The sequence below is a fragment of the uncultured Sulfitobacter sp. genome (assembly GCF_964021855.1).
Lineage (GTDB): Bacteria > Pseudomonadota > Alphaproteobacteria > Rhodobacterales > Rhodobacteraceae > Sulfitobacter.
In genome coordinates, this window is sequence record NZ_CAXHZD010000002.1 from 112,372 (window position 1) to 223,474 (window position 111,103).

A 111,103-nucleotide genomic window follows, 5' to 3' on the forward strand; every position below is an offset into this window, starting at 1 on the left:
GTGCCATGGCCGAGTTCATGTGGCCGCGTGGTGGTTGGACTCGTGCGTTTCATTACGTCAAACACCGGATGCGCCGCCTGCCAGACACGCCCGAACGTATCGCGCGGGGCATTTGGGCGGGTGTATTCACGACGTTTACGCCGTTCTACGGGATGCATTTTATCGTGGCTGCGTTGGTCTCGCGGCTGATGCGGGGCAATATGTTGGCCGCCTTGATGGGCACGTTTTTTGGCAACCCGCTGACCTATGTGCCGATTGGGCTGTCATCCCTGTCGATGGGGCACTGGATACTTGGCTCTCCGATGGGGCGCGGGGAACACCGGTCATTCGGCGGCAAATTTGTCGATGCGGGTTATGACCTGTTTGCCAATTTCATTGCAATCTTTACGGACCGCACCGCGGATTGGTCTGGGCTGACTGTATTTTGGCATCAGGTGTTTTACCCCTATCTGATCGGGGGCATTTTGCCCGGTATCATCTGCGCAACCATCGCCTACTATCTGTCGGTGCCGCTGTTGCGGGCCTATCAGAAACGCCGAAAAGGTGTGATCAAAGCGAAGTTCGAGGCGCTCAAGAAAAAGGCTGCGGCCAAAGCAGAAGCGAAACGCATTATAGAGCAGACGGCTCAGAAGGGGAGTGATCATGGCAGTGCAGGGTAAGCTGAGACTTGGGGTTAATATCGACCATGTTGCCACGGTAAGAAATGCGCGCGGCGGTGTGTATCCTGACCCGTTGCGTGCAGCGCGCGCCGCACAGGACGCAGGCGCAGACGGCATTACCGCGCATCTGCGCGAAGACCGTCGCCACATTACCGACGCCGATATTGAAGGGCTGCAAGAGGTGCTGACCGTGCCGCTGAACTTTGAAATGGCGGCGACGGATGAAATGCAGGCGATTGCATTGCGCCATAAACCGCATGCAGTGTGCATCGTGCCCGAAAAGCGCGAGGAACGCACGACCGAGGGCGGCCTTGAGGTCGCGCGCGAAGAAAACAAACTGGCCCATTTCATCGCCCCCCTGCGCGAGGCGGGCTGCCGCGTGAGTATTTTCATCGCGGCCGACAAGCGCCAGATCGAAGCGGCCAACCGCATCGGTGCCGAGGTGATCGAATTGCACACCGGTGCCTATTGCGACGCCTTTGCCGAAGGGCATTGGGAAGTGGCGCAAAAGGAACTGCAAAAGCTCGAGGAGATGGCCAAGTTCGGGCATGATCTGGGGCTGGAAATCCATGCGGGCCACGGGCTGACTTATGACACCGTATCCCCCGTGGCCGCATTCCCCGAGGTGCAAGAGCTGAACATCGGCCACTTCCTGATCGGCGAGGCGATCTTTCTTGGGCTGGGTCCGGCGATCGCAGAGATGCGCCGCTTGATGGACGATGCACGGGAAGAGTAAGGCGGCGCTATGATCCTTGGTATCGGAACTGATCTTGCAAATATCGAGCGTATCCAAGGGACGCTTGACCGTTTCGGCGACCGGTTCCGCAATCGTGTGTTCACGGACATTGAACAACAAAAGGCCGAGCGTCGCCGCGACGTTGCAGGCACCTATGCAAAACGTTGGGCGGCCAAGGAAGCGTGCTCAAAGGCGCTTGGCACCGGCCTGCGGATGGGGATCGCTTGGAAAGACATGGCGGTCACCAACCTGCGCAGCGGTCAGCCGGTGATGCATGTCACGGGCTGGGCGGCAGAGCGTTTGGTGCAAATGACGCCAGCAGGTCACGAGGCGATTATCCACGTCACATTGACCGACGATCACCCTTGGGCGCAGGCTTTCGTGGTGATTGAGGCGCGCCCAATCAGGTAATTGCCGCCATTACTTTGATATCTCTCGCTATGGATGTGCTGGCGCGCCGCGCATCGCTTGACTTGGGGCATTCCTGCCCGCATGTAACCACAAACGGATCATCAGGAGCGCCAGCATGGCCGCGAAGGAAAAAACAGGCAACGCGTTTGTCGAGACCATCAAAACAATCGTCTATGCGTTGTTGATTGCAGGGGTGTTTCGCACGCTGTTTTTCCAACCTTTCTGGATCCCGTCCGGGTCCATGAAAGAGACGCTGTTGATCGGTGATTTCTTGTTCGTGAACAAGATGGCATATGGCTATTCCTATGCGTCCTGCCCCAGCATTATCGCCCCGCGTTTTGGTATCGAAGTTGATGCAAAAGACATCTGCGGTGTGTTTGACGGCGACAACTCTCGTTTGTTCGCATCCGAACCCGAGCGTGGCGACGTTGTGGTGTTTCGTCACCCTGTTTCGGGGCGCGACTATATCAAACGTTTGATTGGTTTGCCGGGTGACAAGGTTCAAATTACGCGCGGCGTGGTCAGCATCAACGGGACCGCGGTAAAACTGCGCGACGATGGCGTTTTTGAAGAAACGATGGAGCGTCAAGGCCCGCAAGGCATGCGGCCGCGTTGCGAAAACGGGGCCATTGGCCAAGGCGGCGTTTGCAAAAAGTCCCGCCAGATCGAGACGCTGCCAAACGGTGTCGAGCACCCGATTTTGAACATTGGCGATCAGGCATCTGACAACACAGGCATTTATACCGTCCCCGAAGGGCACTATTTCTTTATGGGTGACAACCGCGACAACTCTGCCGATAGCCGTTTGGCGCAGCAGGCTGGCGGCGTTGGCTTTGTTCCATTTGAAAACCTGATTGGCCGTGCAGACCGGATCATGTTCAGCTCGGGCGGGCGGTCCATGTTGTTCTTCTGGACCTGGCGCAGCGACCGTTTTTTCAAAGCGATCAAGTGAAGTTAAGCGCGGATCTAAAAGCCTTTGAGGGCCGTATCGGGTATAATTTTACTAAACCCGAACTGCTAAATCGCGCGGTCACCCATGCGTCGATGTCCTCGGCCAACCGGGACGACAACCAACGGCTGGAGTTTCTGGGCGACCGGGTGTTGGGTCTGGTCATGGCCGAAGCGTTGCTGGCGCTGGACCCGGGTGCGACCGAAGGGCAGTTGGCCCCTCGGTTCAACGCGTTGGTGCGCAAGGAAACCTGTGCCGATGTCGCGCGTGAAATCGATATGGGCGCGGTCCTGAAACTGGGGCGGTCCGAAATGCTGTCTGGCGGTCGCCGCAAGCAAGCCTTGCTGGGCGACGCAATCGAGGCAATAATCGCAGCGATCTACTTGGATGGTGGGCTGGAGCCCGCAAAAGACTTTATCCTGCGGCATTGGGGTGATCGTGTTAACACGGTCAAGCAAGATGCCCGCGACGCCAAAACAGCGTTGCAGGAATGGGCGCAGGCCCGTGGGTATCCGCCGCCATCCTATATACAGACCGACCGGCAGGGGCCGGACCATGCGCCGGTGTTTACAATATCTGCACAGGTTGAAAATGGGGCAAAGGCTGTCGCGACAGCCCCCTCGAAACGTCAGGCCGAACAGGCCGCCGCCAAAACGCTTTTGGCACAGTTGGAGAAAAACTCATGACCACGCGTGCTGGCTTTATCGCCCTGATCGGTGAGCCCAATGCGGGCAAATCCACGCTATTGAACCGGATGGTCGGCGCGAAAGTGTCGATCGTAACCCACAAGGTACAGACCACCCGCGCACGTATTCGCGGCGTCGCGATGGAAGGGGACAGCCAGTTGGTGTTCGTTGACACCCCCGGCCTGTTCCAGCCGCGCCGCCGTTTGGACCGCGCCATGGTTGCCGCCGCATGGGGTGGCGCTGCGGATGCTGATATCGTCGTTCTGTTGATCGAGGCGAACCGAGGCCTGACCGAAGGCGTCGAGCGGATTCTGGAAGGGTTAGAAGGGATTGGCGAGGGTCGTAAAGTGGCCTTGGCGATCAATAAAATCGACCGCGTCGATGCGCCGGTTCTGCTGGGGCTGAGCAAAGAGATGAACGAGCGGTTCCCATTCGTGGAAACATTCATGATCTCGGCCGAGCGTGGTCATGGTATTGATACGCTGCGCCAATGGCTGGCGGGTGAGCTGCCCGAGGGGCCATGGCTGTATCCCGAAGACCAGATCGCCGACCTGCCGATGCGCATGATCGCGGCAGAAATGACCCGTGAAAAGCTGACGCTACGTCTGCATCAGGAGTTGCCCTATCAGATGACCGTCGAGACCGAGAACTGGGAAGAACGCAAAGACGGCAGCGCCCGGATTGACCAGTTGATCTATGTCGTTCGGGACGGTCACAAGGGCATCGTTTTGGGTGCCAAAGGCGAGACGATTAAGTCGGTCAGCAAGGCGGCCCGCGAGGAGCTCGAAGAATTCCTTGGCCGTAAGGTGCATCTGTTCTTGCAGGTTAAGGTACGGCCGAACTGGCTGGATGACGCAGAACGCTATACTGAAATGGGGCTGGAGTTTAAGGACGGCAATGTCTGATTGCTGGATTAACCGACCCTGCGGGGCGGATTTTTTTCCATTTGGAATTGGGGTTGGCGCATGGCGCGGCTGACGGCGCGGTTCTGGGTCGACGCCTATTTGGCGCGGCTGCGTGTCTTTGATATTCCTGCGTTTGTTGTGGCGCATGGCGATGACACGGGCGGGATTGTTTTGGTCAAGCTTGCGACCCTTGATGGCAACGCAGCACTTTTTCACAAAAGCTTTGATCTGATGAGCGGCGAACGCGCCTGGGTCGAGATGACCAGCGGGGCGGAGGCCGATGTGGATGCGTCTATCGCAAAGCAACGCGGTTTTGACCCTGATCTTTGGGTGATCGAGGTCGAGGACCGGCAAGGGCGGCATTTGCTGTTTGATGAGGGGCTGAGCTGATGGAGTGGCGCGATCAGGGCATATTGCTGAGCGCGCGGCGACATGGGGAAACCTCGGCCATTATTGAGGTGTTCACCCCCTCGCAAGGGCGGCATGCGGGCATTGTTCGAGGCGGGGCCAGTCGTAAGATTGCGCCGATCCTTCAGCCTGGTGCGCAGCTTGATGTGGCGTGGCGCGCACGGCTTGAGGATCATATCGGTGCGTTTACGGTGGAACCCGTGCGCAGTCGCGCCGTCACAGCGATGCAAGACCGTCTGAGCCTTGCAGGCCTGAACACGGTCACTGCTTTGTTGTCGTTCTCGCTGCCCGAGCGTGAACCGCATGCGCCTTTGTACCATCGCACACAATCATTGTTGGATTTGTTGGATCAGGGCGATCTGTGGCCGCTCGCGTATCTGCAATGGGAACTAAGCCTGCTGGAAGAGCTTGGCTATGGCTTGGATCTAAGCGCCTGTGCCGTGACGGGGGCGCAGGAGGGGTTGGCGTTCGTATCGCCAAAATCCGGCAGGGCCGTGACCCGCGAGGGGGCTGGCGAATGGGCCGACAAAATGTTGCCGCTACCGCCCGTATTGCGGGGGGAGGGCGACGCCGCGAACGACGAGATTGCGGCAGGCCTGAAAACAACGGGCTATTTTCTGGAGCACCGTCTGGCCCGCGATCTGGGAGGGAGGCCGCTGCCAGAGGCACGCGCGCGTTTTATCGACGCGTTCAGTCGGCAGCGTTGAAGACCATCATTAGCCCGCCGGGATTGGACAGGATCATCGTGTCGCCGAGGACTTCGGATATCGACGCCGCCGACAGTGCATCAAAGAATGCCGTTTCTTGGGCTAAGGCCGGGCAGGCCATTTTGGTTGAAACGACCTGCGTCACGTTGAACCAAGGATAGGGAACATCCAGCGTCGCGGAGAAACGGTTACAGGGGCCGTTGCCTGCGACTTTGTGCTTTGCCGGAAAGGTGAGGGTCGCCGTGTTTGCAAACGCCGCGCCGTTCAGTTCGACCAACTGCCATGTCTTGTCGGCCCCGCCATAGCTGCGCAGGGTTTCGTCGGCATCGCACCCCGCAAGAAGGGCGAGGGGTAGCGCGAGCGTGGCGGGGTGAAGCATGCGTAGCCCTCGTTTGAGCATCTGCCCGACATGGTTTGTGCCGGACAGATGGTAGCCGTTTGGATTAGCCAAGCAAGCGGCGTGCGATCACCTGAGCCTGAATTTCAGCTGCACCTTCAAAGATGTTCAGGATACGCGCATCACACAACACGCGGCTGATCTTGTATTCCAAGGCAAAGCCGTTGCCGCCATGGATTTGCAGGCCATTATCGGCAGCTGCCCATGCAACACGTGCACCCAACAGTTTCGCCATGCCAGCCTCCACGTCGCAACGGCGGCCCTCGTCTTTCTCGAACGCCGAGAAATAGGTTAGCTGGCGGGCAATCATGATCTCCACGGCCATCATCGCCAGTTTTGACGAAACGCGGGGAAAGTTGATCAGGGATTTGCCGAATTGCTTGCGGTCGATCGCATATTGCATGGCGATATCCAGCGCTGATTGCGCCACGCCGATTGCACGCGCCGCTGTCTGGATACGCGCCGATTCAAAGGTTTCCATCAGCTGTTTAAAGCCTTTGCCTTCTTCGCCGCCCAACAGGTTTTCGCCTTTTACCTGGAAGCCGTCGAATGCCAGTTCGTATTCCTTCATGCCGCGATAACCGAGCACTTCGATCTCGCCACCCGTCATGCCATCGGTCGGGAAAGGGTTGGCATCGTCGCCGGGTGTCTTTTCAGCCAAGAACATCGACAGACCTTTGTAGTCTGTCGTGTTCGGGTCGGTGCGGGCCAGCAATGTCATCACATGGGTCCGCGCGGCGTGGGTGATCCAGGTCTTGTTGCCGGTGACGCTGTAATTATCGCCATCCTTCACGGCACGGGTCCGCAGAGACCCAAGATCAGACCCGGTATTCGGTTCGGTAAACACCGCAGTCGGCAGAGTTTCAGCGCTTGAGATACGCGGCAGCCATTTGGCTTTTTGTTCGTCAGTCCCACCTGCGAGGATCAGCTCAGCTGCGATTTCAGAACGGGTGGCGAGGGAACCCACACCGATGTAGCCGCGGGAGAGTTCCTCGGACACGACACACATGGAGGCCTTGGATAGGCCAAAGCCGCCGAATTCTTCTGGTATCGTCAGGCCAAAGACGCCCATTTCAGCCAGTTCATTGATGACTTCGATCGGGATGAGCTCATCCTTGAGGTGCCATTCATGGGCAAAGGGTTCGACTTTTTCCACAGCATAGCGGCGGAACTGCTCGCGAATCATCTCAAGTTCTTCGTCGAGGCCGGACCGGCCAAACATGACATTAGCGGACTGTTCCTGCATCAGCTCGACCAGGCGCGTGCGGGCGGCTTGGGTGTTGCCGTGCTGGGTAAGCGCTTGGATCGCAGGGTTCATGAGGCCGCGTTGATCAGCTTGCCCCAAACCCATATCCTGCAGGCGAAGGATTTCGCCCTGGTTCATTTGGATGCCGCCGTAGATCTGCCAAAGGTATTCGCCGAACGCGATTTGGTGAATCAACTGCTCTGTCTCGCCGAACTGGCCGTCAGCGCTAAGCTTTTTTGCCCAAAGCTGCATCTGGTTCAAAGACTGCGCATATGTTGCCAACCACGCCAAGCCATGCGAGGAAGTTTGGTTTGCCTCGACCAAGCCGTTTGAAACGCGACCATCAACCGACACCACGTCGCGCACGGATGCTTTGGCTTTTTCTAAAATCTCGTCGACGGGGGCCAATGCCTGCCCGGTCAATTCAAGAAGATCATCAAGTATGACTTGCGCGCCGCTGGTCAAGCCGTGTCCATCATGTGCCATTTCGTACAGTCCTTTTCTAGCTTGCGAGGGGGATACTCCTTTCGCAGGTGCAGCACAATAAAGATACGTTTTCATGCGTCAATTTGGATGAAAATTACGCGGCGGAATTTTCGTGCACTCGTCATTTCAACTGATATGACGGCGTTATGGATATATTTTTTGCATTTCTGTCGCCGCAGCAACTGGTCTTTGCCTTTGGTATCGCGCTGGTGGCGGGGTTCATAAAAGGGGTCGTGGGATTCGCGATGCCCTTGGTGTTGATTTCGGGGCTGACATTTTTCCTACCGCCCGAGCTTGCATTGGCGGGGCTGATATTTCCCACGGTGGCGACGAACTTGTTTCAGGCGTTGCGTCAGGGATTGCACGCGGCGTGGGCGTCAACGCGAATGTTTAAGGTGTTCCTGATATCTGGGGGTATCACGCTGGTGCTCTCTGCGCAGATGGTACGCTTTTTATCGCCGCAGACGATGGCCTTGGTCATCGGCGTACCCATCACGTTGTTCGCGCTGTGGCAGCTTGTCGGGCGCAGCTTTAGCCTTGCCCAACGATCTACCAAGATTGAGGTGTTGGTAGGTGGTTTTGCTGGTGCTGTGGGTGGCGTTTCAGGTGTGTGGGGGCCGCCAACGGTTGCATATCTGACGGCGCTTGGCACACCCAAGCAGGATCAGATGCGCGTGCAGGGCGTGATTTACGGCCTTGGCGCGGTTGCGCTGCTTTTTGCGCATTTCGGGTCTGGGGTGCTACGGGCCGACACGGTCCCGTTTTCGATCGCCATGATCGTGCCTGCCCTTATCGGTATGTGGCTGGGCAGCCAGATCATGGATCGAATTGATCAGGCGTCGTTTCGAAAAGCGACGCTTGTCATTCTTTTGATCGCAGGCGCGAATCTCGTGCGCCGCGGGCTGATGGGCTAACGCCTCAGCCCTGGCGCGCGACGGTGACGCCGGACACATCTTCGATAAATGTCACAATGCGCGACTTGACCCCGTCGTCACGGATTGATGCCAAGGCGCTGACGATTTCAACACTTGGGTCGCTTTTGGGCGCATCATTGGTGTTGTCATGCAGACCTTCGAAAAAATACGACGGCGCGACGTTCAGGATCTGAGACAGTTCAAACAAGCGGCTGGCAGCGACGCGGTTCGATCCAATTTCGTATTTCTGAATTTGTTGGAAAGACAGATTGAGTTGCTTGGCAACATCGGTTTGGGAGAGACGGCGTAGGGTGCGAATTTGCTTCAACTTTTTACCTACATGAACATCTACGGGATGGGACATAATCACTAATACCTCTGGTTGTTGTCCCATAGTCATCGCCAGAACTCGTTTTCCGATCAATTGGGTAGTTATTTTCAATTTGTGGTTATCAATGCACCCTAGACGTGTTACAAATGTAGTATTAAGGTATTATAAATTTACCATCGGATCATTATGACCAAAGAAATGAAAATTGAAGCTATGGAAAAAGTGCGCGAGAAAGCGCCGGCCTTGCTGTATGAAATGATACGCTCTTTCGTGGTTCTTGCTGACACGTTGAACCTTAGCCACGCCGTTATAAAGCTGGACAGTACGCGTCAAACGGTGAGACGGCACATTGCCAGTCTCGAAGAGAGAATGGGCCAAACTTTGTTTACGGTTGATAACCGTCGATACCAACTTACCGAGGTCGGACACGAGGTGCTACCCGAGGCAATTGAGCTGCTGGGACGCGCTGATATCTGGTCTACGGGCAAGATTCGCAACATCGACGGGCTGCATCAACTGTCGCACGAAGAGCCAAATGGGTGGACTTTTTACCAGCAGCAGCAACCTTTGACCCAAATCTGGCAAGACGAATCATCTATGCTGCGCGAAGTATTTAAGGGCTGGGTTCAAAGCAACGGTGAACTAGACAGCCCATATTTCGAAGAGCACCGGCCCTATATTCTTGTCTATCGCGACTCACCCAGTGGGTGGCTTTGCGTCGAAGTCGGTGAAAAATCATTCTATACTAAGTGGTGGGGATGGAAAAATGCGCGCAGCAGCATTGGCCGTCCACTGGGGCAATTTCCCGGGGGGCCTGAATTTGAGGCAATGCTTGATGTCCCCTTTCGCGAAGTACAAGCACACGGTGGGGTTCGGCTGGACGAAGTCGTGACCCAAATTCCACGAGAGGAGGGCGGAGGTCCTATCCCATTGGCATACAAAAGACTTTTGATGGCCAGTCGATTTCCAGACGGAAGTTTTGCCCTGATTGCCGTTGTTGATAGATCGCGATCAATTACGATTTCGGGTCTTGATCAGTCGACTCTTAAGGTGATGCCATCCGATGCGATTGTCTCATTCTGACGGGATTCTAAAAAAAACGAGCGTATAAGCGCCATTTGCGTTAACTTTGATGTGTAAATGTATCAAAGGAGAATTTCTGATGACGCTGCACCGCTTTCAAGAAGGGGACCGATTCCTCGCGAATGGTATGGCTCTTTTGGGCCAAGCAGGGATCAGCCTGACGGTTGGGTATGACTTTAATGAGTATACCGAAATCCTGAAAGAAGCACGTCCCGGGCACCTCTTGGGGATGCCATTCGACCCCAAACTGCATGAAATGAACGAGAGCAACGCGTTCTGGATCGTCGGCAGAAATGCCAAAGGCGACGTTATGCATACCCAAGCAATGCGTATGCTTGATCTTGGCGGGGCGAACCTTGCAGAGTATTTGCGACGCTCGTTTACTGAGTTTCCACCACCCGGCGTTGATATTGACCTGCAGCGTTCAAGATACCGCGCAGGGCCCGGTGCGCAGCGGATCGCCGGAACGGTCGCCTATCACGGAGAGTTCTGGGTAGGCACGACACCACGAGAATTCCGAAATGCGGGCCTGTCCTCAATCTTGGGGCGCTATGCATTCTGGCAGTCTATTCAACATTGGAACCCTGACCACGTGATCGCGTTTATGCAAAACTCGGTGGTTCTAAAAGGCTTCCCTGCCCGCCATGGCTATATGCATACTGAACCGGGCACCCTTCGTTGGTTCCTGACCGGTCAGGACACGCCGATCGAAGGCTTCATGGCCTACATGTCAAACGAGGATATTCGTTTCATCCTTGAGATGCCTATGTCTGATCTCGCGGTACAAGCCGCCTGAACAAAAAGAGCCGCGGATTGCCGCGGCTCTTTTCTAATATTCGATCTGGGACTTAACCGATTGCGGCGGCTTTAACGTCTTCGTCGATATAGGGCATGTACTGCTCAAAGTTCTCCGAGAACATGTTGACCAGTTTTGCTGCTTGGCGGTCATAGGATTCCGGGTTGTCCCATGTACGGCGTGGATCCAGCAGAATGTCCGCAACCCCATTGACGGATACAGGAACCTGAAAGCCAAAGTTGGCGTCTTTGCGGTATTCGACCTCTGCCATTGACCCGTCGAGCGCCGCTGTCAAAAGAGCGCGCGTCGCCTTGATCGGCATGCGGCTACCGGTGCCGTAAGCGCCGCCGGTCCAGCCGGTGTTCACCAACCAGCAGGTCGCGCCGTGGGTGGCGATCTTTTCGCGCAGTAGGTTACCGTATACCTCAGGGCGGCGGGGCATGAAGGGCGCGCCAAAGCAGGTTGAGAATGTAGGCTCCGGCTCTGTCACGCCGCGCTCGGTGCCAGCAACCTTTGAGGTGAAGCCAGACAGGAAGTGGTACATTGCTTGTGCCGGTGTCAGGCGCGCGATGGGGGGCAATACACCGAATGCGTCGCAGGTCAGCATGATGATGTTCTTGGGGTGACCGCCCGTTGCCTTGGCAGACGCGTTGGAAATGTAGTGCAGCGGATAGGCGCAGCGCATGTTCGCGGTCAGAGAGTCGTCATCAAAGTCGAGCTCTTTGGTTTCTTCGTCAAAGACCATGTTTTCGATGACAGTGCCGAATTTCTCGGTTGTCGCGTAAATCTCTGGCTCTGCTTCGCGGCTCAGGTTGATGGTTTTGGCATAGCAGCCCCCTTCAAAGTTGAAGGTGCCGTTGTCCGACCAGCCGTGTTCATCATCACCGATCAATGTGCGGCCCGGATCTGCTGAAAGCGTGGTTTTACCCGTGCCAGACAAACCAAAGAATACAGCCGTATCGACAGGGTTGCCGGTGGCGTGGTTGGCCGAGCAGTGCATCGGCATGATGCCTTTTTCGGGCAACAAGTAGTTCAGCAGGGTAAAGACAGATTTTTTGTTCTCGCCGGCGTATTCAGTGCCGCCAATCAGGATGACCTTTTTATCAAAGTTCATCGCGATCACTGTTTCGGAACGGCAATCATGTTTTGCAGGGTCGGCTGAAAAGCTGGGGCAGTTGATCACCGTGAAATCCGCGATGAAATCGTCCAGCGCGTCACGTTCGGGACGGCGCAGCATGTGGCGGATGAACAAGCCATGCCAGGCAAGCTCGGTTACCATGCGCACATTGATGGCATGTTTCGGGTCGGCCCCACCAACAAGGTCTTGTACGAAATAGTCGCGGCCCTGCATGTGCGCCAGCATGTCCTGGTACAATGCGTCGAACCCTTCGGGCGACATTTCGGCATTGTTTTCCCACCAGATCGTATCGGCAACGCTGTCCGTTTTTACGACATGTTTGTCCTTGGGGGACCGGCCTGTGAACTTTCCGGTTGTGACGAGAAAGGCACCGCCTTTGCCCAAAGTGCCTTCATCACGCTTCAGCGCGGCTTCCACCAACGCAGGTTCGATCATGTTGTAATAGACATTACCTAGCCCGCTCATGCCTTGGTCTTCGAGGCGGAATTGCGGATTTACGCGGCCTAATGTCATGTGATGTCTCCTGTAGGTGCGCCGATGAGTGACGCCAGTTAGTGCATAAAATGCTTGGTCTGCTTGACCATGTGGGCGTCTTAGCACGGCGTTTTATCGGATGAACAGGCAGCTTTGACACAGTTAGCGCCATCATCTTGTTCTTTGTTGGCCAGCCCCCAAAGGAGCGGTTTTCAACAACGGATGGTTTTGCAATTATGACACAGTAAGTGCGGCAATTTAGTCATTCCTAACCAAATTGTGGGGGAAATAAGGCCATATGCGCGAGTGATTCGCACTTTAGCATTGATTCGCCACCGCAAATTGACGATCAGTTAAAGAAAAAAGTGATAGTTGAGCAGTATAAGGAAACGGGCGATGTCGAAAATTGCATTGGTAGATGACGACAGGAACATCCTGACGTCGGTTTCGATGACTCTCGAAGCAGAAGGTTTTGAGGTTGAAACGTATAATGACGGGCAGGCGGCGTTAGACGCTTTCAATAAAAAGCTGCCTGATATGGCTGTGCTGGACATCAAGATGCCCCGCATGGATGGGATGGATCTGCTGCAGCGGCTGCGTCAGAAAACCGCGATGCCGGTGATCTTCCTGACCTCCAAGGATGATGAAATCGACGAAGTGCTCGGCCTGCGCATGGGGGCTGATGACTATGTCAAAAAGCCCTTTAGTCAGCGGCTTTTGGTTGAACGCATCCGCGCGCTACTCCGCCGTCAGGAAGCGGTCGAAACAAACGAAGTCGGCGATACCGAAGAAACCAAGGTTATTGATCGCGGCGACCTGCGCATGGATCCCTTGCGCCATGCGGTCAGCTGGAAGGGCAATGACGTTTCATTGACCGTCACCGAATTCCTGCTTTTGCAGGCCTTGGCGCAGCGCCCCGGCTTTGTGAAATCACGCGACCAGTTGATGGACGTGGCCTATGATGACCAAGTGTATGTGGACGATCGGACGATCGACAGCCACATCAAGCGTCTTCGCAAAAAGATGCGTACGGCGGATGACACATTCTCGGCGATTGAGACGCTTTACGGTATTGGCTACAGATATAACGAGGATTGATCTGAAGGATGGCGATTGCCGAAAGGGATTTTGTGCGAGACACAGCCACCAATATTCAGGATGGCGATGTCGTGCTGGGCGACGATTGGGTTGCACCGGACACGGACGCGACTGATGAATTACGTGGCAGCCGTGCACGCCGTGGTCTCTTTTCCTTGCGGACCTCGCCGCTGACGCGCAAAATTATTACATTCAATCTGATTGCGTTGAATGTGTTGGTTGCGGGTATTTTATACCTCAACTCCTCGCGCGATAGTCTGGCCGTGCAACGCGGCGCGTCGTTGGTTTCAGAAGCTGAACTGATTGCCGATATTTTCGAGGCACAATTGCCCGAAGGTGCGACGGTAGATCTGGCTGCGAATGAACCGATTGATGTGGCCGCAAGCCTGGGCCGGTTGGACCTGCGCAGCGGGATCGAGGTTTTCGTTTTCGCACCGGATCAAACCCTATTGACAAGATCAGAGGGCCGGACCCCAACAGAGGGCACCCGCCAGCCCAGAAAAACCTTTCTGACCGATGGCCTGAACTGGTTGTGGTACACGCTTTCGAACCCCTTTGGGCGGGTCCCGCCTACGGACGTTTTGCCTATCCAAGACCAGCTCAAGACGATGATCTCGAACACGCTTTCGGGTGGGACGCAAATCCAGAACAACCTTGATGCGGATGGTGGTACCTTATTTACGGTATCCACACCCATCGCGCAGAACGGTGTGCCAATCGGCGTGGTTGCCGTGACATCCGCAGCCGGAGAGATTGATGAACTTGTGCGCGGCGAGCGTGAACGCGTCTTGCAGATGTTCGTGATCGCGACGCTTGTGTCCATCGGGCTTAGCCTTGTTTTGGCCTCAACGATTGCCAACCCTTTGGCTGATTTGGCCGCGGCGGCTGAACTGGGGCGCGACAAGGATGCGCGCAAGATGAACCCGGGCCGCATTCGAATTCCCGATCTTACTGCGCGCCCTGACGAAATTGGCCGCCTGTCCGGTGCGCTGCGCGGTATGGTGTCGGCATTGTATAATCGCATCGACGGAAACGAACAGTTCGCGGCGGACGTGGCTCATGAGATCAAGAACCCGCTGGCATCGTTGCGCTCTGCCGTGGGGACGTTGCGGTTGATCAAACGCGAGGACCAGCGTGAAAAATTGCTGGATGTTATCGACCATGACGTGCGGCGTCTTGACCGCTTGGTCAGCGATATTTCCAACGCGTCACGCTTGGACAGCGAACTGGTCAAGGAAGAAGAAGAACCGTTCGACCTGCTCGCCATGATCGGTAATCTGTCGCAATACCTAGGTGAAGACGCCCGCAAAAAGGGCATCGATTTCATCACGGACCTGCCGAACGAGCCGATTATCGTTCATGGCCTTGAAGCACGGCTTGCCCAGGTTTTTGTGAACCTCATCACCAACGCCGCGTCCTTTTGCGAAGATGGCGACGCCATCCGCGTCTGGGCTCGCAAACGCGAGAACCGCGTTTTGGTCGTTGTAGAAGACACCGGCCCCGGCATCCCCGATCAGGCGCTTTCTAAGATTTTCAAACGGTTCTATTCCCAACGCCCCGAGGAACATTTCGGAAATAACTCCGGCCTTGGCTTGGCAATCTCGAAACAGATTGTCGAGGCACATGGCGGCGTTATCTGGGCCGAAAACATTCGCCCGACAGAGGCTGACATCACGTCCGAGCCGCTTGGCGCGCGCTTTGTCGTCGGCCTGCCCATTTAGGACGTGGAAGACACCCCACCGTCCGAGCAGGTGATCCACGCAACTACGGTATGTCTTGATGGACGTGGGCTGATTATCTTGGGCCCTTCGGGGTCGGGTAAATCAACCTTGGCCCTGCAACTTTTAGCGCTTGGCGCTGTGCTTGTTGCTGACGACCGAACCCATATTTCGCGTGCCCCTTCGGGTCTAGTCGCTGATTGCCCCACCGCGATCTGCGGCATGATCGAGGCGCGCGGTGTTGGTATTCTGCACGTACCGCATGAACAGAATGTCCCGGTTTGTCTTGCAATCGATATGGGCCAAGACGAAGTCGAGAGACTCCCGTTGCCACATGAGGTAAAGCTGTTGGGGCAATCCGTGCCATGTTTACACAAAAGTGAAGGGCCGCATTTTGCCGCAGCTCTTTTCCTCACCCTCAAGAATGTGCAACCAAAGCGACATGAATGACGCCCTGAAAAAGACCCGACGTGTTGTCTTGGTGACCGGTCCCGCCGGTGCCGGCCGATCCTCTGCGCTTAACGTGCTTGAGGATGCAGGCTTTGAAGTGATCGATAATATCCCCTTGCGGATGCTAGTGGCGCTGCTGGATGCCCCCGGTCAGATCCGGCCGATGGCCTTGGGTATTGACCAAAGGAACCGCGATTTTTCGACCGACCGGGTGACCGAAGTGTTTGCCCAGATGCGGGCGCGGCCCGACGTTCAGGCTGAACTTTTATATCTCGATTGCGCGACCGATGTCTTGCTGCGGCGTTTCTCCGAAACCCGCCGGCGTCATCCCTTGGCGCTTTCCGATGCGCCTTCCGAAGGGATCAGACTAGAGAAAGAGCTGCTGGCCCCCGTGCGCGCGCAGGCGGATACCTTGATCGACACGACCGAGTTGAACATCCACCAGCTGCGCGAAGAGATTGAGCATTGGTTTGCCGTTGGTGGCACGCATCACCTTAGTATTTCGGTCCAGTCCTTCTCCTATAAACGCGGATTGCCACGTAGCGTTGACATGGTTTTTGACTGCCGTTTCCTGCGAAACCCGTTTTGGGAACCTGCGCTAAGATCGCTGAACGGGACGGATACAGCCGTCCAGGATTACGTCAAACAGGACCCGCTTTATGACGCCTTCGCCAAACAGGTCCTTGATCTCAGCTTATTGATTTTGCCAGCCTGCCAGTCAGAGGGGAAATCGCACATTTCAATCGCGTTTGGGTGTACGGGCGGTCAACATCGTTCCGTTACTTTGGCGCAAGCCCATGCTTTCAGCCTTGCAGAAGCGGGCTGGCAGGTGTCAATTAGGCACCGCGAACTGGACCAAAAAAAGCGGGAAGAGACGGCGCGTTGATAGGCATTGTTATCGTAGCACATGGGGGTCTGGCCAAAGAATATTTGGCTGCAATCGAACATGTTGTCGGGTCCCAAAATGGTGTCCGCGCGATTTCGATCGATGCCGATCATGACCGCGCAGCCAAAGAACAAGAAATCTGCGAAGCCGCCAACGCGGTTGATACCGGCGGCGGTGTTGTTGTTGTGACGGACCTGTTTGGCGGATCGCCATCGAACCTGAGCCTTATGGCGTGCCGCCCGGAAAACCGACGCATTATTTATGGTGCCAACTTGCCCATGCTTATCAAACTGGCCAAGTCCCGCGATCTAGATGTTCCCGAAGCCGTGCGCGCCGCGCTTGCCGCGGGTCGAAAGTATATTGATAGCCAAAATGTCAGTGCAGGATAATAAGGCCCCAAGATGACCCAGGTTTCACTGAAGATTGTCAACGAAAAGGGGCTTCATGCCCGTGCTTCTGCCAAACTGGTCGAGGTCGTCGAAGCATTTGATGCGCGCGCTGAAGTGAGCAAAGATGGTATGTCGGCCTCGGGTGACAGTATCATGGGGTTGTTGATGCTGGCGGCCTCCAAGGGGTCTACCATCGATGTACAGACCTCCGGCCCTGATCAGGATGCGCTGGCAGAAGCCTTAACAGCGCTTGTGGCCGACAAATTTGGCGAAGGTCATTAGGTCTGTCGACATGCGAATGATCCGCCTCCGTGTTAGGGACCTCTCGTTTTGATAAATGATAGCCAGTCAATTCGTGACCCACTAAAGTCGGAAGAAGACGGAGACACCGTTTTCTTCACTAAATACGACCGCCGAAGCCTGTCATATGCGTCTACTTTTGATCACCCGATCAAGTCGCGCGTGATCAGCTTGATCGAGCTTTTTACAGGCAAGATTTCGATTCTCAGAATGATCCGCAAGTTGGAAGCAAACGGTGCGCCGAAGGGGCAGGGGTTCTGGCGCGCCGCTCTGGATACGATGGGTATTGAACTAACAACACCGCAACATCAACTTGACCGCATTCCCAAGTCTGGCCCTGTTGTCATCGTTGCCAACCACCCTCACGGTATGGTGGACGGTATGATCTTTGCCGACTTGATTGGCCGTGTGCGCCCCGACTACCGGATTTTGACCCGCTCTTTGCTAACCTCGATCGACGAGGTGGCCGGCAGTTACATGATCCCGGTACCGTTTCCCCACGATCCTGACGCGCAGCGCAAGGGCGTCGAAATGCGGGCGAAAGCGATGTCGTTCCTGAAAGATGGCGGTGTTGTCGCGCTGTTCCCCTCTGGCGTGGTCGCGTCGTCCGACACATATTTCGGCCCGGCGGTTGAGGCTGAATGGAACGTCTTTACAGCGAAAATGATCCGCAGATCAGGTGCCCAAGTGGTGCCGATGAAGTTTCCGGGCTCCAATAGTCGCGCATACCAAATCGCCAATAAAATCTCGCCAATGCTGCGTCAGGGGCTTTTGCTGCACGAGATCGTGCATGCCTGCAACAAACCTCAGGGCCCGATTGTGGGGCACCCACTGACAGACGCGCAATTGGCAGAGTTTAAGGATGACCCGCGTGGGTTCATGGCTTGGCTACGGAACCACACGCTTAATCTAAAAGATTAACCTGTTTCCAAATGGTCAAAAATCCCGGGGGTCTGGGGGCTGGCCCCCAGACGGTTCATTAAAAACTCAGCGGGTCGGTACGGGCACGTCCCCACGGTAGTCATAAAAACCGCGCTGCGTTTTGCGGCCAAGCCATCCGGCCTCCACGTATTTGGTCAGCAAGGGGCAGGGACGGTACTTGGTATCTGCCAACCCGTCATGCAGCACGTTCATAATGGCAAGGCACGTATCCAGACCGATAAAATCGGCCAGTTCGAGCGGCCCCATCGGGTGATTGGCCCCCAGCTTCAGCGAGCTATCAATGGATTCGACGGACCCCACGCCTTCATAAAGCGTATAAACAGCCTCGTTGATCATCGGCATCAGAATCCGGTTCACAATGAATGCGGGGAAATCTTCGGCGGAGGCTGCGGTTTTACCCAATTTTGCGACCACGGCCTGACATGCTGCGAATGTTTCTTTGTCCGTGGCAATGCCGCGGATCAGTTCGACCAATTGCATCACGGGCACGGGGTTCATGAAATGGAAACCCATGAATTTCTCGGGTCGGTCTGTTCTGCTTGCAAGCCGCGTGATCGAGATCGAAGACGTGTTCGATGTCAGGATCGTGGTCGGCTTAAGATGCGGGATCAGATCCTCGAAAATCGCCTGTTTCACGGTTTCGCGTTCCGTTGCGGCCTCGATGACCAGATCGCTTTGACCAAGATCGCTTAGGGTCTGTGTCGTGGTAATGCGCGCAAGTGCGGCGTCGCGATCCGCTTCGGCGACTTTGCCCCGGCCGACCTGACGATCAAGGTTGCCGGTGATGGTATCCACTGCGGCTTGCAAGGCCTCGGCACTGACGTCGGTCAAGAGAACATCATACCCGGCCAAGGCCATAACATGGGCGATGCCGTTGCCCATTTGGCCCGCGCCAACGATGCCGATTGTCTGGATATCCATGCGCTGTCCTTTGTTGTTTTGCGCGCAGCATAGGGCGCAGTGGGTAGTAGCTGCAAGGGCCGGATTTGATGATAAGTTCTCGTAAATTCAATCTTTAAGCTATTCGAAAACCTTTGCAGCCATCTTGAGCCTTGGGTGAGTTAATAAAGGTGGGTGTAATGACCTATGTTGCGATGGGGCCGGGGGCTCTGGACTATCAGCCGTGCCGATATGGTACGTCAAAATTACTTTTCAGGGGGCCAAAGCGTGCACTGGATGAACCTTATATTGCGTTTATAGGCGGGACAGAAACCTATGGGCGTTTTATTGCGAAACCATTTGCCACGCTGGTCGAAGAAGAAACCGGTCAGCGCTGCGTTAATTTCGGCTGTCTAAATGCGGGGATAGATGTGTTCGCCCGCGATCCTTATGTCCCAGTGGCCGCTGCAGAGGCTGTGATGACAGTTATTCAGGTGATGGGTGCCCAGAACATGAGCAACCGTTTCTATTCGGTCCATCCGCGGCGCAACGACCGGTTTTTGGCACCGTCTGATTTGCTCAAGACGATTTTCCGCGAAATCGACTTTTCGGAGTTCCATTTCAACAAGCACTTGCTGACGACGCTTAGGAAAACGTCGCCAGACCGTTTCGATGCGATCTATAATGAACTGCAATCGGCTTGGGTCACACGGATGAGACTGCTGGCCGAGCAGATGAACGGCAAGGTTATTCTGTTATGGTTTGCCGATCATCACCCGGCAGAGGACATCCTGCCATTAAACGGGCTTGGCGATGATCCGCTGTTTGTCACGCGCCGTATGATTGCGCAGGTCGCGCCCTATGTCTCTCAGGTAGTGGAGGTCGTGCCATCGGCCGCAGCCAGAGGTGACGGTACAGAGGGGATGGTGTTTGCCCCCTTGGAAGCGTTAATCGCGCAGGAATTTCCCGGACCGCGTGCCCACCAAGAAGCGGCGGCGGCTGTCATTCAGGCCATGTCGAAAATGGCCTGACGGAGCGTTAGAATGAAAAAGGCCCGCCATTTCTGACGGGCCTTTCTATATTCAATTTTCAGCTTAGGCTTACAGCTTTTCGATCAGCTCCGGCACTGCTTCGAACAGGTCGGCAACCAATCCGTAGTCGGCAACCTGAAAGATGGGGGCTTCTTCGTCTTTGTTGATTGCGACGATGATTTTGCTGTCTTTCATACCGGCCAAGTGCTGGATTGCGCCGGAAATACCGACAGCAACATAAAGTTCGGGTGCGACGACCTTGCCGGTCTGGCCCACTTGCCAATCGTTCGGGGCATAGCCTGAATCGACCGCAGCGCGGGACGCGCCAACGGCGGCACCCAGTTTGTCGGCCAGTTTCTCGATCAGGGCAAAGTCTTCTTCGGAGCCGACACCGCGGCCGCCGGAGACAACCACACCAGCGGATGTCAATTCAGGACGGTCGCTGGCAGCAACGTGATCTTCAACCCATGACGATAGGCCGGGATCGGCAGCAGCCGAAATTGTCTCAACAGATGCGGAACCACCGGTGCCAGCCGCGTCAAATGTCGATGTGCGGAAAGTGATAACTTTCTTCGCATCGGTGGATTTGACTGTCTGAACAGCGTTACCGGCATAGATTGGACGCTCGAACGTGTCTGCATCAACAACACCGGAGGCGTCAGAGATGATCATGACGTCCAGCAGCGCCGCAACGCGGGGCATTACGTTTTTTGCGTCGGTCGTGGCCGGTGCAACGATGTGGTCATAGTCGCCAGCCATCGACACGATCAGTGCCGCTGTCGATTCGGCCAAGCGGTGACCCAAAGATGCGTCTTCGGCGACGATCACTTTGGACACGCCGTCGATCTTGGACGCCGCTTCGCCTGCCGCTGCAGCAGAGCTGCCTGCGCACAATACGGTTACGTCACCGATTTGCTTGGCCGCGGTGACCGCTTTTGCGGTCGCGTCCATTGCCAATTCGCCATCGGTTACTTCTGCAAGGAGTAGAACAGCCATTACACAGCCCCCGCTTCTTTAAGTTTCGCCACAAGTGCGTCAACGCTATCAACTTTGATACCTGCTGCGCGTTCCGCTGGTTCAACCGTTTTCACGATTTCCAGACGGTTGCCGACCTCGACGCCGTAATCGGCAGGGGTCTTTTCATCCATCGGCTTTTTCTTGGCCTTCATGATGTTTGGCAGCGACGCATAGCGTGGTTCGTTCAGGCGCAGGTCAACAGTTACGACTGTTGGCATTGAAACCTTGATGGTTTGCAAACCACCGTCAACTTCGCGGGTCACAACGGCGCTATCGCCATCAATTTCGACCTTGGAAGCAAAGGTGGCCTGTGACCAACCCAAAAGCGCAGAAAGCATTTGGCCTGTCGCGTTCATGTCGTTGTCGATCGCTTGCTTGCCACAAAGAACCAGCCCGGGCTGTTCTTCGTCAACAATCGCCTTAAGGATCTTGGCCACGGCCAGCGGTTCGATGTCGTTGTGAACATCGTCAGCTGCGACAACCAAAATGGCCCGGTCAGCACCCATGGCCAAAGCTGTGCGCAAGGTTTCTTGCGATTGCTTTACGCCGATGGAAACAACCACGACTTCGTCGACCTGACCGGCTTCTTTCAGACGGATCGCCTGTTCGACAGAAATCTCATCGAACGGGTTCATGGACATTTTTACATTAGCAAGATCAACACCCGTGCCGTCCGCTTTGACGCGTACTTTCACGTTATAGTCGATCACGCGCTTTACAGGTACCAATACCTTCATGGGCGTTATCTCTCCTCAGTTTACGACTCGGATATTTGGCCAAGTCATTTGAACTCTTCGTCGGTGTAACGAAGCATCTCGTATCAAAACAGATCAAAAACGGCGTTTTGCGTTGTTTGGACGCGGCGTTTTCAATTATTTTTTGTTATCTGTTTGCCCCCGGCACCCACAAAACATCATTTTCGCCGCTGTTGTTGGCCATCCGGGCCGCGACAAAGAACCAGTCGCTGAGACGGTTCAGATAGCGGACGGTGGCTTCGTTTACGTCTTCTTGCTGGGCAAGCTGGACAGTCAGGCGTTCAGCGCGCCGGGCAACCGTGCGGCAGACATGCAGATGTGCAGCCAACTCGCTGCCGCCGGGCAGGATAAAACTACGTAGCGGGGCAAGGTCTTTGTTCATCACGTCGATTTCGCGCTCTAGCCTGTCAACTTGTTCAGGGGCTATGCGCAGGGGCGGGTATTCTGCCGTGGCGTCGGCGCTCATGTCCGGGCGGCACAGATCGGCACCGACATCGAACAGATCATTCTGAATACGGGACAAGGCCATATCGGTTTCACCCGTGGCCACTAAACGGGCCACGCCGACAAAACAGTTTAGTTCGTCTGACGTGCCGTAGGCCTCGACCCGGGGGTCGTGTTTTGGAACGCGCGTCCCATTGCCAAGCGCGGTATCGCCTTTGTCGCCGGTGCGGGTGTAGATTTTGTTCAGGACCACCATCAGCCGGCATCCTTGCGCAGATAGACATATAACACGATCAAAACCACGGCGATAAACTGCGAAATAAGCCGCAGCCGCATCAGCTTGTTTGAATTGCGCTTGTTAAATTCGCCGCCGCTGGCAAAACCGCCCAATCCCATAATCAGAATGATGATCACAGCCAGCACCGCAATGCAGACCAGTATAAAGAGAGGATCTGAGAACATAGGTTTTCCTTTGTGCTAAGCCCAGATGTAGCGAGGCAAGCGTATTGCGCAACCGTAATTTACCGCGCCAGCACCCAGTCAAGCGCCTGTGTCGGCAATATCCGCCGTAAAAACCCCGATATATATGTGGGGGTCGTGACATAATAACGCGGGCGCGGCTTGGGCGCTTCAAGCGCGTGAACCAGCTTTTTCACAACGGCTTCTGGGGGCAGCTCGAACGTGTCCGGCCCGCTGCTTGCATAGAGCCGTTTTCTAAGTTTGCTTTCGTATTGATCCCGGCGTGGGGAGGCTTCCCAATCGATCCAGCGTTCGAAATACGGGATCGAATTGGCGCGGATTTTTGAGGTCACGGGACCGGGTTCGATCAAAACGATGTGGATCGGCGTGTCGCGCATTTCGATCCTTAGGGTGTCGGTCAGCCCCTCAAGCGCGAATTTTGTCGCGTTATAGGCCCCGCGCCACGGCATCGTCACCAAGCCTAAAACAGAGGAACATTGCACAATCCGCCCGTGCCCTTGGGCACGCATGATCGGTAAAACGACACGGGTCAGCTCGTGCCATCCGAAAAAGTTGCTTTCAAAGATATCGCGCAGCGCGTCCGTGGGCAGGTCTTCGACGGCACCGGGCGTCGCATGGGCACCGTTGTTATAGAGCGCATCCAGCGTTCCACCTGTGGCGTCCAGCACATTTTCGAGTGCTGAATGAATGCTGGCGGTATCCGTATAGTCGAGCAACGGGCTGTCGAACCCTTCGGCGGTCAGCCGGTCACAATCTGCTTGTTGGCGGCAGGATGCGAAAACACGCCAGCCCCGTGCGCGCAGCCCATGCGCGGCGGCATATCCGATGCCAGAGGAACAGCCGGTTATCAAAATGCTTTTGTCGGTCACGAAAGGCCCCTTTATCCAAGGCCTTTCATCGCGTGTTCGTGCCGTGATGGCAACGCAGCTTAAACGCCGGAGAGCAGATAATCGGCCATCCAGCCCACAGGGCCGCCATTTAGCGGGCGCAGTTGCACCCAGCCATCGCCGTTGTCGTTGATGATCTCAACACTATCGCCGCGGGTCAGTTGGGTGACGACATCGTATTCCGTGCCGGGGCCGCCGCGTACGTTTACGCTGTTGCCTGACACTGTCCGGATATCGCCAGATCCACTCGCTTCGATGGTAACCGCGCCTGTGTCATCGGGGGTAATCAGGCTAGGGATGATTGCCGGTGTGTCTTGGCCGGATGTGGTGCTGCTCAGATTAACAGGGACCAAAGTCACTTCATTTGCCAAGGGGGCCTCGGCGGCTTTGACGGCTGCATCGACCGCCGCCACGAGATCATCGATCTGGGCGGTGTCGTCTGTTTGCGCAGTGTCAGGTTCGGGCGTGTTGCCAAATCCGGGTGGTGTGGTGTCAATCGGCCGGATATTAGCCAACCCTTGCTGGGTATGGGGTGCGATCTGTGGCTTGGCGCGTGCCACTTCGATCTGTGGTTCATCGCCGGCAACCGTCCCTTCGGTCAGGGATGGCTCGACGACGGGCGGGCGCGGGGGCTCAAAATCAGCGCCACCGCTTAGTTCGTAGAAAGCCAGGCCCAAAAACCCAAAGGTCAGTAGGATAAACCGTTTCATTTTGTACGTCCTCATTGCAGCATTGGGTCACGAGCCAAGCAGTTGGCATCCCCAAGACACGCACTTAGCCTTTTTACCACAAATTGCCCGTTGACGGCGCGAGAATCTTTTGAGCGTTGCAGGGCGGTAACAGTCTGGTGTTGCCTGGCGTCATTTTAGCCAAACAGCCGCTTGCCGCTTCACGCCTGCTTGGATAAACACCTTCCATGTCAGATGTTACCGCCCCCCCAGAATTCGATCCTCGGAACGTGTCCGAACCGCTGCGTATCGCGTTGGGCGACCGCTATCTGACCTATGCATTGTCGACAATTATGCATCGCGCGCTGCCGGATGCCCGTGACGGGTTAAAACCTGTGCACCGCCGTATTCTATATGCCATGCGCGAACTGCGGCTTAGCTCGACAGGCGGTTTCCGCAAATCAGCCAAGATTTCCGGCGACGTGATGGGGAACTATCACCCGCATGGCGACGCCGCGATCTATGATGCGATGGCGCGCTTGGCCCAAGATTTCAACGTGCGCTATCCGCTGGTTGATGGTCAGGGCAACTTTGGCAACATCGACGGCGATAACCCCGCCGCAAGCCGCTATACCGAAGCGCGCATGACGGCCGTCGCCGAGGCGATGCTGGAAGGGTTGAACGAAAACGCCGTTGATTTTCGCGAAAACTATGACGGTACGCTGACCGAACCTGTGGTGTTGCCCGCGCAGTTCCCGAACCTGCTGGCCAATGGGTCGTCAGGCATCGCGGTTGGCATGGCGACGAATATTCCGCCGCATAACATTGCAGAGCTGGTGGATGCCTGTATTCACCTGATTAAATTCCCGAACGCAGGCGATGACAAACTGCTTGATTTCGTGCCCGGCCCCGATTTCCCCACGGGCGGGATTATTGTTGAACCGGCTGAAAATATCGCCAATGCCTATCGCACGGGCAAGGGCGGTTTCCGCCTGCGCTGCCGCTATGAGGTCGAAGATCTAGGGCGCGGGGCGTGGCAGGTTGTCGTCACCGAAATTCCCTATCAGGTTCAGAAATCCAAGCTGATCGAGAAAATCGCCGAGCTGATCCAGCTGAAAAAGATACCGATTTTGGCCGATGTGCGCGACGAATCCGCCGATGACATTCGCCTTATTCTTGAACCGCGGTCGAAAAACGTCGATCCCGAGGTGCTGATGGGCATGCTTTACCGCAGCTCCGACCTTGAGGTGCGGTTTTCGCTGAACATGAACGTGCTGATCGACGGGCTGACGCCTAAGGTTTGCTCGATGAAAGAAGTGCTGCGGGCCTTCTTGGATCACCGTCGCGAAGTTTTGCAGCGCCGTTCGGCACACCGGATGGAAAAGATCGATCACCGTCTTGAGGTGTTGGAAGGCTTTATCGTCGCCTTCCTGAATCTGGACCGTGTGATCGATATCATCCGCTATGATGAAGACCCCAAAGCCGCGTTGATGGCCGAGGATTGGGGCAAAGACCACGTTCGCGCGACGAACGAGGCCGATTATGTGCCACCCGCACCGACAACTGAAAATTCGCTAAGCGAAGTTCAGGCAGACGCGATTTTGAACATGCGCCTGCGGTCGCTGCGCCGTCTCGAAGAGATGGAATTGCTGCGCGAACAAGCCGCATTGATGGAAGAACGCGCGGGCCTCGAAGACCTGTTGGAAAACGACGAACTGCAATGGACCAGCATCATCGATCAGTTGCGGGCCACCAAAAAGCAGTTTGGTAAAGACTGGACCCTGGATGGCAAGAATATCGGCAAGCGCCGTTCGACTTTCGCCGAGGCAGGCGAGATCGAGGACGTGCCGCTTGAGGCGATGATTGATCGTGAACCGATTACCGTTGTCTGCTCTGAAATGGGGTGGATCCGGGCGATGACCGGCCATATCGACCTGAACCGCGAGCTGAAATTCAAAGACGGCGACGGCCCCCGCTTTATCTTCCATGCTGAAACGACCGACCGCTTGCTGGTGTTTGGCTCGAACGGTCGTTTCTACACCGTATCTGCCGCCACACTGCCCGGTGGGCGCGGCATGGGTGAGCCATTGCGCTTGATGGTGGACCTGCCAAACGACGTGCAGATCATTGATATTTTCATTCACAAAGCGGGCCGAAAACTGCTGGTCGCGTCCTCTGCCGGGGATGGTTTTGTGGTGCCCGAGGACGAAGTTCTGGCGCAGACCCGGACGGGTAAGCAGGTTCTGAACGTCCGCGGTGACGTCAAAGCGATGATCTGTGCCCCCATCACAGGCGATTCAGTCGCTGTGGTTGGTGAGAACCGCAAGGTGCTGGTATTCGGGTTGGACGAGTTGCCTGAAATGGGGCGTGGCAAGGGCGTGCGCCTGCAGAAATACAAAGACGGCGGCATGTCGGACGCGACGACGTTTGTTCGTGCCGACGGGCTGAGCTGGCTTGATCCGGCTGGGCGCACCCGCACCGAATCCGATTTGACTGAATGGACAGGCAAACGTGCTGGTTCGGGCCGCATGGCACCCCGTGGTTTCCCGCGTGACAATCGTTTTGGCTAATCGGCCCAACAAATGACTGATGTCGCTTTGACATCGCCCAAGTCCGATGCTGTCGGCCTTCCTGTATATTTCACTGGTTCCCGCGGTGCGCTGTTTTGGCTGGCGCTTAAGACAGGTTTTCTGACCGTTATCACGCTGGGATTTTACCGGTTTTGGATGAAAACGCGTATGCGGCGCTGGTTCTGGTCGGCGATCCGGCCCGGCGGCCATCCGATGGAATACGTCGGTGATCCGTGGGAAAAATTGCTGGGCTTCTTTATCGCCGTTGTCATCCTGACGTTTTACATTGGCATCATCAATCTGGTGGTCATGTTCGTCAGTTTTTCGGTCTTTTCCAGCGCGTCCGTGGGGTATCTGGCCAGTGTCGTGGGGGTAATACCGCTTTGGTTTTATGCGCAGTACCGGGCACGGCGCTATGTTCTGGCCCGGACCCGCTGGCGCGGTGTGCGCTTTGGCCTTGAAAAAGGTGCTTGGGGCTATGCATGGCGGGCGTTGGTGCATTGGGCGGTGACCTTGCTAACGTTGGGGTTGCTATGGCCCCGCATGACGTTCTGGCTTGAGAAATACGTGACGGATCGAACCTATTTCGGCTCGGCGCGGCTGCATCAAGGCGGGCATTGGGCAATGCTCTACCGTGCTGCGATCCCGTTTATTCTATCGCTTTTTGTCATGGCAGCGGGCGCGATCTGGATGTTCTGGCTCGACCCGATTGTGGTGTCAGCTGACATAACAACCGACGGGGTCATGCACTCGATTGAGGAAATGATGGACGGCGGCGCGGCAGCACTTCCTGTTGTCGGGGTGGAACGGCTGGGGATATTTTTGCTCGGGATTATCGGGTTGCTGTACGGGGCAATTCACTACCGCTTTGTCTCAAAACGTTTGATGGCCAATTACAAAACGACCGAAGGGATCACGCTGCATTCACGGCTAAGCGGCCCGCGGGTCGCCAGTATTTACGTTTTGGGCAGCTTTATCGCCTATCTCGCCTTGGTGCTGGGGATCATGGGGCTGGTGATTTTCGCAGTTCTAACGCTGGGGCCTTCGGCGATGCTGGGCGGCGCAATGGGTGATTTCGGAGCGGCTGTGGACCTTCCCCAGATTGTAGCTGTCCCCATGATCGCGATCTTTTACCTGTCGATATTTTTGATGTGGAACGTGCTTTACAGCACTTTCGTCACCTTTCCGTTGATGCGCCATATGACCCAAACGCTGTCGCTGCCACAGCGCCATGGGTTGCGGGGGATCAGCCAGCGTGCGCGCGATGAATTCGCCGAGGCCGAAGGATTTGCCGAAGCATTGGATCTGGGGGCCGCGATATGAGCATGGGGTTCAATGGTTTTGGCTCTGCCTATTTCGACGGTGACCGCCCGATTGGTAAAGAGGTCAGCCTGCACATCGCTAATCACAATCTTCAGATCGGCCTTGATGATGGCACGACGCTTTTTTGGCCTGTCAAAGATATTCGCGTTCTTGAGGATAACGCCAACAAGCACAGCTTTGCCTTGCGGCTGATCACGGACCCCTTGGCGCGGCTGTTGGTTACAGATCAAATGCTGCTGGGGTATTTGCCAAACGCAACGCGCCGCAGCCCGCCAAAAGGCCGCGGGAAACTGGCCCTTTGGGCAGCCGGAGCGGTTGCCGCTGTCGCGCTTCAGGTCATGGTTTTGGTGCCTTTGCTGGCGGACCGCCTAGCGGTTTTCATCCCACCCGCCGGTGAACGAGCGTTGGGCGAAGCGACCTTTGAACAGATACGCGACGCGTTAGGGGATACCGCGCTTGCGCCGCTGGCCATGTGCGAAAACCCGGCTGGGGTCGCGGCGCTTGGGCAAATGACTGCTGCGCTGATGGCGGGTGAGGGCGCGCCAGAGGGTTTAAGCGTTACGGTGCTGGATCACGATATGATTAACGCCTTTGCCTTGCCGGGCGGGTTCGTCGTGATCTTTAAAGGGTTGATCGATCACGCGGAAACCCCTGACGAAGTCGCCGCTGTGCTTGCGCACGAGATCGGCCATGTGGTCAGTCGTGATCCGACACGGCATGCGCTGCGTTCGGCGGGTTCCATCGGCATTTTGGGCCTGCTGTTTGGCGATTTTGCCGGGGGTGCCGCTGTGTTGTTTCTAACGGAACGGTTGATCAGCGCGAGCTATAGCCAGCAGGCTGAAACGGACGCTGACGCATTCGGCTATGCGAGACTTGACGCCGCAAATGTATCGCCAGCCGCGCTTGGCACGATGTTTGAACGGCTGCGTGACGAACATGGTGAAGGCAACGAATTGTTGGGCCATTTCCTAAGCCATCCCAGCCTGTCGGACCGTATTGAAAATGCCCGCGCCGCCGCTGATGAAACCCGCGAATATGCGCCGATACTGGACGATGCTGGCTGGGCAGACCTGCAATCGATCTGCGACTAAACCGGCTCTGCCGTTAACCAAACACCACCCTCGGGGCGGAGCGTGAGGATCATCACGGGTTCAGGATCCTTGCCTGCGACGGCTGTGAATTTGAACCGCGAGAGCAAGGTGGCAAGGATGATAACCGCCTCTTGCAGCGCAAAGCTGGCACCGATGCAAATGCGTGGGCCATCGCCAAAGGGCAGATAGGCATAGCGGTCAATCGATTTGCGGTCGGCAAACCGTTCGGGTTTGAACGCATCGGGATCATCCCACAGCTGTTCATGACGCCCCAACGCATAGATCGGGATCATCACCGTATCGCCCGGTCTGACCTCGCGACCGCCCAGCGTATCATGTTTTTGCGCAGTTCGTGAAAGCATCCCTGCCGGTGGATAAAGGCGCAGCGCCTCGTCGATGATCTGGCGAATATAGGGCAGGTGTTCGACATCATCGCCCGTGGCCGCGCGGCCCCGTAGAACCGATTGCGCCTCGGCACGGGCCTTATCTTGTGCGGCTTCATCAAACCCCATCAGATACAGCGACCACGACAATGTCAGGGCCGTGGTTTCGTGCCCTGCAACGATGAAGGTTAGCAAGTTATCGCGCAGTTCTGCGGTGTTCATCTGCCGTTTCGTTTTAGGGTCCTCGCCGTCCAGCAGCAGGTCCAGCAGATCGGGGGTGCCGTCGCTGCCGCGCTTGGCGCGTGCCTCAATCGCGGTATCGGCCAGACGTTTCATCTGGCGAACGGCCTTGCCAGATACGATCCGGTCTGGGCGGGGCACCCAGTCGGGGAAACCCAATATGTCGAACAGGCTGACCTTGCCCGCTTGGGCGATGTAATCCTCGATCGCGACATGCACGGCATCGCGGTCAATGGTGTCATCGCCCGAAAACGTGACATCAGAAATCACGTCAAAGGTGGTTGTAACCATCTCGTCCAGCATGTTGATGGCGCGGGGGCCTGCGGCTGTGATGCGGTCGCAGGATCGTTCAGCAGCGGCAGTCATCATCGGTGACAGGTTCAGCATATTGCGCGCCGAGAACACCGGGGCGGCAGCCCGACGTTGCCAACGCCAATGGGCACCTTCTGCAATGAACAGCGAATCCCCGATAGCCGGTTTCAGCAGATTTTTGACAACGAGGGATTTTGGATAATCCTCCAGCCGGTCCAGCAGCACCTCGCGGATGGCTGTGGGGTCCATGACCATATGCCAGCGTTTGCCGGTCTTACCCGATACCATGGGCTGCTTGGTGGCGATGGCGGGTATGATGCTTAGAATGTTGCGCCGCGCCATTTGCAGGCTTTTCAGAATGCCCCAAGGTCGGGTCACCAAGGGCACACGGACGGGAAGGGGCGGTTGGCTCATACAAAAGGTGCCTTTCTGCGACACATTATAGTTAGGGCTTGGGCCGTTGGTTGCAAATGGCCCAAAAGATTGCACCCCCGTTGGGCTTGGGGTATCGCCATGGACACAGTTTGCGCCGATGGAGGCTTTAGATGTTTCGTGTTCTTGCCATTTTGATGACCGTTACCTTTGTTGCTGCCTGCAACGGCGCGGCCGATCTGAACAAGGCCCCCGTGCCGCTTGGCGACTTTAACCTATACCATAACATTGTGGTCGCGCCCAAAGTTCAAAAGCTGCCGATCAGCCGCGAGGTGAGCGAAGAGGTGCTGACCACCGCCGTCAAAGACGCGATTGCAGAACGTTTTGATCGCTATGATGGCGCGCACGATTATCACTTTGGCGTCAGCGTAGAAGGTTATGTACTGGCCCCTCCCGGTATTCCGCTGGTGCTGGCCCCCAAGTCGGTGATGATCCTTAACCTGAATGTGTGGGATGACGCGGCGGGCAAGAAGCTGACCGACAAACCGCATCAGATTACCGTGTTCGAATCGTTTGATCAGGGGCCGATTGTGGGGTCGGGTTATACCAAGACCGCCGAAGAGCAGCTTAAGAACCTGAGCCAGAACGCTGCCAAGTCGATTGAGAACTATTTGGTCAAGCAAAATGAGGCCGAAGGGTGGTTCAATCGCGATGCGAATGCTGTGATTGAGCGGGCCGATACCGAGCCTGCACCGGCCGCCAGCACGGAATAAGCTGAAATTACTTTGCAGATGCTGGTTTCAAGCGCGAACAGACGCTTGATTTTATGCGCCAGACCCAATACATCGCCCGCCAGATAGGTTTGGGTCTGACGTAGGGCCCACATTAATATAAAGGGCTGCATCATGGCTAAGGCAAAGTTTGAACGTAATAAACCGCACGTAAACATCGGCACGATTGGTCACGTTGACCACGGCAAGACGACGTTGACAGCAGCGATCACCAAGTATTTTGGCGATTTCCGCGCGTATGACCAAATTGATGGCGCGCCCGAAGAAAAAGCACGCGGCATCACCATTTCGACAGCCCACGTTGAGTATGAGACAGAAAACCGTCACTACGCCCACGTCGACTGCCCCGGCCACGCTGACTATGTGAAAAACATGATCACCGGTGCGGCGCAAATGGACGGCGCGATCCTGGTTGTGAACGCGGCCGATGGCCCGATGCCACAAACCCGCGAGCACATCCTGCTGGGCCGCCAGGTTGGTATCCCGACCATGGTTGTTTACATGAACAAAGTGGATCAGGTTGACGACGAAGAGCTGCTGGAATTGGTGGAAATGGAAATCCGCGAATTGCTGTCTTCCTACGAATACCCTGGCGACGACATGCCTGTAATTCCTGGTTCCGCTTTGGCAGCCATGGAAGGCCGCGATCCTGAGATCGGTGAAAACTCGATCCGCGCGCTGATGGCCGCTGTTGACGAATACATCCCGACACCAGCACGTGCTGTTGACCAGCCGTTCCTGATGCCAGTGGAAGACGTGTTCTCGATCTCTGGTCGTGGTACAGTTGTGACAGGCCGTGTTGAGCGTGGCGTGATCAACGTTGGCGACGAGATTGAAATCGTTGGTATCCGCGACACCAAGAAAACCACCTGTACCGGCGTTGAAATGTTCCGCAAACTGCTGGACCGCGGTGAAGCTGGCGACAACATCGGTGCCCTGCTGCGCGGCGTTGACCGTGAAGGCGTTGAGCGTGGTCAGGTTCTGTGTAAGCCAGGTTCGGTTAAGCCACACACCAAGTTCACAGCCGAAGCGTATATCCTGACCAAGGAAGAGGGTGGCCGTCACACGCCGTTCTTCGCGAACTACCGTCCACAGTTCTACTTCCGGACCACAGACGTTACCGGTACCGTTCAGCTGCCAGAAGGCACTGAAATGGTTATGCCTGGCGACAACCTGCAGTTCGACGTTGAACTGATCGCACCCATCGCGATGGAAGACGGTTTGCGCTTTGCGATCCGCGAAGGCGGCCGCACCGTTGGCGCGGGCGTTGTGTCCAAAATCAACGAGTAAGCCCAAAGCGGGCCAGCCCCGCTCAAGCTCGCACGTATACAAAGGCCGCTCTGGAAACAGGGCGGCCTTTTCTTTTGCCACGCTGGGGGTAGACTGTGCGCCTTACGAAAGGCGGCACCATATGGATATCACCCACGAATTTTTTCCCGGCGCGATTGGTCAAATCATTCAAATGCACGGGGTGCATTATGCCAAGCATTGGGGCTTCACGAGCTATTTTGAAGCTAAAGTGGCCGACCAGATCGCGAAGTTTACCCAAAACAAGCAGGATACGGATCTGGTGTTGATCGCGCGGGATGACCAAGGGGTCGCCGCCTCCCTTATCCTAGACCTTCATGACCCGGAATCAGGCACGCGTGGTGCGCATCTTAGATGGTTTATCTGCGCCGACAGATGTCGGGGCACGGGAATGGGGCGCAAGCTGATGTCGCTGGCCGTCGCCCATGCCGAGACGCACAGCAACGGTAAAATGTGGCTGACCACCTTTGCGGGGTTGGAGCCCGCCTTGCATCTTTACCGCAGCTTCGGCTTTGTGCTGCACGCTGAAAGCGAGGGTGATGTGTGGGGAACCGTTGTGAATGAGCAAGAGTACCACCGCGCGGGCAATATCTAGAAGGAATTTCGGGTCGGATAGCGCATATGCTCTTGATCCTTTGGTGATTCCAGACTACCCCACCACTCGGCATAGGGGTTTAGCTCAGTTGGTAGAGCATCGGTCTCCAAAACCGAGGGTCGTGGGTTCGAGTCCCTCAGCCCCTGCCAATTTTCCAGACAATGCGATGTTGACATGCATGCCTCTTGGGGCGACCTGTCGTATACCGTATCTGCGCGGTGACGATTGAAGTCTTGAATTCGGTCGCATTGGCCGCTACACCGCAGAAACCTTTGAAAAACAGGAAACGCGTCATGGCCACAGTCAATCCACTCCAGTTCATTCAGCAAGTGCGCTCGGAAGTGTCCAAGGTGGTATGGCCCACCCGTCGTGAAGTGATGCTGACCACAGTGATGGTCTTTATCCTTGCGGCATTGACGGCGGTGTTTTTCGCAATCGTTGATATTTTGATCCGCGGTGGGTTGCAGTACGTGCTGACCTACTTTGGCTGATCGACCCGGGGATGTGCAAAACCTTGCTCACCCCCTTGAAACATTTGGGCATGCGGGCTATCCCGCAACCCTAACCTGACAAGGGGCGTGCGGCGATTCGAGTTGCGCGCCGATTTTTTGTTCAGGAAAGGCAGGCAGGTGTCTGCCGCTTTATTGAGAATTTGATGCGGCATAGATGCGCATCGCAAGACAGGGACCAGAGTTCAGATGGCGAAAAGATGGTATTCGGTCAGTGTTTTGTCGAATTTCGAGAAAAAGATCGCCGAACAGATCCGCACCACGGTCGCCGAGCAAGAGCTTGAGGACCAGATTGACGAAGTGCTGGTCCCCACCGAAGAGGTGATTGAAGTTCGGCGCGGTAAGAAGGTCACGACAGAGCGGCGCTTTATGCCCGGCTATGTTCTGGTGCACATGGAAATGTCCGACCGTGGTTATCACCTGATCAACTCGATCAACCGCGTCACAGGTTTCTTGGGTCCACAAGGGCGCCCGATGCCGATGCGCGATGCCGAAGTAACTGCGATCTTGGGCCGTGTCCAAGAGGGCGAAGAAGCACCACGCACCTTGATCCACTTTGAAGTGGGTGAGCGCGTTAAGGTTGCTGATGGTCCGTTCGAAGACTTTGACGGCATGATCGAAGAGGTCGACGAAGAGAACCAGCGCCTTAAGGTGTCTGTGTCGATTTTTGGCCGCGAAACACCGGTCGAACTGGAATTCACTCAGGTCAATAAACAGGTCTGAGCGGGTCGGCGGGGCAACCCGCCATGCGGTGGCGACACCGTTCGTTTGTGGGAGGCGAGGCTGCGCGCAGTCAAACCGGACCACGCTAGTAAACGATCACAACGCGTTGTGGTTGCGTAGGGTGGGTGCAAACCCACCGACATCAAAAGGAGAAGGCCAATGGCCAAGAAACTCGTCGGTACGATGAAGTTGCAAGTTAAAGCGGGTCAAGCGAACCCATCCCCACCTGTTGGTCCTGCATTGGGTCAGCGCGGGATTAACATCATGGAATTCTGTAAGGCGTTCAACGCCAAGACAGCGGACATGGAGCCAGGTGCCCCTTGCCCGACCGTGATCAGCTATTATCAGGACAAGTCCTTTACCATGGACATCAAGACGCCACCTGCGTCCTACTACCTGAAGAAAGCCGCCAAGGTTAACTCTGGTGCGAAAACACCAAGCCGCGAAACCGTTGGTTCTGTGACCACCAAGCAGCTGCGCGAAATCGCAGAAGCGAAAATGGCCGATCTGAGCGCGACTGATGTAGAAGCTGCGATGAAGATCATTCTGGGCTCCGCCCGTTCCATGGGCATTGAGGTGAAGTAAGATGGCAAAATTCGGAAAACGCACCCGCGCCGCACGCGAAGCATTTGCTGGCAAAGAAAACCTGACAGTTGAAGAAGCCGTCACGTTGATCAAGTCGAACAGCAACACAAAGTTCGACGAAACCATCGAAATCGCCCTGAACCTTGGTGTTGACCCACGTCACGCTGACCAAATGGTTCGCGGTGTTGTTGGCCTGCCAAACGGCACAGGCAAATCTGTACGTGTTGCAGTATTCGCCCGTGGTCCAAAAGCAGAAGAAGCCACAGCAGCTGGTGCCGATATCGTTGGCGCAGAAGACCTGATGGAAGCTGTTCAAGGCGGCAAGATCGACTTTGATCGTTGCATCGCGACACCTGACATGATGCCAATCGTTGGTCGTCTGGGTAAAGTTCTTGGCCCACGTAACCTGATGCCAAACCCAAAAGTTGGCACAGTGACCATGGACATCAAAGAAGCTGTTGAAGCTGCAAAAGGCGGTCAGGTTCAGTTTAAAGCTGAAAAAGGCGGCGTTGTGCATGCCGGCATCGGCAAACTGTCCTTTGACGAAGCAAAATTGGTTGAGAACGTGCGCGCCTTTGTTGGTGCCGTGTCCAAAGCCAAGCCTGCAGGCTCCAAAGGCACATACATGAAAAAGATCGCACTGAGCTCCACAATGGGCCCAGGTGTGACTGTTGAAGTAGACAACGCTGTAACCGAGTAATTCTTCGGTTTCATAACGTTCGTTTTAAGAAGGCTCTTCGCAGATCGCGAGGGGCCTTTTTTTATTGCGCGTATTCTATTTTCGCCGGTGCCTTTAATGGGCTCTCGGAAATATTGGAATAATCAACGGGGCCATGCTAGCACTCTATGAAAAGCAAGAGGCTGAGCAAAGATGCAGGATCCGAACAAAAAAGTAGAGCGCGTAAGGCGTCGCGACTTTAAGAAATTCGTTGCAAATAATGCTGATAAGGTTCGCGTCGAAAAGCTGAATGGCGAGAGCGCGTTGATTGCCTATGAGACGGACGGCGAATTTGATTACGAGCTGTACAAAGAGATCCAGACGCTTGGCAACAAGTTCAAACTGGACAGGCAATGGGTCGGGGAGGACCACATCGCAATCTTGTCCCAGTATATAAATGCCAGTGATCTTAAGCCAAAGACCGGAATTTGCCACGGGACCCGCCAGGGGTTTGAGCAGAAATGGTTCCGTGATCATTTGGCGGGTGATGTCGATGTGATCGGTACCGAGATTTCCGACACGGCTACGCAGTTCGAGCATACGATTCAATGGGATTTTCACGAGACCAAGCCCGAGTGGGAGGGCAATACCGGATTTATCTACTCGAACTCATGGGACCACTCCTTTGACCCCAAGATCGCCTTTACCGCTTGGGCTAAATGTCTGGCCCCGGGCGGCTTCATGTTTCTAGATCACGGGATCGGATATGATCCTGAAAAAGTCAGCCCTTTGGACCCGTTCGGGATTTCCCGTGAAGGACTTGTCGAATTTCTGAACGCCGAATGTGGGGACTATGGTCAGGTTAAAGAAGTCATTGATGGCGGAAGGCACCGACGCAATCTGATTTCGACCGTCATATTCCATGCAAAGTAAAGCCGCGCAAATTGTGCCAGTCGAAAAGGTGCATGGCGATATCGCTGTATACTCGTGCTATTTTGGAAAATACGAGCCGCTTAATCTTGAATCGATGGGGAACGGCGAAGGCTATGACCGCGCCCTGATTACTGACAACCTTTCGCTTGAGTACCCGGGCGCGCAAGTCGTTGGTGGTACCGGTGAGGCTGATGCGGTGATCGCGTCGCGTTCAGCCAAGCTGTCTCCGGAACCCTATTTTCCCAATCACCGCTGGGTCATTTATGTCGATAACCGCGCAACGCTGATCCGAGACCCTAAAGAAATTGTGGCGGAGATTGAGGCTGAATACGACGGCGATGCACCTGCCGGTCGGTATCTTTTTTCCCATCCCGGTCGGGAGTGTGGCTATCGGGAACTCCGGGTGCTGATGCGGCGCTCAAAGGTCGGCCCCGAAGCGCATGAGCATATCAAGGGTACGATGCAGGAGGCCGGTTTCCCGCCGAATAAGGGTCTCTATATGAATACCATAATGATCCAAAAGATGGGTGACCCAGCCACGGCAGAACTGAACGCTTTGTGGTGGGGGTTTTTCCAAACGTTGTGTCAGCGCGATCAGGTGACGCTGCCCTACGCGATGTGGTTGAAAGGTTATACGCCGCGAATTTTGTCATCGACGGCTCGGGACTTCATCGAATGGCCCATATACTCCTTCAAGGATCGCCGCAGATTTCAGAGGGCAAACCGTTAGTTTGAACTCCGTTCACCCTTCGGTACCCCGCTGGTCGGCCACAAATGCACCAAGTGCGTTGATGTCAAAAGCGGGTGGGTAAAATTTGCTCTTGGCATTCTGCGCTACAGCCCCTAAACACGCCCTCGATTCACCTGAAGTTTCTTTGGGTGAGTCTTCTGTCCGAGACGAAGGGTGGCGATGAGCCTTAATTTCCTTTCTGAGATGGGAGACGTTAGAATTACCAAGCGCGCAAGCGTGAGGGCATTTTGGCTTATTCCCGTAAAATGGACCAAGACTGTTTGCGAAAGCAAACTTAATTGAGCCGGGGGGTAACCCCCAGATTTGGAGTAAAACTGTGGATAGAGCCCAGAAAGAACAGTTGGTCGACGAGCTCGGCCAAATCTTTGAAAGCTCTGGCGTCGTTGTGGTTAGCCACTACGTCGGCCTGACAGTTGCTGAAATGCAGGACCTCCGTGCGCGCGCTCGCGCCGCGGGCGGGGCCGTGCGTGTTGCCAAAAACAGGCTCGCCAAAATTGCCCTTGATGGAAAGCCATGCGAAAGCATCGCCGATCTCCTGACGGGTATGACCGTTTTGACCTATTCCGAAGATCCAGTAGCCGCCGCTAAGGTTGCTCAGGACTTCGCCAAAGAGAACCAAAAGTTTGTGATTCTCGGTGGTGCAATGGGTGAGAACGCACTGGACGCCGCCGGTGTCGAAGCCGTGTCCAAAATGCCTTCGCGGGAGGAGCTTATCTCCACCATCGCGGGCATGCTGGGCGCACCTGCTTCCAACATCGCTGGGGCCATTGGCGCACCTGCAAGCAATATCGCATCCATCTTGTCCACAATCGAGGACAAGGCGGCTGCGTAAAGCAATATCGTCAAGCTGGCGCAGGGTTGAACACTCGCGTTGGAACACACATATCGTAACGGAAAGAGCTAAAACATGGCTGATCTGAAAAAACTGGCAGAAGACATCGTTGGTCTGACACTGCTTGAAGCACAAGAACTGAAAACCATCCTCAAAGACGAGTATGGCATCGAGCCCGCCGCTGGTGGCGCTGTGATGATGGCTGGCCCTGCCGATGCAGGTGCTGCCGCTGAAGAGAAAACTGAATTCGACGTCGTTCTGAAGAACGCCGGCGCATCCAAAATCAACGTGATCAAAGAAGTTCGCGGCATCACCGGTCTGGGCCTGAAAGAAGCCAAAGACTTGGTCGAAGCTGGCGGCAAGATCAAAGAAGGCGTCGACAAAGCCGAAGCCGAAGAAGTAAAAGCCAAGCTGGAAGCAGCTGGCGCAGAGGTCGAACTGGCGTAAGCCATTTGATCTGGGTGCCGTTTTCTTTCAAAGAAAACGGACCGGAATTTTCAAAAAAATTCCGGGGCAGCCCGCAAGTGACAAGGCTGGATGGGGTGTTTCCCTGTCCAGCCTAACCTATTTTGACAAGTATTTCGTCTGAAATGCTTCTCTGGATAGGTCCTAAGGGTCGGAAGAGGTGCGGTGGGACGTGCTTCAAGAATTGACCAGGATTTACCGCTCTTATGGGCGCGCATCACGGCCCCGGTGATGGCGTGCTCGGCAAGAGACACGAAAGGTGACATGACACATGGCGCAATCCTTCCTTGGCCAGAAACGTCTACGTAAATACTATGGCAAAATCCGCGAAGTGCTGGAGATGCCGAACCTGATTGAGGTTCAAAAATCCTCTTATGATCTGTTCCTACGCTCCGGCGATGCGGACACACCGACAGATGGTGACGGCATTCAGGGCGTCTTCCAGTCGGTATTCCCGATCAAAGACTTTAACGAGACTTCGGTGCTTGAGTACGTCAAGTACGAGCTTGAAAAACCCAAATACGATGTTGAGGAATGTCAGCAGCGTGACATGACCTACAGCGCGCCTTTGAAGGTGACGCTGCGCTTGATCGTATTTGATGTGGATGAAGATACCGGCGCGAAGTCGGTAAAAGACATCAAAGAACAAGACGTGTTCATGGGCGATATGCCTTTGATGACACCAAACGGCACCTTCGTTGTGAACGGTACCGAGCGTGTAATCGTTTCGCAGATGCACCGTTCGCCGGGCGTGTTCTTTGACCACGACAAAGGTAAAACCCACTCTTCGGGTAAGCTCTTGTTCGCTTGCCGGATCATTCCTTACCGTGGTTCGTGGTTGGATTTCGAATTCGACGCGAAAGACATCGTATTTGCGCGTATCGACCGTCGTCGCAAACTGCCTGTCACAACATTGCTGTACGCGCTTGGCCTCGACCAAGAAGCGATCATGGATGCCTATTACGACACCGTGAACTTCACGCTTCAGGCGGGCGAAGGCTGGGTTGCACCATTCTATCCAGACCGCGTGCGGGGCACACGCCCTACATATGATCTGGTTGATGCCGCGACAGGTGAAGTCCTGTTCGAAAAAGGCAAAAAGATCACGCCACGCGCCGTCAAGCAGCTGGTTGATGAAGGCAAAGTAACCGAGTTGCTTTTGCCGTTCGGCCACATCGAAGGCAAATTTGTTGCACGCGACATCATCAACGAAGAAACCGGTGCGATTTACGTCGAAGCCGGCGACGAGATGACGCTTGAGTATGACAAAGACGGCACGCTCATCGGCGGCACCGCCAAAGAGCTTGTTGATGCGGGCATTACCGAGATCCCACTCTTGGACATCGACAACATCAATGTCGGCCCCTACATGCGCAACACAATGGCGAACGATAAAAACATGAACCGCGACACCGCGCTCATGGATATCTACCGCGTTATGCGCCCGGGCGAGCCGCCCACGGTCGAGGCCGCGTCGAACCTGTTCGACACGTTGTTCTTTGATAGCGAACGCTATGACCTGTCCGCTGTTGGTCGCGTGAAAATGAACATGCGTCTCGCGCTCGACAAAGAAGACACACAGCGCACGCTGGACCGCGATGATATCGTATCCTGCATCAAAGCGCTGGTTGACCTGCGCGATGGCCGTGGCGATATCGACGATATTGACCACCTTGGTAACCGTCGTGTGCGTTCCGTTGGCGAATTGATGGAAAACCAGTACCGCGTTGGTTTGCTGCGTATGGAACGCGCAATCAAAGAGCGTATGTCCTCGGTCGAAATCGACACCGTGATGCCGCAAGACCTGATCAACGCCAAGCCAGCAGCCGCTGCGGTGCGTGAATTCTTCGGCTCTTCGCAGCTGTCGCAGTTCATGGACCAAACCAACCCGCTGTCCGAGGTTACGCACAAGCGTCGCCTTTCAGCGCTTGGACCAGGTGGTCTGACACGCGAACGCGCGGGCTTTGAGGTACGTGACGTTCACCCGACCCACTATGGCCGGATGTGTCCGATTGAAACGCCTGAAGGTCCAAACATTGGTCTGATCAACTCGTTGGCGACCTTCGCCCGCGTGAACAAGTATGGCTTTATCGAAACACCCTACCGCAAGGTATCGAACGGTGTGGTTTCCGATGACGTTCAATACATGTCCGCGACCGAAGAAATGCGCCACACTGTTGCGCAGGCCAACGCGAACCTTGATGAGAACATGAAGTTCGTAAACGAACTGGTATCGACACGGAAATCCGGTGACTACACGCTGTCGCCCTCCGAAAGTGTTGACCTGATCGACGTTTCGCCAAAACAGTTGGTGTCCGTTGCGGCATCGCTGATCCCGTTCTTGGAAAATGACGATGCGAACAGGGCCTTGATGGGCTCGAACATGCAACGTCAGGCTGTTCCATTGCTTCAAGCCGAGGCCCCGCTGGTGGGCACCGGTATCGAAGAAGTTGTGGCACGGGATTCCGGCGCGGCATACATGGCCAAACGTGGTGGTATCATCGACCAAGTCGATGCATCGCGTATCGTCTTGCGTGCAACCGAAGACCTTGAGCTGGGCGATGCAGGGGTAGACATCTACCGCATGCGCAAGTTCCAGCGTTCCAACCAAAACACCTGCATCAACCAGCGTCCGCTGGTGAAAGTGGGCGACACGGTTGTTAAAGGTCAGGTTATTGCGGATGGTCCGTCGACAGACATGGGTGAACTGGCCCTTGGTAAAAACGTGGTCGTCGCGTTTATGCCTTGGAACGGCTACAACTACGAAGACTCCATCCTGATCTCCGAGCGGGTTTCGCGCGATGACGTGTTCACGTCGATTCACATCGAAGAGTTCGAAGTGGCTGCACGCGATACAAAGCTTGGGCCAGAGGAAATCACACGTGATATTCCAAACGTTGGTGAAGAAGCGCTGCGCAACCTCGACGAGGCTGGCATCGTGTACATCGGCGCGGATGTTGAACCAGGTGACATTCTGGTCGGCAAGATCACACCAAAGGGCGAAAGCCCGATGACGCCAGAAGAAAAACTGCTGCGCGCCATCTTTGGTGAGAAAGCATCGGACGTTCGCGATACATCGCTGCGTGTGAAGCCGGGCGATTTCGGTACAGTTGTCGAAGTCCGCGTCTTTAACCGCCACGGTGTTGAAAAAGACGAACGTGCCTTGCAGATCGAGCGCGAAGAGGTTGAACGCCTTGCTCGTGACCGTGACGATGAACTTGGTATCCTCGATCGCAACATCTATGCGCGTCTGCGTCAGATGATCCTTGGCAAAATTGCTGTCAAAGGTCCGAAAGGCGTCAAGTCGAACAGCCCGATCACCGAAGAACTGCTGGATGAGCAATTGACCCGCGGTCAGTGGTGGCAGTTGGCCCTGGCCGACGAAGACGATGCGAAAATCGTCGAAGCGCTGAACGAACAGTACGAAATCCAAAAGCGTACATTGAATGCCCGCTTTGAGGACAAAGTCGAAAAAGTACGCCGTGGCGATGATTTGCCCCCAGGCGTGATGAAAATGGTCAAAGTATTCGTAGCGGTGAAGCGCAAGCTGCAACCGGGCGATAAAATGGCCGGTCGTCACGGCAACAAGGGTGTTATTTCCAAGGTTGTACCGATGGAAGACATGCCATTCCTTGCGGATGGTACGCCAGTAGACTTCTGTTTGAACCCGCTGGGTGTTCCATCGCGTATGAACGTTGGTCAGATCCTTGAAACCCACATGGGTTGGGCAGCACGCGGCTTGGGCATCAACATTGACGAAGCACTTCAGGAATACAAACGCTCCGGCGATTTGACACCTGTGCGCGAAGCAATGAGCCACGCATATGGCGAAGATGTCTATGAAGAAGGCATCGCCGGCATGGACGAAGCAACGCTTGTGGAAGCGGCGGGCAACGTGACCCGTGGTGTTCCAATCGCGACGCCCGTCTTTGACGGTGCCAAGGAAGCAGACGTGAATGACAGTTTGACACGGGCCGGGTTCGATACCTCGGGTCAGTCGGTGCTGTTTGACGGCCGCACAGGCGAGCAATTTGCCCGCCCCGTGACCGTTGGCGTCAAATACCTGCTGAAGCTGCACCACCTTGTGGATGACAAAATCCACGCGCGTTCCACCGGTCCATACTCGCTGGTCACCCAGCAGCCATTGGGCGGTAAAGCGCAGTTCGGTGGTCAGCGCTTTGGTGAGATGGAGGTCTGGGCTTTGGAAGCTTATGGCGCTGCATACACCCTGCAGGAAATGCTGACTGTGAAATCGGATGACGTTGCAGGCCGTACGAAGGTCTATGAAAGCATCGTCAAAGGCGAGGACAACTTTGAAGCCGGTATTCCGGAATCGTTCAACGTTCTTGTCAAAGAAGTCCGTGGCCTTGGCCTGAATATGGAACTCCTGGATGCGGAGGAAGACGAGTGAGTTAAGCGCCGGAGTTTTTCAAAAACTCCGGACCGTTTTCTTGCAAAGAAAACGTCTCATTCCCTTCGCTTTCGAGATCACTTTAAGGATTTAAGATGAACCAGGAACTGACAAACAACCCGTTCAACCCCGTCGCGCCGATGAAGACGTTCGACGAGATCAAGGTATCTTTGGCATCGCCAGAGCGTATCCTGTCGTGGTCGTTCGGTGAAATCAAGAAACCCGAAACCATCAACTACCGTACGTTCAAACCAGAGCGTGACGGCCTGTTCTGCGCACGTATCTTTGGCCCGATCAAAGACTACGAATGCCTGTGTGGTAAATACAAGCGCATGAAATATCGCGGCGTTGTCTGCGAAAAATGCGGCGTCGAAGTTACGTTGCAAAAGGTTCGCCGCGAGCGGATGGGCCACATCGAACTGGCGTCGCCTGTTGCGCACATCTGGTTCCTCAAGTCGCTTCCATCGCGGATCGGCCTGATGCTGGACATGACACTGCGCGATCTGGAACGTGTTTTGTACTTTGAAAACTACGTCGTGATCGAACCCGGCCTGACAGAGCTCACCTATGGTCAGATGATGACCGAAGAAGAGTTCATGGAAGCGCAAGACATCTACGGCATGGACGCGTTCACCGCGAACATCGGTGCTGAAGCGATCCGTGAAATGTTGGCCGCAATCGATCTGGAAGCCGAAGCAGATATGCTGCGTGCAGACCTGAAAGAAGCGACAGGCGAGCTGAAGCCGAAGAAGATCATCAAACGTTTGAAGGTTGTTGAATCCTTCCTCGAGTCCGGTAACCGGCCTGAGTGGATGGTTATGACCGTCATTCCGGTTATCCCGCCAGAATTGCGCCCGCTGGTGCCGCTGGATGGTGGCCGCTTTGCGACGTCTGACCTGAACGACCTGTATCGCCGCGTGATCAACCGGAACAACCGTTTGAAGCGCCTGATCGAACTGCGTGCGCCCGACATCATCGTGCGTAACGAAAAGCGTATGTTGCAGGAATCTGTGGATGCGTTGTTCGACAACGGCCGTCGTGGCCGCGTGATCACGGGTGCCAACAAGCGTCCGTTGAAATCGCTGTCCGACATGCTGAAAGGTAAGCAAGGTCGCTTCCGTCAGAACCTTTTGGGTAAGCGCGTCGACTTCTCCGGTCGCTCGGTTATTGTGACTGGTCCGGAACTGAAGCTGCACCAATGTGGTTTGCCGAAAAAGATGGCGCTCGAGCTTTTCAAGCCGTTCATCTATTCGCGTCTGGAAGCCAAAGGTCTGTCTTCCACTGTGAAGCAAGCCAAGAAACTGGTCGAAAAAGAGCGTCCCGAAGTTTGGGATATCTTGGATGAAGTCATCCGCGAACACCCCGTCATGCTGAACCGTGCGCCTACGCTGCACCGTCTTGGTATTCAGGCGTTCGAACCGGTTCTGATCGAAGGTAAAGCCATCCAGCTGCACCCGCTGGTTTGTTCCGCCTTTAACGCTGACTTTGACGGCGACCAAATGGCTGTTCACGTGCCGCTTTCGCTGGAAGCCCAGCTTGAAGCACGCGTTTTGATGATGTCCACGAACAACGTTCTGTCGCCTGCAAACGGCGCGCCGATCATTGTTCCTTCGCAGGACATGATCTTGGGTCTGTACTACACGACGCTTGAGCGTGAAGGCATGGTTGGCCAAGATATGGTGTTCGGCTCTGTTGAAGAGGTTGAGCATGCTTTGGACGGCGGTGCGATCCACTTGCACTCGAAAATCAAGGCACGGATCAAGCAGATCGATGCCGAAGGTAACGAAGTGATGAAGCGCTTTGATACGACACCTGGTCGTATCCGTTTGGGTGCTTTGCTGCCTCTGAACGCCAAGGCACCGTTTGATCTGGTCAACCGTCTGTTGCGCAAGAAAGAAGTGCAGCAGGTCATCGATACGGTTTACCGCTATTGTGGCCAAAAGGAATCCGTCATCTTCTGTGATCAGATCATGACAATGGGTTTCCGCGAAGCTTTCAAAGCCGGTATTTCGTTCGGTAAGGACGACATGTTGATCCCTGACAGCAAATGGCCACTGGTTGAAGAAACCCGTGACCAGGTGAAAGACTTTGAACAACAGTACATGGACGGCCTGATCACTCAGGGTGAAAAGTACAACAAAGTTGTCGATGCATGGTCAAAGTGTAACGACAAAGTCACCGATGCGATGATGGGCGCGATTTCCGCAACCACGTATGGCGATAACGGTTCTGAAAATGAACCTAACTCGGTTTACATGATGGCGCACTCCGGTGCGCGTGGTTCGGTTACGCAGATGAAACAGCTGGGCGGGATGCGCGGTCTGATGGCAAAGCCGAACGGCGACATCATCGAGACCCCGATTATCTCGAACTTTAAAGAAGGTCTGACCGTTCTGGAGTACTTCAACTCCACCCACGGTGCTCGTAAGGGTCTGTCGGATACCGCTTTGAAAACAGCGAACTCGGGTTATCTGACCCGTCGTCTGGTGGACGTGGCACAAGACTGCATCGTTCGTATGCATGACTGTGGCACCGAAACAGCGATCACTGCTGAAGCTGCGGTTAACGACGGTGAAGTTGTATCGTCGCTGGCAGAACGTCTGCTGGGTCGCGTTGCGGCTGATGATATCCTGCGTCCTGGCACTGACGAAGTGTTGGTTCCTGCGCAGACCATCATCGACGAACGTCTGGCGGATATCGTGGATGAGGCGGCTGTTTTGTCCGCACGCATCCGCAGCCCGCTGACCTGTGAGGCCGAAGAGGGCGTCTGCGCCATGTGTTACGGTCGTGACCTTGCACGTGGTACTTTGGTGAACCAAGGTGAAGCTGTCGGTATTATTGCTGCACAGTCGATCGGTGAACCAGGCACCCAGCTGACCATGCGTACATTCCACATTGGTGGTGTTGCACAAGGTGGCCAGCAGTCCTTCCTCGAGGCATCCCAGCCCGGTAAGATCGTGTTCGACAACGCCCAAACCCTTGAGAACGCCGCAGGCGATATCATGGTCATGGGTCGGAACATGAAATTGTCGATCGTGGATGAGAACGGCGAAGAACGCGCCAGCCACAAAGTCGGCTACGGTACCAAACTGTTCGTCAAGGAAGGTCAGTCGATCTTGCGCGGTGACAAGCTGTTTGAATGGGATCCGTACACACTGCCGATCATCGCCGAGAAGTCCGGTATGACCAAGTTCGTCGACCTTGTGTCGGGGATCGCGATCAAGGACGAGACGGATGATGCGACAGGCATGACCCAGAAGATCGTGATCGATTGGCGCGCTGCCCCCAAAGGCAATGAGCTGAAACCTGAAGTCATGATCTTGGATGCCGATGGCGAGCCGGTCCGCAACGATGCGGGCAACCCGGTGACCTACCCAATGTCCGTTGATGCCGTTCTGTCCGTTGAGGATCAGACCGAAATCAAGGCCGGTGACATCGTTGCGCGTATCCCGCGCGAAGGTGCCAAGACCAAGGACATTACCGGTGGTCTGCCACGTGTGGCCGAACTCTTTGAGGCACGTCGCCCCAAAGACCACGCCATCATCGCGGAAATCGACGGTTACGTGCGTTACGGCAAAGACTATAAGAACAAGCGCCGTATCTCGATTGAATCGTCCGAGGATCCGGATCACAAGGTTGAATACATGGTGCCTAAGGGTAAGCACATTCCGGTTGCGGAAGGTGACTTTGTCCAAAAGGGCGATTACATCATGGATGGTAACCCGGCACCGCACGACATCCTTGCGATCATGGGTGTAGAGGCTTTGGCCGACTACATGATCGACGAGGTGCAGGATGTTTATCGCCTGCAAGGTGTTAAGATCAACGACAAGCACATCGAAGTTATCGTTCGTCAGATGCTTCAAAAGTGGGAAGTTCAGGACAGCGGTGACACCACATTGCTGAAAGGCGAACACGTCGATAAGCAAGAGTTTGACCAAGCCTGCGAAAAGGCGATTTCCAAAGGTGGCCGTCCGGCAACGGGCGAACCGATCCTTCTGGGTATCACCAAGGCCAGCTTGCAAACCCGCAGCTTTATCTCGGCGGCGTCGTTCCAAGAAACCACACGCGTGCTGACCGAAGCCTCGGTTCAGGGCAAGCGCGACAAGCTGGTCGGTCTGAAGGAAAACGTTATCGTTGGCCGTCTGATCCCAGCCGGTACCGGTGGTGCGACCCAGCAGATGCGCAAAGTTGCAGCGGATCGCGACAACGTGGTGATCGAAGCCCGTCGCGAAGAAGCTGAAACAGCCGCTCGTTTGGCAGCACCAGCCGCGACAGCGGATGATGTGGCCGGTGGGGATGTGTTCAAGACCGCCCCAAGCGACGACGAAAGCCGCAGCTGATCATTGATCTGATCTAGAAAAATAAAAGCCCCCGCTAAGAGATCAGCGGGGGCTTTTTGCTTTGGGGGTGATCTCCTTCTGCCGCCGCAGGCACCCTCGTGCTCTGGTCCCTGTCATCCGTCAGGATCGGGACTGGTACTTTCAAGGTTGATCGGGCAATGATCGCCCTATGTAACCCCAGCTGAAAGCCCGCACATGTCGCCAAATCTAATCGGAGCCTTGTTCATGATGGGCTCAATGGCGGCGTTTACGCTGAACGACACGATGACCAAGACAACTGGCGGCGAGGTCCCGTTGTTTCAGTTGTTGTTCCTGCGGGGGTTAATCTCAATCTCTCTTATATTGGTACTGTGGGGGCGTCTGGGGCCGATGCACCTACGGCTTAGCCGTCGCGATTGGAAACTGGTTGGCATCCGATCCGCGTCCGAAGTCGGGGCCAGTTTCTTTTTCGTGACCGCCTTGTTCAACATGCCGCTGGCGAACCTGAGCGCGATTTTACAATCGCTGCCATTAACCGTGACCTTGGGCGCTGCCCTGTTTTACCGCGAGGCCGTCGGCTGGAAACGCATGTCGGCCATTCTGGTCGGTTTCATCGGGGTCATGTTGATCGTCAAACCCGGCACCGCAGGCTTTAATATTTGGTCGGTCTATGCCTTGGTTGCGGTGTTGTTTGTGACCATACGGGATCTGAGCACAAGGCGGTTGTCAGGGGATGTGCCATCCATGACGGTCACGCTGGCGGCGGTTCTTTCTGTCACCATCTTTTCCGGGCTTGCGCAGCTGGCCACGCCTTGGGCACCGGTTTCGGGTGCCCATTGGACGGCCATCGCGGCGGCGGCTGTTTTCGTTTTGATGGGCTATTACTTTAGTGTTCAGACCATGCGGATCGGCGAAGTTTCGTTCATCGCACCGTTTCGATACACGGGGCTGATCTGGGCGCTGATCTTGGGGTGGTTCGTCTTTGGCGACTGGCCGCTGCCCTCGACCCTTGCTGGGGCAGGGATCGTTGCGGCCACCGGTCTGTTCACGCTTTACCGCGAACGCAAATTGTCACGCCGCTGAAAATGCCGCGCGCACGGTGTCTGCGTCGATGGCAAAACGTGTGCGAAACATCTCTTCTTGCTCGGGTGTTAGGGGTGTAACATCGGCGGGTTTCTCGCCTTTCTGCCGACTGTCGTTCGATCCATTATGGCCACGCACAAACATATGTTTGGTGTCAAAGGACACTGTGGGCATAAAGCGGTTAATCTTGTTATGTGCGAAGTTCATGATCGTCATGGGACAGCGCGGGCGCACGTACATGCCCAAGGCCGCGACGTCCAACGGCCGGAAGACTTCGATCGCGGATATGCCCTCAGCCCCGTATTCAGCAATCAACCCTTTGTTCCAGTCAAATGCGACCGTGCGGTTTTTCCTGATCAGCCCAGAACAATCTGCTGGGGCAGCCCGCAACCGTTCGACAAAATCCACCGCGACGGCATCATCATCGTCAAACCGGAACTGCAGTGACGGCAGGTCTTGGTCGCGGGTGGTGTTCAGTATCTCCTTCATCACTTCACGGTGGGGCCGCGGCGGTTCGGCGTGAATACGGGCTTGCGGCAAATCAGCGGTGATATCACGCAGCCGGTCCAGGTGTTGCTTGGGCATCATGTCACCGACCACGATCACCAGCTCGAATTCAGGGTCCGTCTGCGCCTTAAGGCAGGGCAGGGCGACCGTTTCGAACAGTCTAAACCGTTCTTCGAGACGTTCTTTGTCATAAAGATAGGCAATGCGGTCCTCAATCGTGTCGTGTCCAACCTGAAAGCCACCATGTGCCGGATAGGAAAACCGGCAAAGACCAATGATCTGCATTGAATAGGGGCCCTTGATCAACCACGAGAACCGTTCAAATATGGCGGGGCGCCGGCCATCTTTGCAAGCGGCAATTCGTTTGGCACCGGATCATGGCCCATTGTTATCGCGGCTGTTGACAGCGGCGGCGACTCTGCCTATACGCGCCCTATCTCGGATGTGGGGGTCGCCCTGCTGTGCCGAAATCATACCACCTGTGGTCACGATCCGGTCTAATGCTGACCCGATCCTCTGTTACCCCACCGCCTCGTTTTCCTCGGTACGGAAACGCTGCGGTGATTTTGCTTTGCGCCACTTGCGCCTGGTAAAAGCAGCTTCGCGGACGCGTGAGGGGACCGAAATTTAAACCGCACTGGGGTCCGCCCCGCTGCACCACATATGTGAGCTAAACGGGGATAAAACCGGAATGCCAACGATCCAGCAGCTGATCCGCAAACCGCGCCAGCCTAAAATCAAACGTTCGAAGTCCATGCACCTGCAAGAATGCCCGCAAAAGCGCGGCGTTTGTACACGTGTTTACACAACCACACCTAAAAAGCCGAACTCGGCCATGCGTAAGGTTGCCAAAGTGCGCCTGACAAACGGTTTTGAAGTCATCAGCTACATCCCGGGTGAATCGCACAATCTTCAAGAGCACTCTGTTGTTCTGATCCGCGGCGGTCGTGTAAAAGACCTTCCCGGTGTGCGTTACCACATCCTGCGCGGTGTTCTGGATACTCAGGGCGTTAAAGACCGTAAGCAGCGTCGCTCCAAGTATGGTGCAAAGAAGCCAAAATAATTTGGGTGGGTCTTGGGCGATGTCATCACCGCCTGGGGCTGTCCAGCATACTTTCCCTTCGGGGTAAGCTGGGGTTGCGCGAAACGCTGAAATTCAAGCCGCAAGGCAATGGGTATACCGGCAGAAACCAACCTTGGCGCTAGAACATTAGGAGCCTTAAATGTCACGTCGTCACGCCGCTGAAAAACGCGAAGTTCTGCCAGATGCCAAATATGGTGATCTGGTCCTTACAAAATTCATGAACAACCTCATGATCGATGGTAAAAAATCGGTTGCCGAGCGTATCGTTTACAACGCAATGACCCGCGTTGAAGACAAAATCAAACGCGCGCCCATCGAAGTTTTCCACGAAGCTTTGGACAACATCAAACCATCCGTCGAGGTGCGTTCGCGCCGCGTTGGTGGTGCAACCTATCAGGTGCCTGTCGAAGTGCGCCCCGAGCGTCGCGAAGCATTGGCGATCCGTTGGTTGATCAAAGCGTCGCGTTCGCGCAACGAAAACACCATGGAAGAGCGCCTTGCAGGCGAACTTATGGATGCTGTTCAGTCGCGCGGTACTGCCGTTAAGAAACGCGAAGATACACATAAAATGGCCGATGCTAACAAAGCATTCAGCCACTACCGTTGGTAATTCAGGCGGCATAAACCGCCTTTGTCGCGCCCCAAGCTGGGGCGCGATTTATCCGTTTCAGATATATTCGAGGAAGCAGCCCCATGGCACGCGACTATCCGCTCTCACGCTACCGTAACTTCGGTATTATGGCCCACATCGATGCAGGTAAAACGACCTGCTCCGAGCGTATCCTGTTTTACACCGGCAAATCCCACAACATTGGCGAGGTCCACGATGGGGCCGCAACAATGGACTGGATGGAGCAGGAGCAGGAGCGCGGCATTACAATTACTTCCGCTGCGACCACAACTTTCTGGCAGCGCCAGGAACTGCCAGACGCCAGCGCCACATCCGACACCAAGTACCGGATGAACATCATCGACACCCCTGGCCACGTTGACTTCACCATCGAAGTTGAACGTTCCTTGGCTGTTTTGGATGGCGCGGTTGCCGTTCTTGACGCCAACGCCGGTGTTGAGCCGCAAACCGAAACCGTTTGGCGTCAAGCTGACCGTTACAAGGTTCCGCGCATCGTTTTTGTTAACAAAATGGACAAAATCGGCGCTGACTTCTTCAACTGTGTGAAGATGATCAAGGACCGTACAGGTGCGACACCTGCGCCGATCCAAATTCCAATCGGTGCCGAAACCGAGCTGGAAGGCATGATCGATCTGGTCACCATGAAAGAATGGGTCTGGGCCGGTGAAGATCTGGGCGCAAGCTGGGAACAGCGCGAAATCCGCGCTGAACTGAAAGATCTGGCCGACGAATGGCGCGCGCATCTGATCGAGACTGCGGTCGAGATGGACGATGACGCGATGGAAAACTATCTGATGGACGGCGCAGAGCCTGACGAAGATACACTGCGCACGCTGATCCGTAAGGGTACGCTGGCCATCAAGTTTATCCCCGTTCTGTGTGGTTCCGCGTTCAAGAACAAAGGCGTTCAGCCACTGCTCAACGCTGTTATCGACTATCTTCCATCCCCATTGGACGTTGTTGATTACATGGGCTTTAAGCCAGGCGACGAAGAAGAAGTTCGTAACATCCCGCGTCGCGCGGATGATGATATGGCGTTCTCTGGCCTTGCGTTCAAAATCATGAACGACCCCTTTGTTGGTACGTTGACATTCACACGCATCTATTCCGGCGTCTTGAACAAGGGCGACACGCTCTTGAACTCGACCAAGGGCAAGAAAGAGCGCGTTGGCCGTATGATGATGATGCACTCGAACGATCGTGAAGAAATTCAAGAAGCGTTCGCGGGCGACATTATCGCGTTGGCGGGTCTGAAAGACACAACAACAGGTGACACGCTTTGTGCGGTTAACGATCCTGTGGTTCTGGAAACAATGACCTTCCCCGATCCGGTTATCGAAATTGCGGTCGAGCCTAAGACAAAAGCGGACCAAGAAAAAATGTCCGCCGGTCTGGCACGTCTGGCTGCCGAAGATCCATCCTTCCGTGTTGAGACCGATCTTGAATCCGGTCAGACCATCATGAAGGGCATGGGCGAACTTCACCTCGACATTCTGGTTGACCGCTTGAAGCGTGAATTCAAGGTTGAGGCGAACATCGGTGCACCGCAAGTTGCGTACCGTGAAACCATCTCTCGTGAAGCTGAAGTGGTTTATACCCACAAGAAGCAATCTGGTGGTTCCGGTCAGTTCGCTGAAGTGAAAATGATCCTGATGCCAACTGAGCCAGGCGAGGGTTACTCGTTTGAATCGCGCGTTGTTGGTGGTTCGGTGCCCAAGGAATACATCCCGGGCGTTGAAAAGGGTATTAAGTCGGTTATGGACTCCGGTCCTTTGGCTGGCTTCCCGGTCATCGACTTCAAAGTTGCGCTGATCGAAGGTAAATACCACGATGTTGACTCCAGCGTTCTGGCGTTCGAAATCGCTGCCCGCATGGGTATGCGCGAAGGCATGAAGAAAGCTGGCGCGAAATTGCTCGAGCCGATCATGAAAGTTGAAGTTGTCACACCTGAGGATTACACAGGCGGCATCATCGGCGATTTGACATCGCGTCGCGGTCAGGTTCAGGGTCAAGACACACGTGGCAACGCCATCGCGATTGACGCGCAGGTGCCATTGGCCAACATGTTCGGTTACATCAACACATTGCGGTCGATGTCTTCGGGTCGTGCGAACTTTACCATGCAGTTCTCGCACTACGAACCTGTGCCACAAAACATCTCGGACGAGATCCAGGCCAAGTTCGCTTAATAGGCCAAACCAATAACTGGGGCGGCGGGGAAAACCCCGCCCTACCCAAACCGTAGGGTGGGTTTCAAACCCACCACCCAACCTAAAAACCAAGGAGGCCATCATGGCTAAGGCAAAGTTTGAACGTAATAAACCGCACGTAAACATCGGCACGATTGGTCACGTTGACCACGGCAAGACGACGTTGACAGCAGCGATCACCAAGTATTTTGGCGATTTCCGCGCGTATGACCAAATTGATGGCGCGCCCGAAGAAAAAGCACGCGGCATCACCATTTCGACAGCCCACGTTGAGTATGAGACAGAAAACCGTCACTACGCCCACGTCGACTGCCCCGGCCACGCTGACTATGTGAAAAACATGATCACCGGTGCGGCGCAAATGGACGGCGCGATCCTGGTTGTGAACGCGGCCGATGGCCCGATGCCACAAACCCGCGAGCACATCCTGCTGGGCCGCCAGGTTGGTATCCCGACCATGGTTGTTTACATGAACAAAGTGGATCAGGTTGACGACGAAGAGCTGCTGGAATTGGTGGAAATGGAAATCCGCGAATTGCTGTCTTCCTACGAATACCCTGGCGACGACATGCCTGTAATTCCTGGTTCCGCTTTGGCAGCCATGGAAGGCCGCGATCCTGAGATCGGTGAAAACTCGATCCGCGCGCTGATGGCCGCTGTTGACGAATACATCCCGACACCAGCACGTGCTGTTGACCAGCCGTTCCTGATGCCAGTGGAAGACGTGTTCTCGATCTCTGGTCGTGGTACAGTTGTGACAGGCCGTGTTGAGCGTGGCGTGATCAACGTTGGCGACGAGATTGAAATCGTTGGTATCCGCGACACCAAGAAAACCACCTGTACCGGCGTTGAAATGTTCCGCAAACTGCTGGACCGCGGTGAAGCTGGCGACAACATCGGTGCCCTGCTGCGCGGCGTTGACCGTGAAGGCGTTGAGCGTGGTCAGGTTCTGTGTAAGCCAGGTTCGGTTAAGCCACACACCAAGTTCACAGCCGAAGCGTATATCCTGACCAAGGAAGAGGGTGGCCGTCACACGCCGTTCTTCGCGAACTACCGTCCACAGTTCTACTTCCGGACCACAGACGTTACCGGTACCGTTCAGCTGCCAGAAGGCACTGAAATGGTTATGCCTGGCGACAACCTGCAGTTCGACGTTGAACTGATCGCACCCATCGCGATGGAAGACGGTTTGCGCTTTGCGATCCGCGAAGGCGGCCGCACCGTTGGCGCGGGCGTTGTGTCCAAAATCAACGAGTAAGCCCAAGGCGGGCCAGCCCCGCTCAAGCTCACACGTATACAAAGGCCGCTCTGGAAACAGGGCGGCCTTTTCGTTTTTGAGCGTCAGATACTAATTAGGCGCTAAGGGGCAAATTCGAGATGGATTTGCCCGATTTGAGCACATGGATACTGTTCAACAATGCCAAATGGGCTAGACTTGGCTTATGAGACAGAGTTCATCCATTATTCGCCAGTTTATCGCAGTGTTGTTGTTGCTGTGGCCGCTTGCTGCTGTTGCGGGGGAATTTGACCGCTTTGCTGGCAGCTTCATGGGCGAGGCTGAGTTTGTGGTCGACGGTGAGGTCCAGCACCGTGATATGAGCACGACGATCACGCCCACGAAAAACGGGGTCAGAATAAGTTGGACATCCATCAGCCGTCGAAGCGATGGCCGGGTCAAAACGCGGACATATAATATTTTGTTCGAGCCAAGTGGCCGCAAGAATATCTATTCCTCTGCGATGCGCACCAATGTTTTCGGCAAAGATGTTCCGTTGAACCCGTTAAAGGGCGAGCCCTATGTTTGGGCCCGACTGATTGACGATACGCTGTCCGTGTTCTCTCTCGTTATCGACGAAACCGGTGAATACGAGATGCAGGAGTATCATCGTACCTTGGTCGCAGAGGGGCTTGATCTTGAGTTTATCCGTTTGCGCAATGGTGGCGCGCTAAGGGAAATCCGCACTCTTTTGCACCGTATCGACTGATATCACGCACATAAGTGAAGTGACGATACCAAGAATGGTTGGCGCGCTTTTGGCGATGATCTAGTCAAGGCTGACGGATCAACACCGCTGGTTTGCGTATTCTCGCTTGAAACGTTAATAGGAAACGGTAATTGCCCCTTGCCACAGGGGGCGACTCGACCTATAGAGCGCAAGTCTCAGCGGGGTGCGTTTTTACGCGCCCCGTTTGATTTACGATAAAACGCAATGAAGGGCCGTGATGAGGCGTCTCTTCCTCTTCGTTTCTACTCCCAATGAGGGATGATGACATATGGCACAAAGCCAAAACATCCGCATCCGGCTAAAGGCGTTTGATTATCGTGTGTTGGATGCGTCCACACAAGAGATCGTCAACACTGCCAAGCGCACCGGTGCCTCTGTTCGCGGCCCAATCCCGCTGCCGAACAAGATCGAAAAATTCACTGTTCTGCGTGGCCCACACGTTGACAAGAAATCCCGTGACCAGTTCGAAATCCGCACGCACAAGCGTTTGCTGGATATCGTTGATCCGACCCCCCAGACCGTGGACGCGCTGATGAAGCTCGACCTGGCCGCTGGTGTGGACGTCGAGATCAAGCTGCAGTCATAAGCGTAGGAGGGTAATATTATGTTGCGCTCAGGCGTTATTGCAAAAAAGATGGGCATGACCCGTTTGTTCATGGAAGACGGCAAGCAGATTCCTGTAACCGTTCTCCAGCTCGACAAACTTCAGGTTGTTGCACAGCGTACCACTGAAAAGGACGGCTACACAGCTGTTCAGCTTGGTGCAGGTACAGCCAAGGTCAAGCGTACATCGCAGGCCATGCGCGGTCACTTTGCTGCGGCAAAGGTTGAACCAAAGCGTAAGGTTGCGGAGTTCCGCGTGGACCCCGAAGCCATGTTGAATGTCGGCGAAGAAATCATCGCCGATCACTACTTTGCAGGTCAGTATGTTGACGTTGCAGGCACATCCATCGGTAAAGGTTTTGCCGGTGCGATGAAGCGCCACAACTTTGGCGGTCTGCGTGCGACACACGGTGTTTCCGTGTCTCACCGTTCGCACGGTTCCACCGGTCAGTGTCAAGATCCCGGTAAGGTTTTCAAAGGCAAAAAAATGGCCGGTCACATGGGTTCCGCCCGTGTTACTACTCAGAACCTCGAAGTTGTCAAAACTGACACCGTTCGTGGCCTGATCATGGTCAAAGGCGCCGTTCCAGGCTCCAAAGGTGGTTGGGTGACTGTTAAGGACGCGGTGAAAAAGCCGTTCCCAGACAGCGCAATCCTGCCCGCCGCTTTGAAATCCGCCGCTGAAGAAGCCGCAAAAGCAGCTGAAGAAGCCGCCGCAGCAGCCGCTGCAGAGGCCGAAGCAGAAGCCAAGCGTTTGGCCGAAGAGCAAGCCGCAACGGAAGCTGCCGCAATGGCAGAGGCCGAAGCGTCCATTGAATCGGACAAAGAAGAAGCTGGTGATCAAAGCGAAACTTTGGACGAGACCAAGAAGGAAGGTGACGAATGAAACTCGATGTCATCAAACTCGACGGTGGTGCAGCTGGATCAATCGACCTGGACGAGGCCCTGTTTGGTCTTGAGCCACGTGCCGACATCCTGCACCGCGTCGTCCGCTGGCAGCGTAACAACGCGCAGCAAGGTACGCACAAGGTCAAGACACGGTCCGAGGTCAGCTATTCGACCAAGAAGATCTATCGTCAGAAAGGCACCGGCGGCGCACGCCACGGCGCACGTTCTGCACCGATCTTCCGTTCGGGTGGTATCTACAAGGGTCCAACCCCTCGTAGCCACGGCCACGAGCTGACCAAGAAGTTCCGCAAGCTGGGTCTTCGCCACGCTTTGTCCTCTAAGGCAAAGACAGGCAACCTGGTTATCATCGACGATGCCGCATCGGATGGGAAAACCGCAGCACTGGCCAAGCAGGTTAAGAACCTCGGCTGGAAACGCGCGTTGATCATCGATGGCGCGTCTGTGAACGAAAACTTCTTGCAAGCCGCGCGCAACATCGAAGGTCTGGATATCCTGCCAACGATGGGTGCAAACGTCTATGACATCCTCAAGCGTGATACTCTTGTGATCACCAAGTCGGGGATTGAAGCACTGGAGGCCCGTTTGAAATGAGCACCAAGCACCAACACTACGATGTGATCCGCAAGCCGATCATCACCGAGAAAGCAACAATGGCGTCTGAAAACAACGCCGTCGTTTTCGAAGTGGCAATCGAAAGCAACAAGCCAATGATCAAAGAAGCTGTTGAAGCTCTCTTTGGCGTCAAGGTGAAGGCCGTGAACACGACCATCACCAAAGGCAAGTCCAAGCGTTTCCGTGGCCAAATGGGCCGCCGCAAGGACGTCAAAAAGGCATATGTTACGCTCGAAGAGGGTAACACCATCGACGTATCCACCGGGTTGTAATCCGGGCGGTGGGTTTGCACCCACCCTACGCAAATCGCAAAAGCCCCTCGCAGCAAGGCGGGGGGCTTTCTGCATTTCCAACGGGTGTGATACTTAAGGCGCGTATCCGCTTGTTTTCCCCGTTTCGGTTTAAAAGCTTGTGTTCTGCCTCATAAGGGCAGATGGGAGGGGGGCAACGTTACGACTATCGTCATCACTGCTCCTTACGGCTCAGTCTTTCGATCTATGAATGACCTAGCCGCCCTGCCGCATTCCGCGGGCAGATTTATAAGGAATACGATAATGGCCACTGGCACAGTAAAATGGTTCAACACCACAAAAGGTTTTGGTTTTGTAGCACCCGAGGGTGGCGCAAAGGACGTATTCGTCCACATCTCCGCAGTTGAGCAAGCAGGCCTGACGGGTCTGTCCGATGATCAAAAGATCACTTTCGACATCGAAGCCGGCCGTGACGGTCGTGAATCAGCAACAAACATCCAACTGGCATAAGCCGGTCCGTCCCTTCGGGGGCTGATGTTTGAGAGTTTTGAAAGGGCGTGGCTTTAGGGCCGCGCCCTTTTGCTATTCCGATAGGGTGATCAAGGATTAAGCGGGTGGCACCGTGGCCATCCCATCCAGTCGCCAAATGTCGCGAATGTTGCTTAATGTGTTGCTGGGGTCTCTGCTTCGCTGTGATCAGATGATATGGCTAAGGGACAGCGCCGAGGAGACCAAACCATTGAGCCACAACTATTTTGACATCGACCTCGCGTTTCTCTTTGCGTTCCTGAACATGGCCGTGGCCCTAGTGCTCGGTGCCATCATCGGGTCTGAGCGTCAGTTCCGGGGCCGGATGGCAGGCTTGCGGACCAACGCGCTCGTCTCGCTGGGGGCGGCTGGCTATGTCACATTTGCAGCGCTCTTTCCCGAGGACATCAACCCCACACGCGTCGCCGCACAGGTGGTGTCGGGCATCGGCTTTCTGGGTGCGGGCATCATCTTTCGCGACGGGTTCAACATCCAAGGGATCAACACAGCGGCGACCTTATGGTGTGCTGCTGCCGTTGGGCTGATCTCGGGCACGGGTCATGTGGGTTATGCGGTGGCGTTAACGTCTTTGATCGTCTTCTCGAACCTGGGCCTGCGGCCTGTGGTGAAAAAGCTGAAAAAGGTGGCCGAGAAGTCGGCGGGGGCAGGATTGTATTTCGACCTGACTTTTGAATGCAGGCTTGAAGACGAAAAACAAATCCGCGCGGCCATCATCGACCACCTGCGCGACGAAGCGTTGGAGCTGTGCCAAATCGTCAGCCGCACCGACAATAAGATCGTCGAAATCGTCGCACAGGTCTGCGGTACCGAAGACGCCGCGGCAAAGGTCGAGCGGACCGTGTCCAACGTTTCGCTGTCTCCCGGCTTGCTTAGGGCAGGCTGGTCCGTCGCCGAGGAAAGCGAAGTGGGTTTTAAGTAGGGGGCGCTGGTCCAGGCGTGCTCTTTTACCCTTGCCTATCGCTTGACCGTTAGCTCGCAGACTTCCCATTTCGGAACAATTAGGGAGAGGCGGCGTTCTTCAGTATGCCTGCTGAATATTCGGCCCCATAGCATTTCGGGTGCTGTTGCAAATTCGGCTGGATCATAATGTTGGGGACAACCGATGAGCAAAACCGCGCAGCAAAAAATTCTGGAGCATGTCGACCCAAGCGATTTTGCGTGGGCTATACCCATCATGCGCGCGGGGTACGCCGGGCGGGGCCTTGCCTATCTCGTCGTTGCGGGGGTGTCTTTGTGGTCAATCCTGCAAGGTGGGCAGGCCGAAGGCACAAAGGCGGCTATGCAGTCGCTGAATGGCATGGTGGGCGCGATGATTGTCGGGCTGATCGCGGCAGGAATGTTTGCCTATGCTATCTGGCGGGCCGTCGATAGCATATGGGATCTTGAGGCATACGGCACGTCAGCAAAGGGGATATTGGCGCGGCTTGGTATGTTTTTAACCGGTGCTGTTCATGCGGGTATCGGCGTGCTGGCGGTAACGGCGCTTGGCGCTGCCTCATCCGGGTCTGGCGGTAAGGAAATGCTGGATCGCATTCTACAATCGCCGGCAGGGGTGTGGGCGGTTGGTCTTGTCGGCATTGTGACAGTCGCAACCGGATTTTACTATTTCTATAAAGCAATATCGCAATCCTACAGAGAGCACCTTCAAGGAAACCACTTTACACTGCATTGGAACCCGGTTCTGCGGGTCGGGCTTGCAGCACAGGGCATCGGGATCATCATCATCGGTGGCCTGATCGCCTATGCGGCCCTAAGCACGAATGCATCCGAAGCGGGAGGGTTGGGGTCAGCCTTTGATTGGTTGGGCGATCAGGCATACGGCCGTATTCTGGTGGCAGCACTTTGCATTGGCTTGCTTGGCTTTTCGTTGTTTTGCTTTGTAAATGCAGCATATCGTATTGTTCCAAAAGCATCCGATCGGTCGGTGCAAAGCCTGTCGGCCAAGGTTCAGGAACTTGCGGCATAAGTTTTTCTTGTCGCTGCATCGCCTAAGAATGCCAAGCAGTGGCTGTGTCTATTGAGAGATAGGCGTGCACAAACGCTGAATCTTCGACAACGTGGTGCTTAGTTCGGCCTGATGGCTTGACCCTATCCCCATCCTAACCTAAACGACCCCATCGGCAGCGCCCCGGATTCGTCCGGGGCTGTGTTGTTTTGTGCGTTGGTGGGTTTCACCCACCCTACGCCGGTCGGGCAGAGGGGTTCTTTGCCAGACATTCAAATTGGGGACCTTCGGGGCCCTATAACCATCTCGGCCTCAACTTGTTGAAGTCGGGCACAAGCAAAACGGAAGACAGAAAACATGGCACTAAAGTCGTATAAACCGACGACGCCAGGCCAGCGTGGGCTGGTACTGATCGACCGTTCGGAGCTTTGGAAAGGTCGCCCAGTTAAAGCCCTCACAGAGGGTCTTAGCAAGCACGGCGGACGGAACAACACCGGACGGATCACAATGCGTCGCAAGGGTGGTGGTGCAAAGCGCCTCTACCGCATCGTCGATTTCAAGCGCAACAAGCTGGACATGTCCGCGGTTGTCGCACGTATCGAATATGACCCTAACCGGACCGCATTCATCGCACTGATCCAGTACGAAGATGGCGAACAGGCTTACATCCTGGCACCGCAGCGTATTGCTGTTGGCGACAAGGTGATTGCTTCGGCCAAGGCCGACATCAAGCCTGGTAACGCTATGCCATTCTCGGGCATGCCTATCGGTACGATCATTCACAACATCGAAATGAAGCCAGGCAAGGGCGGTCAGATCGCTCGTGCTGCCGGTACCTACGCTCAGTTCGTAGGCCGTGATGGTGGATATGCTCAGATCCGTTTGTCCTCGGGCGAACTGCGTCTGGTGCGTCAGGAATGTATGGCCACCGTTGGTGCTGTATCGAACCCTGACAACTCCAACCAGAACTACGGTAAAGCGGGCCGCATGCGTCACAAGGGCATCCGCCCATCTGTGCGTGGTGTTGTTATGAACCCGATCGATCACCCACATGGTGGTGGTGAAGGCCGGACATCGGGTGGTCGTCACCCTGTTACGCCTTGGGGCAAGCCCACAAAGGGTGCAAAAACCCGCAACAAGAACAAAGCGTCCAGCAAGCTTATCCTACGCTCGCGTCACGCCAAGAAGAAGGGGCGTTAATAGATGTCTCGTTCAGTATGGAAAGGTCCTTTTGTTGACTCTTATGTCCTCAAAAAGGCCGAAGCCTCCCGCGAAAGCGGTCGCAGCGAAGTGATCAAAATTTGGTCGCGCCGTTCAACGATCCTGCCACAGTTTGTTGGCCTGACGTTCGGTGTGTACAACGGTCACAAGCACATCCCTGTAAACGTCAGCGAAGAGATGATTGGTCAGAAGTTTGGTGAATATTCGCCAACTCGCACCTATTATGGTCACGCAGCCGACAAAAAAGCGAAGCGGAAATAAGCCATGAGCAAGGATAAAAATCCCCGCCGCGTGGCCGACAACGAAGCCCGTGCAAAACTGCGCATGCTTCGCACAAGCCCGCAGAAACTGAACCTCGTCGCAGCAATGATCCGCGGCAAGAAGGTAGACAAGGCCCTCACGGACCTGACCTTCTCGAAAAAGCGGATCGCAGCAGATGTGAAGAAATGTCTTCAGTCCGCAATCGCGAACGGCGAAAACAACCACAACCTTGACGTGGATGAACTGGTCGTTGCCGAAGCATATGTCGGCAAAAACCTGATCATGAAGCGTGGTCGTCCACGTGCGCGTGGCCGTTTCGGCAAGATCATCAAGCCGTTTTCGGAAATCACGATTGTCGTGCGTCAAGTTGAGGAGCAAGCATAATGGGTAATAAAGTAAACCCGATCGGTATGCGTCTTCAGGTCAACCGCACCTGGGACAGCCGCTGGTACGCTGACACGAAGGACTATGGTGATCTTCTGCTGGAAGACCTCGCCATCCGCGCCTTCATCAAGAAAGAATGTGCACAGGCCGGTATCGCCCGTGTGATCATCGAACGCCCACACAAGAAGTGCCGCGTTACGATCCACACAGCACGTCCCGGTGTGATCATTGGTAAAAAAGGTGCAGACATCGAAGGTCTGCGTCAGAAAATCGCCAAAATCACCAAGTCTGACCTGCACCTCAACATCGTTGAAGTTCGCAAGCCAGAGCTGGACGCCGCACTTGTTGGTGAATCCATCGCACAGCAATTGGAACGCCGGGTCTCTTTCCGTCGCGCCATGAAGCGTGCCGTACAGAACGCCATGCGTATGGGTGCCCTTGGTATCCGCGTGAACGTTGCTGGTCGTCTGGGTGGTGCAGAAATCGCGCGTACCGAATGGTACCGTGAAGGCCGCGTGCCGCTCCACACTCTGCGTGCTGACATCGATTACGCACATGTCGAAGCGATGACTGCCTATGGTATCATCGGGATCAAGACCTGGATCTTCAAAGGCGAGATCATGGAACATGACCCGGCAGCGCGTGACCGCAAGGCACAAGAAATGCAAGACGGCCCAGCACCTCGCGGTGCCGGCGGTCGTCGCTAAGGGGGAATGAAAGATGCTACAACCAAAGCGTACGAAATTCCGCAAGCAGCACAAAGGCAAAATCAAAGGTCTTGCAAAGGGCGGGTCTGACCTGAACTTTGGTACCTTTGGCCTGAAGGCTCTGGAGCCTGAGCGTGTAACAGCGCGTCAGATCGAAGCTGCACGTCGTGCCATGACGCGTCACATGAAGCGTCAAGGCCGTGTCTGGATCCGGATTTTCCCGGATCTGCCAGTTACGTCGAAGCCTACCGAAGTCCGTATGGGTAAAGGTAAAGGTTCCGTTGATTACTGGGCATGCCGCGTCAAGCCTGGCCGCGTGATGTTTGAAATCGATGGCGTTAACGAAGACATCGCTCACGAGGCCCTGCGCCTTGCTGCGATGAAGCTGCCGATCAAAACACGCGTTGTGGTCCGCGAGGACTGGTAATCGTGTGGGTTTCACCCACCCTACTTGGGGTTGGTGGAACCTATTGATACCGTATCAATTTAGAAGCCCCCGCTGAGTGATCAGCGGGGGCTTTTTGCGTCTGAGTAGCCGGCATGCGTGGGTTTCACCCACCCTACGTAGGGTGGGTGAAACCCACGCATGCCATGCTGGCCAACCTGTCCCTCTGGGTCTAAGGTGACGCAAAGACGACCACCCACACAAAGGTCACTCCCATGAAGCAAGTCCCCAAGCCCACCACTGACGAAGACCTCATCAAAGAGTTCCTCAACAAAGGCGGCACCATCAAAAAGGGCAAGACCAAGCCGATGCCGGATGATCTGGGTCTGTCCAACAATCAATGGGGCAATAAGCTGACCAAGGAAGAGAAAGCCGCGGTCAAGGAGCAGGAAGAGGCGCGCAAGAAACGGTAGGGTGGGTGAAACCCACCGCTCTGTCATTTCACCGCAACCAAGGTATTATTATTCCGACGTCACGCCCAGGCGTAGTTGAACGAGACCGAGATGCGGTCTTCTTCTGCCATGTTCATCGGCACCTCGTGGCGCAGCCAGCTTTCCCATAGCAGCACATCACCGACGACCGGCTTGGCATAAACGAACTGGCGCAGTTCCTGTGGGGCGTCTTTCAGACGACCGGGGGCTGCCATCATCATCGGCAGGCGCGGGTCTTCAAGCTTTAGCGCGCTCGTGCCTTCGGGCATTGCCACATAGGTGGTGCCGGATATCACCGAATGCGGGTGGATATGCGCCGTGTGAATGCCGCCTTCGGGCAGGATGTTGATCCAGATGTCTTCCAGCTTCAACTTCCGACCGTCCAGATCAAACGCCAGATCCTTGGCGAATGCTTTGACATGTTTATCCAACGCCTTTTTCACCGTCTTAAAGATCGGGAACCGCCACGGCAGGTCGGTCAGGGACGCATAGCTGGTGTATCCGGGAAAATCGTTTTGATCGCACCATTCCTGGCCGGCCTCGTCATCCTCCGCAATGCTCAGGCATGCGGCCTCCAGCTCGGACGGGTCCACTGGTTTGCCATGCTCGGACAAGGGGGCGCGGTACAGGCGGGTGACGAAAAGGGAATCTATTTGTGACATGAGGGACCTTCTACAGCAGGTAGGGCAGGGTGGCGATACGGTTTTACGCAAAGGTTGCTTGCCAACTGCGTATAACGGCTATAGAGGAACCTTTCACATGAACTCCACCAGAATCATGGTCACCCATAAGGGGCCTACTGGTGATGTCGAAAGGAACAGGCGATGAACGCCAAGGAACTGCACGACAAGACACCCGACCAGCTTCGGGATGAACTTGTTAACCTGAAAAAAGAAGCTTTCAACCTGCGTTTTCAGCAAGCCACTGGCCAGCTGGAAAACCCTGCACGTTTGAAGACCGTAAAGCGTGACGTCGCACGTGTTAAAACCGTTCTCAACCAGAAAGCCGCAACCGCGGCATCTGCTGAATAATAGGAGCCTGAGAGTATGCCCAAACGTATCCTGACAGGCACCGTGACAAGCGATGCCAACGCACAAACAGTAACTGTATCGGTCGAGCGTCGCTTTACCCACCCGGTTCTGAAAAAGACAATCCGTAAGTCCAAGAAATACCGGGCTCACGATGAGAACAACACATTCAAAGTGGGCGACAGCGTTCGCATCATCGAATGTGCACCAAAGTCGAAAACCAAACGTTGGGAAGTTCTGGAAGCCGCTGAGGCCTAAAGAACTGCTCGTTCGGGCGCGGCACCCTTGTTTCCCTTGACTCTGAGGGGCGCAGGGGCCAAACGCACGGACGAGATGCCCGTTTTGGGCAGACCAATTTAATCGAAACCCTGGGGAACGGGCACGCATCGCCCCCCAGAAGGTCGGGAGAAACCAAATGATCCAGATGCAGACCAACCTGGATGTTGCTGACAACAGCGGCGCTCGCCGTGTTCAGTGCATCAAGGTATTGGGTGGTTCCAAGCGTAAATACGCATCCGTCGGCGACGTTATTGTCGTGTCGGTCAAGGAAGCCATCCCTCGCGGTCGTGTGAAAAAGGGTGACGTGCGTAAAGCCGTCGTCGTTCGCACTGCCAAAGAAGTTCGTCGTGACGATGGCACAGCCATCCGTTTCGATCGCAACGCAGCAGTTATCCTGAACAACTCGAACGAGCCCGTAGGTACACGTATCTTCGGACCAGTTGTTCGCGAATTGCGCGCCAAAAACTTCATGAAGATTATCTCGCTTGCGCCGGAGGTGCTGTAATGGCTGCTAAACTTCGCAAAGGTGACAAGGTCATCGTGCTTGCTGGCAAAGACAAGGGTAAGACGGGTTCCATCTCGTCTGTTGACCCAAAGGCCAACAAAGCAATCGTAGACGGTATCAACATGGCAATCCGCGCCACGCGTCAGTCCCAGACGTCGCAAGGTGGTCGTATTCCCAAAGCGATGCCAATCGATCTGAGCAACCTGTCGCTGGTTGATGCCAACGGCAAGGCAACCCGCGTTGGCTTTAAGATCGAAGGCGACAAGAAAGTGCGCTTTGCAAAAACCACGGGGGACGTAATCGATGCTTGATACTGCAACATATACACCCCGCCTCAAGGGCGTTTACAACGACACAATCCGTGCCGCTCTTAAGGAAGAGTTCGGTTACAAGAACGACATGATGGTCCCTCGCTTGGACAAAATCGTTCTGAACATCGGCTGTGGCGCTGAAGCTGTCCGTGACAGCAAGAAAGCAAAATCCGCTCAGGAAGATCTGACAACGATTGCAGGCCAAAAAGCGCTGACAACCATTGCCAAGAAATCCATCGCTGGTTTCCGCGTTCGTGAAGACATGCCTTTGGGTGCGAAAGTTACCCTGCGCGGCGAGCGGATGTATGAATTCCTGGATCGTCTGATCACGATCGCAATGCCACGTATCCGCGACTTCCGCGGCATCAACGGCAAAAGCTTTGACGGCCGTGGCAACTACGCCATGGGCTTGAAAGAGCACATCGTATTCCCTGAAATCGACTTTGATAAAGTTGATGAGACTTGGGGAATGGACATCGTGATCGCCACCACGGCGAAAACCGACGCTGAAGCGAAGGCACTGTTGAAAGCGTTCAACATGCCCTTCAACTCATAAGCGCGGGGAGGATTTAGATATGGCTAAGAAATCCATGATCGCACGCGAAAAGAAGCGTGAAGCACTGGTCAAGAAGTACGCTGTAAAGCGCGCTGCCTTGAAAGAGATCGTAAGCGATCAAGAGAAGCCCATGGAAGAGCGTTTTCGCGCTTCCTTGGCGCTGGCGAAACTGCCTCGCAACTCCAGCGCTGTGCGTCTGCACAACCGCTGCCAGCTGACAGGCCGTCCGCACGCTTATTATCGTAAACTGAAAATTTCGCGGATCGCGTTGCGGGATCTTGGCTCAAGCGGCCAAATCCCCGGCATGGTCAAGTCGAGCTGGTAAGGAGCGCATCACATGAACGATCCTATCGCAGATATGCTGACACGCATCCGTAACTCCTCGTTGCGCGGTAAATCCACTGTCATGACCCCAGCTTCCAAGCTGCGTGCATGGGTATTGGACGTACTGGCCGACGAAGGTTACATCCGCGGCTATGAAAAGACGACGGGCGCCGATGGCCACCCCGCCATCGAAATCAGCCTCAAGTATTACGAGGGCGAACCTGTTATTCGCGAATTGAAGCGGGTTTCCAAACCCGGTCGTCGCGTCTACATGGGCGTCAATGACATTCCCGTTGTCCGTCAGGGCCTCGGTGTGTCGATTGTCTCCACCCCCAAGGGTGTGATGTCGGATCAGAATGCACGGCACGCCAACGTTGGCGGCGAAGTGCTCTGCACCGTATTCTAAGGAGAACAAAATGTCTCGTATTGGTAAAAAACCGGTCGACCTGCCCAGCGGTGTTTCTGCATCGGTCAGCGGTCAGACCATCGAAGTCAAAGGCCCAAAAGGTACACGTACCTTTAAAGCAACTGACGACGTTACAATGAGTGTCGAAGACAACGTGGTAACCATTACACCACGTGGCAAGTCCAAGCGTGCACGCCAGCAGTGGGGCATGAGCCGCACTATGGTTGGCAACTTGGTCACAGGTGTCACCGAAGGTTTCAAGAAAGAGCTTGAGATCCAAGGTGTTGGTTATCGTGCTGCCATGACTGGCAACTCGCTGAAACTGAACCTGGGCCTGTCGCACGACGTTGACTACACACCGCCAGCCGGTGTGACCGTCACGGTACCGAAACAGACCGAGATTGTGGTAGAAGGCATTGACGAACAGCTAGTTGGTCAAGTCGCCGCGAACATCCGCCAATGGCGCAAACCAGAGCCCTATAAAGGCAAAGGTATCCGCTATAAAGGTGAGTTCGTCTTCCGCAAAGAAGGCAAGAAGAAGTAAGGATAGCTCAGATGGCAAACAGCAAAAGACAACTGTTTCTGAAACGCCGCCTGCGCGTTCGGAACAAGCTTCGTCGGGTCAACGCAGGGCGTCTTCGCCTTTCCGTTCACCGCTCGAACAAAAACATCAGCGCCCAGCTGATCGACGATGTCAAAGGGGTCACATTGGCTTCCGCGTCCTCGCTCGAAAAAGATTTGGGTGTTGTTGGCAAGAACAACATCGACGCAGCGACCAAAGTAGGTTCGGCAATTGCCGAGCGTGCTAAAAAGGCCGGTGTGACCGAAGCATATTTTGACCGTGGCGGTTTCCTGTTCCACGGCAAAGTAAAAGCTTTGGCCGATGCAGCCCGCGAAGGCGGTCTGAAAATCTAAGACAGCGTAGGCGGCACGCGATGTGCCGCCTCGATGATCCGGGGGCCTGTCGGGCCCACTAGGATTGACCAAGAAAGGCGCTTGCGCCGTACCAAAAGGATGATGCCGCATGGCAAGAGATGACAACCGGGGTGGCAATCGCCGCAACCAACGCGACGAGACCCCAGAATTCGCCGACCGCCTAGTGGCGATCAACCGTGTTTCCAAGACCGTTAAGGGTGGTAAGCGTTTTGGCTTCGCCGCACTTGTCGTTGTTGGTGACCAAAAAGGCCGCGTAGGCTTTGGTAAAGGTAAAGCGAAAGAGGTTCCTGAAGCCATTCGCAAAGCCACAGAGCAAGCTAAGCGCCAAATGATCCGCGTTCAGCTGCGTGAAGGCCGTACACTGCACCACGACATGGAAGGCCGTCACGGTGCCGGTAAAGTGGTTATGCGTACAGCACCAGAAGGTACCGGTATCATCGCCGGTGGTCCGATGCGTGCCGTTTTCGAAATGCTGGGCATCAAGGACGTTGTGTCCAAGTCCATCGGTTCGCAAAACCCATACAACATGATCCGCGCCACTATGGACGGTCTGAAAAAAGAATCCTCCCCTCGTTCGGTCGCACAGCGTCGCGGCAAGAAGGTTGCGGACATTCTGCCCAAGCGTGAGGACAATGTTGAATCGTCCGCACAAGTGGCTGAGGAGGCATAAGCATGGCCAAGACTATTGTAATCAAGCAGATTGGTTCGCCAATCCGCCGCCCCGCCGACCAGCGCGCTACGTTGATCGGTCTGGGTCTGAATAAAATGCACCGTGTACGCGAGCTGGAAGACACACCTTCCGTCCGCGGCATGATCCGCAAGATCTCTCACATGGTAGAGATCCTCGAAGAAAAAGGCTGAGGTTACGGTGGGTTTCACCCACCCTACCAACACGCCGTAGGGTGGGTGAAACCCACCTTGAATAGAACGCCTCGCAGGAAACTGCGGGGCGTTTTTTTGTGGACAATGGTTAATAGGGGGTTAACGCTTGGGTTGTGCGATCTATTTCGACGCATTTTTCAATCCATGGATATATTATGAAACTTATCCTCAAATCGTTTTCGTTCGCTATTTTACTCAACATCTTTTGCTTTCCGGCTACCGCCGCGTCTTTTGCTACGGTAGGCGTAAGCCAGACCATGATCGAACACGGGGGCGGATGTAGAAAATCGTCACCTGCGGGGCAATGTTGTCATGCAGGTTCCAAGCCACTGCATTGCCACTAGGGCATCGCCAGCCGTGGTTTGGTGGGCTGGCTGATCAGCTATGCTAACTAGTCGAAACACGGCACTCGTGACTTGATAACTCTGCTGGGGGTGGCTATACGCCCCCAGTGGCCACCAATCCGCCACAAGAATCATGAAACGCCGCGTTTGGCCGCTCCCGTCGCTGGGGGTCACATCCGGCAAAAGGAGAAGCGACATGAAACTGCATGAACTGTCTGATAACGAAGGCGCCACCAAGAAACGCAAGCGCGTTGGCCGTGGTCCTGGTTCCGGCACCGGTAAAATGGGTGGCCGTGGTATCAAAGGTCAAAAATCCCGTTCGGGTGTAGCAATCAACGGTTACGAAGGCGGTCAAATGCCATTGTACCAACGTCTGCCAAAGCGCGGCTTTACCAAGCCGAACCGCAAAGCATACGCAGTTGTGAACCTGGGCCTGATCCAGAAATTCATCGACGAGAAAAAGATCGACGCCGGTGCCGCAATCACCGAAGACGCGCTGATCTCTTCCGGTCTGGTACGTCGCAAGCTGGACGGTATTCGCGTTCTGGCCAAGGGCGATTTCACCACCAAGGTTGACCTGCAGGTTACCGGTGCGTCCAAGTCCGCAGTCGAAGCCGTAGAGAAAGCGGGCGGCAAATTGACCGTCACAGCACCTGCCGCGGCGAACGCAGACGCGTAACCTACCCTTTTGCCTTGTGAGCGGGCCGCGTCCCGCTTACATAGTCAATCGAGTTTTCCCAAATGCCGCCCGCCGGAAAACGGCTCGGGCGGCGTTTTTGCAAAGAAAGAGCCCTAATCATGGTATCAGCCGTCGAAAGCATGGCCGCCAACACCAGTTGGTCCGCGTTGGGCAAGGCCACAGACCTTCGCAACCGGATTCTATTCACACTGGGTTTGCTGATCGTTTATCGCCTTGGCACGTTCATCCCGGTTCCCGGCATTGACGGCACCGCCCTACGCCAGTTCATGGAAAGCGCAGGTCAGGGCATCGGCGGCATGGTTTCGATGTTTACCGGCGGCGCGCTTGGCCGCATGGGCATCTTTGCCTTGGGTATTATGCCCTATATTTCGGCCTCGATCATCGTTCAGTTGATGACATCGATGGTGCCCGCGCTTGAGCAGCTCAAGAAAGAGGGCGAACAGGGCCGCAAGAAGATTAACCAATATACACGGTTCGGTACCGTCGCTTTGGCGACGTTGCAGGCCTATGGCTTGGCTGTCTCGCTTGAGGCGGGTGATATTGCGGCCGATCCCGGCATGTATTTCCGTATCGCGTGTATGATCACGCTGGTCGGCGGCACCATGTTCCTGATGTGGCTGGGTGAGCAAATCACCGCACGCGGCATCGGTAACGGTATTTCGCTGATCATCTTTGTCGGCATTATCGCCGAAGTTCCAGCCGCCATTGCGCAGTTCTTCTCCTCCGGTCGGTCCGGTGCGATCAGCCCTGCGGTGATTGTTGGCGTGTTGGTGATGGTGATCGCGACGATCATGTTTGTGGTGTTTATGGAGCGCGCCCTGCGCAAGATCCATATCCAGTACCCGCGCCGTCAAGTTGGTCAGAAGATGTATGATGGTGGGTCGTCGCACCTGCCGGTCAAGGTTAACCCAGCCGGTGTTATCCCAGCGATCTTTGCCAGCTCGCTTTTGCTGCTGCCGGTGACGATCAGCACGTTCTCGGGCAATTCCACGGGTCCTGTTATGTCGGTTCTGCTGGCAAACTTTGGCCCCGGCCAACCGTTGTACCTGCTGTTCTTTGTCGCGATGATCGTTTTCTTTGCCTATTTCTATACCTTCAACGTCAGCTTTAAGCCTGACGAGGTTGCGGACAACCTGAAGAACCAGAACGGTTTTGTGCCTGGCATTCGCCCCGGCAAGAAAACAGCCGAATATCTGGAATATGTTGTTAACCGTGTCTTGGTATTGGGGTCCGCGTATCTTGCGGCGGTCTGTATCCTGCCCGAGATTCTGCGCGGCCAGTTCGCCATTCCATTCTACTTTGGTGGTACTTCAGTTCTTATTGTTGTTTCGGTAACGATGGACACCATCCAACAAGTGCAAAGCCATCTGCTTGCACATCAATACGAGGGTTTGCTTGAACGGTCACAGTTGCGTGGCAAGACAGGTAAATCCCGCAAAAAACGGAGCCCAGCACGTAAATGAATATTATTCTGCTTGGACCGCCCGGAGCGGGCAAAGGAACACAGGCGCGTCATCTGGTTGAGACACGCAATATGGTTCAGCTTTCGACGGGCGACATGCTGCGCGAAGCAAAAGACAGCGGCACGGAGATGGGCAACATGGTCGCCGATGTTATGGCACGCGGCGATCTGGTCACCGACGAGATTGTGATCGGCCTGATCCGCGAAAAGCTGGAAGACACAACCGAGCATGGTGGCTTCATTTTCGACGGTTTCCCCCGCACGCTGGCCCAAGCCACCGCATTGGATGAGCTGCTGAAAGCGACAGGCAAAACGCTTGACCATGTGATTGAGCTGCGGGTGAATGATGATGCGCTGGTTAAACGGATTGCTGGCCGGTCCACCTGCGGAAACTGCGGTGAAGTGTACCACGACGTGACCAAGCCGCAGCCTGCTGATGGCAAATGCATCAAATGCGGCGCGTCTGATTTCAAACGCCGGGCTGACGACAACGAAGAAAGCCTGCGCAACCGTCTGATGGAATACTACAAGAAGACATCGCCATTGTTGGGCTACTACTATGCCCATGACCTGCTGAAGCGGGTTGACGGCTTGGCCGACATCAATGTGGTTCAAGCGAGCATCGCGGCAATCCTAGACGCCTGATTGCGCGGCTAGAGAACCGAATTTCTAAAACGGCACCGTTGTATCGCAGCGGTGCTGTTTTATATAGAAGATTACGATTTTGGCACGGCGCGCACGCCATCCGCCCCTGAATGCTGGCGGTAAGGCCAATCGTGGGTTGACGCTTGTTGTAAATGGCAATAACCAGCCGTATCTCGTAAGAGAATCGAATTGTGCCGGGTCTAGATCAAGCCCTTCACATGAACACCTGATCAGCTGCAGCCCGATGGCAATTAACGCCTCGGGCTTCACGTTGTGAAAAAAGGGTCTGGTATCACGGACCCGCAACGAAAAAGGAATAGCACACGTGGCACGTATTGCCGGCGTAAACATCCCGACTGCAAAGCGGGTTCCAATCGCCCTCACATATATCACTGGTATCGGTAACTCTTCGGCTGCGCAAATCTGCGAAGCGGTTGGCATCGATAACGCCCGTCGTATCAACGAACTTTCGGATGCCGAAATCCTGAAAATTCGCGAATACATCGACGAAAACTTCTCTGTTGAAGGCGACCTGCGTCGCGAGACACAGATGAACATCAAGCGTCTGATGGACCTTGGTTGCTACCGTGGCCTGCGTCACCGTCGTAACCTGCCGGTTCGCGGTCAGCGTACCCACACCAACGCTCGCACTCGCAAAGGCCCTGCAAAGGCCATTGCTGGTAAGAAGAAATAAGGGGGTCTGATCAATGGCACGCGAAAAGACAAAAACAAAGCGTAAGGTCAGCAAGAACATCGCCGCAGGTGTGGCGCATGTTAACAGCTCCTTCAACAACACAAAAATTCTGATCTCTGACGTTCAGGGCAATGCAATTGCATGGTCTTCGGCCGGCACCATGGGTTTCAAAGGGTCGCGTAAATCGACACCTTACGCTGCCCAAATGGCCGCTGAAGATGTGGGCAAGAAAGCACAAGACCACGGCGTGAAAACGCTGGAAGTCGAAGTGCAAGGCCCAGGTTCGGGCCGTGAAAGCGCATTGCGCGCTTTGGCTGCTGCTGGTTTCAATATCACATCGATCCGTGACGTGACACCAATGGCGCACAACGGTTGCCGCCCCCCAAAGCGCCGCCGCGTCTAAGGGCATATATTATTTATGGGGTCGCGCCTTTGCGTGCGGCCCCGTTCTGCTTTTCTGAAACCTCGGGAGTTTCTTCGCCGTTTGGACATGGGGCAAGAGACAAGAATGGAGGGACGTATGATCCACAAAAATTGGGCTGAATTGATTAAACCACAGCAGTTGGACGTAAAGCCGGGTAATGACCCAGCACGTCAGGCCACTGTGATCGCAGAACCGCTTGAGCGCGGTTTTGGTTTGACCATGGGCAACGCGCTGCGCCGCGTTCTGATGTCTTCGCTGCAAGGCGCTGCCATCACATCTGTACAAATCGACAATGTTTTGCACGAGTTTTCCAGCGTGTCTGGTGTGCGTGAAGACGTCACCGACATCGTTCTGAACCTCAAGGGTGTTTCCTTGCGCATGGAAGTCGAAGGGCCAAAGCGCCTGTCGATTTCGGCAAAAGGCCCTGGTGTTGTTACTGCTGGTGACATCTCTGAAAGCGCCGGGATCGAGATCCTGAACCGCGATCACGTGATCTGCCACCTGGATGACGGTGCCGACGTATACATGGAACTGACCGTAAACACGGGCAAGGGCTATGTTGCAGCGGATAAGAACAAGCCAGAAGACGCGCCAATCGGGTTGATCCCAATCGATGCGATCTATTCGCCAGTGAAAAAAGTGTCTTATGACGTGCAACCGACCCGCGAAGGTCAGGTGCTGGATTATGACAAACTGACGATGAAGGTCGAAACCGATGGTTCGATCACGCCAGACGATGCGGTCGCATTTGCTGCGCGCATTCTGCAAGACCAGCTGGGCATCTTCGTCAACTTTGACGAGCCTGAATCTGCGTCGCGTCAGGATGATGACGATGGCCTGGAATTCAACCCGCTGCTGCTGAAGAAAGTAGACGAGTTGGAACTGTCTGTTCGTTCCGCGAACTGCCTGAAGAACGACAATATCGTATATATTGGCGATCTGATCCAGAAGACCGAAGCCGAAATGCTGCGCACGCCGAACTTTGGCCGCAAGTCCTTGAACGAGATCAAGGAAGTGCTGTCGGGTATGGGTCTGCACCTTGGTATGGACGTCGAGGACTGGCCACCGGACAACATCGAAGACCTCGCCAAGAAGTTCGAGGATTCGTTCTAAGAATTCATGCGGTGGGGAGCGATCCCCACCACATGCAAGACTGGGCCACGAGGGCCCCAAGGAGAGTTGGCGCTACGCACGTCAGCCGGACAAAGTAAAACCGCCCGTAGAGGGCATATCGTTGGAGACTAGAAAATGCGTCACGCACGTGGTTACCGCCGCCTGAACCGTACTCATGAACACCGCAAAGCGTTGTTCTCGAACATGGCAGGCTCGCTCATCGAACATGAGCAAATCAAAACAACCTTGCCAAAAGCAAAAGAATTGAAGCCGATCATTGAAAAAATGATCACGCTTGCCAAGCGCGGCGATCTGCACGCGCGCCGTCAGGCAGCAAGCAAGCTGAAGCAGGATCAGTATGTCGCGAAATTGTTCGACATCCTTGGACCACGCTACAAAGACCGTCAAGGCGGCTATGTTCGCGTGTTGAAAGCGGGCTTCCGCTATGGCGACATGGCACCGATGGCCATCATCGAATTCGTAGATCGCGACCGCGATGCGAAAGGCGCAGGCGACAAAGCCCGCGTTGCAGCATACGAAGTTGCCGAAGACTAAAGCCTTCTACTTTGTAGAAGATTTAAAGGCCCCTGCTGTCGCAGGGGCTTTTTTTATGCCTTCGGCGAGGATTTTAGACCATTTGGAATATGGGTGTTGCGCAAGGCCGTTTGGCTGCGCATATCTTGGGTATGAAATATTTCCTGATCTTGCTTGCCCTCGTTTCACTGCCCCTTCATGCGCAAACGGTGCCGACATCTGCATCGCAAATGCAACTTAGCTTTGCCCCTTTGGTGAAAGAGGCGGTGCCAGCTGTCGTGAATATCTATGCGCGTAAGATCGTGCAAAGCAGCCGGACGCCCCTGCAAGCCGATCCCTTTTTCGAACGCTTTTTCCAAAGCCCTGATGCCGGTCGCCCGCGGGTGCAAAATTCCCTTGGGTCGGGGGTGATATTGTCCGAGGACGGGATTGTGGTGTCGAATTACCACGTTGTCGGGATGGCGACGGACATCCGTATCGTGCTTGCCGACCGCCGTGAATTTTCGGCCCGTGTGATGCTAAGCGATGCCGAGAGCGATTTGGCGATCCTCAAGATTGACGATGTGGCAGACCTGCCGTTTCTGAGCTTGCGCAACAGTGATGATGTCGAGGTTGGTGAACTTGCGCTGGCCATCGGGAACCCCTTTGGTGTCGGACAGACCGTAAGCAGCGGTATCGTTTCGGGACTTGCGCGGTCGGGTGGCATGAATGGTGGCGGGCAGGGCTATTTCATCCAGACCGATGCGCCGATCAATCCGGGCAATTCCGGCGGTGCTTTGATCGATATGCAAGGCGATTTGATTGGCATCAATACATCCATCCTGACCAGTTCGGGTGGGTCAAACGGCATCGGTTTTGCCATCCCCGCCAATCTGGTCGCGGCGTTTGTGGAACAGGCGCGGAAAGGGGCTGCGCGATTTGCGCGACCTTGGGCTGGGCTTAGCGGGCAGGCGGTTGATGCCGATATGGCAGCGCCATTGGGGCTGGACCGGCCCGGCGGTATTATTCTTTCGGGATTGCATCCGGTCAGCCCGTTTCTGGAAGCGGGGTTTCGTGTAGGCGATGTGATTATCGCCGTTGACGGTCAGGATGTGCATTCGCCCGCCGAAATGATTTACCGGATGAGCGTGGCGGGTTTGGGCAAAGAAGCCGTTATTACGCGCCTGCGAGACGGTGCGCAGAGCGACGTTGTGGTGTCATTGATCGAAGCACCGGAGGAGCCGCCGCGTGATGCGGTTGTTTTAGGCGAACGCGAGCTGTTGCCCGGTCTGAAACTGGCGCGGATCAATCCGGCGGTTTTGTCCGAACTGAACCTGTCGCTTGAGGTGGAAGGGGTTGCCGTGATGGACGTCGGTGCCTTTGGCCTGCGGGTTGGGTTGCGCCCCGGCGATGTCATCTTGGCTGTGAACGGTCAAAATGTGCAGACGCCTGCGCAAGTGCGCACGGCGTTCAAAGGCAAACGCAGTGCCGAATTATTTGTGCAACGCGGCGGGCAGCGACTGTCCCTGCGGTTTCGGATTTAGGCCGTGGCGGATCTGTTTGGCAGTCCTAAAGTCGTAGCAGAAGGGGGGCATCGCCCGCTTGCGGACCGGTTGCGACCAAAATCCTTGGCCGAGGTGATCGGACAACGGCAGGTATTGGGCCCGGATGCGCCGCTGACGGTAATGCTTGAATCCGGGTCTTTGGGATCGCTGATTTTCTGGGGGCCGCCGGGCGTTGGTAAAACCACGATCGCGCGGCTGCTGGCGGATGAGACCGACCTACATTTTGTCCAAATCAGCGCGATATTCAGCGGTGTTCCCGAATTACGCAAGGTGTTCGAGGCGGCCAAGATCAGGCGGCAGAACGGGCAGGGGACATTGCTGTTCGTTGACGAAATCCACCGTTTCAACAAGGCGCAGCAAGACGGTTTCCTGCCGCATATGGAGGACGGTACGATTCTGTTGGTCGGTGCGACCACGGAAAATCCGTCTTTCGAGCTGAACGCCGCTGTGCTGAGCCGTTCGCAAGTGTTGGTGCTTGAACGCTTGCCGCATGCCGATCTTGAGCTGCTGGCAGAGCGGGCGGAGGCCGAACTGGGCCGTCCCTTGCCTTTGGATAGTGCCGCGCGGGAAAATCTGCTTGAGATGGCGGATGGGGACGGGCGCGCCTTGCTGAACCTGATCGAACAGGTCGCGGCGTGGAAAGTGGACGGCGCGTTGAATGGGAAGGCGCTATCGGCGCGGTTGATGCGGCGGGCGGCACAGTACGACAAAGGTGGCGACGCGCATTATAATCTGATCTCGGCGCTGCATAAATCGGTGCGTGGGTCAGACCCTGATGCGTCGCTTTATTGGTTGGCACGGATGTTGGAGGGTGGCGAGGACCCCCGCTATCTGATGCGTCGGATCACCCGCATGGCGGTTGAGGACATCGGGCTGGCTGATCCTCAGGCGCAAGCGATCTGCCTGCAGTCATGGGAAACATATGAACGGTTGGGGTCGCCTGAGGGGGAATTGGCCTTGGCCCAAGCTGTGACCTATCTGGCGTTGGCACCAAAATCGAACGCGGCCTATGTCGCGTATAAATCTGCACGGCGCGCCGCAAAACAGACCGGGTCCGCCCCGCCGCCCAAACATATCATGAATGCGCCCACCAACCTGATGAAAGATCAGGGGTACGGTGCGGGCTATGCCTATGACCATGATGCCGAAGACGGGTTTTCGGGGCAGAACTACTTTCCCGACGGGATGGAGCGGCCGCAGTTGTATCAGCCCGTTGAACGTGGGTTCGAGCGCGACTTGAAAAAGCGGCTCGATTATTTCGAAAAGCTGCGCGCGACGCGCAAAACTTGACAATCCGCGCGCAACGCGTGACAGACCGCAGATGATTTCTACCCTGTTCTTTGTGGCCCTTGGTGGTGCGATTGGCGCGTCCTTGCGATACCTTTGGGGTGTCGGGATTATGCGTGCCTTTGGCATTCTGGATTTTCCGGTGGCTGTGTTGACGGTGAACATTTTGGGATCGTTCATTATGGGGCTGTTCATTGTGGCAGCCGCGCAAAAAGGCCTGACCCATCTGAACCCGTTCATTGCGACGGGTATCTTGGGCGGCTTTACGACGTTCTCATCGTTTTCTCTGGAAACGGTAACACTGATCGAGCGCGGCCAGATCGCATCGGCAGGGATATATGTGGCACTGTCAGTCGGACTGTCGGTGCTAGGATTAATGCTGGGCCTGATGGTGGCCAGAGGAGTATTTGCATGAGCCGGGTTCAGAACCTGATCATTGAACAGGGCGACGGGGATCAGCGGTTGGACCGCTGGTTCAAACGTATGTTCCCGCTGATCAGTCAGGGGCGTATCGAAAAGATGTGCCGCAAGGGTGAAATTCGTGTCGATGGGGGGCGTGTCAAAGCGTCTACGCGGCTAGAGGTGGGGCAGGAAATTCGCATTCCGCCGCTGCCCGATACGGAGGCCCCGCCGCCACCCAAACGCACGCGGATTTCGGATGCGGATGCCAAGTTCATCCGGTCCTGCGTGATTTACCGCGACGATTATATCATCGCGCTGAACAAGCCGCCGGGCCTGCCCGTGCAGGGTGGGTCAGGGCAATCTGATCGCCACGTTGATGCCTTGGCCGATGCGCTGATGTTTGATCTGGATGAAAAGCCACGCCTTGTGCACCGCTTGGATAAAGACACCTCGGGTGTGCTGATCATGGCGCGCACGCGGTCGATTGCGGCTGATCTGACATCATCGTTCAGGCACCGCCAAACGCGCAAGATTTACTGGGCGGCTGTCGCAGGTGTACCGCACCCCAAGAACGGCACGATCAAATTCGGTTTGGTCAAGGCGTTCGGTCACGGTGCGCGGGGGGAGGGCGAAAAGATGTACTGCGTCCATCCCAAGGACATGGACACCACCGAAGGGGCAAAGCGCGCCACGACGGATTACGCGACATTGGCACAAGCGGGCAACCGCACCTGTTGGGTTGCGCTGATCCCCGTCACCGGTCGTACGCACCAGCTGCGTGCACATATGGCAGAGATCGGGCATCCGATTGTCGGTGACGGCAAATACGGTGGCTCTGGCCAGGAAAACATGGGCGACGGTTGGGGCGCGCAACTGGGCGGCGATATCTCGAAAAAGCTGCATCTGCATGCGCGGTCCTTGACGCTTGAGCATCCGGTGACCAAGGCCCGACTGAACCTGATCGCGCCGATGCCTGACCATATGGTGCGCACGTGGAACACGTTCCAATGGTCGCCATCGGATGTACCCGCTGACCCGTTCGAGGAAGACTGGGCGTAAGCGCAGCAGGGCACCTGATCAGTCCGCCCGATCAGGTGCCCTGCAGTGCCGACCCAAATCTGGAGCATTGAAAAATGAGTGATTGGAAAGCCAAACGCTTTTGGAAAGAGGCGCAGGTTGTCCCCCGTGACGGGGGGCATTCGGTCGAGCTGGACGGTCGCCCGATCAAAACGCCGGCAAAGCAGTTGCTGGTGTTGCCAACGGCCAAGATGGCCGATGCAATTGCCGCTGAATGGCAGGCGCAGGACGGGGTGATCAACCCGCAAACGATGCCATGCACAAAAACCGCCAATGCCGCGATCGACAAGGTTGCGGTTCAGCATACCGAAGTCGCCGATATGTTGGCGGCATATGGCGATTGCGATCTGCTATGTTACCGGGCGGACAGCCCGCAAGAGCTGGTCGAGCGGCAAAGTGCTGTCTGGGACCCGATGCTTGACTGGGCGGAGGATGCGTTAGGCGCAAGGTTGCAGCCGCGCACAGGTATCATGCATGTGCCCCAAGACCCCGACGTGTTTGCGGGTCTGACCCGCCGGACACATGCCTTGGATCACTTTGAATTGGCGGCATTCCACGACCTTGTCAGCCTGTCTGGATCACTGGTTTTGGGCTTTGCTGCGGCGATGAATGCCCGCGAAATGGAATCGCTTTGGGACATGTCGCGCCTGGATGAGATCTGGCAGGCCGAATTATGGGGCAAAGACGATGATGCAGAAGCGCTCGCCGCCGCCAAAAAGGGCAGTTTTCTTCACGCAAAGTTAATGTTTGACCTGAGCAAAGGCACCTAGCTGGGAAACTAGGCGGTTGCCCTTTGGTCGAGGCTGTTTTTTAGGCATATAGCCTTGACGCGCCGGCATAAATTCGCCCAAACTCCGTAGCACTAATGGGATCATTCCATTAAAATAGCCTCCGACCCAAAAAAGGTGTCGGTTAAACCACCCATGAACGTGGTGGAAATCAGGAAGAGGTAACTATGAATAAATCCGTATTTTTCGGTGCGCTGACAGTTGCTGGCGTTCTCGCCGGTGCGTCCGCGGCCGCAACACTTGACGACGTGAAAGCGCGCGGCAAGCTGAACTGTGGTGTAACAACTGGTCTTGTCGGCTTTGCCGCACCAAACGCCAATGGCGAATGGGAAGGTTTCGACGTTGCGGTATGCCGCGCAGTCGCAGCCGCCGTTTTCGGTGATCCAACAGCAGTTGAATTCATTCCAACAACCGGCAAAACACGCTTCACAGCGCTTGCCTCGGGCGAGATCGACTTTCTTGCGCGTAACACAACATGGACGTTCTCCCGCGATGTCGACCTGAAGTTCGACTTCATCGGTGTGAACTACTATGACGGCCAAGGCTTCATGGTTCCAAAATCCTTGGGCGTTTCTTCCGCCAAGGATCTGGATGGCGCGACTGTCTGCATTCAAACCGGTACAACAACCGAACTGAACCTTGCTGACTTCTTCCGCTCCAACAACATCTCGTACGAGCCCGTGCCAATCGAGACAAACGCCGAAGGCCAGCAGCAGTACCTTGCCGGTGCATGCGACACCTACACAACTGACGCATCCGGCCTGGCATCCACACGTGCCACATTCGAGAACCCTGGCGATCACGTGATCCTGCCAGAAATCATCTCGAAAGAGCCTTTGGGTCCAGTGGTTCGCCACGGCGACAACGACTGGGGCGACGTGACACGTTGGGTTCTGTACGCTTTGATCGCAGCTGAAGAGCTGGGCGTTACATCGGCAAACGTCGAAGAAATGTCCATGAACACAACCAACCCCGAAGTTGCCCGCCTGTTGGGTTCCGAAGGTACGTTGGGTGAAATGTTGGGTCTTGAAGCCAACTGGGCCAAGAACGCAATCGCGTCTCAAGGCAACTACGGTGAAATCTTTGCCAAGAACATCGGCGAAGAAACACCAATCGGTCTGGCCCGTGGCCTGAACGCTCAGTGGACAGATGGCGGCCTGATGTACGCGCCTCCTTTCCGCTAAGAACTTTGCCAAAGGGCGTGGATTTTTCCACGCCCTTTGCGCCTTTCAAGACAAAAAAACAAAACCGGCCAGCGATATCGAATGATGCGCATGAATGGATCCGGAACACAGGGATAATCTGATGACGACAATGTCCGACCCTCAACAGGGCTCGTTCCGGCTGTCGATGTTGCTGAACGACACCCGCTATAGATCCTATACATTCCAATTTATCGCTTTGGTGCTGTTGATTGCGCTGATGGCCTTTTTGGGCGTCAACTTGATGCGCAACCTCGCCGAAGCGGGCCTCAATATCTCGTATGATTTCTTGGGCGTTCCAGCGGGTTACGATATCAACCAAACGCTGATTGACTATAATAGCCAATCCACGAACCTTCGGGCGGCGATGGTTGGTATTATCAACACCTTGCTTGTTGCATTTCTGGCCTGTCTGACTGCCACCGTGATTGGTGTGATCGCCGGTGTTGCGCGCCTGTCGAAAAACTGGCTCGTGTCCAAGCTGATGTCCGTTTATGTCGAGATTTTCCGCAATATCCCCGTGCTGATCTGGATCTTGATGATCTACACGCTGATGACGGCGGTTCTGCCTGCGCCAAATGCGTTCCGCGGTGACAACGCGACGTCTAGCATGTTGTTTGATGCATTCGCCTTTACCAACCGCGGTGTTTATATCCCCGCGCCAGTTTGGGGGCCGGGCTCGATGATGGTCGTTGCGACCTTCATTCTGTCGATTATCGCAGTGGTTTTCTATCGCCGCTACGCCGTCAAACTGTTGTTTGAAACCGGTAAGCTGTTGCCAACAGGCTGGCCGACCTTGGCGATCCTGATTGTCCCAACTCTTTTGATGTTCTTCATCATGGGCAGCCCCATCGGGTTGGATATGCCTGCGCTGAAAGGGTTTAACTTTCGCGGTGGTATTCAAATTGGCGCGCCATTGATCGCACTTTGGCTGGCATTGTCGGTTTATACTGGTGCCTTTATCGCCGAAAACGTACGTGCGGGCATTCAGGCCATTCCAAAAGGCCAGACCGAGGCCGCGGCGTCGCTGGGCTTGCGCCCCAAGCGCGTGATGAACTTGGTCGTCTTGCCGCAAGCCTTGCGGGTGATCATTCCACCGCTGATTTCGCAATACCTGAACATCACCAAAAACTCGTCTCTGGCAATCGCGGTTGGCTATGCCGACATCACGGCGACGCTGGGCGGGATCACCTTGAACCAGACGGGCCGCGCGATCGAGTGTGTGCTGTTGTTGATGCTGTTCTATCTCACGATCTCTTTGTCGATCTCTGCGATTATGAACGTCTACAACAAAAACGTCAGCCTGAAGGAGCGGTAATATGTCAGATACACATGCCCAAACCGTTACCTATGTCCGTGATACGATGCTGCCTCAGGCCGCGCCGCCATCAACGGCACAAGGCCCGGTCAAATGGGTCCGCGAAAGTCTCTTTTCGTCGATCCCATATACCATCCTGACCATTGCCGCGCTGTATGTGATCTATGTGCTGCTTTCCGGCTTCCTGCCTTGGTTGCTGGGCGGCGTCTGGACGACATCCAACATCCGCGAATGTCGTGAAGTATTGGATGGCGCGACAGGGGGCTGTTTCTCGGTTCTGGCCGAGCGGTGGAACCAGCTGTTGTTCGGTATTTCGTATCCGCAAGACGGATACTGGCGCCCGACATTGGCCTTTGTGCTGCTGTTCGTTGCTGTTGCACCGGTTCTGTTTTCAAACCTGCCGCGTCAGTTGCTGATCGTTACTGCGCTGTATCCTTTCATCGCATTCTGGTTGATCTGGGGTGGCTCGCTGTTGGTGCCTGTCTCGGCGCTCGTCAGCATTGTCATCGGCTATGTCGTCTATGGTAAACTTGTGAAAACAAGCTTTGCAGCCGGACTGGCAGGCGGTGTCGTCGCCGCTGCGGTGGTTTGGTTTGTCTTGAGCATGATCACACCAAGCTTGTCGGGCGTTCTCGCGCTTGAGGAAGTGGTGTCGCGGAACATGGGTGGCTTTATGCTGAACATGATCCTTGGGGTGGTCTGTGTGTCGCTTTCGCTGCCTTTGGGTATTCTGCTGGCCCTTGGCCGTCAGTCTCGCCTACCGATCATCAAGATGATTTGCGTGGTGTTTATCGAATTCATTCGCGGCGTGCCGTTGATCACCTTGCTGTTCGTGGCAAACGTGGTTTTGGCATATTTCTTGCCACCGGGAACCAGCTTTGACCTGATCTTGCGTGTGATCATCATGATCACGATGTTCGCATCAGCATATATCGCCGAAGTTATTCGTGGCGGTCTGGCGGCGTTGCCGCGTGGTCAATACGAGGGCGCGGAAAGCCTTGGCCTTGATTACGCGCAATCCATGCGTCTGATCATCCTGCCGCAGGCGTTGAAGATCTCGATCCCGGGCATCGTGAACGTGGCAGTGGGGCTGTTCAAAGACACCACACTGGTTTCGATCATTTCGATGTTCGATCTCGTGGGCATGATCCGCGGTCCGATCCTCGCCTCGACCGATTGGAACGGCGTTTATTGGGAACTCTGGGGCTTTGCCGCCCTTCTGTTCTTCGTCGTTTGCTACGGCATCTCGCAATATTCACAATGGCTGGAACGTCAACTCCAGACCGACCACCATTAAGGAAAGGCTGTTATTATGGCTGAACAAGCAAAAGCACTACAGGTCTCGGACGAGGTCGCCATTAGCATTCAAGGGATGAACAAGTGGTACGGCACATTTCACGTGCTGCGCGACATTGATCTGACCGTTTACCGTGGCGAACGTATCGTCATCGCGGGCCCATCGGGTTCCGGTAAATCGACGCTGATCCGTTGCATCAACGCATTGGAAGAACACCAAAAAGGCCTGATCGAAGTTGATGGCACGGTGCTGTCTTCTGATGTGAAAAACATCGACAAGATCCGGTCAGAGGTTGGCATGTGCTTCCAGCACTTTAACCTCTTCCCGCATCTGACGATCCTTGAGAACTGCACGTTGGCACCGATCTGGGTACGCAAAACACCCAAGAAAGAAGCCGAAGAAATCGCGATGCATTTCCTTGAAAAGGTTAAGATCCCTGATCAAGCGGACAAGTACCCCGGTCAGCTTTCCGGTGGTCAGCAGCAGCGTGTGGCGATTGCGCGCAGCCTTTGTATGCGCCCGCGCATCATGCTGTTCGATGAACCGACATCTGCGCTTGACCCCGAGATGATCAAAGAAGTCTTGGACACCATGGTCGAGCTGGCCGAAGAAGGCATGACCATGCTTTGCGTGACCCACGAGATGGGCTTTGCCCGTCAGGTCGCCAACCGCGTGATCTTTATGGATGAAGGTCAGATCGTTGAGCAAAACGAACCTGAAGAGTTCTTTAACAACCCACAAAGCCCACGGACACAACTGTTCCTGAGCCAGATTCTGGGTCACTAAAAATACCAGTGGGGCGAGGGAAACCTCGCCTTACTGCTGCGGCGCGGGGAGATCGCGGGGCACGACGAACTGATCCATCGTACCCATACGCCATTTAACATCCGCCCAATCCTCAACATTAAATGTCGCAACAAGCGTTGCACCCGTGGGATAGTCGGTGATCCCGCCGTTGTCTGACGTTTCGATAATCATTCCGGCCATCGTGCCGATGCCGGGATTGTGGCCGATGATCACGACGGTATCGCCTGATGCGCCCCGTAGCGTGGCCAAGATCGTTTCTGGATCAGCGAGATACAGATCGCGGGTAAACTGCAGGTCGGTGTCAGGACCAAGCGCCAGACCTTCCAACGTTTCGGCGGCGCGTGTGGCGGTCGAACACAGAACGGTATCGGGGCTGATCTTTTGTTCACGCAGCCAATCACCAAGCGCTGTGGCACTGGCGCGGCCGCGCGCATTTAGGGGGCGATCATGGTCGGATGTCGCGCCTGACCAATCCGACTTTGCATGCCGCATCAGGACAAGACGTTTCATCTTAACCCTTGCGGATGATGCTGCCGGCACCATGCTCGGTAAACAGCTCAAGCAGGCAGGCATTAGGTGCACGACCGTCAAGGATGACAGCGGCGCGCACACCCCCTTCGATTGCGTTCAGGGCGGTTTCCGTCTTGGGAATCATGCCGCCAGCAATCGTCCCATCTGCGATCATTTCGCGAATTTGGGCGGCTGTAAGTTCGGTCAGCACCTCGCCATCGGCGTTCTTGACGCCTGCAACGTCCGTCAACAACAGCAGGCGGTCGGCCTTTAGCGCGGCAGCAATTGCACCGGCTGCGGTGTCGCCGTTGATGTTAAATGTCTCGCCGTTGCGGCCCATGCCCAAGGGGGCAATGACCGGAATGATGCCCTTGTCTGCCAGATCACGCAAAAGGCGGGGGTTAACCTCTTTAGGGGCCCCAACAAGGCCCAATTCGGGGTCTTCTTGGTCGCAGATGATTAGACCGCTATCTTTGCCAGACACGCCCACACAGCGCCCGCCTTGGGCGGTGATGGCTTGCACGATACGCGCGTTCACGAGGCCGGACAAAACCATCTCGACCACTTCCATGGTCGCGGCGTCGGTCACACGTTTGCCGTTGATAAATTCAGATTTGATATCAAGCCGCTTGAGCATGCTGTTGATCATCGGGCCACCGCCGTGGATGATCACAGGGTTCACGCCAACCTGACGCATCAGGGCGACATCGCGGGCGAATTCTTCCATCGCCTCGTCGCTGCCCATGGCATGGCCGCCCAGCTTGATCACCACCGTGGCGTCGGCATAGCGTTGAAGATAGGGCAAAGCCTGGCTTAGGGTTTGCGCTGTGGCGATCCAGTCGCGGTTCATCTCTTGTTTTCTCATTCTATGCCTAAGGTACCCAAGGGTGTATTCTACGTTAACGTGCTGATAATCGCACGCAATGTCGGAATACCCCAACCCTTTTCCGACGATGTCACGACGATTTCCGGATAGGCAGCGGGGTGTTTGGCAAGAGCAGCGCGAACTTGATCCAGGATCTTGGCGCGCTCTGCTTCTTTCACTTTGTCAGCTTTGGTCAAGACGCACTGAAAGGTCACCGCAGAACTGTCCAGCAGGGACATAATTTCATCATCAACCTTTTTGACGCCATGGCGCGCATCGATCAACACAAAGGCCCGGCGCAATGTTTGGCGACCGGATAGATATTGCTTGAGCAGACGCTGCCATTTCTCGACCACGGGCAGGGGAGCATTCGCATAGCCATAGCCCGGCAGATCGACGAGGTAATGATCGTCGCCTGCGGTGAAATAGTTAATCTCTTGCGTCCGGCCCGGTGTGTTCGAGGCCCGCGCGAGGGCTTTCATACCCGTCAAGGCGTTGATCAGGGTTGATTTACCGACGTTCGACCGCCCGGCAAAGCAAACCTCCAACCGGTCGGCGGGTGGCAAGCCGTCCATGGCAACCACACCTTTAACGAACTCGGTCTCGCCCGCGAACAGCAGCCGGCCCTTTTCAGCGGTCAGCGCGTCGGGTTCTTCTGCGATATTGAATTTAATTTGCATCAGATTACCTCTGCTTTTGTGCCAAGCGCGATATCGCCTGATGTGATGACCTCAGCATAGACGCCAAAATTCTGATGTCCAAATACGCTGTTCAAAATATCCAGCGTCGCTGTGTCGCGTTCGCCTGTAATCGGGTTTGTGTTAGTGACGGGGCACCGTTTGATCGGCTCGCGGATGCGCAATACGGCGTCTCCGATTTTGACGTCGCGGCCGATCCAGCCAAATTCAGACCATGCTGCTATGTCGTCCAGCCAGATATTACCGCGCCAGCGTTCTTTGGTGATCTCAACCCCCAAGGCATCCGCGACCGCGCGGTGCGATGCCGTGTTCATGATGGATACCGACGGATAGGTGGTATCCGTCATCCCCCGGTTCGGTGCCGCAACGATGGCCGTTGGTGCCGCACGGTTGGATGGGCAAAGCGGTGCAACCCAGTCAAGGAAACGCGCAGTTTCAGCAGGGTCGTCGGGGTGAAAGGTCAGTGGGGGAAGGGCCTGATGTGTCAACGTAATGGCACGGTCAGCTTCATCCATTGTCGCCCATATCCCGGCTAAGCCGGGGGTGCGCGAGCCGATCATAAAGTTATTGCAGCTCGCCCATTTGGGCGCGCCTGCATCAAACTTCGTCGCCTCATGCGTCACGGCCCATACCCGATCCCAAGGCATGGTCGCGCCCTGAGTAAGGTGCACCCTCTCAATCGCCTCGCGCCCGTGGCTTTTTATCGGGTGCCGGTAAAGGGCGCAGACCTGCATTACTTTTTGCCTTTGGACGGTGCCTTAGGATCGTTTGCAGCGGCTTTGTCCTTGCGTTTCAGCCCGCTTGTGATGTTCCCAAGCAGATCAGGTTTATACCCTTGGCTGCGCATGATCAGGTACTGCTGCGTAAATGTGATGGTGTTGTTCGCGATCCAGTAGACGACCAGACCCGATGCAAAGCCACCCAGCATGAACATGAATACCCATGGCATCCAGGCGAAAATCATTTGCTGTGTCGGATCTGTGGGGGCCGGGTTCAGCTTTTGCTGAAGGAACATGGATATGCCCAAAAGCAGCGGCAAAATACCGATAAAGACCAAGGCCATGATCGAACCCGCATCAGGTGAAGCCCATGGCAGAAGGCCGTAAAAGTTGAAGATCGATGTGGGGTCAGGCGCGCTCAGGTCCTGGAAGGGACCAAAGAAAGGCGCATGGCGCAGTTCGAGCGTGACAAAGATCACCTTGTAGAGCGAGAAGAAGATCGGGATTTGCATTACGATCGGCAGGCAGCCCGCTGCGGGGTTTACCTTTTCGCGCTTGTACAGCTCCATCATGCCTTGCTGAAGCTTTTGGCGATCTTCGCCAGCGTCCTTCTTCAGCTTCTCCATCTGGGGCTGAAGCTCTTTCATCTTTGCCATCGAGACATATGATTTATAGGCCAGCGGGAACAACAGCGCCTTGATCAGCAGGGTAAGCCCGATGATGGCGACACCCATGTTGCCGATCAGCAGGTTCAGGTGGTGCAGCACCCAGAAGATTGGCTTGGTCAGGAAGAAGAACCAGCCCCAATCGATCGAGTCGATAAACTTGTAGACACCTTTTGCCTCATACTCGCGCAGAATTTCCCATTCCTTTGCGCCGGCGAACAACTGGGTTGTCACTGTCGCGGTGGTGCCCGATGCAATCGTTTGGGTTGGCAACACGGCTTCGGTCTGGAAGATTTCGGTGTTTGGCAGATATTTGACCGTCAGGCGCGATGCCTGCGCGGGGTCGGGGATAAGGTTGGTCATGAAATAGTGACCGGTAAAACCGATCCAGCCGTTCGTGACGCCGTCAATCCGTTCAGATGGCACACCGTTAATCGGATCAAGGTCCGGAATATCGTCCCAACCTGTCTCAAGAAGTTCGCCATTGTTCATGGCGACCATACCTTCGTGAAGAATAAAGAAGTTTTGTGCGTCAGACGGAATGCCGTGCCGGGCAATGATCCCATAAGGGGCCATCGTCACAGATGTATCGGATGTGTTTTCAACCGATTGCGCGACGTTGAACATATAGTTTTCATCGATGGAGATAACCCGAGAGAAAATCTGACCCGCTCCGTTATCCCATGTCATCGTAACAGGGCTACCCACCGTAAGGGTGTCGCCCTCAGTCAAGGACCAAAGCGTGTTGGGACCAGGGACTTGTTCGGGCGCGATGCCTGCACCAGCGGCCCAGCCGTAAAGCGCGTAATAGGCATCATCAGTGCCGGCGGGCGACAAGAGCGTCACAATCGGTGCGTCGTCGTCAATTGTCGTCCGGTAATCTTTGAGCATCAAGTCATCGACCCGGCCACCCAAAAGCGAGATGGACCCGGTGAGGCGTGCAGTCTCGACCGGGATGCGCGGCGCTTGTTCAAGGGCATCTGACCGGGTTTCGGAGGACGCAGGCGTTGTTGCCGCATTTGTGCCGGTTGGCACCGTCGCGATTGGCGCAGCGGTGTCACCCGAGGTTGCCGCGGCCGTTTCCTGAACGGTGGGTGCGGTTTCCGGAGGGGGGAACAGTACGAACCACCCAAGGATCACTATGAAACTTAGAACCGTCGCTATGATGAGATTCTTGTTCTGATCGTCCATATGACCGCCACCTGATGTCTATAATATCAGCGTGGGTTCAACAGAGTGCAGCACCAAAGGTCAAGCAGATTCGGCCTTTCGCCTGTAGTATTGAAGTTGGTTTCGTACCACGGAACTATGCTTTTCCACCCATGATCCTTGGAACATCGTGCAGTTTGGCGTTATGCGCTTCGATCCACGCAATTGTTTCATCCATGGGCATCGGGTGCGCGATCCCGAACCCTTGGACATGGTCGCAGCCAAGTTGGGCCAGAATGACGTGTTCTCCAACGGTTTCGACCCCCTCGGCCAACGTCTCTACGCCCAATCTTTCCGCCATGGTAAGGATCGCGCTGATCATACGTTGTTGTTCAGGGTCACGGTCGGCCCTCAAGACAAAGGAACGGTCGATTTTTATGCGGTTTACGCCAAACCGTCGGATCGAAGTGATAGAGGCGTGGCCCGTGCCAAAGTCGTCTAGATCGATCCGGCAGCCCAAGTCGCCCAATGCATTGATGTTTCGGGTGATCATGTCATCAGGCGCGCTTGCAACGACTGTTTCAAGCACCTCAATCGCCAGCCTGTCAGCTGTGAGGTCGAAGCGATCCAATTCCCAACTGATCTTTCGAATGAGTAAGGGGTTGCTGAGCTCAGAGCCCGCGAAATTCACGCCGATTTGCGGCACATGTAACCCGGCTGCATCCCAGCTTTGTACTGCTGCGAACGCGTGATACATCATCATCTCGGCAAGCCGTTCTGACAATTCAGCCTGTTCCAGCGCAGGCAGGAAATCTGATGGCAGCAGCATGCCGCGGGTGGGGTGGGACCACCTTGCCAATGCCTCGAACCCGCTGATTTGGCCGGTTTCTGTCGATATCTGGGGTTGGAACCAAGGCATGATCTGACCATTCTCAAGCGCCTGAGCAACTTCGTCGATTAGGGCCGCAGAATGTGCGGTTGGCAGTATCATGCGGTCGGTAAAGGCGCGGATGCCAGATGGCCCGTGGCGCGTTGCCTCTTTCAGCGCGGTAAGTGCTGCACCCAACCAACCTTCGCCAGTGTTGCTGGGCGATCTGCTGTGTTGGCAAAATCCGACAGAGACCGAAACGTAAATAACGGTGCCGTCAATGGAAATGGGGTCTTCCGACACGCGTTGCAGCCTAGCGGCCATTTGGATGCAAAGCTCAAGATCAAGGTGCCGCACCGGATCAAGGCAGACGGCAAAGGTGACGTTGTCGACGATGCCCACGCTGTCCTTGTCACGGAGGGATGACATCAAACGCTCTGAAATCTGCGTTCGGACCTGATCCGTTGCGGCTTTTCCAAAGCGGTTTTGTAATTCGGCAAAATCCTCGATCTCGAAAGAAAATATGGCAGATTTCCACCCGATTTCAGTCGCTTTTAGAAATACCTGATCGGCCAAGTCTTTGAACGCATTTGGTTGTAGGAGGCCTGTCACCCCTTCGCGGGCCAGAAGCAGTTGGTTGGCTGACCCATAAATACTGCCTAGAAAAAGATAGGTCAGGGGGATGGCGACGGCGCAGATCAGTAACGCTTCTTCGCCGCCGAACCAGTAGGTAGACAGGCAAAGGGCGGGTAAAAACGCCAGCGCCGGGGGGCCGGTCATGATCGTGGAAATGCTGCGTCCCAAGTGTAGAACTGTTGCCTGCAAACTGCGCGCCATCGTTAAACCCCCATCTGACGCGGCTTGCGCGTCGTTGGAACAGCACTAGGGGCTTGCTGGTATCTGTCAGGTTAATGTTCCTGTTTTCTTCCAGCCTGAATGCATAAGATTAGACGAAATTCTGCTAGGTATTTCGGGTCAACGCAGCAAAATCGAACAGTTTCGGGTCCAACAAATGGGATGGTCTGGCGTTCATCAGGGCGCGGAACATCACCTGACGACGGCCGGGACTGTTGGCTTCCCAGCCATCTAGAATCGCCTTGACCTGTTGACGTTGCAAGCCGTCCTGCGATCCACATAGATCACAAGGAATAATCGGGTAATTCATAGCGTTAGAGAATTTTTCGCAGTCAACCTCAGCGACATGAGCGAGGGGCCGATAGACAAAAACATCGCCTTCTTCATTCAGCAGTTTAGGCGGCATCGTCGCCAGCCTTCCGCCGTGAAACAAATTCATGAAAAATGTCTCTAGAATATCATCGCGGTGATGGCCCAAGACAACCGCGCTGCAGCCTTCTTCGCGGGCGATCCGGTACAAATGGCCACGACGCAACCGGCTGCACAGGGCACAGAACGTCCGGCCGGCAGGTATTTTATCCATCACGATTGAATAGGTATCTTGATATTCTATGCGATGCGGAACGCCCATTTTCTCAAGGAAGGCGGGCAGAACGGTTGCTGGAAAATTCGGTTGGCCCTGATCCAGATTGCAGGCAATCAGCTCAACCGGTAACAACCCGCGCCATTTTAATTCATGCAGAATAGCCAGCAACGTATAGCTATCCTTGCCGCCTGACATGCAAACCAGCCATTTGGTTCCGGGTTCGATCATGCCATATTGTTCAATCGCCTCGCGCGTGTGCCGCACAAGCCGCTTGCGCAGTTTGCGAAATTCGGTGCTTTGGGGCGCACCGTAAAAAAGCGGGTGAATATCGTCAGGTTGATCCAGCATGGGCTTGGCTTAGATCAACTGCATGCGCCGATCAAGCGGCGGTTTAAGTCTGGCGCGCGCGATGGCCGCATTTTGTTAGGAGCTTTGACTGTAAACCGCAGGGCAAACAGGCAGCTAGTCCGGCACGTTATCAATGCCGCTGCCACCCCACGGATGACAGCGTGCAATACGGCGGACGGCAAGCCAGCCACCTTTGATGCCGCCATGTTTGTTTAAAGCCTCGAGCGCGTAGGCGCTGCATGTTGGCTGATAGCGGCAGTTTTGGCCGATCCACGGACTGAAAACCAAGCGGTAAACATGCACCGGACCAGCGAGAATGCGCGCCAATATTGTCATTTGGCTTTGCCGTGTAAGATGTTTAGCGCTTTGATAAGATCAGCCTGAAGCTGCGAAAAGGGGATGCTGGCGGTCGCACCCTGCCGCCCAATTAGCACGTAATCCATTCCGTCGCGCCCGTGATCTGGCAAAGCCAAACGGGCAATTTCGCGCAGACGGCGTTTTGCACGGTTGCGCGCAACGGCATTTCCGACCTTTTTCGAACAGGTGAACCCGACACGGACGCCTTCGGCCTCGTCGGGCGCGCGTTTGCGCATCTGCAGGATAAATCCCGGCATGGCGACGCGGGGCGATCTGGTGGCCCGTTGAAAGTCGGGCCTGTTTTTAAGGGTGGTCAAACGCAAAGAAACCGCCGGAAGCGGTTCCCGTTGGGCGGCGTTGGTGCCATCCATGGGTGCTTCCGACGGAGTCATAATTGCAAAGTCCTGAAAGCGCGAATTACGCGCTCAGTTCTTTCCGGCCTTGGGCACGGCGCGAGTTGATGATCTTGCGACCCGCTTTTGTTGCCATACGTGCACGGAAACCGTGGCGCCGCTTGCGCACAAGGTTTGAAGGTTGAAAGGTGCGTTTCATCGCTCCGGCTCCACTTAATACGTTAGATCAACACCAGATTCGGCGCATCACTGTCAATTCAAGCCCTGCCTCTAAAGCTGCTGCGCCCGCAAGTCAAACCCTTGAGGCGGCAAATTTGGCGAAGCTGCAATAAAAACGGCGATTTTTCCCGCCGACTGTTTCAATAAGCTATCATAACCTTGGTTTTCTGCAACATACAGGGCTTTGCGATCAAGCGCGCGTGATGCCTCTGTCTGACAACGGCGATGTGGCCCATCTATAGGGGTAAGCGGCGATATTGACCGATATAGAGGGCGACCCGAGACATGGCAGATCAGACAGACAACAAATCCGGATGGCTCGGATATCTGCCAATCGCTGTGATCGTTCTTGTGGCAATCGTGGGTTTTTTCACCCTGCGCGATTACCTGAGTTTTGAAACGCTGCGCGATAATCACGAGGCATTGATCGCGTTTCGGGATGCGCATTACGTGCTGACTGTTCTTGTCTTTATAGCGACCTATATCCTGATTGTGGGGTTTTCACTGCCGGGGGCAGGGATCACCACAATCACCGGAGGGTTCCTGTTTGGCACCTTCTTTGGTGTGCTTTTTAACGTGACAGGGGCCACCCTAGGGGCTGTCGTGATTTTTCTGGCGGCGCGGATGGGCTTTGGCGAAAAGCTCAAGGCGCGCATGGATGCGTCAGAGGGTATGGTGCGCAAAATTAAGGACGGGATCGATAAAAATCAGTGGTCAATGTTGTTCTTTATCCGGTTTGTACCTGTGGTGCCGTTTTTTGTGGCCAACCTGATCCCTGCGTTTCTGGGCGTGATGCTGTACCGTTTTGTAATCTCGACATTTTTGGGGATTATTCCCGGGTCATTGGTCTTTACGTCGATCGGCGCGGGGCTAGGTACAGTGTTCGCCCGTGGTGAGACGCCGAATTTCGGCGTCATATTCGAGCCATATGTTTTGCTACCTATTCTCGGGCTCGGTGCCTTGTCGCTTCTTCCCGTAATACTGAAAGCCATTACCGGCAAAAAGGAACTGCTGAAATGAACCGTATTAAAACCGACCTTTTGATCATCGGCGCAGGTTCTGGCGGGCTGTCTGTTGCGGCGGGTGCCGCCCAAATGGGGGCGGATGTTGTCCTGCTTGAGGGTCATAAAATGGGCGGCGATTGCCTGAACTACGGTTGTGTCCCCTCAAAGGCGTTGATCGCGACGGGTAAGGCGGCATACGGCCAGCGGCATTCGAAACAGTTTGGCGTGACCAACGGCGCGGGCGATGTGGATTATGCAGCGGCCAAAGATCACGTGGCCGATGTGATCGCGCAGATTGCCCCCGTCGACAGCCAAGAACGGTTCGAGGGGTTCGGCATCAACGTGATCCGTGAATTCGGGCGCTTCATCTCGAAGGATGAGGTGCAGGCCGGCGACACGATCATCAAGGCGCGCCGTATCGTGATTGCGACCGGGTCATCCCCCTTGGTGCCGCCTATTCCGGGCTTGGATAAAACACCGCACGAGACAAACGAAACGCTGTTCGATCTGCGCGAGAAACCCGATCATTTGCTTATTATTGGCGGTGGACCTATCGGGATGGAAATGGCGCAAGCGCATATTCGCATGGGCTGCGAAGTGACGGTGATCGAGGGCAGCAAGGCGCTGGCCAAGGACGACCCCGCGACGGCTGCAATCGTGCTGCAATCGCTTAAGGATGAAGGCGTTGAGATCGCAGAGGATGCTGAGGCATCCGAGATCAGCGGCGATGTCGGCGCGATTGTGGTCAAATCCAAGGATGGCCGCGTGTTCAAAGGCTCGCATTTGCTGGTCGCTGTGGGGCGCAAGACGAACACAGATAGGCTGGATCTGGACAAAGCCGGGGTCGAACCCACCAAGAACGGCATCAAGGTGGATGCGTCCCTGCGCACGACGAATCGCAAGATTTACGCGATTGGTGATGTGGCAGGCGGGATGCAATTCACTCATGTTGCGGGCTATCACGCAGGTGTGGTGATCCGGTCGCTGATGTTTGCGATCCCGTCCAAAGCCAAGACCGCGCATATCCCTTGGGCAACATATACCGACCCCGAGCTGTCTCAGGTCGGCCTGACCGAAGCGCAAGCCAAAGAAGAGCATGGCGACAAGGTCGAGGTGGTGCGCTTTCACTATAATCACAACGACCGCGCGATTGCAGAACGTAAAACCAAGGGGTTTATCAAGGTCATGGTGGTTAAGGGGCGTCCCGTCGGTGTCAGCATCGTTGGCTATCAAGCAGGCGAGCTGATCAATCTGTGGGCTTTGGCGCTGGCAAATAACATGAAAATGAGCCAGATTGCAGGTATGGTTGCGCCGTATCCAACGATTGGCGAAGTCAACAAACGCGCGGCAGGGGCCTATTTCTCGCCGCGGCTGTTTGAAAGCGATTTGGTCAAGACCGTCGTGCGATTGGTGCAACGGTTCATCCCCTAGGGCACGCCGCGCATGTTGAAATCCTTTTCAGGCCGATTGCTTATTCTAACCACCGTCTTTGTGATGTTGGCAGAGGTTCTGATTTTCGTCCCGACCATTGCGCGTTTTCGCGAAGAATATCTGATGAATCGTCTTGAGCGGGCGCAGATTGCATCGCTGACGTTGCTGGCCAATGACATGATTGATCCCGCGCTCGAGGCCGAGCTGTTACGGACAGCCGAGGTGTTCAACGTGGTGTTGCGGCGCGACGAGGTGCGGCAATTGGTGCTGTCATCGCCCATGCCGCAGTCGATCATCAACACCTATGATCTGCGCGATTCTACGCCGCTGATATTGATCAGGGACGCGTTCATGCAATTGGCCGATACGCGGGATGGTGTGATCCGGGTGATCGGTGCGCCGGTTCAGGATGCGGGGAGTTCGATTGAAATTACCATGCAAACCGTGCCCTTGCGCGACGCGATGATTGATTATGGCCTTCGCATTTTGCTGCTGTCTGCCGTGATCTCGATCATCACTGCATCGTTGCTGTTCGTCGCGTTGCGGGTGTTGTTGTTGAAACCGATCAAGGGCGTCGTTGGCCATATGCAAAACTATGCGCTGGCCCCCGAAGACGCGCGCCGCATTATCGCCCCTTCGGCCGGAGTGACCGAGGTCCGCGAGGCCGAGGAAGCCTTGATGAAGCTTGAGACGGATCTGACCCAAGCCTTGCGCCAGAAAGAACGGTTGGCGCAGTTGGGGCAGGCGGTCAGCAAGGTCAGCCACGATTTGCGCAATATCCTCACCACCGCGCAGCTGTTTACCGACCGTATCGAGATGTCCGAGGACCCCAGCGTGAAGCGGATGGCCCCCAAGCTGGTCAGCTCCATCACCCGTGCTGTGCACCTGTGCGAATCAACGCTGGCTTTCGGCAAGGCCGAAGAACCCAGCCCGACACTGACGGTCACCGCGTTGGATCACATCATTCAGGATGTTGTTGAGAACGAGCGTCTGGCCGCCGATGGGGCTGATATCAAATTTGTGATGGATGTACCCGAAAACCTGAAAGTTCGTGCTGATCCTGAACAGTTGTTCCGTGTGCTGTCTAACCTGACACGCAACGCCCGTCAGGCGATTGCCGCCACAGGGCAGGGCGGAGAGATTCGTTTAACCGCCACGGATCAGCCCGGATATTGGTGGATTGATGTCCAAGATGATGGCCCCGGCCTGCCGCCAAAAGCGCGCGAGCATCTGTTCACAGCCTTTCGCGGCGGCGCGCGCAAGGGCGGCTCTGGCCTTGGCCTTGCCATCGCGGCCGAACTGGTGCGCGGCCATGGTGGTACGCTTGAACTAAAGGAAACCGGCGCAGCGGGAACGGTTTTCCGCATATCGCTGCCCAAAGGCGATGGCACGTTCTAGGTCAATGGCAGGAAATTGCAATTCAGGCCAAACAAGGGGTTGCAAAGCTCTGCGCCCAGAACTAAACCGCGCCGTAGTGCACCCGTAGCTCAGCTGGATAGAGTACCTGACTACGAATCAGGGGGTCAGAGGTTCGAATCCTCTCGGGTGCACCATTACTCTCTCAGACATATCCGGCATTTGTAAGATGGACCCAAGGCACGAGCGGATTCGTAATTACCGGGTTCGTCGACAACTGGGCGCGATCAGTTGCTACGAAAGATTCGCGACTCACCGATCATTTGTTCAAGGGCTGCAATGCGTTCGGCGCTTTGATCAGAGCTGCGCAACTGGATCTCGGCAACCAGTGCTTCGATCAGGAAATTGATCGCAAGGGTCGAATCCCAGCTCGACGGGACTTCGACCATTGAGCGGAAACAGAACCGCGCGTGTTTTTCGATGGGCGACCCCCATGCGTCGGTGAACAGCACAATGCTTGCCCCCTGCTTCACGGCAAGATTGGCCAGTTTTTCCAGCTCTTTCTCGTAGCGGCGGATGTCAAAGATCACCAAAATCGCACCGGCATCCATATCCAGCAAGGATTGCGGCCAAACGCTTGGCGATGAATCCAGCAGCGTCACCTTCGGGCGGATGATTTGCAGGTGGTTAAAAAAGTAATGCGCGTTGGACCGCGTGATACGCCCGCCCAGCAAATAAAGACGATGCGCGGGGTCCGACAGCACTTCGGCGACCTGATTGAATTCCGCCAGGTCAAGCCGGTCAAGCGTGCGGTTGATGTTGTCAGACACCGCCTCGATAAACCGCGAGACCATGTGATCGCGGCTGTCAGTAGGGGCCACGGCATCCAGCTTGGCCAGTGGTTGTTTCATGCGCGCGCCGATTTCCTCGCGGATGGCGTCTTGCATGTCCGAGAACCCGTCGAAGCCCAGCTTGCGTGCCAATCGAATAATGGTGGGCGATGACACCTCGGCGCATTCGGCCAACCGGTTGATGGATTGCAGGCCGGTCAACAAGGAATCGTCGAGCAGAACAGCGGACAATTTACGCTCTGCTGCCGTAAGCTCTGTCTGCTTTTCTTTTAGCAAATCGCGGACGAGTGCTTTTTTGTGCAAAAGCTGTTCCTTTCGGTACAGAAATTCTGTCTATGAAGCAAAGGTTACAGGAAAATTCTTGACAGGCTAGAAAAATCTGTAGTGATGGGGGCCAGTCAAAAAGGATATTTTCGTTTTGAGTAGCGATTGGACAGCGGCGCGGGTGATCGGTAGCAGCGGGCAGACCCCGGTGTTGTTGATCTGCGAACACGCATCCAATTTTGTCCCAGACGCATTCGATTTGGGGCTTAGCGCGGATGCGCAGGCGTCCCATGCGGCGTGGGATATCGGTGCGCTGGATGTCGCGATCGAGCTTTGTGACGCGCTTGATGCGCCATTGGTGGCCGGCGGTGTTTCACGCCTGATCTATGATTGTAACAGGCCCCTTGCTGCACCGGATTGCGTTCCGGCCCGCAGCGAAGTTTTCGATATTCCGGGGAATGCGGGCCTGTCCGAGCAGGGAAAACAGGACCGGTTTGACCGCGTGCACACACCATTTCACGACGCCGTGGATAAACAGCGCGCCCAGATGGCACCGCAGTTGGTAGTGACCATTCACAGCTTTACGCCGATCTATAACGGTAAAAAGCGCGAGGTAGAGCTGGGGTATTTGTATCACACTGATCCCTCGGCTGCCCAAGCGCTTTTGGCGCAAGAGCAGGCGCAAGGCACTTATCTAGCGGCGTTGAACGAACCTTATGCGGCCACGGATGGTGTGACCTATTCCCTTGAGAAACACGGAGAGGCGCACGGTGTGCCAGCCGTGATGATCGAGATCCGAAATGACCTGATCGATACCGGACCAAAGGCAAAAGCAATGGCGCAACACCTGGTTGGATCGCTTACCGCCGCGTTCCCCTCTCTTTTCCACGAGGCTGATAAATGAACGCCATGCGCAAATATATCTCGGTTGTGGATGGGTTTAACCACGGGCTGGGACGGATCGCGATGTATGGCATCTTTGTCCTGATGGGTATTTTGCTATGGTCGTCCTACAATAAGACCTTTGCGTCACCCCAGCTTTGGACGTTGGAAATGGCGCAGTTTGTGATGGTGGGCTATTACATTCTGGGCGGCCCCTACGCGATGCAAATGGGCGCGAATGTGCGGATGGACCTGTTCTATGCTGAACTGACCCCGCGCAAAAAAGCATGGACCGATTGCATTACCGTACTGTTTTTGCTGGCTTATCTGGTGATTTTGCTGTGGGGCGGCATCGAATCCACGATGTATTCGTTTAAGTATGGTGGCGAACGCAGCCCGACGGCGTGGCGCCCCTATATGTGGCCGGTAAAGGTCACCATGTGCATCGGCATATCGCTGATGCTGCTTCAAGCTGTCTCTGAACTGTTCAAGGACATCCTTTTCCTCAAATCCGGTGAGGACACACGCGATGCCCTATGAACTGATCGCCATATTGATGTTTTCGACCATGATGCTGATGTTGCTGACGGGGCAGCGGGTGTTTGGTGCCATCGGATTTGTTGCAGTAATGGCCGCGCTGTTTTTGTGGGGCGACAGGGGCGGCTATGACATCGGGTTTTCCGCCGCAATCAAGCTGATGCGCTGGTATCCGTTGCTGACCCTGCCGATGTTCATCTTCATGGGCTATGTGCTGTCCGAGTCTAAAATTGCGGATGATCTGTACAAGATGTTTCACGTCTTTATGGGCGGCGTGCGCGGCGGGCTGGCGATTGGGACAATCGGCCTGATGGTGTTGATTTCCGCCATGAACGGTCTGTCTGTTGCGGGCATGGCGATTGGTGCCACGATAGCGCTGCCTGAATTGCTGAAACGGAATTATGACAAGCTGATGGTGACGGGCGTCATTCAGGCCGGGTCAAGTTTGGGCATCCTTGTGCCGCCATCCGTGGTGCTGGTGCTTTATGCGATGATCGCGCGTCAGCCGGTCGGGCAATTGTGGCTGGCGGGGGCCATTCCGGGCCTGATGATGGCGATGATGTTTATCATCTACATCGCGATACGCTGCCGGATTAACCCCGAGCTTGGGCCGGCGCTGTCGCCCGAAGAACGTGATGTCGGTTGGCCCGAAAAGCTGCGCCTGCTGCGCGCTGGGCTGCTGCCTGTGGTGATCTTTGCCGTGATGATGGTGCCCTTTGTAAACGGGTGGACATCGCTGGTCGAAAGCTCGGCCATTGGGGCCATCGCCGCGTTTCTTGCCGCGATCCTTAAGGGTCGTATGACACGTCAGGTGTTCGAGACATCGGTGCGTCAGACCCTTGCGATTACCTGCATGTTCATGTGGATCATTCTGGCGGCACTGGCCTTTGGCGCGGTGTTTGACGGGTTAGGCGCGGTCAAGGCAATCGAGAACCTGTTTACCGAGCAATGGGGCCTGAACCCGTGGGTGATCCTGATCCTCATGCAGCTGTCATTTTTGGTCATGGGTACGTTTCTGGATGACACAGCGATGCTGGTCATTGTGGCCCCGCTGTATGTGCCGTTGGTTGGCGCGCTGGGCTTTGATCTGGTTTGGTATGGCGTGCTATACACGATCACCTGTCAGATCGCTTATATGACGCCGCCCTTTGGCTATAACCTGTTCTTGATGCGGGCCATGGCCCCGCCCGAGATTACGATCACTGATATCTACCGGTCCATCATTCCGTTTGTGGGTGTGATGATACTGGCCTTGGCCGTTGTGATGCTGTTCCCGCAGATCGCGCTTTGGCTGCCCAATTACGTTTACGGCAAGTAACCGAATTAACCACCACGTGGCCGGATGAACCGGCCCTTCAAATCCGAAACCCGACAAGGAGTATGTCAAATGACAACCAGACGTAAGTTTCTTAAAGGGGCCGCAATTGCAGGTCCCGCAGCCATTGCCACACCGTCGATCCTGCATGCGCAGGAACCGATCCGCTGGCGCTTTCAAACCTATGCCGGTGCGGCGCTAGGTGAAGAAGTCACAAAACCCGCCATCGACGCCATCAATGCTGCGTGTCAGGGCGAGCTTGAGATCGAACTGTTTTATGCGGATCAAATCGTTCCCACGGGCGAGCTCTTCCAAGCGTTGCAGCGTGGCACCATCGACGGCGTGCATTCGGACGACGATTCCATGGCGTCGCCAACACCTGTGCGGTCCTTTGGCGGCTATTTCCCGCTGGCGACCAAGCATGCGTTGGACGTGCCGGTGCTGTTCAACCAATACGGTCTGGCCGACATCTGGCGCGAAGAATACGCCAAGGTTGGCGTGCATTGGCTGTCTGCTGCGGGTCAGGATCCGTGCAACTTTAACACCGTCAAGCCGATCACATCGCTGGCCGATATGGATGGTCTGAAACTCTATACCTTCCCAACGGCTGGCCGCTTCTTGTCGCAGTTTGGTGTTGTGCCGGTGAACATCCCCTATGAGGACGCCGAAGTTGCCGTTCAAACAGGCGAGCTGGACGGTATGGCGTGGTCGGGCATCACCGAAGACTACACCGTGGGCTGGGCAGATGTGACCAACTATTTTTGCACCAACAACATCTCGGGCGCATGGATCGGGTCGTTCTTTGTCAACGCCGAGAAATGGGCAGAGCTGCCGGATCACCTGAAACAGATCGTTTCCTCGGCCATCGAGGCAAGCCACACATACCGCAACCAGTGGTATTGGGGCGGCGAGGCGCGTTTGCGCGCGTCCGGCGAAAAGCTGGAGCTGACATCGGTCCCGCAGGAAGAATGGAAGGTCGTCGAAGAGGCAGCCGTGAAGTTCTGGGACGAGATGGCCGAAGAAGGCGAAACTGCCGCGAAGATCGTTCAGATTTTCCGCGACTACAACGAAGTGACATCGAAAGCGGGCCCGCCCTATACCTTTGGCTGATCCGCGATAAACTTATGATAAATGGGGCGGCGCGGTTGTGCCGCCCTCACACATGCAAAAGGAACGTCTGCACATGGGCAACTTAACATTCGATACGCTCAGGGAAATGGCCGATAACGGCGAGGTCGATACCGTATTGGTAGCCCTTGTCGATATGCAGGGCCGTCTGATGGGCAAGCGTTTCCACGTCACAAATTTTATCGAGCATTCCCATGCCGAGACCCATTGCTGCAACTACCTGCTGGCCACCGATCTGGTGATGTCCACGCCTGAAGGGTTCGCATCGACCAGTTGGCAAACCGGCTATGGCGACTATGTCCTGCGCCCCGATCTGTCGACGATGCGGCAGGTGCCGTGGTTGGATAAAACCGTATTGGTGCTGGGCGATGTTCTGGATCACCACACCCATGAACCTGTGCCTCATTCGCCCCGTTCGATGCTGAAAAAACAGATCGCGCGGCTGGATGCCTTGGGCTTTGACGCGATGATGGCGACCGAGCTTGAGTTCTTTTTGTTCGAGGGCGATTACCGGACCCTTCAAAAAGAGAAATACGCAAACCTCGTGCCACTGAACGGCCATAACGAGGATTACTGCCTGTTCCAAACCTCCAAAGAAGAAGCATTCTTGCAGCCGTTGCGCAATCATCTGGTTGCCGCTGACGTGCCGATTGAATGCACCAAGGGCGAGGCCGAAACCGGCCAGCAAGAGCTGAATATCCGCTATGCCGCCGCCCTTGATTGTGCGGATAACCACACGATTGCGAAACAGGCGACCAAGGAAATCGCCTTCCAGCAGGGGTTCTCTGCGTCGTTCCTGCCAAAATGGGCACCGGACAAGGTGGGATCGTCCAGTCACGTGCATATGTCACTGTGGAAAGACGGCGCACCTGCATTTTTCGACAAAGACGCCAAGCTGGGCATGTCCAAACTGATGGGCCATTTCATGGCGGGTCTGATCAAATACGCGCCTGATTTCACCTATTTTCTGGCCCCCTACATCAACAGCTATAAACGCTTTGCCAAAGGCACCTTTGCACCTACGAAAACGGTTTGGTCTGTCGATAACCGCACCGCCGGTTTCCGGCTGTGTGGTGATGGGACCAAGGGCATTCGCGTTGAATGTCGCATCGGCGGGTCGGACCTGAACCCCTATCTGGCGCAGGCTGTTTTGCTGGCTGCGGGCCTTAAGGGGATCGAGGAAAAGCTGCCCCTGCAAGAGCCGACAATGGGCGATGTCTATGAAGACGCCAGTGTCACCGAAATCCCGCGTACCTTGCGGGCGGCAACCGACACTTTGCGCAACTCTGCTATGCTGCGCGAGGCCCTTGGCGACGACGTCGTTGACCATTACACCCGCGCAGCTGAATGGGAGCAGGAGGAATACGACAAGGTCGTAACCGACTGGGAAATTAACCGCGGATTTGAGCGAGCATAAGCAATGACAAAGACCCTGAAATGTATCTCACCGATTGACGGATCGGTTTATCTGGAACGCCCTGTCCTGTCGCTGGATGCGGCCCGCGACGTCTGCGCGCAGGCGAAATCGGCGCAAGTTTTGTGGGCTGCACGTCCGCTGACTGAGCGCATTGATCTGGTGCGCGCCGCCATCGCCGAGGTCGGCAAAACGACAGACCGTATGGCAGTTGAGCTGGCCCATCAGATGGGTCGCCCGGTCCGCTATGGCGGTGAGTTTGGCGGCTTCAACGAACGTGCCAGCTATATGGCCGACATCGCGGAACAGGCACTGGCCCCGATGATTATCGAAGACAGCGAAACAGCCACCCGCAAGATCACCCGCGAGGCGCGCGGCGTCGTACTGGTGGTGGCCCCGTGGAACTACCCTTACATGACGGCGATCAACACCGTTGCCCCTGCATTGATTGCGGGCAACACCGTTGTGCTGAAACACGCCACGCAGACCTTGCAAGTGGGCGAACGTCTGGCCGAGGCATTTCACGCCGCGGGTATTCCAGAGCATGTATTCCAGAATGTGTTCTTGGATCACGACACCACGTCGGCCCTGATCGCTGAACGTCAATTTGGTTTCGTGAACTTCACCGGCTCGGTCGGTGGCGGCAAGGCGATGGAGGTTGCAGCAGCTGGCACATTCACGCCCGTGGCGACCGAACTGGGCGGCAAAGACCCCGGTTACGTGCGCGCTGACGCGAATGTGGATGCGGCGGTTGACGGGTTGATGGACGGCGCGATGTTCAACGCGGGGCAATGCTGCTGCGGGATTGAACGGATTTACGTCCACGAAAGCCTGTATGATGCGTTTGTCGAAAAAGCCGTGGCCTGGGTGAACGCCCTGAAACTTGGCAACCCGTTGGAGCAGGAAACCACCATCGGCCCGATGGCCAACGTCCGCTTTGCCGCCGAAGTCCGCGCGCAGATCGCCGAGGCTGTGGCAGATGGCGCGACAGCGTTAATCGAACCCTTTGCCGAAGACGACGGTGCCGCCTATCTGACGCCGCAAATCCTGACGAACGTGAACCACAGCATGCGCGTGATGCGCGACGAAAGCTTTGGCCCCGTGGTCGGCATCATGCCGGTCAAGGATGACGCCGAAGCCATTGCGCTGATGAACGACTGCCAGTTCGGTCTGACCGCTGCGATCTTTACCAAGGACGCGGATGCCGCTGATGCCATCGGTGCGCAGCTTGAAACCGGCACCGTGTTTATGAACCGTTGTGATTACCTTGACCCGGCCTTGTGCTGGACGGGGTGTAAAGACACCGGCCAAGGCGCGGGATTGTCCGTGCTTGGCTATCAGGCGCTGACGCGTCCCAAATCTTACCACCTTAAAAAGGCTTGATCCTATGGAGCTGAAAAACAACTGGTCCTACCCCACAGCGATGCGTTTTGGTGCGGGCCGCATTTCCGAGATCGGCGAGGCCTGTGCGGCCGCTGGGATCAAAAAGCCGTTGCTGGTCACCGACAAAGGTCTGGCCACAATGGACATCACCACCAAGACGCTTGATCTGCTTGACGCAGCTGGCCTTGGCCGTGCGATGTTTTCCGAAGTCGACGCCAACCCGACCGAGATTAATCTTGATGCGGGCCTTAAGGTCTACCGCGACGGCGGCCATGACGGTGTGGTTGCCTTTGGCGGTGGGTCGGGCCTTGATCTGGGCAAGATGATTGCGTTTATGGCGGGCCAGACGCGCCCCGTTTGGGATTACGAAGATGTCGGCGATTGGTGGACCCGCGCCGATGCAGATGCCATCGCGCCGATTATCGCCGTGCCGACCACGGCTGGTACGGGATCAGAAGTCGGTCGCGCGTCGGTGCTGACCAACTCTGAAACCCACGTGAAAAAGATCATCTTTCACCCCAAGGTTCTGCCAACGGTTGTGATCTGTGATCCGGAACTCACGGTCGGGATGCCGAAACACATCACGGCGGGCACCGGCCTTGATGCCTTTGCCCACTGTGTCGAGGCGTTTAGCAGCCCGCATTACCACCCCATGAGCCAAGGCATCGCGCTAGAGGGGATGCGTCTGGTCATCGACTATCTGCCCCGCGCCTATGCCGATGGCACCGATATCGAGGCCCGCGCGCAAATGATGTCAGCCGCCGCGATGGGGGCCACAGCGTTTCAAAAAGGGTTGGGTGCGATCCATGCAATGAGCCACCCGATTGGCGCGGTGTTCAACACCCACCACGGCACCACCAACGCGGTGTGTATGCCTGCGGTTCTAGACCTGAACGAAAGCATGATCCGCGAACGGTTTGACCGGGCGGCGGGGTATCTGGGCATCGAGGGCGGCTATGACGGTTTCCGCGCCTTTGTGCAGGATTTTAACGACAGCTTTGCCATTCCGCGCAAACTGTCCGAGATGGGCGTCACCGCTGATCGTATGGATGATCTGGTCGCCATGGCGTTGGAAGACCCGTCTTGCGGCGGCAATCCGGTTACCTTGACCTCTGACAACCTGCGCAAGCTGTTCGAGGCAACGATCTAAACTGAAAAAATGCCCCGATAGGTTTCTATCGGGGCATACAGGCTGGAGTGTGACTGCCTGCTCGAACGAGGCAAGCCCGCTGGCAGCTCTGTTATGCGTCTTGTGCGGCCAAGGTGCCGATCTTGACGGCGCGGGTCACTTCCTTGCCCCGGTGCAGAACCACCACATCAGCCGTTTGATCGGGGTCCGTGTCCGCCACGGCGCGGGTCAGGTCGCGCAGTTCGTCAATCTCGGTCCCGTTGAAGGACAAGATGATATCGCCTTTTTTCAGCCCTGCCTTTTGCGCGGGGCTATCGTCGCTAATGGCTTCGATCACGGCCCCTTTGGGCGCGTCATACCCCAAGACCTGCGCGATCTCGTCGGTCATCGGACGAATTTGAACGCCCAGCCAGCCGCGTGTGATCGACCCGTCATCGGCCAGATCCGCAACGATGTTTTGGACCAGGTCGGACGGCACGGAAAATCCGATACCAACAGACCCGCCACCGGGGGACAGGATCGCGGTGTTGACGCCAATCACTTCGCCCGCGTTGTTAAACAGCGGCCCGCCCGAATTGCCACGGTTGATCGCCGCGTCGGTCTGGATGAAATCGTCATAAGGGCCTGCGTTGATGTTGCGCGATTTGGCCGAGATGATACCGGTGGTCACTGTGCCGCCAAGGCCAAAGGGGTTGCCCATGGCCACCACCTCGTCGCCCACACGCATGCTGTCAGACGACCCGAATTTCACGGCAGGCAGGTCAACATCAGCCTCGATTTTCAGCAGGGCAATGTCGGTCAACGGATCGCTGCCGACAACTTTGGCCTCAAAGCTGCGCCCGTCAGACAGTTTGACGGTGACTTTGTCTGCGCCTTCGACAACGTGGTTATTGGTCACGATCTGACCGTCGGTTGAGATGATAAAGCCGGAGCCAAGACCCTGAACCGGCTGCGCCTCGGCCCCTTGGCCGGGCATCATTTGTTCAAACCGCTTACGCAGTTCTTCGGGCATGCCTTGGGGCAATTCAATCTGCGCTTGGGGTTTCATGGTTGTCCCTGAAACTTCGATAAACACCACTGACGGCGATATCGTTTCGACCAGATCGGCATAGCCGCCAGCCGGAACCGCCAATGCGGTGGTGGGGGCGATTGCCACCAAAGATGTCGACGCCAAAGCGGCAGCCAGAACAAATGGCAATGCGCGGCGGGGTGATTTCGTTAAAGATGTCATGTTTGCTTCCTTACATCATTGGTATGGTCCCCAAATGGCGGCCCGTTGTTACAGGGCGTTTTTGCGCCATATACAAATCTGTAAGATTGCTTGGCAGGGCTGCCTGACGCCTGTTTTTTAGGGTATCGCCAAGGCAACGCTTGGACGGAACGGATGAAATGAAACTGCTTGTAGTAGAAGACGATGCCACCACGGGCACCTATATCGCGCGCGGTTTGCGCGAAGAGGGGCATACCGTTGATCTGGTGACGGATGGCCGCGAGGGGCTGTTTCAGGCCACATCAGGCAGCTATGATGTGTTGATCGTTGACCGGATGCTGCCAGAGGTCGACGGGCTGACGCTGGTCAAAACGCTGCGCGGTGCGGGCAATACCACGCCTGTGTTGTTCCTGACGGCGATGGGCAGTGTCGATGACCGGATCAGTGGCTTGAACGCGGGCGGGGATGATTATCTGGTCAAACCGTTTGCCTTTGGCGAATTGTCAGCACGGGTCGCAGCATTGGCCCGCCGCCCCCAAGCGCTGGAGCAGGAAACCGTTCTGCGCGCCGGCGACCTTGAGATGCATTTGATCACCCGCAAGGTCACGCGGGCGGGGCAAGAGATTGATCTTCTGCCGCGTGAATTCGCCCTGCTGGAACATCTGTTGCGCCGCAAAGGTAGGGTGCAGACGCGCACCATGCTGCTTGAGGCGGTTTGGGACATTAGCTTTGATCCCATGACCAATGTCGTCGAAACCCACATCAGCCGTTTGCGGGCCAAGGTGGACAAACCGTTTGAGCGTGAACTGATCCAGACCGTGCGGGGCGCGGGTTATAGGATCGCTGGATGAGGGGCCGGATCAGTCAGCTTTGGCGATCCATGCCGGTTCGATTGGCACTGCTGCTGGTGTTGCTGTTTTCAACCGTCAGCCTGATCAGTCTTTTGGCCAGCTATGCGGTGACACAAAATTCGTTTGAAACCGCAATCCGCGCTGACCTTGAACAAGACATCGCAGGGTTTCGCGCGGCCCCCAATTCGCGGGCGGTTTCCTTGCTGGTTGATGCTGAATCGAGGGGGACAGACCCGAGCCGCGTGATCCTAAGCTATATCACCCCGAACGGGCAGATATTTGGTAACGGTGCCATCGCGCGTGATGACGAAGGGTATCACATCGTTTCCCTCGCCGAAGGGCAGGCGCAATATGACGGGGAATATTTGTCGCTGACCACACGGCTGTATGGCGGGCAGTTGACCGTTGCGCGCAGCCTTGCCCAAGTCGAAGCGTTGCGCGTCGTGTTCTTTAACATCCTGTTGCTTAGCCTCTTGCCGACCGTTCTGATTGCGTTGTCAGGGGGCCTGTATCTGGCGCGGCGCAGCAAACGCCACGTTGAGGTCATCGGCGGTATGTTGGATGATCTCACCAATGGCGACCTGTCGGCGCGGGTGACAGTGGGGCCGCGTTGGGCGGATGATTTGGTGCGCATTGGCGGCAAGCTAAACCAGATGGCCAACGCACAAGAGGCGCAGACCCAGATGTTGCGGCAGGTATCCTCGGACATCGCGCATGATCTAAAGACGCCGATCCAGCGGGTTGCCGTGCATCTGGATGATCTGGCCCGCACCATTCCACCCACATCAGATGAAGGCGCATTGTTGGGGCAGGTCCAAGACGAGGTCGCTGGCATCGCATCGGTCTTTCAGTCGCTGCTGCAAATTGCGTCGGTGGAATCCGGATCGCCCAAGGCGCATTTCAAACCCGTTGATTTGAACCAGCTGTGCCAGACCATGACCGAGGTCTATGAACCTGCTGCTGGGGCCAATGATCAGTCGCTGGTTTGCACGGTGCCACCGCAAACGGTTCAGGTGTCAGGGGATAAAAACCTGTTGGGGCAGGTGCTGGCAAATCTGGTTGAAAACGCAGTGCGCCATACCCCCAAGGGCAGTGAAATTACCGTAAACCTTGTGCAAAACGCAGGCCGCGCGGTTCTTGAGGTTGCCGATAACGGGCCAGGCATTCCGGCGTCCGAGCGTGAAAATGTGGTGCGCCGGCTTTACCGGCTGGACCGTAGCAGGCACACCCCGGGCAATGGTCTGGGGCTAAGCCTTGTCGAAGGCGTCGTGAAGCTGCACGGCGGGGATTTGGCATTGTTGGACAATGGGCCGGGCCTAAAGGTCAGGATTGAATTTCCAACATATTCACCTGCGGCAATTTGATATTGTGACACTGGCCAAGGTTTAGATTAGATCTAAGTTGAGCAATGCAAAGCGATGCCTTTGCACTCAATGACGAAAGGTCTGATATGTTAGATGGGTTTTCTGCCGAGGTGTTGGCGCGGGTCCAGTTCGCCTTTACCGTTTCATTCCACATCATTTTCCCGGCATTCTCGATCGGGTTGGCCAGCTTTCTGGCCGTCCTGAATGCGCTGTGGCTGTGGACCAAGGACGACACATATCAGGTTCTGTTCGACTACTGGAAAAAGATATTTGCCGTCGCGTTCGGCATGGGCGTCGTGTCGGGCATCGTCATGTCCTATCAATTCGGCACCAACTGGTCGGTGTTTTCAGACAAAGCGGGGCCAGTCATCGGGCCGTTGATGGCCTACGAAGTCCTATCGGCATTCTTTCTTGAGGCCGGATTTCTGGGCATCATGCTGTTCGGCTTGAAACGCGTCGGCGCGGGGCTGCACATGTTTGCAACCGCGATGGTCGCCTTTGGCACATTGCTCTCGGCGACTTGGATTTTGTCGGTGAACAGCTGGATGCAGACGCCAGCGGGTTACGGCATCAACGAGGTCGGGCAATATATCCCGCTGGATTGGTGGAAGATCGTCTTTAACCCGTCCTTCCCCTATCGCTTGGTCCACATGGTTTTGGCGGCTTATCTGACAACGGCGCTGGTTGTTGGCGCAGTAGGCGCATGGCATCTGTTGAAAGACAACAAAGGGCCAGCATCGCAACGCATGTTTTCGATGGCGATGTGGATGCTGCTTTTCGTAACGCCATTACAGATCGCAGCAGGGGATTTCCACGGCATCAACACGCTGGAACACCAGCCTGCAAAGGTCATGGCGATGGAAGGCCATTTCGACAGCCACCCCGATGGTGCCCCGCTGATCCTGTTCGGCATCCCGAACCAAGCGGAAAAGCGTGTGGATTATGCCATTGAGGTGCCCAAGCTGTCGTCCTTGATCCTTAAGCATGATCTGAATGCGCCGTTGGCTGGCCTTGATACCATCCCGGACGAAGACGAGCCGCCCGTGGCCATCGTGTTCTTCTCGTTCCGCGTGATGGTCGGCTTGGGCTTCGCGATGTTGGGGCTTGGTTTGTGGGGCGCAATCATGCGGTGGCGCGGAAAATTACACAGCAGCCCGATGTTGCACCGCGCGGCCATCGTGATGGGGCCGATGGGCTTTGTCGCGGTTCTGGCGGGATGGATCACCACGGAAGTCGGCAGACAGCCGTTCACCGTCTACGGGCTTTTGCGCACCTCTGACAGCCTTGCGCCAGTCAGCGCACCAGCCGTTGCCGCGTCGCTGACCGCCTTTATCATCGTATACTTTTTCGTCTTCGGCGCGGGGGTCTACTACATCCTGCGTTTGATGGGGAAACGGCCCAAGGTCGGTGCGGTGGGCGAGATTACGGATGGCCCAATTCGGACCGCAGGCACGACGCAAGTCGCGCATAAAGGTCACAAAAACCAGCGCCCCGCGGAATAGGAGAGATACCATGTTTGGACTTGAGCTTTCTTTCATCTGGGCGGGCCTCATAGCGCTGTCCGTTTTGATCTATGTGATTCTTGACGGGTTTGATTTGGGCGTCGGTCTGCTGTTTCCGCTGTCCAAAGACGAGGAAGAGCGCAACCTGATGATGAATTCGGTCGCGCCGATTTGGGACGGGAATGAAACCTGGCTGGTGCTGGGGGGCGGCGGGTTGTTCGCCGTTTTCCCATTGGCCTATGCCACAATCATGCCGGCGCTTTATATGCCGATCATTCTGATGCTGCTGGGGTTGGTGTTTCGCGGCGTGGCCTTTGAATACCGCTGGCGGACCACGCGTTGGAAAGGGCTTTGGGACATCTCGTTCTTTGGCGGGTCTTTTGTCGCCGCGTTCTGTCAGGGCATCGCCTTGGGCGCGCTGGTGCAAGGGACCGAGATCGAAAACCGCGCCTACGCGGGTGGCTGGTGGGATTGGCTGACGCCGTTTTCCATCCTGACCGGCGTCGCGGTGACGATGGGCTATGCCATGCTGGGCGCGACCTGGCTGAATATGAAGCTTGAGGGCCGCATTCAGGCTCACATGCGGCGATTGGCCTGGCCTTTTGCCATTGCGACCGTGGCCTTCATGGGCGTTTTCAGCATTTGGACCCCGTTTCTGGATGGCGAATATTACACCCGCTGGTTCGCCTTCCCTACGGCCATCTTTACGTTTCTTGTGCCTGCGTTGGTTGCGGTCGTTGTTTTCGGACTGTTCCAAGGCCTGCGGCGGCACTGGGATGTGACGCCGTTCCTATGCGCGCTTGCCTTGTTTGTGCTTGGGTTTGCCGGCATCGGGATCAGCTTTTACCCGCATATTGTGCCGCCATCCCTGACCATTGCCGAAGCGGCGGCACCTGACAGCAGCCTGAAATTCGCGCTGGTCGGTACGTTGGTCTTGCTGCCGATGATCCTGTCCTACACGGCCTACACCTATTGGGTCTTCCGGGGCAAAATTGACCCTGCCGAAGGGTATCACTGATGGGGGGCAAGTGGCTCTCCAGAACCGGGTGGTTCGTGCTGATCTGGGTGCTAAGCGTTCTGGCCCTTGGTATTGTCGCCTATGCGATCCGCTTGGCGATTGTTCCGTAACGCAAGGTAATCGG

The 111,103-nt window shown here is 55.6% G+C and carries 122 protein-coding genes and 2 tRNA genes (1 of these 124 cut by a window edge); 98 read left to right on the plus strand and 26 right to left on the minus strand.

All coding sequences use genetic code 11. From position 1 onward, the window contains the following. The 8 genes from AADJ11_RS06700 to recO form a co-directional block, all read left to right on the plus strand. On the plus strand, window positions 1–659 hold the 3' portion of the coding sequence (locus AADJ11_RS06700; protein ID WP_341233781.1) for a DUF2062 domain-containing protein. It extends 37 nt beyond the left edge of the window; the window shows 659 of its 696 coding nt (coding positions 38–696); its start codon lies off the left edge, out of view; the stop codon is at window positions 657–659. After that, the gene (locus AADJ11_RS06705; RefSeq protein ID WP_341233782.1) at window positions 643–1,395 is read left to right on the plus strand and encodes a pyridoxine 5'-phosphate synthase; all 753 of its coding nucleotides are present in this window, start codon (window positions 643–645) and stop codon (window positions 1,393–1,395) included. Before AADJ11_RS06700 ends, AADJ11_RS06705 begins: the two co-directional genes overlap by 17 nt. A gap of 9 nt (window positions 1,396–1,404) precedes the next feature. Then, complete coding sequence (gene acpS, locus AADJ11_RS06710; RefSeq protein ID WP_341233783.1) at window positions 1,405–1,806, plus strand: holo-ACP synthase; 402 nt, start codon at window positions 1,405–1,407, stop codon at window positions 1,804–1,806. A 115-nt stretch (window positions 1,807–1,921) separates the two neighbouring features. Beyond that, complete coding sequence (lepB, locus tag AADJ11_RS06715) at window positions 1,922–2,758, plus strand: signal peptidase I (protein WP_341233784.1); 837 nt, start codon at window positions 1,922–1,924, stop codon at window positions 2,756–2,758. Further along, a complete protein-coding gene (gene rnc / locus AADJ11_RS06720) occupies window positions 2,755–3,441 on the plus strand; it encodes a ribonuclease III (RefSeq protein ID WP_341233785.1) in 687 nt (228 codons plus the stop codon). The genes lepB and rnc overlap by 4 nt, the downstream gene beginning before the upstream one ends. After that, window positions 3,438–4,346: a GTPase Era gene (gene era / locus AADJ11_RS06725; RefSeq protein WP_341233786.1), complete on the plus strand. Its 909-nt coding sequence runs from the start codon at window positions 3,438–3,440 to the stop codon at window positions 4,344–4,346. Before rnc ends, era begins: the two co-directional genes overlap by 4 nt. A gap of 60 nt (window positions 4,347–4,406) precedes the next feature. Next, complete coding sequence (locus AADJ11_RS06730) at window positions 4,407–4,736, plus strand: DUF1491 family protein (RefSeq protein WP_341233787.1); 330 nt, start codon at window positions 4,407–4,409, stop codon at window positions 4,734–4,736. Beyond that, window positions 4,736–5,461, plus strand: a complete 726-nt coding sequence (gene recO / locus AADJ11_RS06735; RefSeq protein WP_341233788.1) for a DNA repair protein RecO — start codon at window positions 4,736–4,738, stop codon at window positions 5,459–5,461. Before AADJ11_RS06730 ends, recO begins: the two co-directional genes overlap by 1 nt. Here the strand turns inward: recO and AADJ11_RS06740 are convergent. Together AADJ11_RS06740 and AADJ11_RS06745 are read right to left on the minus strand one after the other, a co-directional pair. Further along, entirely contained in the window at window positions 5,445–5,840 is a 396-nt protein-coding gene (locus tag AADJ11_RS06740) for an META domain-containing protein (protein ID WP_341233789.1), read from the minus strand. The genes recO and AADJ11_RS06740 overlap by 17 nt on opposite strands. A 64-nt stretch (window positions 5,841–5,904) precedes the next feature. Then, on the minus strand, window positions 5,905–7,590 hold the full coding sequence (locus tag AADJ11_RS06745; protein ID WP_341233790.1) for an acyl-CoA dehydrogenase family protein: 1,686 nt from the start codon (window positions 7,588–7,590) through the stop codon (window positions 5,905–5,907). Between the two features lie 146 nt (window positions 7,591–7,736). On the opposite strand from AADJ11_RS06745, the gene AADJ11_RS06750 reads away from it, so the two are divergent. Beyond that, the gene (locus tag AADJ11_RS06750; protein WP_341233791.1) at window positions 7,737–8,504 is read left to right on the plus strand and encodes a sulfite exporter TauE/SafE family protein; all 768 of its coding nucleotides are present in this window, start codon (window positions 7,737–7,739) and stop codon (window positions 8,502–8,504) included. 4 nt (window positions 8,505–8,508) lie between these two features. Here AADJ11_RS06750 and AADJ11_RS06755 read toward each other — a convergent pair whose 3' ends face one another. Then, complete coding sequence (locus tag AADJ11_RS06755; RefSeq protein ID WP_093917597.1) at window positions 8,509–8,868, minus strand: helix-turn-helix transcriptional regulator; 360 nt, start codon at window positions 8,866–8,868, stop codon at window positions 8,509–8,511. A 153-nt stretch (window positions 8,869–9,021) separates the two neighbouring features. On the opposite strand from AADJ11_RS06755, the gene AADJ11_RS06760 reads away from it, so the two are divergent. Both AADJ11_RS06760 and AADJ11_RS06765 read left to right on the plus strand, forming a co-directional pair. Next, the gene (locus AADJ11_RS06760) at window positions 9,022–9,918 is read left to right on the plus strand and encodes a LysR family transcriptional regulator (RefSeq protein ID WP_341233792.1); all 897 of its coding nucleotides are present in this window, start codon (window positions 9,022–9,024) and stop codon (window positions 9,916–9,918) included. 79 nt (window positions 9,919–9,997) lie between these two features. Further along, a complete protein-coding gene (locus AADJ11_RS06765; RefSeq protein ID WP_341233793.1) occupies window positions 9,998–10,714 on the plus strand; it encodes a hypothetical protein in 717 nt (238 codons plus the stop codon). Between the two features lie 52 nt (window positions 10,715–10,766). Here the strand turns inward: AADJ11_RS06765 and AADJ11_RS06770 are convergent, their stop codons facing one another. Then, complete coding sequence (locus AADJ11_RS06770) at window positions 10,767–12,365, minus strand: phosphoenolpyruvate carboxykinase (protein ID WP_341233794.1); 1,599 nt, start codon at window positions 12,363–12,365, stop codon at window positions 10,767–10,769. Between the two features lie 357 nt (window positions 12,366–12,722). On the opposite strand from AADJ11_RS06770, the gene AADJ11_RS06775 reads away from it, so the two are divergent. From AADJ11_RS06775 to AADJ11_RS06805, 7 genes are all read left to right on the plus strand, one after another. Then, window positions 12,723–13,424 carry a response regulator transcription factor gene (locus tag AADJ11_RS06775; protein WP_341233795.1) on the plus strand — a complete coding sequence of 234 codons (702 nt, stop codon included), beginning with the start codon at window positions 12,723–12,725 and terminating at the stop codon, window positions 13,422–13,424. 8 nt (window positions 13,425–13,432) lie between these two features. Then, window positions 13,433–15,145, plus strand: coding sequence for a sensor histidine kinase (locus AADJ11_RS06780; RefSeq protein ID WP_341233796.1), 1,713 nt, complete (start codon window positions 13,433–13,435; stop codon window positions 15,143–15,145). A gap of 3 nt (window positions 15,146–15,148) precedes the next feature. Beyond that, window positions 15,149–15,592, plus strand: a complete 444-nt coding sequence (locus AADJ11_RS06785; RefSeq protein ID WP_341233797.1) for a serine kinase — start codon at window positions 15,149–15,151, stop codon at window positions 15,590–15,592. Continuing rightward, the gene (gene rapZ, locus AADJ11_RS06790) at window positions 15,585–16,478 is read left to right on the plus strand and encodes an RNase adapter RapZ (protein WP_341233798.1); all 894 of its coding nucleotides are present in this window, start codon (window positions 15,585–15,587) and stop codon (window positions 16,476–16,478) included. The genes AADJ11_RS06785 and rapZ overlap by 8 nt, the downstream gene beginning before the upstream one ends. Further along, window positions 16,475–16,867 carry a PTS fructose transporter subunit IIA gene (locus AADJ11_RS06795; protein WP_341233799.1) on the plus strand — a complete coding sequence of 131 codons (393 nt, stop codon included), beginning with the start codon at window positions 16,475–16,477 and terminating at the stop codon, window positions 16,865–16,867. The genes rapZ and AADJ11_RS06795 overlap by 4 nt, the downstream gene beginning before the upstream one ends. Before the next feature lie 12 nt (window positions 16,868–16,879). Further along, the gene (locus AADJ11_RS06800; RefSeq protein ID WP_341233800.1) at window positions 16,880–17,149 is read left to right on the plus strand and encodes an HPr family phosphocarrier protein; all 270 of its coding nucleotides are present in this window, start codon (window positions 16,880–16,882) and stop codon (window positions 17,147–17,149) included. 69 nt (window positions 17,150–17,218) lie between these two features. Beyond that, entirely contained in the window at window positions 17,219–18,088 is an 870-nt protein-coding gene (locus AADJ11_RS06805; protein ID WP_341234468.1) for a lysophospholipid acyltransferase family protein, read from the plus strand. A gap of 66 nt (window positions 18,089–18,154) precedes the next feature. Here AADJ11_RS06805 and AADJ11_RS06810 read toward each other — a convergent pair whose 3' ends face one another. Continuing rightward, the gene (locus tag AADJ11_RS06810; RefSeq protein ID WP_341233801.1) at window positions 18,155–19,030 is read right to left on the minus strand and encodes a 3-hydroxybutyryl-CoA dehydrogenase; all 876 of its coding nucleotides are present in this window, start codon (window positions 19,028–19,030) and stop codon (window positions 18,155–18,157) included. Window positions 19,031–19,188: 158 nt separating this feature from the next. Here AADJ11_RS06810 and AADJ11_RS06815 point away from each other — a divergent pair, with 158 nt between their 5' ends. Further along, on the plus strand, window positions 19,189–20,019 hold the full coding sequence (locus AADJ11_RS06815) for a DUF6473 family protein (protein WP_341233802.1): 831 nt from the start codon (window positions 19,189–19,191) through the stop codon (window positions 20,017–20,019). 69 nt (window positions 20,020–20,088) lie between these two features. Here AADJ11_RS06815 and AADJ11_RS06820 read toward each other — a convergent pair whose 3' ends face one another. The 6 genes from AADJ11_RS06820 to AADJ11_RS06845 all read right to left on the minus strand — a co-directional run bounded on the left by AADJ11_RS06820 (window position 20,089) and on the right by AADJ11_RS06845 (window position 24,312). Next, complete coding sequence (locus AADJ11_RS06820; protein WP_341233803.1) at window positions 20,089–21,015, minus strand: FAD-binding protein; 927 nt, start codon at window positions 21,013–21,015, stop codon at window positions 20,089–20,091. Beyond that, window positions 21,015–21,773, minus strand: a complete 759-nt coding sequence (locus tag AADJ11_RS06825) for an electron transfer flavoprotein subunit beta/FixA family protein (protein WP_341233804.1) — start codon at window positions 21,771–21,773, stop codon at window positions 21,015–21,017. The genes AADJ11_RS06820 and AADJ11_RS06825 overlap by 1 nt, the downstream gene beginning before the upstream one ends. 145 nt (window positions 21,774–21,918) lie before the next feature. Then, entirely contained in the window at window positions 21,919–22,491 is a 573-nt protein-coding gene (locus tag AADJ11_RS06830; protein ID WP_341233805.1) for a cob(I)yrinic acid a,c-diamide adenosyltransferase, read from the minus strand. Further along, window positions 22,491–22,697 (minus strand): twin transmembrane helix small protein, encoded by a 207-nt coding sequence (locus tag AADJ11_RS06835; RefSeq protein WP_341233806.1) that lies wholly within the window; start codon window positions 22,695–22,697, stop codon window positions 22,491–22,493. The genes AADJ11_RS06830 and AADJ11_RS06835 overlap by 1 nt, the downstream gene beginning before the upstream one ends. 59 nt (window positions 22,698–22,756) lie before the next feature. Next, complete coding sequence (locus AADJ11_RS06840; RefSeq protein WP_341233807.1) at window positions 22,757–23,584, minus strand: SDR family oxidoreductase; 828 nt, start codon at window positions 23,582–23,584, stop codon at window positions 22,757–22,759. Window positions 23,585–23,643: 59 nt separating this feature from the next. Continuing rightward, the gene (locus AADJ11_RS06845) at window positions 23,644–24,312 is read right to left on the minus strand and encodes an SH3 domain-containing protein (RefSeq protein WP_341233808.1); all 669 of its coding nucleotides are present in this window, start codon (window positions 24,310–24,312) and stop codon (window positions 23,644–23,646) included. 206 nt (window positions 24,313–24,518) lie between these two features. Here AADJ11_RS06845 and parC point away from each other — a divergent pair, with 206 nt between their 5' ends. Genes parC through AADJ11_RS06860 form a run of 3 tightly spaced genes read left to right on the plus strand, consistent with a single transcriptional unit; the run spans window position 24,519 to window position 29,254 of the window. Further along, window positions 24,519–26,840, plus strand: a complete 2,322-nt coding sequence (gene parC, locus AADJ11_RS06850) for a DNA topoisomerase IV subunit A (protein WP_341233809.1) — start codon at window positions 24,519–24,521, stop codon at window positions 26,838–26,840. A gap of 12 nt (window positions 26,841–26,852) precedes the next feature. After that, entirely contained in the window at window positions 26,853–28,163 is a 1,311-nt protein-coding gene (locus tag AADJ11_RS06855) for a DUF898 family protein (protein WP_341233810.1), read from the plus strand. Next, window positions 28,160–29,254: a M48 family metallopeptidase gene (locus AADJ11_RS06860; protein WP_341233811.1), complete on the plus strand. Its 1,095-nt coding sequence runs from the start codon at window positions 28,160–28,162 to the stop codon at window positions 29,252–29,254. The genes AADJ11_RS06855 and AADJ11_RS06860 overlap by 4 nt, the downstream gene beginning before the upstream one ends. Here the strand turns inward: AADJ11_RS06860 and AADJ11_RS06865 are convergent. Beyond that, the gene (locus tag AADJ11_RS06865) at window positions 29,251–30,603 is read right to left on the minus strand and encodes a cytochrome P450 (RefSeq protein ID WP_341233812.1); all 1,353 of its coding nucleotides are present in this window, start codon (window positions 30,601–30,603) and stop codon (window positions 29,251–29,253) included. The two genes, AADJ11_RS06860 and AADJ11_RS06865, sit on opposite strands and share 4 nt — an antisense overlap. 131 nt (window positions 30,604–30,734) lie before the next feature. Here AADJ11_RS06865 and AADJ11_RS06870 point away from each other — a divergent pair, with 131 nt between their 5' ends. The 15 genes from AADJ11_RS06870 to AADJ11_RS06940 all read left to right on the plus strand — a co-directional run bounded on the left by AADJ11_RS06870 (window position 30,735) and on the right by AADJ11_RS06940 (window position 48,527). Next, entirely contained in the window at window positions 30,735–31,334 is a 600-nt protein-coding gene (locus tag AADJ11_RS06870) for a hypothetical protein (RefSeq protein WP_341233813.1), read from the plus strand. A 132-nt stretch (window positions 31,335–31,466) separates the two neighbouring features. Next, the gene (gene tuf / locus AADJ11_RS06875; RefSeq protein ID WP_341233814.1) at window positions 31,467–32,642 is read left to right on the plus strand and encodes an elongation factor Tu; all 1,176 of its coding nucleotides are present in this window, start codon (window positions 31,467–31,469) and stop codon (window positions 32,640–32,642) included. A gap of 121 nt (window positions 32,643–32,763) precedes the next feature. Beyond that, window positions 32,764–33,255 (plus strand): GNAT family N-acetyltransferase, encoded by a 492-nt coding sequence (locus AADJ11_RS06880; protein WP_341233815.1) that lies wholly within the window; start codon window positions 32,764–32,766, stop codon window positions 33,253–33,255. A 73-nt stretch (window positions 33,256–33,328) separates the two neighbouring features. Then, window positions 33,329–33,404, plus strand: a tRNA-Trp gene (locus AADJ11_RS06885). A 144-nt stretch (window positions 33,405–33,548) separates the two neighbouring features. Further along, window positions 33,549–33,746 carry a preprotein translocase subunit SecE gene (gene secE / locus AADJ11_RS06890; RefSeq protein ID WP_341233816.1) on the plus strand — a complete coding sequence of 66 codons (198 nt, stop codon included), beginning with the start codon at window positions 33,549–33,551 and terminating at the stop codon, window positions 33,744–33,746. 207 nt (window positions 33,747–33,953) lie between these two features. Next, window positions 33,954–34,487, plus strand: a complete 534-nt coding sequence (nusG, locus tag AADJ11_RS06895; RefSeq protein WP_341233817.1) for a transcription termination/antitermination protein NusG — start codon at window positions 33,954–33,956, stop codon at window positions 34,485–34,487. A 159-nt stretch (window positions 34,488–34,646) separates the two neighbouring features. Then, the gene (gene rplK / locus AADJ11_RS06900; protein WP_341233818.1) at window positions 34,647–35,072 is read left to right on the plus strand and encodes a 50S ribosomal protein L11; all 426 of its coding nucleotides are present in this window, start codon (window positions 34,647–34,649) and stop codon (window positions 35,070–35,072) included. Window position 35,073: 1 nt separating this feature from the next. Further along, window positions 35,074–35,772, plus strand: coding sequence for a 50S ribosomal protein L1 (rplA, locus tag AADJ11_RS06905; protein ID WP_341233819.1), 699 nt, complete (start codon window positions 35,074–35,076; stop codon window positions 35,770–35,772). Between the two features lie 171 nt (window positions 35,773–35,943). Then, window positions 35,944–36,663, plus strand: coding sequence for a hypothetical protein (locus AADJ11_RS06910; RefSeq protein WP_341233820.1), 720 nt, complete (start codon window positions 35,944–35,946; stop codon window positions 36,661–36,663). Beyond that, complete coding sequence (locus AADJ11_RS06915) at window positions 36,653–37,393, plus strand: hypothetical protein (RefSeq protein WP_341233821.1); 741 nt, start codon at window positions 36,653–36,655, stop codon at window positions 37,391–37,393. The genes AADJ11_RS06910 and AADJ11_RS06915 overlap by 11 nt, the downstream gene beginning before the upstream one ends. 337 nt (window positions 37,394–37,730) lie before the next feature. Continuing rightward, a complete protein-coding gene (gene rplJ, locus AADJ11_RS06920) occupies window positions 37,731–38,246 on the plus strand; it encodes a 50S ribosomal protein L10 (protein ID WP_093917762.1) in 516 nt (171 codons plus the stop codon). 75 nt (window positions 38,247–38,321) lie between these two features. Continuing rightward, window positions 38,322–38,693: a 50S ribosomal protein L7/L12 gene (rplL, locus tag AADJ11_RS06925; RefSeq protein ID WP_219579462.1), complete on the plus strand. Its 372-nt coding sequence runs from the start codon at window positions 38,322–38,324 to the stop codon at window positions 38,691–38,693. 289 nt (window positions 38,694–38,982) lie between these two features. Continuing rightward, window positions 38,983–43,122: a DNA-directed RNA polymerase subunit beta gene (gene rpoB / locus AADJ11_RS06930; protein ID WP_341233822.1), complete on the plus strand. Its 4,140-nt coding sequence runs from the start codon at window positions 38,983–38,985 to the stop codon at window positions 43,120–43,122. Window positions 43,123–43,217: 95 nt separating this feature from the next. After that, window positions 43,218–47,465 (plus strand): DNA-directed RNA polymerase subunit beta', encoded by a 4,248-nt coding sequence (gene rpoC / locus AADJ11_RS06935; protein WP_341233823.1) that lies wholly within the window; start codon window positions 43,218–43,220, stop codon window positions 47,463–47,465. Window positions 47,466–47,660: 195 nt separating this feature from the next. Further along, window positions 47,661–48,527 carry a DMT family transporter gene (locus AADJ11_RS06940; protein WP_341233824.1) on the plus strand — a complete coding sequence of 289 codons (867 nt, stop codon included), beginning with the start codon at window positions 47,661–47,663 and terminating at the stop codon, window positions 48,525–48,527. Here the strand turns inward: AADJ11_RS06940 and AADJ11_RS06945 are convergent. After that, a complete protein-coding gene (locus tag AADJ11_RS06945; RefSeq protein WP_341233825.1) occupies window positions 48,516–49,319 on the minus strand; it encodes a putative rhamnosyl transferase in 804 nt (267 codons plus the stop codon). The genes AADJ11_RS06940 and AADJ11_RS06945 overlap by 12 nt on opposite strands. Before the next feature lie 406 nt (window positions 49,320–49,725). Between AADJ11_RS06945 and rpsL the strand changes: the two genes are divergently transcribed. The 18 genes from rpsL to AADJ11_RS07035 all read left to right on the plus strand — a co-directional run bounded on the left by rpsL (window position 49,726) and on the right by AADJ11_RS07035 (window position 63,265). Then, window positions 49,726–50,097, plus strand: a complete 372-nt coding sequence (gene rpsL / locus AADJ11_RS06950; RefSeq protein WP_005849863.1) for a 30S ribosomal protein S12 — start codon at window positions 49,726–49,728, stop codon at window positions 50,095–50,097. A 160-nt stretch (window positions 50,098–50,257) separates the two neighbouring features. Continuing rightward, window positions 50,258–50,728 carry a 30S ribosomal protein S7 gene (gene rpsG / locus AADJ11_RS06955; RefSeq protein ID WP_008224920.1) on the plus strand — a complete coding sequence of 157 codons (471 nt, stop codon included), beginning with the start codon at window positions 50,258–50,260 and terminating at the stop codon, window positions 50,726–50,728. A gap of 83 nt (window positions 50,729–50,811) precedes the next feature. Then, window positions 50,812–52,938, plus strand: coding sequence for an elongation factor G (fusA, locus tag AADJ11_RS06960; protein ID WP_341233826.1), 2,127 nt, complete (start codon window positions 50,812–50,814; stop codon window positions 52,936–52,938). 103 nt (window positions 52,939–53,041) lie between these two features. Next, on the plus strand, window positions 53,042–54,217 hold the full coding sequence (tuf, locus tag AADJ11_RS06965) for an elongation factor Tu (RefSeq protein WP_341233814.1): 1,176 nt from the start codon (window positions 53,042–53,044) through the stop codon (window positions 54,215–54,217). Between the two features lie 184 nt (window positions 54,218–54,401). Continuing rightward, a complete protein-coding gene (locus AADJ11_RS06970; RefSeq protein WP_341233827.1) occupies window positions 54,402–54,944 on the plus strand; it encodes a hypothetical protein in 543 nt (180 codons plus the stop codon). Between the two features lie 289 nt (window positions 54,945–55,233). Next, entirely contained in the window at window positions 55,234–55,551 is a 318-nt protein-coding gene (gene rpsJ / locus AADJ11_RS06975) for a 30S ribosomal protein S10 (protein WP_005849850.1), read from the plus strand. 18 nt (window positions 55,552–55,569) lie between these two features. Next, entirely contained in the window at window positions 55,570–56,454 is an 885-nt protein-coding gene (gene rplC, locus AADJ11_RS06980; RefSeq protein ID WP_341233828.1) for a 50S ribosomal protein L3, read from the plus strand. Continuing rightward, window positions 56,451–57,068, plus strand: coding sequence for a 50S ribosomal protein L4 (gene rplD / locus AADJ11_RS06985; RefSeq protein WP_341233829.1), 618 nt, complete (start codon window positions 56,451–56,453; stop codon window positions 57,066–57,068). Before rplC ends, rplD begins: the two co-directional genes overlap by 4 nt. Continuing rightward, a complete protein-coding gene (locus AADJ11_RS06990; RefSeq protein ID WP_341233830.1) occupies window positions 57,065–57,361 on the plus strand; it encodes a 50S ribosomal protein L23 in 297 nt (98 codons plus the stop codon). Before rplD ends, AADJ11_RS06990 begins: the two co-directional genes overlap by 4 nt. Before the next feature lie 282 nt (window positions 57,362–57,643). After that, the gene (locus AADJ11_RS06995) at window positions 57,644–57,850 is read left to right on the plus strand and encodes a cold-shock protein (RefSeq protein ID WP_341233831.1); all 207 of its coding nucleotides are present in this window, start codon (window positions 57,644–57,646) and stop codon (window positions 57,848–57,850) included. A 229-nt stretch (window positions 57,851–58,079) separates the two neighbouring features. Next, window positions 58,080–58,808, plus strand: a complete 729-nt coding sequence (locus tag AADJ11_RS07000; protein ID WP_341233832.1) for an MgtC/SapB family protein — start codon at window positions 58,080–58,082, stop codon at window positions 58,806–58,808. A gap of 183 nt (window positions 58,809–58,991) precedes the next feature. Further along, window positions 58,992–59,855: a DUF1206 domain-containing protein gene (locus tag AADJ11_RS07005; protein WP_341233833.1), complete on the plus strand. Its 864-nt coding sequence runs from the start codon at window positions 58,992–58,994 to the stop codon at window positions 59,853–59,855. Between the two features lie 336 nt (window positions 59,856–60,191). Continuing rightward, window positions 60,192–61,034: a 50S ribosomal protein L2 gene (gene rplB, locus AADJ11_RS07010; protein ID WP_037228490.1), complete on the plus strand. Its 843-nt coding sequence runs from the start codon at window positions 60,192–60,194 to the stop codon at window positions 61,032–61,034. 3 nt (window positions 61,035–61,037) lie between these two features. Further along, window positions 61,038–61,316: a 30S ribosomal protein S19 gene (gene rpsS, locus AADJ11_RS07015; protein WP_005849833.1), complete on the plus strand. Its 279-nt coding sequence runs from the start codon at window positions 61,038–61,040 to the stop codon at window positions 61,314–61,316. Between the two features lie 3 nt (window positions 61,317–61,319). After that, entirely contained in the window at window positions 61,320–61,700 is a 381-nt protein-coding gene (rplV, locus tag AADJ11_RS07020; protein WP_008228597.1) for a 50S ribosomal protein L22, read from the plus strand. Further along, window positions 61,700–62,407, plus strand: a complete 708-nt coding sequence (rpsC, locus tag AADJ11_RS07025) for a 30S ribosomal protein S3 (protein WP_093917638.1) — start codon at window positions 61,700–61,702, stop codon at window positions 62,405–62,407. The genes rplV and rpsC overlap by 1 nt, the downstream gene beginning before the upstream one ends. A gap of 13 nt (window positions 62,408–62,420) precedes the next feature. Further along, a complete protein-coding gene (gene rplP / locus AADJ11_RS07030; protein WP_008226768.1) occupies window positions 62,421–62,834 on the plus strand; it encodes a 50S ribosomal protein L16 in 414 nt (137 codons plus the stop codon). Between the two features lie 233 nt (window positions 62,835–63,067). Beyond that, on the plus strand, window positions 63,068–63,265 hold the full coding sequence (locus AADJ11_RS07035) for a hypothetical protein (protein WP_219579472.1): 198 nt from the start codon (window positions 63,068–63,070) through the stop codon (window positions 63,263–63,265). 59 nt (window positions 63,266–63,324) lie between these two features. Here AADJ11_RS07035 and AADJ11_RS07040 read toward each other — a convergent pair whose 3' ends face one another. Next, on the minus strand, window positions 63,325–63,945 hold the full coding sequence (locus AADJ11_RS07040) for a TIGR02466 family protein (RefSeq protein WP_219579473.1): 621 nt from the start codon (window positions 63,943–63,945) through the stop codon (window positions 63,325–63,327). 162 nt (window positions 63,946–64,107) lie between these two features. Between AADJ11_RS07040 and rpmC the strand changes: the two genes are divergently transcribed. The 27 genes from rpmC to AADJ11_RS07175 all read left to right on the plus strand — a co-directional run bounded on the left by rpmC (window position 64,108) and on the right by AADJ11_RS07175 (window position 84,127). Further along, window positions 64,108–64,314: a 50S ribosomal protein L29 gene (gene rpmC / locus AADJ11_RS07045; protein WP_093917642.1), complete on the plus strand. Its 207-nt coding sequence runs from the start codon at window positions 64,108–64,110 to the stop codon at window positions 64,312–64,314. 15 nt (window positions 64,315–64,329) lie between these two features. Further along, window positions 64,330–64,569, plus strand: a complete 240-nt coding sequence (gene rpsQ / locus AADJ11_RS07050; protein WP_093917643.1) for a 30S ribosomal protein S17 — start codon at window positions 64,330–64,332, stop codon at window positions 64,567–64,569. 157 nt (window positions 64,570–64,726) lie between these two features. Beyond that, the gene (rplN, locus tag AADJ11_RS07055; RefSeq protein WP_093917644.1) at window positions 64,727–65,095 is read left to right on the plus strand and encodes a 50S ribosomal protein L14; all 369 of its coding nucleotides are present in this window, start codon (window positions 64,727–64,729) and stop codon (window positions 65,093–65,095) included. After that, entirely contained in the window at window positions 65,095–65,406 is a 312-nt protein-coding gene (gene rplX / locus AADJ11_RS07060; protein ID WP_093731778.1) for a 50S ribosomal protein L24, read from the plus strand. Before rplN ends, rplX begins: the two co-directional genes overlap by 1 nt. Then, window positions 65,399–65,962, plus strand: a complete 564-nt coding sequence (gene rplE, locus AADJ11_RS07065; RefSeq protein WP_093917645.1) for a 50S ribosomal protein L5 — start codon at window positions 65,399–65,401, stop codon at window positions 65,960–65,962. Before rplX ends, rplE begins: the two co-directional genes overlap by 8 nt. 19 nt (window positions 65,963–65,981) lie before the next feature. Further along, window positions 65,982–66,287 (plus strand): 30S ribosomal protein S14, encoded by a 306-nt coding sequence (gene rpsN, locus AADJ11_RS07070; protein WP_341233834.1) that lies wholly within the window; start codon window positions 65,982–65,984, stop codon window positions 66,285–66,287. 12 nt (window positions 66,288–66,299) lie between these two features. Continuing rightward, the gene (rpsH, locus tag AADJ11_RS07075) at window positions 66,300–66,692 is read left to right on the plus strand and encodes a 30S ribosomal protein S8 (RefSeq protein ID WP_093917647.1); all 393 of its coding nucleotides are present in this window, start codon (window positions 66,300–66,302) and stop codon (window positions 66,690–66,692) included. Between the two features lie 10 nt (window positions 66,693–66,702). After that, window positions 66,703–67,236, plus strand: coding sequence for a 50S ribosomal protein L6 (gene rplF, locus AADJ11_RS07080; RefSeq protein WP_093917648.1), 534 nt, complete (start codon window positions 66,703–66,705; stop codon window positions 67,234–67,236). 11 nt (window positions 67,237–67,247) lie between these two features. Beyond that, a complete protein-coding gene (gene rplR, locus AADJ11_RS07085) occupies window positions 67,248–67,607 on the plus strand; it encodes a 50S ribosomal protein L18 (RefSeq protein WP_093917649.1) in 360 nt (119 codons plus the stop codon). Window positions 67,608–67,716: 109 nt separating this feature from the next. Beyond that, window positions 67,717–68,298 (plus strand): 30S ribosomal protein S5, encoded by a 582-nt coding sequence (gene rpsE / locus AADJ11_RS07090; protein WP_341233835.1) that lies wholly within the window; start codon window positions 67,717–67,719, stop codon window positions 68,296–68,298. A gap of 2 nt (window positions 68,299–68,300) precedes the next feature. Continuing rightward, complete coding sequence (rpmD, locus tag AADJ11_RS07095; RefSeq protein WP_341233836.1) at window positions 68,301–68,489, plus strand: 50S ribosomal protein L30; 189 nt, start codon at window positions 68,301–68,303, stop codon at window positions 68,487–68,489. A gap of 561 nt (window positions 68,490–69,050) precedes the next feature. Then, window positions 69,051–69,533, plus strand: a complete 483-nt coding sequence (rplO, locus tag AADJ11_RS07100) for a 50S ribosomal protein L15 (protein ID WP_341233837.1) — start codon at window positions 69,051–69,053, stop codon at window positions 69,531–69,533. Window positions 69,534–69,652: 119 nt separating this feature from the next. Next, window positions 69,653–71,017 carry a preprotein translocase subunit SecY gene (gene secY, locus AADJ11_RS07105; protein WP_341233838.1) on the plus strand — a complete coding sequence of 455 codons (1,365 nt, stop codon included), beginning with the start codon at window positions 69,653–69,655 and terminating at the stop codon, window positions 71,015–71,017. Next, entirely contained in the window at window positions 71,014–71,661 is a 648-nt protein-coding gene (locus tag AADJ11_RS07110) for an adenylate kinase (protein ID WP_341233839.1), read from the plus strand. Before secY ends, AADJ11_RS07110 begins: the two co-directional genes overlap by 4 nt. A 325-nt stretch (window positions 71,662–71,986) precedes the next feature. Continuing rightward, on the plus strand, window positions 71,987–72,355 hold the full coding sequence (gene rpsM, locus AADJ11_RS07115) for a 30S ribosomal protein S13 (protein WP_341233840.1): 369 nt from the start codon (window positions 71,987–71,989) through the stop codon (window positions 72,353–72,355). Window positions 72,356–72,368: 13 nt separating this feature from the next. Beyond that, window positions 72,369–72,758: a 30S ribosomal protein S11 gene (gene rpsK / locus AADJ11_RS07120; protein WP_008226467.1), complete on the plus strand. Its 390-nt coding sequence runs from the start codon at window positions 72,369–72,371 to the stop codon at window positions 72,756–72,758. A gap of 117 nt (window positions 72,759–72,875) precedes the next feature. Continuing rightward, complete coding sequence (locus AADJ11_RS07125; protein ID WP_093917656.1) at window positions 72,876–73,892, plus strand: DNA-directed RNA polymerase subunit alpha; 1,017 nt, start codon at window positions 72,876–72,878, stop codon at window positions 73,890–73,892. A 135-nt stretch (window positions 73,893–74,027) separates the two neighbouring features. Next, the gene (gene rplQ, locus AADJ11_RS07130) at window positions 74,028–74,447 is read left to right on the plus strand and encodes a 50S ribosomal protein L17 (RefSeq protein ID WP_176250635.1); all 420 of its coding nucleotides are present in this window, start codon (window positions 74,028–74,030) and stop codon (window positions 74,445–74,447) included. 131 nt (window positions 74,448–74,578) lie between these two features. Further along, entirely contained in the window at window positions 74,579–75,949 is a 1,371-nt protein-coding gene (locus tag AADJ11_RS07135) for a trypsin-like peptidase domain-containing protein (RefSeq protein ID WP_341234469.1), read from the plus strand. 3 nt (window positions 75,950–75,952) lie between these two features. After that, a complete protein-coding gene (locus tag AADJ11_RS07140) occupies window positions 75,953–77,260 on the plus strand; it encodes a replication-associated recombination protein A (protein ID WP_341233841.1) in 1,308 nt (435 codons plus the stop codon). Between the two features lie 31 nt (window positions 77,261–77,291). Then, complete coding sequence (crcB, locus tag AADJ11_RS07145) at window positions 77,292–77,672, plus strand: fluoride efflux transporter CrcB (protein ID WP_341233842.1); 381 nt, start codon at window positions 77,292–77,294, stop codon at window positions 77,670–77,672. Next, entirely contained in the window at window positions 77,669–78,718 is a 1,050-nt protein-coding gene (locus AADJ11_RS07150) for an RluA family pseudouridine synthase (RefSeq protein ID WP_341233843.1), read from the plus strand. Before crcB ends, AADJ11_RS07150 begins: the two co-directional genes overlap by 4 nt. Window positions 78,719–78,792: 74 nt before the next feature. Continuing rightward, entirely contained in the window at window positions 78,793–79,506 is a 714-nt protein-coding gene (locus tag AADJ11_RS07155; protein WP_341233844.1) for an ATP12 family protein, read from the plus strand. A 185-nt stretch (window positions 79,507–79,691) separates the two neighbouring features. Continuing rightward, the gene (locus AADJ11_RS07160) at window positions 79,692–80,708 is read left to right on the plus strand and encodes an amino acid ABC transporter substrate-binding protein (protein WP_341233845.1); all 1,017 of its coding nucleotides are present in this window, start codon (window positions 79,692–79,694) and stop codon (window positions 80,706–80,708) included. Between the two features lie 121 nt (window positions 80,709–80,829). Further along, complete coding sequence (locus AADJ11_RS07165; protein ID WP_341233846.1) at window positions 80,830–82,044, plus strand: ABC transporter permease subunit; 1,215 nt, start codon at window positions 80,830–80,832, stop codon at window positions 82,042–82,044. A gap of 1 nt (window position 82,045) precedes the next feature. Beyond that, the gene (locus AADJ11_RS07170) at window positions 82,046–83,341 is read left to right on the plus strand and encodes an amino acid ABC transporter permease (protein WP_341233847.1); all 1,296 of its coding nucleotides are present in this window, start codon (window positions 82,046–82,048) and stop codon (window positions 83,339–83,341) included. Between the two features lie 15 nt (window positions 83,342–83,356). Next, the gene (locus AADJ11_RS07175; RefSeq protein ID WP_093917665.1) at window positions 83,357–84,127 is read left to right on the plus strand and encodes an amino acid ABC transporter ATP-binding protein; all 771 of its coding nucleotides are present in this window, start codon (window positions 83,357–83,359) and stop codon (window positions 84,125–84,127) included. Between the two features lie 30 nt (window positions 84,128–84,157). Here AADJ11_RS07175 and AADJ11_RS07180 read toward each other — a convergent pair whose 3' ends face one another. From AADJ11_RS07180 to rpmH, 10 genes are all read right to left on the minus strand, one after another. After that, window positions 84,158–84,658: a histidine phosphatase family protein gene (locus AADJ11_RS07180; protein WP_341233848.1), complete on the minus strand. Its 501-nt coding sequence runs from the start codon at window positions 84,656–84,658 to the stop codon at window positions 84,158–84,160. Between the two features lies 1 nt (window position 84,659). Continuing rightward, window positions 84,660–85,523: an acetylglutamate kinase gene (gene argB, locus AADJ11_RS07185; protein WP_341233849.1), complete on the minus strand. Its 864-nt coding sequence runs from the start codon at window positions 85,521–85,523 to the stop codon at window positions 84,660–84,662. Window positions 85,524–85,552: 29 nt separating this feature from the next. Next, window positions 85,553–86,203 carry a ribosome biogenesis GTP-binding protein YihA/YsxC gene (yihA, locus tag AADJ11_RS07190; protein WP_341233850.1) on the minus strand — a complete coding sequence of 217 codons (651 nt, stop codon included), beginning with the start codon at window positions 86,201–86,203 and terminating at the stop codon, window positions 85,553–85,555. Further along, window positions 86,203–86,955 (minus strand): MOSC N-terminal beta barrel domain-containing protein, encoded by a 753-nt coding sequence (locus AADJ11_RS07195; RefSeq protein ID WP_341233851.1) that lies wholly within the window; start codon window positions 86,953–86,955, stop codon window positions 86,203–86,205. Before AADJ11_RS07195 ends, yihA begins: the two co-directional genes overlap by 1 nt. After that, entirely contained in the window at window positions 86,955–88,796 is a 1,842-nt protein-coding gene (gene yidC, locus AADJ11_RS07200; protein WP_341233852.1) for a membrane protein insertase YidC, read from the minus strand. Before yidC ends, AADJ11_RS07195 begins: the two co-directional genes overlap by 1 nt. Before the next feature lie 115 nt (window positions 88,797–88,911). Beyond that, window positions 88,912–90,459 carry a GGDEF domain-containing phosphodiesterase gene (locus AADJ11_RS07205; protein WP_341233853.1) on the minus strand — a complete coding sequence of 516 codons (1,548 nt, stop codon included), beginning with the start codon at window positions 90,457–90,459 and terminating at the stop codon, window positions 88,912–88,914. A 124-nt stretch (window positions 90,460–90,583) separates the two neighbouring features. Next, on the minus strand, window positions 90,584–91,411 hold the full coding sequence (ttcA, locus tag AADJ11_RS07210) for a tRNA 2-thiocytidine(32) synthetase TtcA (RefSeq protein ID WP_341233854.1): 828 nt from the start codon (window positions 91,409–91,411) through the stop codon (window positions 90,584–90,586). Window positions 91,412–91,525: 114 nt separating this feature from the next. Continuing rightward, entirely contained in the window at window positions 91,526–91,747 is a 222-nt protein-coding gene (gene yidD, locus AADJ11_RS07215) for a membrane protein insertion efficiency factor YidD (RefSeq protein ID WP_341233855.1), read from the minus strand. Further along, complete coding sequence (gene rnpA, locus AADJ11_RS07220) at window positions 91,744–92,160, minus strand: ribonuclease P protein component (RefSeq protein WP_341233856.1); 417 nt, start codon at window positions 92,158–92,160, stop codon at window positions 91,744–91,746. Before rnpA ends, yidD begins: the two co-directional genes overlap by 4 nt. 25 nt (window positions 92,161–92,185) lie before the next feature. Continuing rightward, window positions 92,186–92,320: a 50S ribosomal protein L34 gene (gene rpmH, locus AADJ11_RS07225; RefSeq protein ID WP_184562158.1), complete on the minus strand. Its 135-nt coding sequence runs from the start codon at window positions 92,318–92,320 to the stop codon at window positions 92,186–92,188. Between the two features lie 305 nt (window positions 92,321–92,625). Between rpmH and AADJ11_RS07230 the strand changes: the two genes are divergently transcribed. From AADJ11_RS07230 to AADJ11_RS07245, 4 genes are all read left to right on the plus strand, one after another. Then, complete coding sequence (locus tag AADJ11_RS07230; RefSeq protein WP_341233857.1) at window positions 92,626–93,360, plus strand: VTT domain-containing protein; 735 nt, start codon at window positions 92,626–92,628, stop codon at window positions 93,358–93,360. Beyond that, on the plus strand, window positions 93,357–94,775 hold the full coding sequence (locus AADJ11_RS07235) for an FAD-dependent oxidoreductase (protein WP_341233858.1): 1,419 nt from the start codon (window positions 93,357–93,359) through the stop codon (window positions 94,773–94,775). Before AADJ11_RS07230 ends, AADJ11_RS07235 begins: the two co-directional genes overlap by 4 nt. Before the next feature lie 12 nt (window positions 94,776–94,787). Beyond that, window positions 94,788–96,173 carry a HAMP domain-containing sensor histidine kinase gene (locus AADJ11_RS07240; protein WP_341233859.1) on the plus strand — a complete coding sequence of 462 codons (1,386 nt, stop codon included), beginning with the start codon at window positions 94,788–94,790 and terminating at the stop codon, window positions 96,171–96,173. Between the two features lie 78 nt (window positions 96,174–96,251). Then, window positions 96,252–96,328 (plus strand) — tRNA-Arg (locus AADJ11_RS07245). 90 nt (window positions 96,329–96,418) lie between these two features. Here the strand turns inward: AADJ11_RS07245 and AADJ11_RS07250 are convergent. Further along, window positions 96,419–97,285, minus strand: coding sequence for a MurR/RpiR family transcriptional regulator (locus tag AADJ11_RS07250; RefSeq protein ID WP_341233860.1), 867 nt, complete (start codon window positions 97,283–97,285; stop codon window positions 96,419–96,421). A gap of 115 nt (window positions 97,286–97,400) precedes the next feature. Here AADJ11_RS07250 and AADJ11_RS07255 point away from each other — a divergent pair, with 115 nt between their 5' ends. From AADJ11_RS07255 to AADJ11_RS07285, 7 genes are all read left to right on the plus strand, one after another. Further along, window positions 97,401–98,150: an N-formylglutamate amidohydrolase gene (locus AADJ11_RS07255; RefSeq protein WP_341233861.1), complete on the plus strand. Its 750-nt coding sequence runs from the start codon at window positions 97,401–97,403 to the stop codon at window positions 98,148–98,150. After that, complete coding sequence (locus tag AADJ11_RS07260; protein ID WP_341233862.1) at window positions 98,147–98,668, plus strand: TRAP transporter small permease subunit; 522 nt, start codon at window positions 98,147–98,149, stop codon at window positions 98,666–98,668. The genes AADJ11_RS07255 and AADJ11_RS07260 overlap by 4 nt, the downstream gene beginning before the upstream one ends. Further along, complete coding sequence (locus AADJ11_RS07265) at window positions 98,658–99,983, plus strand: TRAP transporter large permease subunit (RefSeq protein WP_341233863.1); 1,326 nt, start codon at window positions 98,658–98,660, stop codon at window positions 99,981–99,983. The genes AADJ11_RS07260 and AADJ11_RS07265 overlap by 11 nt, the downstream gene beginning before the upstream one ends. A gap of 69 nt (window positions 99,984–100,052) precedes the next feature. Beyond that, window positions 100,053–101,090 (plus strand): TRAP transporter substrate-binding protein, encoded by a 1,038-nt coding sequence (locus AADJ11_RS07270; protein WP_341233864.1) that lies wholly within the window; start codon window positions 100,053–100,055, stop codon window positions 101,088–101,090. 73 nt (window positions 101,091–101,163) lie between these two features. Continuing rightward, window positions 101,164–102,525: a glutamine synthetase family protein gene (locus tag AADJ11_RS07275; protein ID WP_341233865.1), complete on the plus strand. Its 1,362-nt coding sequence runs from the start codon at window positions 101,164–101,166 to the stop codon at window positions 102,523–102,525. Between the two features lie 3 nt (window positions 102,526–102,528). Then, window positions 102,529–103,905, plus strand: a complete 1,377-nt coding sequence (locus AADJ11_RS07280) for an aldehyde dehydrogenase family protein (protein WP_341233866.1) — start codon at window positions 102,529–102,531, stop codon at window positions 103,903–103,905. A gap of 4 nt (window positions 103,906–103,909) precedes the next feature. Then, complete coding sequence (locus AADJ11_RS07285; RefSeq protein ID WP_341233867.1) at window positions 103,910–105,055, plus strand: iron-containing alcohol dehydrogenase; 1,146 nt, start codon at window positions 103,910–103,912, stop codon at window positions 105,053–105,055. Between the two features lie 91 nt (window positions 105,056–105,146). Here the strand turns inward: AADJ11_RS07285 and AADJ11_RS07290 are convergent, their stop codons facing one another. Further along, on the minus strand, window positions 105,147–106,265 hold the full coding sequence (locus tag AADJ11_RS07290; protein ID WP_341233868.1) for a Do family serine endopeptidase: 1,119 nt from the start codon (window positions 106,263–106,265) through the stop codon (window positions 105,147–105,149). A 158-nt stretch (window positions 106,266–106,423) separates the two neighbouring features. Here AADJ11_RS07290 and AADJ11_RS07295 point away from each other — a divergent pair, with 158 nt between their 5' ends. The 5 genes from AADJ11_RS07295 to AADJ11_RS07315 all read left to right on the plus strand — a co-directional run bounded on the left by AADJ11_RS07295 (window position 106,424) and on the right by AADJ11_RS07315 (window position 111,089). Further along, complete coding sequence (locus AADJ11_RS07295; RefSeq protein ID WP_341233869.1) at window positions 106,424–107,095, plus strand: response regulator transcription factor; 672 nt, start codon at window positions 106,424–106,426, stop codon at window positions 107,093–107,095. After that, on the plus strand, window positions 107,092–108,459 hold the full coding sequence (locus AADJ11_RS07300) for a HAMP domain-containing sensor histidine kinase (protein WP_341233870.1): 1,368 nt from the start codon (window positions 107,092–107,094) through the stop codon (window positions 108,457–108,459). Before AADJ11_RS07295 ends, AADJ11_RS07300 begins: the two co-directional genes overlap by 4 nt. Before the next feature lie 86 nt (window positions 108,460–108,545). Then, window positions 108,546–109,961 carry a cytochrome ubiquinol oxidase subunit I gene (locus AADJ11_RS07305; RefSeq protein WP_341233871.1) on the plus strand — a complete coding sequence of 472 codons (1,416 nt, stop codon included), beginning with the start codon at window positions 108,546–108,548 and terminating at the stop codon, window positions 109,959–109,961. Window positions 109,962–109,971: 10 nt separating this feature from the next. After that, the gene (gene cydB / locus AADJ11_RS07310) at window positions 109,972–110,979 is read left to right on the plus strand and encodes a cytochrome d ubiquinol oxidase subunit II (protein ID WP_341233872.1); all 1,008 of its coding nucleotides are present in this window, start codon (window positions 109,972–109,974) and stop codon (window positions 110,977–110,979) included. Then, window positions 110,979–111,089, plus strand: a complete 111-nt coding sequence (locus AADJ11_RS07315) for a DUF2474 family protein (protein WP_341233873.1) — start codon at window positions 110,979–110,981, stop codon at window positions 111,087–111,089. Before cydB ends, AADJ11_RS07315 begins: the two co-directional genes overlap by 1 nt. Window positions 111,090–111,103: the final 14 nt, after the last annotated feature.

What these genes read in the sequence shown, in the direction of transcription:
- AADJ11_RS06705 (WP_341233782.1), top strand. Translation starts at nt 643, where the DNA reads ATGGCAGTGCAGGGTAAGCTGAGACTTGGGGTTAATATCGACCATGTT.
- acpS (WP_341233783.1), top strand. Translation starts at nt 1,405, where the DNA reads ATGATCCTTGGTATCGGAACTGATCTTGCAAATATCGAGCGTATCCAA.
- lepB (WP_341233784.1), top strand. Translation starts at nt 1,922, where the DNA reads ATGGCCGCGAAGGAAAAAACAGGCAACGCGTTTGTCGAGACCATCAAA.
- era (WP_341233786.1), top strand. Translation starts at nt 3,438, where the DNA reads ATGACCACGCGTGCTGGCTTTATCGCCCTGATCGGTGAGCCCAATGCG.
- AADJ11_RS06730 (WP_341233787.1), top strand. Translation starts at nt 4,407, where the DNA reads ATGGCGCGGCTGACGGCGCGGTTCTGGGTCGACGCCTATTTGGCGCGG.
- recO (WP_341233788.1), top strand. Translation starts at nt 4,736, where the DNA reads ATGGAGTGGCGCGATCAGGGCATATTGCTGAGCGCGCGGCGACATGGG.
- AADJ11_RS06740 (WP_341233789.1), bottom strand. Translation starts at nt 5,840, where the DNA reads ATGCTTCACCCCGCCACGCTCGCGCTACCCCTCGCCCTTCTTGCGGGG.
- AADJ11_RS06745 (WP_341233790.1), bottom strand. Translation starts at nt 7,590, where the DNA reads ATGGCACATGATGGACACGGCTTGACCAGCGGCGCGCAAGTCATACTT.
- AADJ11_RS06750 (WP_341233791.1), top strand. Translation starts at nt 7,737, where the DNA reads ATGGATATATTTTTTGCATTTCTGTCGCCGCAGCAACTGGTCTTTGCC.
- AADJ11_RS06755 (WP_093917597.1), bottom strand. Translation starts at nt 8,868, where the DNA reads ATGTCCCATCCCGTAGATGTTCATGTAGGTAAAAAGTTGAAGCAAATT.
- AADJ11_RS06760 (WP_341233792.1), top strand. Translation starts at nt 9,022, where the DNA reads ATGACCAAAGAAATGAAAATTGAAGCTATGGAAAAAGTGCGCGAGAAA.
- AADJ11_RS06765 (WP_341233793.1), top strand. Translation starts at nt 9,998, where the DNA reads ATGACGCTGCACCGCTTTCAAGAAGGGGACCGATTCCTCGCGAATGGT.
- AADJ11_RS06770 (WP_341233794.1), bottom strand. Translation starts at nt 12,365, where the DNA reads ATGACATTAGGCCGCGTAAATCCGCAATTCCGCCTCGAAGACCAAGGC.
- AADJ11_RS06775 (WP_341233795.1), top strand. Translation starts at nt 12,723, where the DNA reads ATGTCGAAAATTGCATTGGTAGATGACGACAGGAACATCCTGACGTCG.
- AADJ11_RS06780 (WP_341233796.1), top strand. Translation starts at nt 13,433, where the DNA reads ATGGCGATTGCCGAAAGGGATTTTGTGCGAGACACAGCCACCAATATT.
- rapZ (WP_341233798.1), top strand. Translation starts at nt 15,585, where the DNA reads ATGAATGACGCCCTGAAAAAGACCCGACGTGTTGTCTTGGTGACCGGT.
- AADJ11_RS06800 (WP_341233800.1), top strand. Translation starts at nt 16,880, where the DNA reads ATGACCCAGGTTTCACTGAAGATTGTCAACGAAAAGGGGCTTCATGCC.
- AADJ11_RS06810 (WP_341233801.1), bottom strand. Translation starts at nt 19,030, where the DNA reads ATGGATATCCAGACAATCGGCATCGTTGGCGCGGGCCAAATGGGCAAC.
- AADJ11_RS06815 (WP_341233802.1), top strand. Translation starts at nt 19,189, where the DNA reads ATGACCTATGTTGCGATGGGGCCGGGGGCTCTGGACTATCAGCCGTGC.
- AADJ11_RS06820 (WP_341233803.1), bottom strand. Translation starts at nt 21,015, where the DNA reads ATGGCTGTTCTACTCCTTGCAGAAGTAACCGATGGCGAATTGGCAATG.
- AADJ11_RS06825 (WP_341233804.1), bottom strand. Translation starts at nt 21,773, where the DNA reads ATGAAGGTATTGGTACCTGTAAAGCGCGTGATCGACTATAACGTGAAA.
- AADJ11_RS06830 (WP_341233805.1), bottom strand. Translation starts at nt 22,491, where the DNA reads ATGGTGGTCCTGAACAAAATCTACACCCGCACCGGCGACAAAGGCGAT.
- AADJ11_RS06835 (WP_341233806.1), bottom strand. Translation starts at nt 22,697, where the DNA reads ATGTTCTCAGATCCTCTCTTTATACTGGTCTGCATTGCGGTGCTGGCT.
- AADJ11_RS06845 (WP_341233808.1), bottom strand. Translation starts at nt 24,312, where the DNA reads ATGAAACGGTTTATCCTACTGACCTTTGGGTTTTTGGGCCTGGCTTTC.
- parC (WP_341233809.1), top strand. Translation starts at nt 24,519, where the DNA reads ATGTCAGATGTTACCGCCCCCCCAGAATTCGATCCTCGGAACGTGTCC.
- AADJ11_RS06855 (WP_341233810.1), top strand. Translation starts at nt 26,853, where the DNA reads ATGACTGATGTCGCTTTGACATCGCCCAAGTCCGATGCTGTCGGCCTT.
- AADJ11_RS06860 (WP_341233811.1), top strand. Translation starts at nt 28,160, where the DNA reads ATGAGCATGGGGTTCAATGGTTTTGGCTCTGCCTATTTCGACGGTGAC.
- AADJ11_RS06865 (WP_341233812.1), bottom strand. Translation starts at nt 30,603, where the DNA reads ATGAGCCAACCGCCCCTTCCCGTCCGTGTGCCCTTGGTGACCCGACCT.
- AADJ11_RS06870 (WP_341233813.1), top strand. Translation starts at nt 30,735, where the DNA reads ATGTTTCGTGTTCTTGCCATTTTGATGACCGTTACCTTTGTTGCTGCC.
- tuf (WP_341233814.1), top strand. Translation starts at nt 31,467, where the DNA reads ATGGCTAAGGCAAAGTTTGAACGTAATAAACCGCACGTAAACATCGGC.
- AADJ11_RS06880 (WP_341233815.1), top strand. Translation starts at nt 32,764, where the DNA reads ATGGATATCACCCACGAATTTTTTCCCGGCGCGATTGGTCAAATCATT.
- secE (WP_341233816.1), top strand. Translation starts at nt 33,549, where the DNA reads ATGGCCACAGTCAATCCACTCCAGTTCATTCAGCAAGTGCGCTCGGAA.
- nusG (WP_341233817.1), top strand. Translation starts at nt 33,954, where the DNA reads ATGGCGAAAAGATGGTATTCGGTCAGTGTTTTGTCGAATTTCGAGAAA.
- rplK (WP_341233818.1), top strand. Translation starts at nt 34,647, where the DNA reads ATGGCCAAGAAACTCGTCGGTACGATGAAGTTGCAAGTTAAAGCGGGT.
- rplA (WP_341233819.1), top strand. Translation starts at nt 35,074, where the DNA reads ATGGCAAAATTCGGAAAACGCACCCGCGCCGCACGCGAAGCATTTGCT.
- AADJ11_RS06910 (WP_341233820.1), top strand. Translation starts at nt 35,944, where the DNA reads ATGCAGGATCCGAACAAAAAAGTAGAGCGCGTAAGGCGTCGCGACTTT.
- AADJ11_RS06915 (WP_341233821.1), top strand. Translation starts at nt 36,653, where the DNA reads ATGCAAAGTAAAGCCGCGCAAATTGTGCCAGTCGAAAAGGTGCATGGC.
- rplL (WP_219579462.1), top strand. Translation starts at nt 38,322, where the DNA reads ATGGCTGATCTGAAAAAACTGGCAGAAGACATCGTTGGTCTGACACTG.
- rpoB (WP_341233822.1), top strand. Translation starts at nt 38,983, where the DNA reads ATGGCGCAATCCTTCCTTGGCCAGAAACGTCTACGTAAATACTATGGC.
- rpoC (WP_341233823.1), top strand. Translation starts at nt 43,218, where the DNA reads ATGAACCAGGAACTGACAAACAACCCGTTCAACCCCGTCGCGCCGATG.
- AADJ11_RS06940 (WP_341233824.1), top strand. Translation starts at nt 47,661, where the DNA reads ATGTCGCCAAATCTAATCGGAGCCTTGTTCATGATGGGCTCAATGGCG.
- AADJ11_RS06945 (WP_341233825.1), bottom strand. Translation starts at nt 49,319, where the DNA reads ATGCAGATCATTGGTCTTTGCCGGTTTTCCTATCCGGCACATGGTGGC.
- rpsL (WP_005849863.1), top strand. Translation starts at nt 49,726, where the DNA reads ATGCCAACGATCCAGCAGCTGATCCGCAAACCGCGCCAGCCTAAAATC.
- rpsG (WP_008224920.1), top strand. Translation starts at nt 50,258, where the DNA reads ATGTCACGTCGTCACGCCGCTGAAAAACGCGAAGTTCTGCCAGATGCC.
- fusA (WP_341233826.1), top strand. Translation starts at nt 50,812, where the DNA reads ATGGCACGCGACTATCCGCTCTCACGCTACCGTAACTTCGGTATTATG.
- tuf (WP_341233814.1), top strand. Translation starts at nt 53,042, where the DNA reads ATGGCTAAGGCAAAGTTTGAACGTAATAAACCGCACGTAAACATCGGC.
- AADJ11_RS06970 (WP_341233827.1), top strand. Translation starts at nt 54,402, where the DNA reads ATGAGACAGAGTTCATCCATTATTCGCCAGTTTATCGCAGTGTTGTTG.
- rpsJ (WP_005849850.1), top strand. Translation starts at nt 55,234, where the DNA reads ATGGCACAAAGCCAAAACATCCGCATCCGGCTAAAGGCGTTTGATTAT.
- rplC (WP_341233828.1), top strand. Translation starts at nt 55,570, where the DNA reads ATGTTGCGCTCAGGCGTTATTGCAAAAAAGATGGGCATGACCCGTTTG.
- rplD (WP_341233829.1), top strand. Translation starts at nt 56,451, where the DNA reads ATGAAACTCGATGTCATCAAACTCGACGGTGGTGCAGCTGGATCAATC.
- AADJ11_RS06990 (WP_341233830.1), top strand. Translation starts at nt 57,065, where the DNA reads ATGAGCACCAAGCACCAACACTACGATGTGATCCGCAAGCCGATCATC.
- AADJ11_RS06995 (WP_341233831.1), top strand. Translation starts at nt 57,644, where the DNA reads ATGGCCACTGGCACAGTAAAATGGTTCAACACCACAAAAGGTTTTGGT.
- AADJ11_RS07005 (WP_341233833.1), top strand. Translation starts at nt 58,992, where the DNA reads ATGAGCAAAACCGCGCAGCAAAAAATTCTGGAGCATGTCGACCCAAGC.
- rplB (WP_037228490.1), top strand. Translation starts at nt 60,192, where the DNA reads ATGGCACTAAAGTCGTATAAACCGACGACGCCAGGCCAGCGTGGGCTG.
- rpsS (WP_005849833.1), top strand. Translation starts at nt 61,038, where the DNA reads ATGTCTCGTTCAGTATGGAAAGGTCCTTTTGTTGACTCTTATGTCCTC.
- rplV (WP_008228597.1), top strand. Translation starts at nt 61,320, where the DNA reads ATGAGCAAGGATAAAAATCCCCGCCGCGTGGCCGACAACGAAGCCCGT.
- rpsC (WP_093917638.1), top strand. Translation starts at nt 61,700, where the DNA reads ATGGGTAATAAAGTAAACCCGATCGGTATGCGTCTTCAGGTCAACCGC.
- rplP (WP_008226768.1), top strand. Translation starts at nt 62,421, where the DNA reads ATGCTACAACCAAAGCGTACGAAATTCCGCAAGCAGCACAAAGGCAAA.
- AADJ11_RS07035 (WP_219579472.1), top strand. Translation starts at nt 63,068, where the DNA reads ATGAAGCAAGTCCCCAAGCCCACCACTGACGAAGACCTCATCAAAGAG.
- AADJ11_RS07040 (WP_219579473.1), bottom strand. Translation starts at nt 63,945, where the DNA reads ATGTCACAAATAGATTCCCTTTTCGTCACCCGCCTGTACCGCGCCCCC.
- rpmC (WP_093917642.1), top strand. Translation starts at nt 64,108, where the DNA reads ATGAACGCCAAGGAACTGCACGACAAGACACCCGACCAGCTTCGGGAT.
- rpsQ (WP_093917643.1), top strand. Translation starts at nt 64,330, where the DNA reads ATGCCCAAACGTATCCTGACAGGCACCGTGACAAGCGATGCCAACGCA.
- rplN (WP_093917644.1), top strand. Translation starts at nt 64,727, where the DNA reads ATGATCCAGATGCAGACCAACCTGGATGTTGCTGACAACAGCGGCGCT.
- rplX (WP_093731778.1), top strand. Translation starts at nt 65,095, where the DNA reads ATGGCTGCTAAACTTCGCAAAGGTGACAAGGTCATCGTGCTTGCTGGC.
- rplE (WP_093917645.1), top strand. Translation starts at nt 65,399, where the DNA reads ATGCTTGATACTGCAACATATACACCCCGCCTCAAGGGCGTTTACAAC.
- rpsN (WP_341233834.1), top strand. Translation starts at nt 65,982, where the DNA reads ATGGCTAAGAAATCCATGATCGCACGCGAAAAGAAGCGTGAAGCACTG.
- rpsH (WP_093917647.1), top strand. Translation starts at nt 66,300, where the DNA reads ATGAACGATCCTATCGCAGATATGCTGACACGCATCCGTAACTCCTCG.
- rplF (WP_093917648.1), top strand. Translation starts at nt 66,703, where the DNA reads ATGTCTCGTATTGGTAAAAAACCGGTCGACCTGCCCAGCGGTGTTTCT.
- rplR (WP_093917649.1), top strand. Translation starts at nt 67,248, where the DNA reads ATGGCAAACAGCAAAAGACAACTGTTTCTGAAACGCCGCCTGCGCGTT.
- rpsE (WP_341233835.1), top strand. Translation starts at nt 67,717, where the DNA reads ATGGCAAGAGATGACAACCGGGGTGGCAATCGCCGCAACCAACGCGAC.
- rpmD (WP_341233836.1), top strand. Translation starts at nt 68,301, where the DNA reads ATGGCCAAGACTATTGTAATCAAGCAGATTGGTTCGCCAATCCGCCGC.
- rplO (WP_341233837.1), top strand. Translation starts at nt 69,051, where the DNA reads ATGAAACTGCATGAACTGTCTGATAACGAAGGCGCCACCAAGAAACGC.
- secY (WP_341233838.1), top strand. Translation starts at nt 69,653, where the DNA reads ATGGTATCAGCCGTCGAAAGCATGGCCGCCAACACCAGTTGGTCCGCG.
- AADJ11_RS07110 (WP_341233839.1), top strand. Translation starts at nt 71,014, where the DNA reads ATGAATATTATTCTGCTTGGACCGCCCGGAGCGGGCAAAGGAACACAG.
- rpsK (WP_008226467.1), top strand. Translation starts at nt 72,369, where the DNA reads ATGGCACGCGAAAAGACAAAAACAAAGCGTAAGGTCAGCAAGAACATC.
- AADJ11_RS07125 (WP_093917656.1), top strand. Translation starts at nt 72,876, where the DNA reads ATGATCCACAAAAATTGGGCTGAATTGATTAAACCACAGCAGTTGGAC.
- rplQ (WP_176250635.1), top strand. Translation starts at nt 74,028, where the DNA reads ATGCGTCACGCACGTGGTTACCGCCGCCTGAACCGTACTCATGAACAC.
- AADJ11_RS07135 (WP_341234469.1), top strand. Translation starts at nt 74,579, where the DNA reads ATGAAATATTTCCTGATCTTGCTTGCCCTCGTTTCACTGCCCCTTCAT.
- crcB (WP_341233842.1), top strand. Translation starts at nt 77,292, where the DNA reads ATGATTTCTACCCTGTTCTTTGTGGCCCTTGGTGGTGCGATTGGCGCG.
- AADJ11_RS07150 (WP_341233843.1), top strand. Translation starts at nt 77,669, where the DNA reads ATGAGCCGGGTTCAGAACCTGATCATTGAACAGGGCGACGGGGATCAG.
- AADJ11_RS07155 (WP_341233844.1), top strand. Translation starts at nt 78,793, where the DNA reads ATGAGTGATTGGAAAGCCAAACGCTTTTGGAAAGAGGCGCAGGTTGTC.
- AADJ11_RS07160 (WP_341233845.1), top strand. Translation starts at nt 79,692, where the DNA reads ATGAATAAATCCGTATTTTTCGGTGCGCTGACAGTTGCTGGCGTTCTC.
- AADJ11_RS07165 (WP_341233846.1), top strand. Translation starts at nt 80,830, where the DNA reads ATGACGACAATGTCCGACCCTCAACAGGGCTCGTTCCGGCTGTCGATG.
- AADJ11_RS07170 (WP_341233847.1), top strand. Translation starts at nt 82,046, where the DNA reads ATGTCAGATACACATGCCCAAACCGTTACCTATGTCCGTGATACGATG.
- AADJ11_RS07175 (WP_093917665.1), top strand. Translation starts at nt 83,357, where the DNA reads ATGGCTGAACAAGCAAAAGCACTACAGGTCTCGGACGAGGTCGCCATT.
- AADJ11_RS07180 (WP_341233848.1), bottom strand. Translation starts at nt 84,658, where the DNA reads ATGAAACGTCTTGTCCTGATGCGGCATGCAAAGTCGGATTGGTCAGGC.
- argB (WP_341233849.1), bottom strand. Translation starts at nt 85,523, where the DNA reads ATGAGAAAACAAGAGATGAACCGCGACTGGATCGCCACAGCGCAAACC.
- yihA (WP_341233850.1), bottom strand. Translation starts at nt 86,203, where the DNA reads ATGCAAATTAAATTCAATATCGCAGAAGAACCCGACGCGCTGACCGCT.
- AADJ11_RS07195 (WP_341233851.1), bottom strand. Translation starts at nt 86,955, where the DNA reads ATGCAGGTCTGCGCCCTTTACCGGCACCCGATAAAAAGCCACGGGCGC.
- yidC (WP_341233852.1), bottom strand. Translation starts at nt 88,796, where the DNA reads ATGGACGATCAGAACAAGAATCTCATCATAGCGACGGTTCTAAGTTTC.
- AADJ11_RS07205 (WP_341233853.1), bottom strand. Translation starts at nt 90,459, where the DNA reads ATGGCGCGCAGTTTGCAGGCAACAGTTCTACACTTGGGACGCAGCATT.
- ttcA (WP_341233854.1), bottom strand. Translation starts at nt 91,411, where the DNA reads ATGCTGGATCAACCTGACGATATTCACCCGCTTTTTTACGGTGCGCCC.
- yidD (WP_341233855.1), bottom strand. Translation starts at nt 91,747, where the DNA reads ATGACAATATTGGCGCGCATTCTCGCTGGTCCGGTGCATGTTTACCGC.
- rnpA (WP_341233856.1), bottom strand. Translation starts at nt 92,160, where the DNA reads ATGACTCCGTCGGAAGCACCCATGGATGGCACCAACGCCGCCCAACGG.
- rpmH (WP_184562158.1), bottom strand. Translation starts at nt 92,320, where the DNA reads ATGAAACGCACCTTTCAACCTTCAAACCTTGTGCGCAAGCGGCGCCAC.
- AADJ11_RS07230 (WP_341233857.1), top strand. Translation starts at nt 92,626, where the DNA reads ATGGCAGATCAGACAGACAACAAATCCGGATGGCTCGGATATCTGCCA.
- AADJ11_RS07235 (WP_341233858.1), top strand. Translation starts at nt 93,357, where the DNA reads ATGAACCGTATTAAAACCGACCTTTTGATCATCGGCGCAGGTTCTGGC.
- AADJ11_RS07240 (WP_341233859.1), top strand. Translation starts at nt 94,788, where the DNA reads ATGTTGAAATCCTTTTCAGGCCGATTGCTTATTCTAACCACCGTCTTT.
- AADJ11_RS07260 (WP_341233862.1), top strand. Translation starts at nt 98,147, where the DNA reads ATGAACGCCATGCGCAAATATATCTCGGTTGTGGATGGGTTTAACCAC.
- AADJ11_RS07265 (WP_341233863.1), top strand. Translation starts at nt 98,658, where the DNA reads ATGCCCTATGAACTGATCGCCATATTGATGTTTTCGACCATGATGCTG.
- AADJ11_RS07270 (WP_341233864.1), top strand. Translation starts at nt 100,053, where the DNA reads ATGACAACCAGACGTAAGTTTCTTAAAGGGGCCGCAATTGCAGGTCCC.
- AADJ11_RS07275 (WP_341233865.1), top strand. Translation starts at nt 101,164, where the DNA reads ATGGGCAACTTAACATTCGATACGCTCAGGGAAATGGCCGATAACGGC.
- AADJ11_RS07280 (WP_341233866.1), top strand. Translation starts at nt 102,529, where the DNA reads ATGACAAAGACCCTGAAATGTATCTCACCGATTGACGGATCGGTTTAT.
- AADJ11_RS07285 (WP_341233867.1), top strand. Translation starts at nt 103,910, where the DNA reads ATGGAGCTGAAAAACAACTGGTCCTACCCCACAGCGATGCGTTTTGGT.
- AADJ11_RS07290 (WP_341233868.1), bottom strand. Translation starts at nt 106,265, where the DNA reads ATGACATCTTTAACGAAATCACCCCGCCGCGCATTGCCATTTGTTCTG.
- AADJ11_RS07295 (WP_341233869.1), top strand. Translation starts at nt 106,424, where the DNA reads ATGAAACTGCTTGTAGTAGAAGACGATGCCACCACGGGCACCTATATC.
- AADJ11_RS07300 (WP_341233870.1), top strand. Translation starts at nt 107,092, where the DNA reads ATGAGGGGCCGGATCAGTCAGCTTTGGCGATCCATGCCGGTTCGATTG.
- AADJ11_RS07305 (WP_341233871.1), top strand. Translation starts at nt 108,546, where the DNA reads ATGTTAGATGGGTTTTCTGCCGAGGTGTTGGCGCGGGTCCAGTTCGCC.
- cydB (WP_341233872.1), top strand. Translation starts at nt 109,972, where the DNA reads ATGTTTGGACTTGAGCTTTCTTTCATCTGGGCGGGCCTCATAGCGCTG.
- AADJ11_RS07315 (WP_341233873.1), top strand. Translation starts at nt 110,979, where the DNA reads ATGGGGGGCAAGTGGCTCTCCAGAACCGGGTGGTTCGTGCTGATCTGG.